The 112101-nt window shown below is 72.2% G+C and carries 106 protein-coding genes, 1 pseudogene and 1 riboswitch (1 of these 108 only partly in view); of the genes and pseudogenes, 60 read left to right on the top strand and 47 right to left on the bottom strand.

Features of this window, described 5'->3' with window-relative positions; translation table 11 throughout:
* Positions 1-710 carry the 3' portion of a family 78 glycoside hydrolase catalytic domain gene (locus tag ABD080_RS02405; RefSeq protein WP_343903511.1) on the top strand. Its footprint begins 1465 nt before the window's first position, so 710 of the gene's 2175 nt are visible here — the last part of the coding sequence; its start codon lies beyond the left edge, outside the window; its stop codon occupies positions 708-710.
* A 71-nt stretch (positions 711-781) separates the two neighbouring features.
* Here ABD080_RS02405 and ABD080_RS02410 read toward each other — a convergent pair.
* Both ABD080_RS02410 and ABD080_RS02415 read right to left on the bottom strand, forming a co-directional pair.
* Positions 782-901, bottom strand: a pseudogene (locus ABD080_RS02410) (hypothetical protein); the annotation flags it as partial.
* Positions 902-1149: 248 nt separating this feature from the next.
* Positions 1150-1533 carry a carbohydrate kinase family protein gene (locus ABD080_RS02415; RefSeq protein WP_343903512.1) on the bottom strand — a complete coding sequence of 128 codons (384 nt, stop codon included), beginning with the start codon at positions 1531-1533 and terminating at the stop codon, positions 1150-1152.
* Positions 1534-1914: 381 nt separating this feature from the next.
* Between ABD080_RS02415 and ABD080_RS02420 the strand changes: the two genes are divergently transcribed.
* From ABD080_RS02420 to ABD080_RS02430, 3 genes are all read left to right on the top strand, one after another.
* Positions 1915-2580, top strand: a complete 666-nt coding sequence (locus ABD080_RS02420; protein ID WP_343903513.1) for a YitT family protein — start codon at positions 1915-1917, stop codon at positions 2578-2580.
* Positions 2581-2608: 28 nt separating this feature from the next.
* Positions 2609-3181: a DUF421 domain-containing protein gene (locus ABD080_RS02425; RefSeq protein ID WP_343903514.1), complete on the top strand. Its 573-nt coding sequence runs from the start codon at positions 2609-2611 to the stop codon at positions 3179-3181.
* Between the two features lie 71 nt (positions 3182-3252).
* Complete coding sequence (locus ABD080_RS02430; protein WP_343903515.1) at positions 3253-4443, top strand: PD-(D/E)XK nuclease family protein; 1191 nt, start codon at positions 3253-3255, stop codon at positions 4441-4443.
* A gap of 55 nt (positions 4444-4498) precedes the next feature.
* On the opposite strand, the gene ABD080_RS02435 is transcribed toward ABD080_RS02430, so the two are convergent.
* From ABD080_RS02435 to ABD080_RS02460, 6 genes are all read right to left on the bottom strand, one after another.
* Entirely contained in the window at positions 4499-5671 is a 1173-nt protein-coding gene (locus ABD080_RS02435; protein WP_343903516.1) for an McrC family protein, read from the bottom strand.
* A complete protein-coding gene (locus ABD080_RS02440; RefSeq protein ID WP_343903517.1) occupies positions 5649-8225 on the bottom strand; it encodes an AAA family ATPase in 2577 nt (858 codons plus the stop codon). Before ABD080_RS02440 ends, ABD080_RS02435 begins: the two co-directional genes overlap by 23 nt.
* A 139-nt stretch (positions 8226-8364) precedes the next feature.
* A complete protein-coding gene (locus tag ABD080_RS02445) occupies positions 8365-8742 on the bottom strand; it encodes a PH domain-containing protein (RefSeq protein WP_343903518.1) in 378 nt (125 codons plus the stop codon).
* Between the two features lie 150 nt (positions 8743-8892).
* On the bottom strand, positions 8893-10140 hold the full coding sequence (locus ABD080_RS02450) for an Ltp family lipoprotein (RefSeq protein ID WP_343903519.1): 1248 nt from the start codon (positions 10138-10140) through the stop codon (positions 8893-8895).
* A 321-nt stretch (positions 10141-10461) separates the two neighbouring features.
* Positions 10462-11490 carry an FG-GAP repeat domain-containing protein gene (locus ABD080_RS02455; RefSeq protein WP_343903520.1) on the bottom strand — a complete coding sequence of 343 codons (1029 nt, stop codon included), beginning with the start codon at positions 11488-11490 and terminating at the stop codon, positions 10462-10464.
* Positions 11491-11711: 221 nt separating this feature from the next.
* Entirely contained in the window at positions 11712-12344 is a 633-nt protein-coding gene (locus ABD080_RS02460; protein WP_343903521.1) for a hypothetical protein, read from the bottom strand.
* Positions 12345-12576: 232 nt separating this feature from the next.
* On the opposite strand from ABD080_RS02460, the gene ABD080_RS02465 reads away from it, so the two are divergent.
* From ABD080_RS02465 to ABD080_RS02500, 8 genes are read left to right on the top strand one after another with little or no spacing between them, the layout of a single operon-like run.
* Positions 12577-13695 carry an ABC transporter permease gene (locus ABD080_RS02465; RefSeq protein ID WP_343903522.1) on the top strand — a complete coding sequence of 373 codons (1119 nt, stop codon included), beginning with the start codon at positions 12577-12579 and terminating at the stop codon, positions 13693-13695.
* Positions 13695-14711: an ABC transporter permease gene (locus ABD080_RS02470; RefSeq protein ID WP_137768977.1), complete on the top strand. Its 1017-nt coding sequence runs from the start codon at positions 13695-13697 to the stop codon at positions 14709-14711. Before ABD080_RS02465 ends, ABD080_RS02470 begins: the two co-directional genes overlap by 1 nt.
* Before the next feature lie 56 nt (positions 14712-14767).
* Positions 14768-15853, top strand: coding sequence for a BMP family ABC transporter substrate-binding protein (locus ABD080_RS02475; protein WP_343903523.1), 1086 nt, complete (start codon positions 14768-14770; stop codon positions 15851-15853).
* Between the two features lie 2 nt (positions 15854-15855).
* The gene (locus ABD080_RS02480) at positions 15856-17406 is read left to right on the top strand and encodes an ABC transporter ATP-binding protein (protein WP_343903525.1); all 1551 of its coding nucleotides are present in this window, start codon (positions 15856-15858) and stop codon (positions 17404-17406) included.
* Positions 17403-18758 (top strand): amidohydrolase family protein, encoded by a 1356-nt coding sequence (locus tag ABD080_RS02485; RefSeq protein ID WP_343903526.1) that lies wholly within the window; start codon positions 17403-17405, stop codon positions 18756-18758. The genes ABD080_RS02480 and ABD080_RS02485 overlap by 4 nt, the downstream gene beginning before the upstream one ends.
* The gene (locus tag ABD080_RS02490) at positions 18745-19527 is read left to right on the top strand and encodes a DeoR/GlpR family DNA-binding transcription regulator (protein WP_137768981.1); all 783 of its coding nucleotides are present in this window, start codon (positions 18745-18747) and stop codon (positions 19525-19527) included. Before ABD080_RS02485 ends, ABD080_RS02490 begins: the two co-directional genes overlap by 14 nt.
* A gap of 44 nt (positions 19528-19571) precedes the next feature.
* Positions 19572-20375 carry a BtpA/SgcQ family protein gene (locus ABD080_RS02495; protein ID WP_343903527.1) on the top strand — a complete coding sequence of 268 codons (804 nt, stop codon included), beginning with the start codon at positions 19572-19574 and terminating at the stop codon, positions 20373-20375.
* A 3-nt stretch (positions 20376-20378) separates the two neighbouring features.
* A complete protein-coding gene (locus ABD080_RS02500; RefSeq protein ID WP_343903528.1) occupies positions 20379-21860 on the top strand; it encodes an FGGY-family carbohydrate kinase in 1482 nt (493 codons plus the stop codon).
* A gap of 57 nt (positions 21861-21917) precedes the next feature.
* Here the strand turns inward: ABD080_RS02500 and ABD080_RS02505 are convergent, their stop codons facing one another.
* Positions 21918-23111, bottom strand: a complete 1194-nt coding sequence (locus tag ABD080_RS02505; protein ID WP_343903529.1) for an exonuclease domain-containing protein — start codon at positions 23109-23111, stop codon at positions 21918-21920.
* A 209-nt stretch (positions 23112-23320) separates the two neighbouring features.
* On the opposite strand from ABD080_RS02505, the gene ABD080_RS02510 reads away from it, so the two are divergent.
* The 13 genes from ABD080_RS02510 to ABD080_RS02570 all read left to right on the top strand — a co-directional run bounded on the left by ABD080_RS02510 (position 23321) and on the right by ABD080_RS02570 (position 38480).
* On the top strand, positions 23321-23641 hold the full coding sequence (locus tag ABD080_RS02510; RefSeq protein ID WP_343903530.1) for a nucleotide pyrophosphohydrolase: 321 nt from the start codon (positions 23321-23323) through the stop codon (positions 23639-23641).
* Entirely contained in the window at positions 23628-25379 is a 1752-nt protein-coding gene (locus ABD080_RS02515) for a DNA/RNA helicase domain-containing protein (RefSeq protein ID WP_343903531.1), read from the top strand. Before ABD080_RS02510 ends, ABD080_RS02515 begins: the two co-directional genes overlap by 14 nt.
* 61 nt (positions 25380-25440) lie before the next feature.
* Positions 25441-25875, top strand: coding sequence for a (deoxy)nucleoside triphosphate pyrophosphohydrolase (locus ABD080_RS02520; RefSeq protein WP_343903532.1), 435 nt, complete (start codon positions 25441-25443; stop codon positions 25873-25875).
* Positions 25875-29015 (top strand): DEAD/DEAH box helicase, encoded by a 3141-nt coding sequence (locus tag ABD080_RS02525; protein ID WP_417281881.1) that lies wholly within the window; start codon positions 25875-25877, stop codon positions 29013-29015. Before ABD080_RS02520 ends, ABD080_RS02525 begins: the two co-directional genes overlap by 1 nt.
* Positions 29016-29296: 281 nt before the next feature.
* Positions 29297-29845 carry a VOC family protein gene (locus ABD080_RS02530; RefSeq protein WP_343903534.1) on the top strand — a complete coding sequence of 183 codons (549 nt, stop codon included), beginning with the start codon at positions 29297-29299 and terminating at the stop codon, positions 29843-29845.
* 77 nt (positions 29846-29922) lie between these two features.
* Positions 29923-31413 (top strand): C69 family dipeptidase, encoded by a 1491-nt coding sequence (locus ABD080_RS02535; RefSeq protein WP_343903535.1) that lies wholly within the window; start codon positions 29923-29925, stop codon positions 31411-31413.
* Positions 31414-31418: 5 nt separating this feature from the next.
* Positions 31419-32153 carry a DUF429 domain-containing protein gene (locus ABD080_RS02540; RefSeq protein WP_343903536.1) on the top strand — a complete coding sequence of 245 codons (735 nt, stop codon included), beginning with the start codon at positions 31419-31421 and terminating at the stop codon, positions 32151-32153.
* A gap of 124 nt (positions 32154-32277) precedes the next feature.
* Complete coding sequence (locus ABD080_RS02545) at positions 32278-33228, top strand: LysR family transcriptional regulator (protein WP_343903537.1); 951 nt, start codon at positions 32278-32280, stop codon at positions 33226-33228.
* A gap of 216 nt (positions 33229-33444) precedes the next feature.
* Complete coding sequence (locus tag ABD080_RS02550) at positions 33445-34839, top strand: MFS transporter (protein ID WP_343903538.1); 1395 nt, start codon at positions 33445-33447, stop codon at positions 34837-34839.
* A 53-nt stretch (positions 34840-34892) separates the two neighbouring features.
* A complete protein-coding gene (locus tag ABD080_RS02555) occupies positions 34893-36221 on the top strand; it encodes a flavin-containing monooxygenase (protein ID WP_343903539.1) in 1329 nt (442 codons plus the stop codon).
* Positions 36218-36661 (top strand): RidA family protein, encoded by a 444-nt coding sequence (locus ABD080_RS02560; protein ID WP_137768992.1) that lies wholly within the window; start codon positions 36218-36220, stop codon positions 36659-36661. Before ABD080_RS02555 ends, ABD080_RS02560 begins: the two co-directional genes overlap by 4 nt.
* Entirely contained in the window at positions 36658-37332 is a 675-nt protein-coding gene (locus ABD080_RS02565) for a DUF1028 domain-containing protein (protein ID WP_137768993.1), read from the top strand. The genes ABD080_RS02560 and ABD080_RS02565 overlap by 4 nt, the downstream gene beginning before the upstream one ends.
* A complete protein-coding gene (locus ABD080_RS02570; RefSeq protein ID WP_343903540.1) occupies positions 37332-38480 on the top strand; it encodes an amidohydrolase in 1149 nt (382 codons plus the stop codon). The genes ABD080_RS02565 and ABD080_RS02570 overlap by 1 nt, the downstream gene beginning before the upstream one ends.
* Positions 38481-38580: 100 nt before the next feature.
* On the opposite strand, the gene ABD080_RS02575 is transcribed toward ABD080_RS02570, so the two are convergent.
* The 8 genes from ABD080_RS02575 to ABD080_RS02610 all read right to left on the bottom strand — a co-directional run bounded on the left by ABD080_RS02575 (position 38581) and on the right by ABD080_RS02610 (position 48883).
* Positions 38581-39594: a LacI family DNA-binding transcriptional regulator gene (locus ABD080_RS02575; RefSeq protein ID WP_343903541.1), complete on the bottom strand. Its 1014-nt coding sequence runs from the start codon at positions 39592-39594 to the stop codon at positions 38581-38583.
* On the bottom strand, positions 39576-40817 hold the full coding sequence (locus ABD080_RS02580; RefSeq protein WP_343903542.1) for a hypothetical protein: 1242 nt from the start codon (positions 40815-40817) through the stop codon (positions 39576-39578). Before ABD080_RS02580 ends, ABD080_RS02575 begins: the two co-directional genes overlap by 19 nt.
* On the bottom strand, positions 40814-41944 hold the full coding sequence (locus ABD080_RS02585) for an N-acetylglucosamine-6-phosphate deacetylase (RefSeq protein ID WP_343903543.1): 1131 nt from the start codon (positions 41942-41944) through the stop codon (positions 40814-40816). The genes ABD080_RS02580 and ABD080_RS02585 overlap by 4 nt, the downstream gene beginning before the upstream one ends.
* Positions 41941-42711, bottom strand: a complete 771-nt coding sequence (locus ABD080_RS02590) for a sugar isomerase domain-containing protein (protein ID WP_343903544.1) — start codon at positions 42709-42711, stop codon at positions 41941-41943. The genes ABD080_RS02585 and ABD080_RS02590 overlap by 4 nt, the downstream gene beginning before the upstream one ends.
* Positions 42708-43451 carry a 6-phosphogluconolactonase gene (locus ABD080_RS02595; RefSeq protein ID WP_343903545.1) on the bottom strand — a complete coding sequence of 248 codons (744 nt, stop codon included), beginning with the start codon at positions 43449-43451 and terminating at the stop codon, positions 42708-42710. Before ABD080_RS02595 ends, ABD080_RS02590 begins: the two co-directional genes overlap by 4 nt.
* The gene (locus ABD080_RS02600) at positions 43448-44692 is read right to left on the bottom strand and encodes an AGE family epimerase/isomerase (protein ID WP_343903546.1); all 1245 of its coding nucleotides are present in this window, start codon (positions 44690-44692) and stop codon (positions 43448-43450) included. Before ABD080_RS02600 ends, ABD080_RS02595 begins: the two co-directional genes overlap by 4 nt.
* Positions 44689-46218 carry a sodium:solute symporter family protein gene (locus tag ABD080_RS02605; RefSeq protein WP_343903547.1) on the bottom strand — a complete coding sequence of 510 codons (1530 nt, stop codon included), beginning with the start codon at positions 46216-46218 and terminating at the stop codon, positions 44689-44691. The genes ABD080_RS02600 and ABD080_RS02605 overlap by 4 nt, the downstream gene beginning before the upstream one ends.
* 139 nt (positions 46219-46357) lie before the next feature.
* On the bottom strand, positions 46358-48883 hold the full coding sequence (locus tag ABD080_RS02610) for an ATP-dependent DNA ligase (RefSeq protein WP_343903548.1): 2526 nt from the start codon (positions 48881-48883) through the stop codon (positions 46358-46360).
* Positions 48884-48980: 97 nt separating this feature from the next.
* Between ABD080_RS02610 and ku the strand changes: the two genes are divergently transcribed.
* The 6 genes from ku to ABD080_RS02640 all read left to right on the top strand — a co-directional run bounded on the left by ku (position 48981) and on the right by ABD080_RS02640 (position 55033).
* The gene (ku, locus tag ABD080_RS02615) at positions 48981-49901 is read left to right on the top strand and encodes a non-homologous end joining protein Ku (RefSeq protein WP_343903549.1); all 921 of its coding nucleotides are present in this window, start codon (positions 48981-48983) and stop codon (positions 49899-49901) included.
* A gap of 113 nt (positions 49902-50014) precedes the next feature.
* A complete protein-coding gene (locus ABD080_RS02620; RefSeq protein ID WP_343903550.1) occupies positions 50015-51199 on the top strand; it encodes a zinc-dependent alcohol dehydrogenase in 1185 nt (394 codons plus the stop codon).
* A 45-nt stretch (positions 51200-51244) separates the two neighbouring features.
* The gene (locus tag ABD080_RS02625; RefSeq protein WP_377827289.1) at positions 51245-52141 is read left to right on the top strand and encodes an SDR family oxidoreductase; all 897 of its coding nucleotides are present in this window, start codon (positions 51245-51247) and stop codon (positions 52139-52141) included.
* A gap of 118 nt (positions 52142-52259) precedes the next feature.
* Positions 52260-52466 (top strand): hypothetical protein, encoded by a 207-nt coding sequence (locus ABD080_RS02630; RefSeq protein WP_343903552.1) that lies wholly within the window; start codon positions 52260-52262, stop codon positions 52464-52466.
* Positions 52467-52665: 199 nt separating this feature from the next.
* Positions 52666-54396 (top strand): DEAD/DEAH box helicase, encoded by a 1731-nt coding sequence (locus tag ABD080_RS02635; protein WP_343903553.1) that lies wholly within the window; start codon positions 52666-52668, stop codon positions 54394-54396.
* A 181-nt stretch (positions 54397-54577) separates the two neighbouring features.
* Positions 54578-55033 (top strand): hypothetical protein, encoded by a 456-nt coding sequence (locus ABD080_RS02640; RefSeq protein ID WP_343903554.1) that lies wholly within the window; start codon positions 54578-54580, stop codon positions 55031-55033.
* A 445-nt stretch (positions 55034-55478) separates the two neighbouring features.
* On the opposite strand, the gene ABD080_RS02645 is transcribed toward ABD080_RS02640, so the two are convergent.
* Both ABD080_RS02645 and ABD080_RS02650 read right to left on the bottom strand, forming a co-directional pair.
* Positions 55479-55796, bottom strand: a complete 318-nt coding sequence (locus ABD080_RS02645; protein WP_343903555.1) for a hypothetical protein — start codon at positions 55794-55796, stop codon at positions 55479-55481.
* A gap of 109 nt (positions 55797-55905) precedes the next feature.
* On the bottom strand, positions 55906-56511 hold the full coding sequence (locus ABD080_RS02650; protein ID WP_343903556.1) for a LysE/ArgO family amino acid transporter: 606 nt from the start codon (positions 56509-56511) through the stop codon (positions 55906-55908).
* Positions 56512-56596: 85 nt separating this feature from the next.
* Here ABD080_RS02650 and ABD080_RS02655 point away from each other — a divergent pair, with 85 nt between their 5' ends.
* Positions 56597-57499 (top strand): ArgP/LysG family DNA-binding transcriptional regulator, encoded by a 903-nt coding sequence (locus ABD080_RS02655; protein ID WP_343903557.1) that lies wholly within the window; start codon positions 56597-56599, stop codon positions 57497-57499.
* A gap of 72 nt (positions 57500-57571) precedes the next feature.
* Positions 57572-57994 (top strand): glycoside hydrolase family 130 protein, encoded by a 423-nt coding sequence (locus ABD080_RS02660; protein ID WP_343903558.1) that lies wholly within the window; start codon positions 57572-57574, stop codon positions 57992-57994.
* A gap of 21 nt (positions 57995-58015) precedes the next feature.
* Here the strand turns inward: ABD080_RS02660 and ABD080_RS02665 are convergent, their stop codons facing one another.
* Both ABD080_RS02665 and ABD080_RS02670 read right to left on the bottom strand, forming a co-directional pair.
* The gene (locus ABD080_RS02665; RefSeq protein ID WP_343903559.1) at positions 58016-58921 is read right to left on the bottom strand and encodes a hypothetical protein; all 906 of its coding nucleotides are present in this window, start codon (positions 58919-58921) and stop codon (positions 58016-58018) included.
* Between the two features lie 122 nt (positions 58922-59043).
* Positions 59044-60825: a glycoside hydrolase family 2 protein gene (locus ABD080_RS02670; RefSeq protein ID WP_343903560.1), complete on the bottom strand. Its 1782-nt coding sequence runs from the start codon at positions 60823-60825 to the stop codon at positions 59044-59046.
* Positions 60826-61246: 421 nt separating this feature from the next.
* Here ABD080_RS02670 and ABD080_RS02675 point away from each other — a divergent pair, with 421 nt between their 5' ends.
* The 4 genes from ABD080_RS02675 to ABD080_RS02690 are packed head-to-tail and all read left to right on the top strand — an operon-like array spanning position 61247 to position 65012.
* Complete coding sequence (locus ABD080_RS02675; protein ID WP_343904621.1) at positions 61247-61888, top strand: ABC transporter permease; 642 nt, start codon at positions 61247-61249, stop codon at positions 61886-61888.
* Position 61889: 1 nt separating this feature from the next.
* Positions 61890-63167 carry an ABC transporter ATP-binding protein gene (locus tag ABD080_RS02680; RefSeq protein ID WP_377827290.1) on the top strand — a complete coding sequence of 426 codons (1278 nt, stop codon included), beginning with the start codon at positions 61890-61892 and terminating at the stop codon, positions 63165-63167.
* A complete protein-coding gene (locus ABD080_RS02685) occupies positions 63160-63978 on the top strand; it encodes an ABC transporter permease (protein WP_343903562.1) in 819 nt (272 codons plus the stop codon). Before ABD080_RS02680 ends, ABD080_RS02685 begins: the two co-directional genes overlap by 8 nt.
* A 2-nt stretch (positions 63979-63980) precedes the next feature.
* The gene (locus tag ABD080_RS02690; protein WP_343903563.1) at positions 63981-65012 is read left to right on the top strand and encodes a glycine betaine ABC transporter substrate-binding protein; all 1032 of its coding nucleotides are present in this window, start codon (positions 63981-63983) and stop codon (positions 65010-65012) included.
* Between the two features lie 18 nt (positions 65013-65030).
* On the opposite strand, the gene ABD080_RS02695 is transcribed toward ABD080_RS02690, so the two are convergent.
* Complete coding sequence (locus ABD080_RS02695) at positions 65031-65702, bottom strand: hypothetical protein (RefSeq protein ID WP_343903564.1); 672 nt, start codon at positions 65700-65702, stop codon at positions 65031-65033.
* A gap of 200 nt (positions 65703-65902) precedes the next feature.
* Positions 65903-66012: riboswitch (TPP riboswitch) on the top strand.
* Here ABD080_RS02695 and thiC point away from each other — a divergent pair.
* The 3 genes from thiC (at position 66012) to ABD080_RS02710 (ending at position 70087) form a co-directional block, all read left to right on the top strand.
* The gene (gene thiC, locus ABD080_RS02700; protein ID WP_343903565.1) at positions 66012-67763 is read left to right on the top strand and encodes a phosphomethylpyrimidine synthase ThiC; all 1752 of its coding nucleotides are present in this window, start codon (positions 66012-66014) and stop codon (positions 67761-67763) included. It overlaps the preceding riboswitch by 1 nt.
* A 69-nt stretch (positions 67764-67832) precedes the next feature.
* The gene (locus ABD080_RS02705; protein ID WP_343903566.1) at positions 67833-69086 is read left to right on the top strand and encodes an MFS transporter; all 1254 of its coding nucleotides are present in this window, start codon (positions 67833-67835) and stop codon (positions 69084-69086) included.
* 80 nt (positions 69087-69166) lie between these two features.
* Positions 69167-70087 (top strand): hypothetical protein, encoded by a 921-nt coding sequence (locus tag ABD080_RS02710; protein WP_343903567.1) that lies wholly within the window; start codon positions 69167-69169, stop codon positions 70085-70087.
* 19 nt (positions 70088-70106) lie between these two features.
* Here ABD080_RS02710 and ABD080_RS02715 read toward each other — a convergent pair whose 3' ends face one another.
* From ABD080_RS02715 to ABD080_RS02740, 6 genes are all read right to left on the bottom strand, one after another.
* Positions 70107-71486 carry an 8-oxoguanine deaminase gene (locus tag ABD080_RS02715; RefSeq protein ID WP_343903568.1) on the bottom strand — a complete coding sequence of 460 codons (1380 nt, stop codon included), beginning with the start codon at positions 71484-71486 and terminating at the stop codon, positions 70107-70109.
* Between the two features lie 75 nt (positions 71487-71561).
* On the bottom strand, positions 71562-72497 hold the full coding sequence (locus ABD080_RS02720) for an FAD binding domain-containing protein (protein ID WP_343903569.1): 936 nt from the start codon (positions 72495-72497) through the stop codon (positions 71562-71564).
* A 5-nt stretch (positions 72498-72502) separates the two neighbouring features.
* Positions 72503-73294: an ABC transporter permease gene (locus ABD080_RS02725; RefSeq protein WP_137769029.1), complete on the bottom strand. Its 792-nt coding sequence runs from the start codon at positions 73292-73294 to the stop codon at positions 72503-72505.
* On the bottom strand, positions 73291-74190 hold the full coding sequence (locus tag ABD080_RS02730; protein ID WP_137769030.1) for an ABC transporter permease: 900 nt from the start codon (positions 74188-74190) through the stop codon (positions 73291-73293). The genes ABD080_RS02725 and ABD080_RS02730 overlap by 4 nt, the downstream gene beginning before the upstream one ends.
* Before the next feature lie 44 nt (positions 74191-74234).
* Positions 74235-75059 carry an ABC transporter ATP-binding protein gene (locus ABD080_RS02735; protein ID WP_137769031.1) on the bottom strand — a complete coding sequence of 275 codons (825 nt, stop codon included), beginning with the start codon at positions 75057-75059 and terminating at the stop codon, positions 74235-74237.
* Positions 75060-75084: 25 nt separating this feature from the next.
* Positions 75085-76179, bottom strand: a complete 1095-nt coding sequence (locus tag ABD080_RS02740) for an ABC transporter substrate-binding protein (protein WP_343903570.1) — start codon at positions 76177-76179, stop codon at positions 75085-75087.
* A gap of 248 nt (positions 76180-76427) precedes the next feature.
* On the opposite strand from ABD080_RS02740, the gene ABD080_RS02745 reads away from it, so the two are divergent.
* A complete protein-coding gene (locus ABD080_RS02745; protein ID WP_264451719.1) occupies positions 76428-77093 on the top strand; it encodes a nucleoside deaminase in 666 nt (221 codons plus the stop codon).
* Here ABD080_RS02745 and ABD080_RS02750 read toward each other — a convergent pair.
* The 5 genes from ABD080_RS02750 to uraH are packed head-to-tail and all read right to left on the bottom strand — an operon-like array spanning position 77080 to position 83848.
* On the bottom strand, positions 77080-79962 hold the full coding sequence (locus ABD080_RS02750) for a molybdopterin-dependent oxidoreductase (RefSeq protein ID WP_343903571.1): 2883 nt from the start codon (positions 79960-79962) through the stop codon (positions 77080-77082). The two genes, ABD080_RS02745 and ABD080_RS02750, sit on opposite strands and share 14 nt — an antisense overlap.
* Entirely contained in the window at positions 79959-81134 is a 1176-nt protein-coding gene (locus ABD080_RS02755; protein WP_343903572.1) for an XdhC family protein, read from the bottom strand. Before ABD080_RS02755 ends, ABD080_RS02750 begins: the two co-directional genes overlap by 4 nt.
* Positions 81131-82570 (bottom strand): allantoinase AllB, encoded by a 1440-nt coding sequence (allB, locus tag ABD080_RS02760; protein ID WP_343903573.1) that lies wholly within the window; start codon positions 82568-82570, stop codon positions 81131-81133. Before allB ends, ABD080_RS02755 begins: the two co-directional genes overlap by 4 nt.
* 11 nt (positions 82571-82581) lie before the next feature.
* Entirely contained in the window at positions 82582-83520 is a 939-nt protein-coding gene (gene pucL / locus ABD080_RS02765; RefSeq protein ID WP_343903574.1) for a factor-independent urate hydroxylase, read from the bottom strand.
* Between the two features lies 1 nt (position 83521).
* Complete coding sequence (uraH, locus tag ABD080_RS02770; RefSeq protein WP_137769038.1) at positions 83522-83848, bottom strand: hydroxyisourate hydrolase; 327 nt, start codon at positions 83846-83848, stop codon at positions 83522-83524.
* 255 nt (positions 83849-84103) lie between these two features.
* Between uraH and ABD080_RS02775 the strand changes: the two genes are divergently transcribed.
* Entirely contained in the window at positions 84104-85186 is a 1083-nt protein-coding gene (locus ABD080_RS02775; protein WP_343903575.1) for an ABC transporter substrate-binding protein, read from the top strand.
* A gap of 87 nt (positions 85187-85273) precedes the next feature.
* Here the strand turns inward: ABD080_RS02775 and ABD080_RS02780 are convergent, their stop codons facing one another.
* From ABD080_RS02780 to ABD080_RS02805, 6 genes are all read right to left on the bottom strand, one after another.
* Complete coding sequence (locus tag ABD080_RS02780) at positions 85274-86152, bottom strand: MurR/RpiR family transcriptional regulator (RefSeq protein ID WP_343903576.1); 879 nt, start codon at positions 86150-86152, stop codon at positions 85274-85276.
* On the bottom strand, positions 86149-87435 hold the full coding sequence (locus ABD080_RS02785) for an allantoate amidohydrolase (protein WP_343903577.1): 1287 nt from the start codon (positions 87433-87435) through the stop codon (positions 86149-86151). The genes ABD080_RS02780 and ABD080_RS02785 overlap by 4 nt, the downstream gene beginning before the upstream one ends.
* Positions 87432-88676: a pyridoxal-phosphate-dependent aminotransferase family protein gene (locus ABD080_RS02790; RefSeq protein ID WP_343903578.1), complete on the bottom strand. Its 1245-nt coding sequence runs from the start codon at positions 88674-88676 to the stop codon at positions 87432-87434. Before ABD080_RS02790 ends, ABD080_RS02785 begins: the two co-directional genes overlap by 4 nt.
* Positions 88677-88843: 167 nt before the next feature.
* Positions 88844-89344 (bottom strand): 2-oxo-4-hydroxy-4-carboxy-5-ureidoimidazoline decarboxylase, encoded by a 501-nt coding sequence (locus ABD080_RS02795; RefSeq protein ID WP_137769042.1) that lies wholly within the window; start codon positions 89342-89344, stop codon positions 88844-88846.
* Positions 89341-90960 carry an AtzH-like domain-containing protein gene (locus ABD080_RS02800; protein WP_343903579.1) on the bottom strand — a complete coding sequence of 540 codons (1620 nt, stop codon included), beginning with the start codon at positions 90958-90960 and terminating at the stop codon, positions 89341-89343. Before ABD080_RS02800 ends, ABD080_RS02795 begins: the two co-directional genes overlap by 4 nt.
* On the bottom strand, positions 90957-92051 hold the full coding sequence (locus ABD080_RS02805; protein ID WP_343903580.1) for an acetamidase/formamidase family protein: 1095 nt from the start codon (positions 92049-92051) through the stop codon (positions 90957-90959). Before ABD080_RS02805 ends, ABD080_RS02800 begins: the two co-directional genes overlap by 4 nt.
* Before the next feature lie 100 nt (positions 92052-92151).
* Between ABD080_RS02805 and ABD080_RS02810 the strand changes: the two genes are divergently transcribed.
* The gene (locus tag ABD080_RS02810) at positions 92152-92847 is read left to right on the top strand and encodes a DUF1275 family protein (RefSeq protein ID WP_137769045.1); all 696 of its coding nucleotides are present in this window, start codon (positions 92152-92154) and stop codon (positions 92845-92847) included.
* Between the two features lie 6 nt (positions 92848-92853).
* On the opposite strand, the gene ABD080_RS02815 is transcribed toward ABD080_RS02810, so the two are convergent.
* The 4 genes from ABD080_RS02815 to ABD080_RS02830 form a co-directional block, all read right to left on the bottom strand.
* Positions 92854-93564 carry a winged helix-turn-helix domain-containing protein gene (locus ABD080_RS02815; RefSeq protein ID WP_305038364.1) on the bottom strand — a complete coding sequence of 237 codons (711 nt, stop codon included), beginning with the start codon at positions 93562-93564 and terminating at the stop codon, positions 92854-92856.
* 13 nt (positions 93565-93577) lie between these two features.
* Positions 93578-93919 carry a hypothetical protein gene (locus ABD080_RS02820; protein ID WP_137769046.1) on the bottom strand — a complete coding sequence of 114 codons (342 nt, stop codon included), beginning with the start codon at positions 93917-93919 and terminating at the stop codon, positions 93578-93580.
* Between the two features lie 152 nt (positions 93920-94071).
* The gene (locus ABD080_RS02825) at positions 94072-95640 is read right to left on the bottom strand and encodes a CotH kinase family protein (RefSeq protein WP_343903581.1); all 1569 of its coding nucleotides are present in this window, start codon (positions 95638-95640) and stop codon (positions 94072-94074) included.
* A 113-nt stretch (positions 95641-95753) separates the two neighbouring features.
* Complete coding sequence (locus ABD080_RS02830; protein ID WP_137769048.1) at positions 95754-97328, bottom strand: DHA2 family efflux MFS transporter permease subunit; 1575 nt, start codon at positions 97326-97328, stop codon at positions 95754-95756.
* 289 nt (positions 97329-97617) lie between these two features.
* Between ABD080_RS02830 and ABD080_RS02835 the strand changes: the two genes are divergently transcribed.
* The gene (locus ABD080_RS02835) at positions 97618-97815 is read left to right on the top strand and encodes a CsbD family protein (RefSeq protein WP_137769049.1); all 198 of its coding nucleotides are present in this window, start codon (positions 97618-97620) and stop codon (positions 97813-97815) included.
* 125 nt (positions 97816-97940) lie between these two features.
* On the opposite strand, the gene ABD080_RS02840 is transcribed toward ABD080_RS02835, so the two are convergent.
* Positions 97941-98483 carry a MarR family winged helix-turn-helix transcriptional regulator gene (locus tag ABD080_RS02840; RefSeq protein ID WP_137769050.1) on the bottom strand — a complete coding sequence of 181 codons (543 nt, stop codon included), beginning with the start codon at positions 98481-98483 and terminating at the stop codon, positions 97941-97943.
* 160 nt (positions 98484-98643) lie between these two features.
* On the opposite strand from ABD080_RS02840, the gene idi reads away from it, so the two are divergent.
* The 8 genes from idi to ABD080_RS02880 are packed head-to-tail and all read left to right on the top strand — an operon-like array spanning position 98644 to position 105202.
* Positions 98644-99201 (top strand): isopentenyl-diphosphate Delta-isomerase, encoded by a 558-nt coding sequence (gene idi, locus ABD080_RS02845; RefSeq protein WP_137769051.1) that lies wholly within the window; start codon positions 98644-98646, stop codon positions 99199-99201.
* Positions 99198-100304, top strand: a complete 1107-nt coding sequence (locus ABD080_RS02850) for a polyprenyl synthetase family protein (protein ID WP_137769052.1) — start codon at positions 99198-99200, stop codon at positions 100302-100304. The genes idi and ABD080_RS02850 overlap by 4 nt, the downstream gene beginning before the upstream one ends.
* Positions 100305-100353: 49 nt before the next feature.
* Positions 100354-101193 carry a TspO/MBR family protein gene (locus tag ABD080_RS02855; protein WP_137769053.1) on the top strand — a complete coding sequence of 280 codons (840 nt, stop codon included), beginning with the start codon at positions 100354-100356 and terminating at the stop codon, positions 101191-101193.
* On the top strand, positions 101190-102050 hold the full coding sequence (locus ABD080_RS02860) for a phytoene/squalene synthase family protein (protein ID WP_137769054.1): 861 nt from the start codon (positions 101190-101192) through the stop codon (positions 102048-102050). The genes ABD080_RS02855 and ABD080_RS02860 overlap by 4 nt, the downstream gene beginning before the upstream one ends.
* On the top strand, positions 102047-103675 hold the full coding sequence (gene crtI, locus ABD080_RS02865) for a phytoene desaturase family protein (RefSeq protein ID WP_343903582.1): 1629 nt from the start codon (positions 102047-102049) through the stop codon (positions 103673-103675). The genes ABD080_RS02860 and crtI overlap by 4 nt, the downstream gene beginning before the upstream one ends.
* On the top strand, positions 103672-104010 hold the full coding sequence (locus tag ABD080_RS02870) for a lycopene cyclase domain-containing protein (protein ID WP_137769056.1): 339 nt from the start codon (positions 103672-103674) through the stop codon (positions 104008-104010). The genes crtI and ABD080_RS02870 overlap by 4 nt, the downstream gene beginning before the upstream one ends.
* Complete coding sequence (locus ABD080_RS02875) at positions 104007-104315, top strand: lycopene cyclase domain-containing protein (protein ID WP_137769057.1); 309 nt, start codon at positions 104007-104009, stop codon at positions 104313-104315. Before ABD080_RS02870 ends, ABD080_RS02875 begins: the two co-directional genes overlap by 4 nt.
* Positions 104312-105202, top strand: coding sequence for a prenyltransferase (locus ABD080_RS02880; RefSeq protein ID WP_137769058.1), 891 nt, complete (start codon positions 104312-104314; stop codon positions 105200-105202). The genes ABD080_RS02875 and ABD080_RS02880 overlap by 4 nt, the downstream gene beginning before the upstream one ends.
* Positions 105203-105224: 22 nt before the next feature.
* Here ABD080_RS02880 and ABD080_RS02885 read toward each other — a convergent pair whose 3' ends face one another.
* The gene (locus ABD080_RS02885; RefSeq protein ID WP_137769059.1) at positions 105225-106238 is read right to left on the bottom strand and encodes an NAD(P)/FAD-dependent oxidoreductase; all 1014 of its coding nucleotides are present in this window, start codon (positions 106236-106238) and stop codon (positions 105225-105227) included.
* Positions 106239-106312: 74 nt separating this feature from the next.
* Between ABD080_RS02885 and ABD080_RS02890 the strand changes: the two genes are divergently transcribed.
* A complete protein-coding gene (locus ABD080_RS02890; protein ID WP_137769060.1) occupies positions 106313-106918 on the top strand; it encodes a helix-turn-helix transcriptional regulator in 606 nt (201 codons plus the stop codon).
* A 42-nt stretch (positions 106919-106960) separates the two neighbouring features.
* Here the strand turns inward: ABD080_RS02890 and ABD080_RS02895 are convergent, their stop codons facing one another.
* On the bottom strand, positions 106961-108217 hold the full coding sequence (locus tag ABD080_RS02895; protein WP_343903583.1) for a GTP-binding protein: 1257 nt from the start codon (positions 108215-108217) through the stop codon (positions 106961-106963).
* Between the two features lie 53 nt (positions 108218-108270).
* Between ABD080_RS02895 and rpmB the strand changes: the two genes are divergently transcribed.
* The 7 genes from rpmB (at position 108271) to ABD080_RS02930 (ending at position 111478) form a co-directional block, all read left to right on the top strand.
* Positions 108271-108507, top strand: a complete 237-nt coding sequence (gene rpmB, locus ABD080_RS02900) for a 50S ribosomal protein L28 (protein ID WP_137769062.1) — start codon at positions 108271-108273, stop codon at positions 108505-108507.
* Positions 108508-108538: 31 nt separating this feature from the next.
* Complete coding sequence (gene rpmG / locus ABD080_RS02905; RefSeq protein WP_137769063.1) at positions 108539-108706, top strand: 50S ribosomal protein L33; 168 nt, start codon at positions 108539-108541, stop codon at positions 108704-108706.
* A 1-nt stretch (position 108707) separates the two neighbouring features.
* Positions 108708-109013 carry a 30S ribosomal protein S14 gene (rpsN, locus tag ABD080_RS02910; RefSeq protein WP_137769064.1) on the top strand — a complete coding sequence of 102 codons (306 nt, stop codon included), beginning with the start codon at positions 108708-108710 and terminating at the stop codon, positions 109011-109013.
* 35 nt (positions 109014-109048) lie between these two features.
* Positions 109049-109300 carry a type B 50S ribosomal protein L31 gene (locus tag ABD080_RS02915; protein WP_137769065.1) on the top strand — a complete coding sequence of 84 codons (252 nt, stop codon included), beginning with the start codon at positions 109049-109051 and terminating at the stop codon, positions 109298-109300.
* Positions 109297-109422, top strand: coding sequence for a type B 50S ribosomal protein L36 (gene ykgO / locus ABD080_RS02920; protein WP_137769066.1), 126 nt, complete (start codon positions 109297-109299; stop codon positions 109420-109422). Before ABD080_RS02915 ends, ykgO begins: the two co-directional genes overlap by 4 nt.
* Positions 109423-109538: 116 nt before the next feature.
* Positions 109539-111086, top strand: coding sequence for an FAD-dependent monooxygenase (locus ABD080_RS02925; RefSeq protein ID WP_343903584.1), 1548 nt, complete (start codon positions 109539-109541; stop codon positions 111084-111086).
* 59 nt (positions 111087-111145) lie between these two features.
* Positions 111146-111478, top strand: coding sequence for a nucleoside triphosphate pyrophosphohydrolase family protein (locus ABD080_RS02930; RefSeq protein WP_343903585.1), 333 nt, complete (start codon positions 111146-111148; stop codon positions 111476-111478).
* 2 nt (positions 111479-111480) lie between these two features.
* Here ABD080_RS02930 and ABD080_RS02935 read toward each other — a convergent pair whose 3' ends face one another.
* Entirely contained in the window at positions 111481-112068 is a 588-nt protein-coding gene (locus ABD080_RS02935) for a nitroreductase family protein (protein WP_343903586.1), read from the bottom strand.
* Positions 112069-112101 lie beyond the last annotated feature (33 nt).

The raw sequence follows: 112101 nt of genomic DNA on the forward strand, positions 1-112101 counted from the left end.
TGCTGGGCCACCCGGATGCGCCCGTGCACGCGGAGCACGCGCGCCGCCTGCGCGAGGCGATGAACGCGCTGCTGTGGGATGAGGAGGCCAGCACCTTCATCGACGGGCTCGACGCGGGCGGCGCCCCGCTCCCCCACGCCGCCGCGCACGCCGGCGCCTTCGCCTCGGCCCTCGGCGTCGCGGATGCCGACCGCGCGGCCCGGATCGCCGAGCACCTGGCCCCGCTCGGCATGCCCGTCAGCGTCTACGCGGCGCCGTTCCTGCTGCGGGCGCTGCTGCGCGGCGGTCGCGCCGACGCCGCTTTCGACCTGCTCGTCGCGACCGGTGACCGCTCCTGGCTCGGCATGATCGAGGCGGGGGCGGGCGCGACGATGGAGGCCTGGAACGAGCAGGTGAAGCCCAACGTCTCGTGTGCGCACCCGTGGGGCGCCTCCCCGCTGTTCCTCGTCGTCGAGGACCTGCTGGGTCTGCGCCCGCTCGCGCCCAGCTACACCGAGTTCGCGGTGGCGCCGCAGGTCCCCGAGCAGATCGGGCACCTCGGAGCCTCGGTGCCGACGGTCGCCGGGCTCATCGAGATCGACGTCAGCGGGGAAGCCGCCGGCCGCGCCGTGCGGGTGAGCGTGCCGGAGGGCACGCGCTGCCGACTGCGCTGGGACGGCGAGGAGCACCTACTGGGGCCGGGACCGCACGCCTTCGACAGGAACAGGTGACGACACCGACCACGGCGCCATGCCCGGACCAGAGCCTCGACGGCCGTGCCGCCGTCATCGACGACCGTCACGAACCGCCACTTCCCGAAGGCCGTGCACGCATGCGAGAGGCCCAGCTCCACGACGTCGCCGACGGCGACCGGTTCCTCCGCCCTCACGGAGGAAGGCGCGCTGGCCGCGATCGTGGCCACGGGCTCGCTCGCACCCGGTGGCTACGCCGCGCAGGGTGAGGGTGCGGCCTGCGCATCACGCGCTCGGCCATCGCAAGGGCTTCCGCCCCGTCACGCGCGCCGGTGCGCCCGACCGCGGCGCCGAGCTCCGCGAGCACACCATCAAGACAGGTGCAGGGCCGGCACCGGCGGATGCCCCCTCGGCGGAAGGCGGCCGGGCGGGCACCGCCTCGACGACCTCGATCCGCGGGGCGCGCACGGCGGTGCGCTCATCGGCATCGCCCCCGTCGGCCGCGAACTCCACGGCCCCCACCTCGGCGTCCTTGACGACGAGGTGGGCCGCGAGGGAGCAGCGCCTGCACGTCGTCCGCGGTGGTGGTGCGCCAGAGTCCCCGGGCCTCGTCGCGACCTGTGAGGACGGTGTCCGCCTGCCCGGCCGCGGCGAGGATCGTGGCCACGGCCTCCTCGCGCCCGGACCAGTGGACGGGCCGGTGGTTCACGTCGAAGCTCACGATCGCCCTGTGGTGCGTGGGCGGCACGGATCGCGGCGTGCACGAGCTCGCGGAGAGCGCGAGGGCGACGCCGGAGAGGTGCACGATCCGCACCCGCGAGATGTCGATCCGCTCGAAGGCCGCGGGTCCCAGGCGGTACACGGCGGTGGGAGGCGACGCCGTGGCCGGGGTCCTTGAGGTTGAAGCCCGTCGGCGCCCCCGTCGGTGATGAGGAAGTCATCCTTCGCCTCCAGCCGCTCGGCCCGCCACGGCGCGACGCGATCCATGGGCTCGCCGATCGCAGGCAGGTCCTCGCCCCGAACAGGCGTCCACGCACCACGAGGCTGCGGTCATACCGGTCTCCCACGACCAGCGGCTCGAGGCGGCTCGAGGCTCCGTCGACCAGCACGGGCGCGCGGCCCGTGCTCGGGCCGACCGAGGACGCGGTGCGGCCGCAGGTGACGGGCTGACCCGTCGGTCACGGTGCCGTCACCTCGATCGATCCGGGGCCGACGGCGGGGGCGCCGGTCCTACAGTGCTGGCATGCCCTCTGCGTCCCACCCGTCGGCGGACTCCGCGCCCGCCGACTCCTCCGCCGCCACCCCGCCGATCGACGCCGTCATCCCGCACCGCCCCACCGAGGACGTGCTCGGGGTGCTCACCGGCACCTTCCTCGCCTCGCTGGGCCTGTACCTGCTGCAGAGCGCCGGGGCCGTCACCGGCGGCACCGCCGGCCTCGCCCTGCTGCTCACCCATGCGCTGAGCACCCCGTTCGCGGTCCTGTTCGCGCTGGTAAACCTGCCGTTCTTCGCGCTCGCCCTGTGGAAGAAGGGGTGGGTGTTCACGGTGAAGACCGCGATCTGCGTAGGGCTGATCTCCGCGTTCAGCCTGGTCCACCCGCGCTTCCTGCCGCTCGAGCAGGTGCCCCTGCTGTACGCCGTGATCGGCGGGAACCTGCTGGTGGGCGTGGGGCTGCTGATCATCTTCCGGCACGGCGCGAGCCTGGGCGGCTTCAACATCCTCGCGCTGATCCTGCAGGAGCGGGCCGGGCTGCGCGCCGGCTACGTGCAGATGGCCCTCGACGTCGCCGTCATCCTGCTCTCGCTGCTGGTCCTCGACGTGCCGCGGGTGCTGCTCTCCGCCCTGGGCGGCGTGGTGCTCAACGTGGTGCTCGCCCTGAACCACCGGCCGGGGCGGTACCGGGCCTGACCGTCGCGGGGCCAAGGACAATGGCCCCATGATCGACTGGGAGCTCCTCTGGCACGACTACGTGGGCATCAGCCCCACCGGGATCCTGGGCGTGATCGCCTCGACGGTGGTGCTGTACACCGCCTTCTCCGTGCTCATGCAGGCGATCGGGCCGCGGCTGATGGCGCGGCCCAGCACCGGCAGCTTCGTGGTCCTCGCGGTCGTCGGCGGCATCACCGCCCGCTCCACCCTCGGCGAGTCGCCGACGATGCTCGGCGCGATCATCGTGCTCGCCACCCTGGTGCTCCTCGAGTACGCCACCGGGCACATCCGCCGGGTGCCGCCGCTGGTGCGCCGCACCCGTCCGGTGGTGGTGATGGTCGACGGCGCGGAGGTCCCGGAGGGGCTGCGGCGCAGCCGCCTGACCCGGGGGATGCTGCTGGACCGGCTGCGGGCGGGCGGCGTGCTCGATCCGGCCGACGTCGCCCTGGTGATCCTCGAGGCTCGCGGCACGCTCACGGTCCTCCCCCACGGCGCGCGGATCGCGCCCGAGCTCGTGGACCACGTCGAGGGGCGCGAGCGGATCCCCGCCCGCCTGCTCGCGGACGCGGCGGCGGGCTGAGCGGACGAGCGAAGAGCAGCACCCGACAAGATCGGACGGGCCCGGTACAGGCCTCCGATTAAAGTCACCTCATGACCGCTGGCCCCGCCGCTGTGAGCGACATCGTCCGGATGCTGCTGCCCTCGATGTCGCGGAGCCTCGCCGAGCAGTTCAACGTGTTCCGGGTGATGCATCACGGCACGCACGAGAAGCAGCTCTCCAACGTCTTCGCCTGGCTCCTGGAACCTGACGCGAGTCATGAGCTCGGGGACACGTTCCAGAAGATCGTGCTCGAACACGTCAACGCGGGGCTGAACTCGGAGTGGCTCCTGCCGGCGAGCGGGTACCGGGTGGCGCAGGAGGTCGCGACTCCGGGAGACGACGGGCTGCCGTCCCCGCTCGGCGACGACATCGCCGACATCGTCCTCTCCCGAACGGACGGCGCCGTCGTGATCGAGAACTTCGGGACCTCCGACGGACATGGTCACTCCTATGCCCGATACCTCGCCCTCGGCACGAGCGGCGAACGGCCGGCGGCCGTGGTGCTGCTGTGCCAACGCCGCGAGACGCAGCTCCTGCGCGACGGGTGGGAGAACGCCGTCGTGCTCAGCTACGGCGAGGTACTGAGCGATCTGCAGGCGCACGTCAACCGGACGCCGGCCTGGCGCAGAAGGCACCCCGACCAAGACTTCTTCATCCGGCAGATGCTCGAGCACTTCGTGGAGGGACCAGCCGCAGTGAACACCGAAGACACGATCAGCTTCCTGACGACGATGTGCGAGACGGGCGAATCCGCCCGCTACGGCCACCGTCCTCGAGACCTCGCCTCACAGGAGTTCGCCGACCTTGTCGCCGAGCACGCGCGCCGCCAGCTCGAGGACAGTCGGAAACTCCTCGCCGATGTGAAGGGCGCCTTGCGCACCTACGCGCGCGCGGTGCTCATGGAACAGGTCAACGCTCGGATCGGCGAGGGCACGATCGAACAGGTGGTGACGCGGTTCGTGGGGAAGTGGGAATGGTGCGTCGAGCTGCAGCGAGCCGATGCCAGCCCCACGATCTTCCTGGAGTTCGGGCCGACGGCCGTCGTGGAGCAGGAGCGGGTGCCCAACCCCCTCGACCAGCCCGACTACTCCAAGCTCTTCATCACGCACGCCAGTCTCGAAGGTGATGGCGTCAAGTCGATCATCCAGACCGAGGTGAGCCTGGCAGAGATTCTTGCCGGGCTTTCCCCTGAAGACCTGCGGCTTCTGGATGCTGTACTGGCCGCGGCCGCGGAGTCATGACCGGGTAGGTCAAAGAAGCGGAGGGTACTCGCGGGCCAAGGCAGGCGTCGGCCATTCAGTCAGCGAGGCGTGCGGCGAGCGACGCGATCTGGTGGAGGAGCGTGTGCGGCGGCTGATCCAGGTCCAGCGTATGGCAGTGGATCGCGACGCCTGCGCCCTGGATCTCGTGCACGATCTCGACCTCGTTGCCCTTGGCGTAGACGAGGTGGCCTTCGCGCAGGCCCAACACCGTGCAGTACGCGAGGAGCTGGTAGAGGTCGGCCTGGGGGTAGCCGGCGGACTTCTCCGACTTGTACTTGGCGTCGACGACGATCTGCTGTCCCTCGTGCCCGGTCCAGAGGAAGTCGGGCCGGAGGTCGACCCGCCGGGCGATGTCGAGGTGCATCCGATGCTGCAGTGATGCGGACCCTCGCAAGGCCAGTGCTTCACGGAGGGCGACGCCGACGAAGTCCTCGTAGATCTTCCACATGTCGAGGACGAACCCGCTCACGTGCAGCTCTCCTCGCCGCTGCTCGAAGGACTCCCCGGCGAGGATGCGTTCGGCGAGGCGGAGCGCCGGGACATATCGCGAGTTCAACCGCGAGGGGGTCCAAAGAGGGAGCACCTCCCCGCGGCGCAGCTCGGCGACTCCGGCGAGCTGGAGGCGGAGGCGGAGGCGCTGGAGCGTTGGGCGACGACGAGCGTCCAGACCGGGGATGCGGAGGAGCTTCGTGACGGCGGCGAGGAGGATCTGGTTCTCGGCGACGTCGACGGTGAAGTCGTCGTAGGTGACGTCGAGCGGCAGCCCGGCGCCGTGACGGCGACCGATCTGCTCGGAGACGCGAATGCGCCCTCGAAGCACCTGCACGGAGTCGTCCACGGTCCTGTAGCCCTGGAGCAGGCCTTGTTCCGTCGCCCTCTGCGCCAGGCGGGCGAACGCATGCGCGAGCGCCTCGGGGAGGCTCTCCTCGGGGTCGAGCTGAACCGAGTGCTCGCGCCAGTAGGCAGGCGCGGTCGCGTACCCCATGAGGAAGATCAGACGCTCCACGGGGATCTTCGGGGTGACGCTGATCTGGAGGTCGTCCACCTGGACGACACCGATCTTCCGGCCTGGAGCGACCTGCCACCCGGTCTCCCCCGGGGCGCGATTCAGCTCGGCGATCTCGGAGAGGGCGACCGCCCGCGCTTCGGCCTCCGTGAGCTCGATGCCGTGCGCGGGGGCGCCCTCAGTCAGTTCCAGGCGACGCATCGACCGGCTCCACCACCGCGTCCACTGCGCCGGCGACCGCGGGGAGCCCGTAGCGGGCTGCGACGGACGCGGCGTCGAGCTCTCCGAAATGGTGCTCTTCGAGCAGGGGCAGGATCGTGGTCCGCCATGCCCTCGCGAGGCCGTCGTCCCGGTGCACCGCATCCCGCATGAGGTAGGACGGTCCGATCTTGAAGTCCGGGTCCTCGATCCTGCGGTTCAGCTCGTCGAGGAGATCTGCGACGCGCCCGGGCCTGCCCGTCGCGGCGAGCCAGGAGCGCAAGATCCCGCGGGTCGGCGTTTCGGACGGGTGCAGGGGAAGGAAGGAGAAGCGTCGCCTCATCGCCGCGTCCACGAGTGCGATGGAGCGATCAGCGGTGTTCATCGTGCCGATGATGAAGACGTTCTCCGGCAGGTTGAACTCCTCGTCGGCGTAGAGCAGCTCGACGTTCTCCGTGCGGTACTCGAGGAGGAAGTAGAGCTCCCCGAACACCTTCGCGAGGTTGCCGCGATTGATCTCGTCGATGATCAGCACGTACGGATCGTTCGGGTTCTCCTTGGCCTGGGAGACGATCTTGCGCAGCGGTCCCGGCTTGAGGGCGAATCCACCGTCGGGCTGCGGCCGGTACCCCTCGAAGAAGTCCTCGTAGGAGTACGCCGGGTGGAACTGCACGAGACGCACGTTATCCCCGGCGAGATGCTTGCCGATGGCCTGCGCGAGGTAGGTCTTCCCCGTGCCGGGCGGCCCGTAGAAGATCATCTGCGGCCTGTCCGAGAGCAGGTCGAAGCATTCCTGGAGCCAGTCCTGCGGCACGTGCAGCGCGCGTGCGAGTTCCGGGGTGGCTCCCGGCAGCTCGAGCTCCGTGATCTCAGGGGCAGGGCGCTGTGACTCCTCGGCGTCGAGGAGCGCTTCGAGGGTCTCGAGCTGCTGCGTCAGATCGACGACGTCCCGCTGGATCTTGAGCCGGGCACGGAGCCCGGGAGGGATGTCACCGAGATCGACGCCGTCGGCGTCCGCCCAGGAGACACCCCGCGTCAGGACGGCACCGCTGGCGGCCGCCGGGTGCTGCTCCACGCGTTCGGTGAGCGTGCCGATGTAGAGCCGGTTGCTGTCGACGGCCACGACCAGATGGCCCTCCTGCATGCGGGTGAGGAAGGCGTGGAAGTCATCGACCTTCTCTCCACGGAGGTCGTAGGAGGCGTGGGCATAGTCCTCATCCACGAACTGCTTCAGCTGGTCCCGGCCGATGCCAGGCGCCACCGCTCGGAGGCTGGTGGCCGCCAGAGTGGTGGTGCCGCTCGCCAGCCAATCGGTCACGAGGTCGCGACCGCTCCCGCTGCTACCGCGCACCATCCATGCCCGACGCGGCACCGTGGGGAGGAGGCCTCGCTGGTCCATCTCCTCCCGCAAATCCTCGAGCCGGACCTGCTTCTGGGGATCGGGGAGACCATGGTCATCGAACCGCACGCCCTCGGCCGCGAGAGCCTCGCGCAGGTCGTCGCGGTTCGGCGCGCGGCCGGCGGGCACGACGCGATGGTGGCCCTCCAGGCCCAGGGCCTCCTGGTGGACGTACTCGCTGACGGCGGAGGGGTTCGATCCGGTGACGGTGGCGATATCGCTGTAGGTGACCCACTCCCCCTCGCCGATCAGCTTCACGGCTTCGTCGATCAGGGGATACCGGTCGGTGGTGAATCTCCCCGTGCGGGCACGCTTGGCGGTACGAGCCTGCTGGTAAGCGGCCCGGGAGAGCTCCGAGAGGTCCACGGTGCTCGGCGTCTCCTCGAGGACCTGCCGCCCCGTGTCCGTCAGGCTCCAGCCATCGGGCAGCTTCTCGAGCCACCCCGCTGCGATCATGTCGACGGATCCCCACACGATGGCACTCTCGTACCGGCTCCGGCCGTGGCCCGTCGTCTTCAGCTCGGCGCCGGTGAGCTGGATCCGCTTCGGCACTTCCTCGAGGATCTCGCGGCGGCGCGTGACGCCACGATCCCGGAGCACCTCGAGCACCGTTCTCTGCAGCAGGCCGTAGCGGATGAGCTCATTGGTCGGCCGCGTCTTGGTAGACGAGTCCCGTGCGACATCGGGAACCCCGAACTCCACCGCGTCCTGAAACTCCTGCACGTTCTTTCTGACCCTGAACAGGGTCCTGATGGATCCGAGCTCATTCAATGCCGCCTGCGAGAATGCGACCTTCGGTGCATCACGGACCAGCCATTCGACAGGCCGACGGTGACGGTGCCCTGGCACGTCACCGTGGTACTCGTATGGTCCTGCTACACGACCGATGTTGAAGACCGACGACTGCCTACTCGGGGCGACCACGAGGTCCCCGTCAGCCACTTCGAAGGCGAACCTGCGCAGGTTACCCGCCCAGGCCGCGATGGACCCCGCATTCGCTTCAGGGTGGCACGCTGCGAGCGCCGACTTGATCGCCGACTGGTCATTACCAATGCCTCGCAGGTCGTCCATCTCGTCCCAGCCCATCGAGACGAACCCTCCAGCGACGAGCTCCGCGGCCGGGATCCGGTCGTTGTGGATCCCCCAGGTCACGCTCATCAGATCTCCTCTTTCTGCGCCGGGATCACCGGGGCATCCGGCTGTGCTCGCGATCATCATTCTCGTTCGCCGTGGTTCCCTGCGATTGCACCACGTCGAGGCCTCGGCCCGCCCCAGAAGCGGAGGGCAGAGGAGTGGCTCATGCGGAACGCAGGACGGCGTTCGCGATGAGGTGGTCGAGGCGGCGGACGTCGATCTGCTTGCCCACGGAGATCTTGATCTTCCCGGCGCGGGTCCACAGCTCGATCTCGGCGCTCAGGTCCAGCGTCCCGGCGTTCTCCGAGGACCACATGTTGATCGCCGAGTACGGGAGGGAGTAGATCTCGACCTTCTTCCCTCGGATGCCCTGCGCATCGCGGACGATCAGGCGCTGCGTGGTGAAGATCGCCGAATCACGGAAGGTCTTGTAGGCCGCCACGGCCTGCTCCCCGGGCACGAGCAGCTCGGTGACGTCCTCCGGGATCGGGCACTCCGCGACGAAGTTCCACGATGTGATCGATGCTACCGATGCGTCCATCGACAGTTCCTTCTCTCTCCTGCAGTTCCGCGCGCTGGTTTCGGCGCGTCCGAGCAGACTGTAACGGCCAGAGATGACAAACCGTCCGCAGCGGCGAGGGGCGATCGGCTGCGCGCCGACCGCCCCTCGCCCCGCCTTCCGGAACTCGCTTCAGAGCCCCAGCTGATCCGCCGCGTAGTTCGCGTCATCGACGGGGAAGCCCTCGTCCACGAGCTGGGCCACGAGCTCGTCGCGGGTCCAGCTCGGATCCTCGTCGTAGTACTCGTGCGCGGCCGCCACGGCCTCCTCGCGCCAATCGATCTCGCCGTTGTCCTCGAGGTAGGTCAGCGCGAACTCGGCCTGGGACACGGTGAAGCCGTCCTGCCGAAGGAAGTCGCGGAGCAGGTCCCGCGAGAGCGCCATCCCCTCGAGGTAGAAGTAGGCGCTCTCCAGCGCCATCTCGTCCCAGTCCACCTCGCCCTTCTTCTCGAGGTAGGAGACCGCGTACTCGGCGTCGGCGGCCTTCGTCCCGTCGTACTCGAGCTGGCTGATCAGATCGCTGCGGGAGTAGGGCGCGTACGTGAGGTAGTCGCGGGCGGAGGCGATCGCGGTGCGCTGAGCGGCCGTCGGCCCCGAGGTCTCCGCGACGCGGCGCACACCGAGCGTGTCCTTGCGGTCGCCGTTCCAGTCGCCGGCGAGGGTGGTGTCGGTCGCGCGACCGTAGGCCTGGACGATCGAGGCGGCGCCGCCGCTGAGCTTGTTGGAGATGTAGTAGACGTTGCCGCGGCGCACGGCGAGGGTGTCCTTGGCGTCGGCGTTCCAGTCGCCCACGAGGACCTTGTCGATCGCCTTGCCATAGTTGATGACGGAGCTCGCGCTGCCGCCGCTCAGCGAGTTCGAGAAGTAGTACGTCTGCCCGCGACGGACGGCGAGGGTGTCCTTCCCGTCGCCGTCCCAGTCGCCCACGAGCACCGTGTCCGTCGCCTTGCCGTAGTTCAGGACGGTGGTGGCCTTGCCGCCCGAGAGCTTGTTCGAGATGTAGTACGTCTGCCCGCGACGCACTGCGAGCGTGTCCTTCCCGTCGCCGTCCCAGTCGCCGACGAGGACGGTGTCGCTCGCCTTGCCGTAGTTGATGACGGTGGACGCGCTCCCGCCGAGGGAGTTGGAGAAGTAGTACGTCTGCCCGCGGCGCACAGCGAGGGAGTCCTTGCCGTCGCCGTTCCAGTCACCGGTGTAGACGCGGTCGCTCGTCTTGCCGTAGTTGAACTCGTCGTTGGCCTTCGAGGACCACGAATCATTCAGGTAGTAGGCCGAGCCCGAGCCGCCCACCTCGCGGCCCTCCGCGAGAGCCGGCGCCTGCACCGCCATGCCCGTGCCGACCACCGCTGTGGTGGCGAGCAGCGCACCCCATGCCCGCACCGCTCCACGCGTCACCTTGCCCACTACTGACACTCCGATCTGGCACGCCACCCGGCGGCCGCTCGACACCGGCACCAATGCCGACGTTCCAGGCGAAGCGTAAGAGAAGGAGCGAGTCTGGTGAGTCCGGAATGGGCGATTGAAGAGCACGGTTCGATAACGGAGATCTGCGGCCTGACCAGCAGGCTCCTAGCCGAAGCCGGTCGACCCGCCAGCGAACCTCGAACGGGGACGACGGAAGCGGCCGGCGTTGGGCCGGCCGCCTCCGCGCGGATCATCTCCGCAGCCCCGGGAGCACCACGTCGCCGGGGCTCACGCGCCTCAGCGCTTCGAGGCGCGGTAGCCCGCGGCCTTCGCCGCCGACTCCGTGGAGAAGCACTTCTCCGGGGTTGTGCGGGAGTAGAACGCGCCGCTGGGCACGTGGTAGATCTTCTCGCCCGAGCTGCTGTTGTTGCCCTTGATCGGCGCCCACGAGGGGCAGTTCTTGCCCGACGGCTTCGTGCTGGTCGGCTTGCTCGGCGTCGGGCTCGGCTTACTCGGTGCCGGCGTGCTGGGAGCCGGGGTGCTCGCCGCAGCGCCGCGGCGCACGCCGAGCGTGTCCTTGCGGTCCCCGTTCCAGTCACCGACGAGGGTGGTGTCCGTGGTGCGGCCGTAGGACTGGACGATCGACGCGGAGCCGCCGGAGAGCTTGTTGGAGATGTAGTAGACGTTGCCGCGCCGGACGGCGAGCGTGTCCTTGCGGTCGGCGTTCCAGTCGCCCACGAGGACCTTGTCGCTCGCCTTGCCGTAGTTGATGACGGAGCTGGCCTTGCCGCCGGTGAGCGAGTTGGAGAAGTAGTACGTCTGCCCGCGCCGCACGGCGAGAGTGTCCTTGCCGTCGCCGTCCCAGTCGCCGACCAGGACCGTGTCCGTCGCCCGTCCGTAGTTCAGGACAGTGCTCGCGCTGCCGCCGGCGAGCTTGTTCGAGATGTAGTACGTCTGCCCGCGCCGCACGACGAGAGTGTCCTTGCCGTCGCCGTCCCAGTCGCCGACGAGCACGGTGTCCGTCGACTTCCCGTAGTTCACGACGGTGGTCGCGCTGCCGCCCAGGGAATTGGCGAAGTAATAGGTGCTGCCGCGGCGCACAGCGAGGGAGTCCTTGCCGTCGCCGTTCCAGTCGCCGGTGTAGACGCGGTCGCTCGTCTTGCCGTAGTTGAACTCATGGTTCGCCGTCGAGGACCACGAGTCGTTGAGGTAGTACTGCGAGCCCGAGCCACCCACCTCGCGGCCTTCGGCGAGGGCCGGCGCCTGCGCCGCCATACCCGCTCCGACGACCACGGCGATCGCGAGCATCGCACCCCATGCCCGCATCGCTCCGCGCTTCACATCGACCACCGTTGACGCTCCGTTCTGGCCGGCTTTCCGCCGGTCCGCACAGCGCCGACACTCTTGCCAGCGTTTCAGGCGAAGCGTAAGAGACGGGGCAGACCTCTCAAGACCGGATCAGGCGGGCGTAAAGAACGATTCGATAACGGTGGACCACGGCGCGATACCTAGGTCCCGTCACCCATCTGCTCCGACATCCTCGTCGCTCATGCCGACTCAGCCCCTTTGGCCAGCTCCCACAGGACGATCCCCAGCTCGTAGACCATGACGTCCGACCCCCGAGGCTCCTCCGCGAACGCCGCCTCGATCAGATGTCGAGTACTCACCGAGGACGATCCGACCGCGCGCCTGGCGAAGGCTTCAGGAGCAGGGCCTGGCATATATGCGGAGCCGCCGATCAGGATCTCAACGATCTCGGCGACCCGCGCGTCGCCATGCTCTCCGCACGCGATACGCGTAGCGAGCTCCCCAGGAGCAAGAGCTTCGGCATCGGCCCGGGAGCGGAGGACGGGTCCTGTGCGCGCGAGATCTTGGGCGATGCGCTGCGTTCGGTCGGCGAGGCCACGTTCTCGCACAGCATCCACCACGCGCTCGTCCAGATCTGCTGCTTCGATTTCCGCGAACGTCTCGAGATCATCCGCCAGCCGCGGGTTCCATATCACGACATTGGAGGCGACACCAGGGGCTTCAAGCTGATCTCGGCCATCCCCTCTAGGGGTGTCGACGAACAGCGTCGCCACGAGGTGCACAGCGCCGAGCCCGTCGCGCAGAATCTCGCCGTGGCGCAACGCGAAGTACTGCTCGGGGATCGTCGCCACGTCACGGAGGAACAGCTCCACGGTCGCGTCTCCACTCCCGCCCAGCGCCACAGATCATGTGACACCTACCCGCGCATCAGTCCCTGATCATCCGATGCACGGCAGAAGGCATCATCCGCAAGCTGTCATCCTTCTCAGTCCTGTGAACTAGTAACAGATCTGAAACATCAAGAGTGTGACTCTGTAACACCCGTCCTCCAAGCTCGACGTACGGCCGGATCCCCGACCGTCGAGCGTGACGAGAGGACGAGCGATGCAGGAACGGGTCGAGCGGACGTTGCTCCGCGGCGGGCTCCCCGTCGGCGCGGTTCTGGCGGCGTTGATCGTGGGCGGCGCCCTGGTCTCGGCGCTCGGGGTCTCCCCGTGGGACGCGGCGACGACAGTCGCGACGGCCGGATTCGCCTGCGACCCGCGGTACTGCAATCTCGGCGGGACCCTGGCCCTGGCCGCCCCGATCATGTTCTGCGCCCTCGGCGCTGTGGTGAACCTGCGCAGCGGTCTCTTCAGCATCGGCCAGGAGGGCCAGTACGCGCTCGGCGGCCTGGCCGCCGCCGTCGTCGGCTCCGCGGCCTCCGCGCCGACGGGCATCCACCCCGCACTGTGCCTCCTCGCCGCCGCGGCTGTGGGCGCCGCGTGGGGCGTGGTGCCCGCGATCCTCAAGCTGTTCCTCGGCGTGAACGAGCTGATCATCTCGATCATCCTCAACACGATGGCGGGCCTGCTGCTCAACTACCTGGTGAACTACCCGCTTCGCGCCGAGGCCTCGACGGTGGGTTACACGAGGACGATCGCGGACACCGCCAAGCTTCCCGTCTTCGACCCCTCCACCAAATTCGGCCTCGCCTTCGTCCTCGCGGTGATCGCCTGCATCGGCGTGTGGTTCTACCTGTCCCGCACGACGTTCGGCTACGAGCAGCGGATGAGTGGCGAGGCCACCGCCTTCGCCCGGTACGCAGGGATGTCAGCCACGTCGGCCGTCCTTCGCGCCGGTCTGATCGGCGGGGCGCTCGCCGGGCTCGGCGGGGGCGTGCAGGTGCTCGGTGCGAACTACCGCGTGATCGAGGGCTTCAGCGACGGCACCGGGCTCACCGGCCTGACCGCCGCGATCCTCGGCGGCACCACGGCGATCGGCGCCGGCGTCGTCGGCATCCTGTACGCCGGCATCACGGTGGGCGCGGTGAACGGCCTGCAGATCATGCTCGGGGTCCCGCGTGAGATCGGGTCGACCGTCCTCGCCCTGATGATCGTGCTCGTCGCGATCCAGGCTCCCCTGCAGAAGCGCATCGAACGGGCTCGCGAGCGGCGACGCACGAACCGGCGTCTCGACGCCGGGACCCGCCCCTCCACCGAGCAGGCGGGGGTGCACGCCTGATGAACGTCGTCGCCGACTTCCTCAACTCGGGGATCCGCATGACCACCCCGATCCTCTTCGCCGCGATCGCCTCGCTGATCTCGGCCCGCGCCGGGATCCTCAACCTCGCGATCGAGTCGAAGGTGCTGCTCGGCTCGTTCACCGGGATCCTCGTCGCCGCGTGGACTGGCAGCCCTCTCGCAGGGGTGCTCGCGGCGAGTCTCTCCGGGGCGCTGATCGGCGCGATCATGGCGCTCGCCCACCGCTTCGAGGTCGACCTGGTGGTCCTCGCGATCGGCCTGAACATCCTCGTCCTGCAGCTCACGGTGTTCCTCATGCGCTCGTTCCTCGGCGGTGTGGGCACCTACAAGCCCGACGTCTCCACGCTCACCCCGATCACCGTCCCGCTGCTCGGCGATCTCCCGTTTGTCGGGCACCTCCTGAACCGCTGGAACGTCCTCGTCTACGCCGCGTTCCTCCTCGTGGGGCTGCTCGCCCTCTGGTTCCGCACGCGGGCCGGTCGGCACCTGCTCGCCGTGGGCGAGGCCCCGGGGGCGGCGGCGAGCTCCGGTCTGCCCGTGGCCCGTACCCAAGTGCTCGCGCTCATCGTCGCCGGCGCCATCGCCGGCCTCGGCGGGTCGTTCCTCTCCGTCGGCGATCTCGGGATGTTCACCCGGAACATGAGCGCCGATCGCGGCTGGATCGGCATCACCGCGGCGCTCCTCGCCCTGAACCGACCCGGCCTCCTGATCCCCGCCGCAGGCGTGTTCGGCCTGGCGAGCGCCGCGAGCATCCGGCTCCAGCAGTTCGACGTGCCCGCGAGCCTGACCCAGTTCCTCCCCCAGGGCGCGGCCTTCGTGGCCCTCGTGCTGGTGGGTCTGCGCGCCCGCTCGCGCGGCCGGTTCCTCCAGCTGTGGAGGAGCAGCTCACGGATCCCTCTGAGCAGGCGCCGGGCGCCCGTCCCCGTCGACGAGGCCGTGTCGACCACCGAGGTCGAGCCCGCCTCGGCAGCGACCACCCGCACCGGCCCGCCCTGACCCCGACCGTCTCGCCCACCACCCCGTCGCCCGAACCGCACCACCGGAGGAAAGCCATGTCCCGTCCCCGCCTCGCCCGCGCCACCGGCGCCCTCGCACTCGTCGCCATGCTCTCCCTCGCCGGCTGCGGAGGGAGCCAGGGGGCCTCAGGGTCCTCGGACGACTCCTTCACCTATGCCCTCGTCACCCCCGGTGCCGCCGGCGACGGCGGCTTCATCGACTCCGCGATCGCCGGCACGAAGCGGGCGGAGAAGGAGCTCGGCGTCACCGGCCGCGTCGTCGAGGCGGAGTCCGTCTCCCAGCAGGAGAGCGTGCTGCGCTCGACCGTGGCGACGCACCCGGACATCATCTTGGCCCCGGGCCTGGACCCGGACTCGCTGCTCGCCGTCGCCACGGAGAACCCAGATCAGCTGTTCGGCGTCCCGAGCGACATCCTCACCGAGGATCTCCCGGACAATGTGCAGGCCTTCTCCATCGACATGCACGAGGCGAGCTTCCTCGGCGGATACATCGCCGGGTCGATGACCGAGACCCACAAGGTCGGGGCGGTGCTCGGCATCGACAACCCCGGGCTGAACCAGTTCTACTACGGCTTCAAGCAGGGCGTCCTGGAGGCCTGCCCCGAGTGCACCGTCACCCCGAGCTACCTCAACGGGGAGTTCTCCGACCCGGCCGTCGGCCAGGAGGCTGCACTCTCCCTGTACCAGGGAGGCGCCGACATCATCTACGGCGTCGCCGGCCTCTCCGGGCAGGGAGTCCTCACGGCGGCCAAGCAGCAGGGCGCCTACGCGATCGGCGTCGACTCGGACCAGGATGCCGACGCCCCGGGCACGGTCATCACCTCGGTGATGAAGCGGGTCGACACCTCGACCTTCAACCTCATCGAGTCCGCGAAGAAGGACGAGTTCAAATCCGGGTTCGTCGCAGCGGGGATGGCCGACGGCGTCAGCGGGCTCTCCTGGGACGACGGCTCCACCGTCTTCGCGGACGAAGGCCCCGAGGCGATGACGGCGAAGCTGCCGGAGACCGAGAAGGACGTCGACGCCCTCAGGAAGAAGATCCTCGACGGCGACCTGGAGGTCTGCGACGCGCTCAACGACCCCTCCTCGGCGGCCTGCTCCGACCTCGGTCTGGCCGGCTGATCATGCGATCAGCACGGACCCCCGTCGACGCGCCGCCCCCGGACACTCCCCGGCTCGAGCTCCGCGGCCTGCGGAAGTACTTCGCCTCCACGGGCGTGCTCGCCGTCGCCGACGTCTCGTTCGCGGTGCAGCCCGGAGAGATCGTCGCGATCATCGGGGAGAACGGCACCGGGAAGAGCACTCTGATGAACCTGCTGTTCGGGATCCACGAGCCGGACGCGGGCGAGATCCTCGTGGACGGCTCCCCCCGCACGATCACCAACCCTCAGGACGCGATCGCGGCCGGGCTGGGCATGGTCCACCAGCACTTCGAGCTGGTGCCGAGCTTCACCGTGGCGCAGAACGTCCTGCTGGGGCGCGAGCCGGTGGGGCGCGGGCTCTACGACGACCGCGCCGCCCGCGCGTTCGTGGGCACCCTCGCGGCCCGCAGCGGGCTGTCGATCGACGTCTCCCGCCGTGCCGGGGACCTGCCGATCGGCGCCCAGCAGCGGGTGGAGATCCTCAAAGCCCTCGCCGCGGAGGCCCGCACCCTCATCTTCGACGAGCCGACGGCGGTGCTCACCCCACCCGAGGCGGAGGAGCTGCTCGTCCTGATCCACGACCTCGCCGCCACCGGGCGGAGCATCCTGTTCATCTCGCACAAGCTCCCGGAGGTGCAGGCGATCGCCGATCGGATCATCGTCATGCGCCGCGGCGAGATCGTCACGACGCTCCAGCGCGGAGAGGCCGACCAGGCGGAGCTCGCCCGCCTCATGGTGGGTCGGGAGGTGGAGCAGCCACGCATGAGCTCCGACGCCTCGCCGCAGGGCACGGTGCTCGACCTCGAGGGCGTCCGCCTTCCGGGGCATGGCGGGACGGGCGAGGCGAGCCTCTCGCTGCGGAAGGGCGAGGTGCTCGGGATCGCCGGCGTGAGCGGCAACGGGCAGGACGAGCTCATCGAGGCCATCGCCGGGCTCACCCCGGTCGAGGCGGGCACTGTACACCTCCAGGGGCGCGACATCACCGGCGCCACCCCCGCCGCGATCCGTCGGGCAGGGCTCGCCCACATCGCGGCGGACCGCATGGCCGTGGGCCTGAACCTGCAGGCGAGCCTCGAGGAGAACGCGGCGGCGACGGCTTTCCGCTCCTCCCGGTTCGCCCGGCGGGGAGTCGTCCGACGGCGCGAGCGGCGTGCCTTCGCCCGCCGGCTCATCGAGGACTACGAGGTGCGCGGCTCCGCCCCCACCCGCGCGGTCCGCACGCTCTCCGGAGGGAACCTGCAGAAGATCGTGATCGGCCGGGAGCTCGCCGGCGATCCGGCGGTGGTGCTGGCCAACCAGCCGACGCGCGGGCTGGACGTCGGCTCGATCGAGTTCGTGCACCGGACGCTGCTGCAGGCGTGCGAGGCAGGGGTGGGGGTCCTCCTCGTCTCGACCGAGCTCGACGAGGTGCTCGCCCTCTCGCATCGCATCGCTGTCATGTACCAGGGCCGGCTCATCGGCCCTTTCGCGCACGACCAGATCGACAGGGAACGGATCGGACGGCTGATGGCCGCCGGGGAGGAGGCCGCATGAGCGGGCTGGAGGGAACGCGGCTCGTGGTCGCGGACGTCATCTGGACGGGGACCGGGGACGTTCACACCCCGGGCGTCGTCGAGATCGAGGACGGCAGGATCGCCGGTGCCGGGCCGCTCCACGGGGCCCGGCCGGCCGGACCCGACGTCGTGGACCTCGGTGCAGTCGTGGTCATGCCGGGGCTCGTCAACGCCCACGCCCACACGCCGATGTCGCTGATGCGCGGGATCGGCGAAGGGCACTCGCTGCTGACCATGGAGGGCTTCCTCGCGGTGCTGCGCCGGGCGGAGGCGCACCTGACCGAGGAGCTGGTCCCCGCCTCCACGTCCGTGAGCTGCGCCGACTTCATCCGGCACGGGATCACCACCTTTGCGGACCAGTACTTCTTCGCGGGCCGGATCGCCCCCGCTGTGATCGCCTCCGGCCTGCGGGCGGCCCTCGCCTGGGGCATCGTCGAGCTCGGCGACGACGACGCCCGAGCCCGCGAGCTCTCCGCCGCCACGCGGTTCGCGGAATCGATGCAGGGCGAATCCGAGGTGGTCCGCGGCTGGCTGGGACCCCACGCCTACTTCGTGGACAACCAGCCGGAGGCGATGATCGCCGCCCGGGACACCGCCGCCCGGCTCGGGGTGGGCCTCCACGTCCACTACTCCACCTCCGGCGAGGAGGACGCCTACTGCGCCGAGCACCACGGCACCACATCGATCCGGCAGCTCATCGCCATGGGCATGCTCGAGGTCCCCACGATCCTCGCCCACTGCACGACGGTGGATCCCGCGGAGCTGCCGCTCCTCGCGGGGACTCGCGCGGCCATGGCCGTGGTGCCGTCGGTCGCGATGCAGTCCGGGGTGCCCGCCGCGCCGGTGCGCGCCGCCCTGGACGCCGGGGTGAACGTCGCCCTCGGCACCGACAACCCCTGCAACAACACGAACGCCGATCTCTTCGAGGAGATGCGCACGCTCGGGAAGCTCGCCGCGTTCACCTCCCGCGTCCCGAACCAGGTGACCCCGCGGGAGATCCTCGCGATCGCGACCACCGGCGGGCATTGCGCCCTCGGCGGCGGCCCGGCGGACGGCACCCTCGCCCCCGGCGGCGTCGCGGACCTCATCGCGCTCCCGCTCGCGCAGCTGCCCCGGGGGCCCGTGGGTGCACAGAGCCTCGAGTCGGCGCTGGTCTACGGTGCGAGCGGGGCGTCGGTCACCGCCTCGATGGTCGCCGGCCGGTGGCTGATGCGCGGCGGCGAGCTGCTCACGGTCGATGCCGAGGCCGCCCGCGCCCAGCAGCAGAGGGATTTCGACACTCTCACGGCCAGGATGGCCGCGGCAGAAGGAGGCTCACATGGACGTGAGTGATCGGCGCAGCGCTATCGAGGAGCGGGTGATCCGTGACGGCGAGGTGCAGTTCGCGACACTGGCCGAGGAGCTGCAGGTCAGCGCCATGACCATTCGACGCGACATCGAGGCGCTGGAGCAGGCGGGCGTGGTCCGCAGGGTCACCGGCGGGGCGATCGCGGTGACCGGCGGAGCGGCGTTCGAGCCGTCCTACGGGGCGCGGGAGATCCGCGCCGCAGGCACGAAGCGAGACATCGGTGCCGCCATCGCCTCGATGCTGGCCCCCGGCGAGGTGGTCCTGCTCGACAGCGGCTCGACCGTCGCCTCGGTCGCCGAGGCCGTGCGCGGCCGCGGTCTGGGGCTGACAGTCGTGACCCCCTCCATCAAGGTCGCCACGATCCTGGCCGACGAGCCCGGCACCACCGTGGTCCTCGCCGGAGGCGTGGTGCGCCCGGAGGAGCTGAGCCTCATCGGGCCCGATGCCGAGAAGCTCGTCTCCCGGTACAACTGCGACACCTACGTGGCGGGAGTCGCCGGCGTGGACCCGCGCCGCGGACTCACCGAGTACCACCCCGAGGAGGCTGCGGTGAAGCGGGCCGCCGTCGAGGGGGCGCGCCGCGTGATCGTCGGCGCGGACTCCGCGAAGCTCGGCCGCGTCCACCTCGTCACCATCGCCCCGCTCTCCGCGGTCGACGTACTCGTCACCGACGCGCCGAGCGATCACGTGGTGGTCCTGGAAGCGCAGTCCGCCGGGACCGAGGTCGTCACCGTCCCCGGCACCCCGCACTGACGCCGTACCCATCTCCCTCTCCCTCACCGAACCCAGGAGCACACATGACCTCCCTCTTCCGCGCCGTCTTCCCCACGGTCGACAAGCCCCTCATCGCCATGGCGCACGTGCCGGCGCTGCCCGGCACCCCGCTCTACGAAGCAGCCGGCGGCGTGGACGCGCTCGTCGAGCACGTCCAGAAGGACGTGGACCTGCTGGTGGACGCCGGGTTCGACGCGGTGATGTTCTGCAACGAGAACGACCGCCCGTACCAGCTGCACGCCGGCCCGGAGGCCTCCGCGGTGATGGCGCGCGTCGTCACCGAGTGCCGGCCCACGTCGATCCCGTTCGGGGTGGACTACCTGTGGGACCCGCGGATCGCGCTCGCGACCGCCGTCGCGACCGGGGCGAGCTTCCTGCGGGAGGTCGTCACCGGGGTGTGGGAGTCCGACATGGGCCTGTGGAACACCGACGCGGCCGAGACGCTGCGGGAGCGACGGCGGCTGGACGCCGGTGACACGGCGATCCTCATGAACATCTCCCCCGAATTCGCCTCCCCGATCGGCACACGCAGCTTCGCGCAGATCGCGCGTTCGACCGTCGTCTCCTCCTTGCCTGACGGCATCCTCGTCTCGGGGCCGATGGCGGGGGCGGGACCGGATCCGGCGGTGCTGCGCGAGGTGCGCGAGGTGGTGCCGGAGGAGATCCCGGTGCTGCTGAACACGGGTGCTCGTGCGGAGACGATCGCGGAGATGCTCACCGTGGCGGACGGCTGCATCGTGGGCTCGTCACTGAAGGTGGACGGCGGCACCTGGAACCCGGTGGACGCCGATCGTGCCCGTCGCTTCGTCGACGCCGCCAAGGGCTGATCGATGCGTGCGGAGACACCCGGCCTGCTGATCGGAATCGACATCGGCACCACCGGGGTGAAAACGATCCTGGTGGACCCGGAGCGCGGCATGATCGCGCAGACGAATCGCAGCAATCGGCTGATGTCCCCGCAGCCGGGCTGGGCGGAGGCGGATCCGCGTCAGTGGGCCGAGAACGTCGACTCCGCGCTGTCCGAGCTCGCCGGGGCCGCCGGGAGCCGATCCATCGCCGGCATCGCGACCACCGGAATGGTGCCGGCAGCGCTCCTCGTCGACGCCGAAGGTTCCCCCTTGCGACCGGCGATCCTGCAGAACGACGCCCGGGCCCATGCCGAGGTGCGCGAGCTCGCGGCGGGGATCGACCAGGAGGCGCTGCTCGCCGCGACCGGTTCGGTGCTCAGCCAGCAGTCCGTCGCGCCGAAAGCGCTGTGGCTCTCCCGGCACGAGCCGGAGGCGTGGAGGCGCTCCGCGGCGATCCTCGGCTCCTACGACTGGCTGCTCACGCACCTCGGCGCCGCCGTGCACGTGGAGGGGAACTGGGCGCTCGAGTCCGGTCTGTTCACCGTCCGGGGCGAGGAGCACGCCACGGTCACCGAGACGGTGCCCGGGCTCTCGGAGCGCCTCGTGCCGGTGCGGAGCTCGGGGACGATCGTCGGCGAGCTCGATGCCGCGGCGGCGGGTCGCACCGGCATCGCCGTCGGGACGCCGCTGGTCGTGGGCGGCGCCGACCACGTGCTCTCCGCGTACAGCGCAGGCCTCGGCGACCTCGGCGACTGGCTGGTGAAGCTGGGCGGCGCCGGGGACATCCTCGCCGTATCCCAGGAGCCCGTGGCCGATGCGCGCTTCTTCCTCGACGAGCACCCGCTGCCCGGGCTGTGGCTGCCCAACGGGTGCATGGCGACCAGCGGGAGCCTCGTCCGATGGGTGCAATCCACGCTCCGCATCGAGGGCCTCGCACAGATGGACGAGGAGGCTTCACGCCGCACCGCCGCCGAGGTGCTGTGCCTCCCGTACTTCCTGGGCGAGAAGACACCGATCAACGACCCTGATCTGCGCGGCATCTTCGCCGGCATGCACCTGGGCCATGACGCGGTGGACCTCTACCGGGCGGCGCTCGAGGGGATCGCCTTCGGCTTCCGCCACAACGCGGAGGTGCTGCGGGAGCGGGGCGTACGGCTCGAGCACGCCACCGTCACCAACGGCGGCGCGACCTCGTTGCTGTGGAAGCAGATCCATGCCTCCGTGCTGGGCACTCCGCTCGACACGGTGGTGGACCATCCCGGGGCCTCGCTCGGCGCGGCCTTCGCGGCAGGCCAGGGGGCCGGCGTCTTCGAGGACTGGTCGGAGCCGCTCGCGCTGGTGCGCCGCGGGGACACCATCGACCCGGATCCGGATCTGGTCCCTCGATACGACGAGGCCTACGGCCTGTGGCGCGAGCTCGCCGAGGTCTCCGGGGCGACGATGCGGGCGCTCGCGCGACGGTGAATGGACACCCTCGGGCTCATCGGTGTTCAGGACGACGACGTCAGGGCTTCCGACGTCTCATCGCGCCCAGCTCGCGGCATAGCTCGGTGCCGAAGGTCGATCGATCCCTTGATCCGACCATGCCTTCTTCGCAGCACGCTTCAGCCCGTCGTTGCACTCCGGCGAACACATCCACCGTTCCCGGAACATCCAGTAGACGTCCGGGCCGATCATCCCCTCGCAGCGCAGACACTGGTCGCCGGCGCCCGGGTGTCCGGCCGGGTGACGCAGTGCCTGACGGAGCCAGGTGGAGTAATTGAGATCTTCACCTGTGAGCGCCCTGGCTTGCTCGACGACATGCAGGGGCAACCACCCCGCCCTGCCCACGGCACGCTGCTCACGCGTCGCCGCTTCCAGCGCTTCTTGGCCGATGTCGAGCCGGTCGATCAGATCCTGTTCGGTCAGGATCTCGAGCGGCTGCCCCTTCTCGGCGAGGTCCATCGCCTTCTGCAGCTTGCGGCTGAACTCGGCGCCGGGCCTGAAGGTGCGAGGGTCGAGATCTCCGCTGACCAAGATGGTGGTCGCCTTTGTCACGCTCTTCTGCCAGGTGCCACCGTAGTGCTCAACCAGTGCATGGGCCTCGGCACGGGTGTGAAGAGACAGGGTGCCAGTGAAGACGACGCTCTCCCCCGCCAGCACGTCCGTCGCCGCCAGCGAGGAGAAGTCCCCAGCAGCCCGTGAACCGTCGCCGACAGGACGTGAGAGCGATCCCGGCCTCGTCGGGACCGAATGGATGCCCAATGGGTTAGCGAGTTCCGCGATCGAGTCGACCCCCGACCGGCCGGCGAGGGTGAGGAGGATTCGGGCCGCTTGGACCGCGTCAGCCTCCGCCTCGTGATGGGTGAAGTCTTCGAGCCCCAGTGCGTTGGCGACGAAAGGCAAGGAGTACGAACCGAGCGTCAACAGTCGACGAGCGATCGGCAACGTGTCATACCAGACCGTGTCCGGGACCTCGAGGTCGAACGCGGCGCTCGCCTTCCGGAACACCGAGCGATCGAAGGACGCATTGTGCGCGACGAACAGATCACCGCCGGCGAAGCTCAGCACTTCGGGGAAAACCCTCGCCCAGGAAGGAGCACCGTCTACCTCCTTCGCGGTGATGCCGTGGATGGCCACGTTCCGAGGCGCGAAATGGTCCAGACCTTCAGGGGGCGCGATCAGCCACGAGGCGGTCTCAACGATGCCTCCATCGCGGATCTTCGCCAGCCCCACCGCGCAAGCGGATGCGTGAAACGAGTTCGCCGTCTTGAAGTCGATGGCGGTCGCGTTGAGGCCCTACCCAGGGGAGATGTGCATGGCCGGACGATACCGCCCACATGCGACATTCTGTTCTCGCGAGGTCGTTGGTGGACGTCGAACGGCTCGAGCGATGGGCTTCGATCCTCAGCCCTGGCCATCCACACGATTGCTAGGTTGAAGCCATGACCGGCGAAGACCTGCTCGAGACCCTGCGATCCTTCATGGCCGAGCGCGACTGGGGCCAGTTCCACTCCCCTGAGAACCTCGCGAAGTCGGTCTCCATCGAGGCTGCGGAGCTGCTCGAGTGCTACCAGTGGAACGGCGACGCCGATCGCGACGAGGTGGCCGGCGAGCTGGCAGACGTCCTCACCTACGCCCTGCTCCTCGCGGACAAGCTGGACATGGACCCCGAGCAGATCATCCGCGCGAAGCTGGAGCGCACCGGGCAGAAGTACCCCGTCGAGAAGGCGAAGGGACGGAGCACGAAGTATGACCGCCTTTGAGATCGAGGAGCTCCGCTTCACCCCGGAGTCGGTGGAGGAGACGCGGGGACGCCTCCCCCGCTTCACCAACTGGCCGGTCGTCTACCTCATCGAGGACGGGCACGACATCTACGTCGGGGAGACCGGCAGTGCGGACCGCCGGATGCGGCAGCACCTCAAGTCGAAGCAGAAGGAGCACCTCAAGGAGGTGCGCATCGTCTTCGACGAGCGGTTCAACGGCTCCGCCTGCCTGGACCTCGAGTCGCTGCTGATCCGCCTGCTCGGCGGCGACGGCAAGTTCGACGTGCTGAACCGCAACGAGGGGATCACCAACCAGAACTACTTCCAGCGCAGCGAGTACAACGACACCTTCAAGGAGATCTTCGAGGAACTCCGCTCGCGCGGCTACTTCGAGCGGTCGATCCCCGAGATCGAGAACTCGGACCTCTTCAAGCTCTCCCCGTACAAGGCGCTCAACACGGAGCAGGGCGTCGCCGTCCTCGACATCATGGAGGGCCTCGTCGAGGACCTCCGCCATCCCGAGGTGCGCACGATCGCCGCGATCCAGGGTGATCCCGGCACCGGGAAGACGATCGTCGGCATCTATCTCATGAAGCTCATGCGGGACCTCTCCGTGTTCGACCCCACCGACGAGGTCGAGGGCGACTCGATGTTCTCCGACCTCTTCGTCGAGGGGAACCGTGAGCTGTTCCAGGGGCTGCGGATCGGGCTCGTGATCCCGCAGAAGTCCCTCCGCAAGTCCATCAGCAAGGTGTTCCGGAAGGTGCCCGCGCTCAGCTCCACCCAGGTGCTCACCCCGTACGACGTCGCCGATGCGGAGGAGGACTTCGACGTCATCGTGGTCGACGAGGCCCACCGGCTCACGCAGCGCGGCGCCCAGGCGCATGGCACGCTCACCAAGCGGTACGGGGAGACGACGCGTAGGCTCTTCGGAGTGGACGACCTCTCGATCAACCAGCTCGACTGGATCCGGGAGCGCTCGCGCCACACGATCCTGCTGCTCGACACGGCCCAGAGCGTCCGTCCGATCGACATCGAGCCCGAGGTGTTCGAGAAGGTCCTCGCCGAGACCCGCGAGCAGAAGCGGCTCTATCCACTGGACACCCAGATGCGGGTGAAGGGCGGGAAGGAGTATCTCGAGTTCGCGCGCGCCCTCATCTCCGACGACCCGCCCACGGCGATGCCGGATCTCGGGGACTATGAGTTCGAGCTGTTCGACGACCTCGGCGCGATGCACCAGCGGATCCGGGAGCGCGATGCCGAGCACGGACTCGCCCGGCTCGTCGCCGGCTACGCCTGGAAGTGGCGCAGCAAGGGCAGGAGCGGACTGCACGACATCGAACTCGACGGCGTCGCCCTGAACTGGAACGTCTCCGACGTCGACTGGATTGCCTCGAAGACCTCCCTCGAGGAGGTCGGCTCGATCCACACCGTGCAGGGCTACGACCTCAACTACGCCGGCGTCATCATCGGCGGCGACCTCCGCATCGATCCCGACACCGGCAAGCTCGTCGCCGACCGCAAGAACTACTTCGACGCCAAGGGCAAGGCCAACAACACCATGCGCGGCCGCACCACCTCCGACGAGGACCTGCTGCGGTACATCACCAACGTGTACCGGGTGCTGCTGACACGGGGGATGCGGGGGACCTATGTGTACGTCGTGGACCCATCACTGCGGGCTCGAATCCGTTCCATTCTGAGCTCGCGCGACAGCTTCAGCCAACGGCACCTTTGAAGAGTTGGACACTGATTCAGTAGTGCCCAAGTCGCGTTACCCGCCTGTTGAGGAGCCCACTGTGAACGCCGTCCCTATCGTGCGCGTCGTCGGCGCCGTCATCGTGCGTGACGGCAGCGTCTTAGCGGCCCGCCGGAACCCCGAGCGCAGCGCGGGCGGACTCTGGGAGTTCCCCGGCGGCAAGGTCGAGCCGGGCGAGACGCCCGAGCAAGCGCTCGTGCGCGAGCTTGACGAGGAGCTGTCCGTGAAGGTCGCCGTCGGCGAGTTGGTAGATCGCAGCCTCAGCACCGTGGGCGAGAGGACGATCGAGCTCGGCTGCTACGTGGCCACGCTCACCGGAGCCGAGCCCACCGTGAGCACGGACCACGACGCGATGCAGTGGATCCCGCTCGCCGAGCTGGACCAATGGGACTGGGCGCCCGGCGACGTTCCCATCATCCCCGGGCTGCCACAGAGGATCCGCGACCTCCGCGATCACGAGAGTGAGGCGCAGTGATCCCAGCCGACCGACTCGACCCAGGCCTATACGAGCTCCTCGTCACCACCGGTCTCGCTGATCTCATCACCACCGCCGAGGCCAACGGCTTGACCGCGCCCACGACGGACGTGGACGCTGCCGAGGTCACCCACGTCCTTACGCAGCACATCAGTACCGTCGTCGAACAAGCACTCCGCGAAGCTCCGCCGGAGCAACGCATCGACCTTGCCAACTCAGTGTTGAGCGCTCTGCCGCTTGCGGGCCAACAGGGACAGGTCTCACCCGGGCCGCGCCTGCTGACCGAAGTGTCCCGTCCCGGCGCTATCCCGCTGGACCGGCCGGCGACGCGTCTCAGCGACGTGGCGCTCATGACCAACGCCCGCAATGACCCGCAGCTCGGCTCGGAGCTCCGCCGGGAGATGGCAAGCGCCGATCGCATCGACCTGCTGTGCGCCTTTGTGCAGTGGAGCGGGATCCGGGTGCTCGAGGATTCCCTCAAAGCTGCTGCCGACCGCGGAGTGCCGATCCGAGTGCTCACCACCACGTACATCGGGGCGACGGACCGCCGGGCACTGGACTACTTTGTGCGCGCGCTGGGTGCCGAGGTGCGCATCAACTACGACGCGCAGTCCACGCATCTCCACGCAAAGGCGTGGATGTTCCACCGCGACAGCGGGTACACCACGGCCTACGTCGGCAGTTCGAACATGAGCCGCGCGGCGCTCGTGGACGGCCTCGAGTGGAACGTGAAGCTCTCGCGCCCGGTCACCTCCACACTGCTCGACAAGTTCGCGTCCACCTTTGACACCTATTGGGACAGCAGGGAGTTCGCCTCCTACGATCCCGACGCAGACGCCGAGTACCTTGACGCGCTTCTCGCGAAGAACGGGGGCCGCGGCCGCAGCACGTTGGTCGGTATCAGCAGCCTCGATGTGCGCCCCTACCCGCATCAGCAGGAGATCCTCGACGATCTCCAGTCCGAGCGCGAGACCCGCGGTCGGCACAAGAACCTCGTCATCGCTGCGACGGGCACCGGGAAGACGGTCGTCGCTGCCCTCGACTACAAGCGGCTGCGCCCGTCCGCGCACCAACGGCCACGGCTCCTGTTCCTCGCGCATCGCAAGGAGATCCTTGAGCAGTCCCTACGCACGTACCGCGACGTTCTCAAGGAAGAGGCGTTCGGTGAGCTCCTGGTGGACGGGCACCGCCCTCTGAAGGGGACACACGTCTTCGCGTCGGTCCAGTCGATGGCGCGTACACAGGAGCTCGAGCGGTGGGGCCCTTCGCATTTCGACATCGTCGTCATCGACGAGTTCCACCATGCCGATGCGAACTCCTATCGGCGTGTGCTGGACCACTTCACCCCGACGGAGCTGCTCGGCCTCACGGCGACGCCCGAGCGGGCCGACGGCGTGAACGTCACCCAGGCGTTCTTTGACGGACGAGCCGCGAGCGAGCTTCGACTCTGGGACGCCCTCGAGGCCGATCTTCTGGTGCCCTTCCACTACTTCGGTATCGGCGATGGTGTGGACCTCCGCTCCCTGCGCTTCTCCCGCGGCCGCTATGACACCGGCCAACTGGAGCAGGCCTTCACCGGCAATGACGCACGCGCCGCGAAGATCCTCGCGGCCGTCGAGGACAAGGTCACCGAACCCCAGAGCATGCGCGCGTTGGGGTTCTGCGTCAGCGTGGAGCACGCGCACTACATGGCACGGGTGTTCAACGACGCAGGCCTGCCGGCGCTCGCCCTCTCCGGGGAGTCACACCCTGAAGAACGACGACGTGGTCTGGAAAGCCTGCGCAGCGGCGACGTGACCTGCCTGTTCGCGGTCGACCTGTTCAACGAGGGCCTCGACATCCCGATGATCGACACGGTCCTCATGCTGCGGCCCACGCAGTCCTCCACGATCTTCTTGCAGCAGCTGGGCCGCGGGCTGCGACGCGCAGAAGGCAAGTCCGTGCTCACGGTGCTCGACTTTGTGGGCTTACAGAACGAGGCCTTCCGCTTTGATCTGAAGTACCGCGCGCTGACCGGGCTCTCCCGGAACCAGCTCCAGCGCAACATCGAAGAGGGATTCCCGTTCCTTCCGCCCGGCTCCCAGATCGTCTTTGATGCCGTCGCCCAGGACATTGTGCTGAGCAACGTGAAGAAGCAGCTCAAGCTCTCCACCAGGGACCTCGTCGCGGATGTGCGCCAGCATCTTCCCGAGAACGTCGCCCCGGAGGACTACAACCTCGGCACGTACCTCGAGTCCGCCGAGCGTTCCCTCGCAGATGTCTACGCCCCGCCGACTCGTACGTTCGGCGGGAACCAGAGGGCATCGTCCTGGTCGGCACTCGTGGACTGGGCCTTCCCCAACGTTGAGGTGCAGGGCGAACTGTCCGTCGAGGATGACGTCCTTCTTCGACGCGTCAGGACGCTCACCCACGTGGACGACGCCGACCGGATCGCTGCCTACCGTTCACTCCTCGCCGCGCCCGAGCTTCCCGCCGACGTCGAGACGAACCTGTACGCCGCGATGCTCTACTTCTCGATCTGGTCGACCGGCACACGGGGCATTCGCGCCGGCTTGGAAGAGCTGCGCTCACGGCCGCTCGTTGTGCGGGAACTGCTCAACCTGCTGGAGTACAAGGCTCAGGCCGGCCGCGTACGCCCGGAGCCCCTCAGCGGCCGTTCTTCGGCGACACCGCTGCGCTCCCACGCGACCTACTCCCGCGAAGAGCTGCTTGCCGGGCTGGGCCTCGGAACGCGAGACATCGGGACACCGGGAGCCATCCGCGAGGGCGTGAAGTGGCTCCCCACCCTCCAGGCTGACGCCCTCCTCGTCACGCTCAAGAAATCAGAGACCGACTACTCCCCCACCACGATGTACCGCGACTACGCGATCAACCAGAACCACTTCCACTGGGAATCGCAGAGCACCACCGGCGCCCATAGCCCCACCGGTCAGCGCTACATCAACCACGCCGCCCGTGGTTCCGACGTCATCCTCTTCGTGCGCCGCTCGAAGACGGGAGACCTCGGGACGGAGCCGTACACGTGCCTCGGGACGGTCCAGTTCCAGCAAGCGACAGGGTCGAAGCCGATGCAAATCGTCTGGAAGCTCGATCGGGAGATGCCGATGGATCTGTTCTTGGAGGCGAAGGCAGCGGTGTAGGCCGCAGCCCCGTCGGCCGCATTCAGTGCAGGTGGACGTCAATCCACCTCAATCACGAACTTCCCCGAGGCATCGGTGAACAGCGCCGTCTACCCCGGAGTCGCGCCCCGCCCAGGGCGTCGAAGACGTGGTGTGGGAACGCGTCGAGGTCTGCCATGCGCCGACTCTGGCAGAGCGTCGCCGGCGCGGGGCCGGAACAGGGGACGTCGGCCGCCCCAGGCCGCGCGAGTACGTTGGCCTTGGACGCGTGCACCGCGCATCACCCGAGAGAGGACGCCCCCATGTCAGAGTCTCCCGCTCCCGCCGCCGGCTCCCTGCCCCGCGGCATCCAGCACATCGGGGTGACCGTCCCCGATCTCGATGCCGCCACCACGTTCTTCGTCGAGGGGCTCGGCGCGAAGGTCGCCTACGACGGCCTCACCCCCGAGGACGAGCCGCGCCAGGGCGAGGAGGTGGAGCGTCAGCTGGGGCTACCCTCCGGCGCCGCCATCCATCGCCAGCGGATGATCGTCATCGGCGAGGGCCCGGGGCTCGAGGTGTTCGAGATCAGCGGGGAGCAGCGCGCGGCGTCCGGACTCGCGGACTTCGGCCTGAACCACATCTCCCTGTACTGCGATGACATCGAGGGCAGCCTCGACCGGCTCGTGCGGGCAGGCGGCACGGCGCTCTCCGAGGTGCACGGCAACAGCCGCCACGAGGACTCGCCCGGCAACGGCAGCGTCTACGTGAAGGCCCCGTGGGGGATGCTCATCGAGCTGCAGACGATCCCCTCCGGCCACTACTACGACGAGGACTCGCAGGCCGAAGTGTGGATGCCCTCCCCGCGCTGATCCCGGCCGGCCCCCTCCGCGCCCGGTCGTAGAGTGGCGGGGCCCTCCGCATCCCCTCGCACCAGGAGCCCTCGCCCATGCCCTGCACCACCCTGCTCGTCGGCCGGAAGGCCAGCGCCGACGGGTCGCCGATCGTCGCCCGCAACGAGGACTCCGGCAACGGCACCTTCGACCCGAAGAAGGTCGTCGTGGTGCAGCCGGCCGATCAGCCGCGCACCTACACCTCGGTGATCGACAAGCGAACGATCGAGCTGCCCGGCGATCCCCTGCGGTACACCGCGATCCCGAATGCCCTTCCGGACGAGGGCATCTGGGCCTGCGCCGGGATCAACGCCGCGAACGTCGCCATGAGCGCCACGGAGACGATCACGAGCAACCCGCGGGTGCTCGGCGCGGATCCGCTCGTCGAGCACGATCCGGCGACAGGCACGCCGGGAGGCTTCGGCGAGGAGGACTTCGTGACCCTCGTGCTGCCCTACATCCGCTCCGCGCGCGAGGGCGTCGAGCGGCTGGGGGCGCTGCTCGCCGAGCACGGAACCTACGAGATGAACGGGATCGCGTTCAGCGACGAGCAGGACATCTGGTGGCTCGAGACGGTGGGCGGGCACCACTGGATCGCGCGGCGTGTGCCCGAGGACCATTACGTGACGATGCCGAACCAGCTGGGAATCGACTCCTTCGACCTCGACGACGCCGAGGGCACCGGCCGCGACCATCTCGCGAGCGCGGACCTCCGCGAGTTCCTCGCGACCCACCACCTCGATCTCACGCAGCGCGACGCGGGCGACGCGGCGCCGTCGGTGTTCAACCCGCGCGAGGCGTTCGGCTCCCACAGCGACTCCGACCACGTCTACAACACGCCCCGCGCCTGGTACATGCAGCGCACCCTGAACCCGGGCAGCGAGGACTGGGACGCGGGCCTGCCCGGCGCGAGCCCCGACTCGGACGACCTCCCGTGGAGCCGCCGGCCCGAGCGCCTGCTCACCGTCGAGGACGTGAAGGACGTGCTCAGCTCCCACTACCAGGGCACCGTCTTCGACCCGTACTCCTCCCGCGGCACCGCGGCGGAGCGTCGCGCGTTCCGGCCCGTCGGCATCAACCGCCACAACGCCCTCGCGATCCTGCAGATCCGCCCGGAGCTGCCCGAGTCTCATCGCGCGCTGCAGTGGGTCGCCTACGCGTCGAACCCGTTCAACACGCTGATCCCGATGTTCACGAACGTCGAGGAGGCGCCCGCATACCTGGGGACCACCGACGCGACCGTGAGCACCGACAGCTTCTACTGGACCTCCCGCATGATCGCCGCCCTCGCGGACGCTCACTTCCACGAGGTCATCCCCGCGATCGAGCGCTACCAGCAGCGCACCCTCGCCCTCGGCCACGCGGCCGTGCACGCCGCGACCGAGGCCGCCTCATCGGCCGACGGGGCCGCCGTGCCCGGCCTGCTCGCCGAGGCGAACACCGCCGTCGCCGAGCAGATCCGCACCGCGACCGACGCCCTGCTGGGCGAGGTGCTGCTCATAGCGAGCAACCACATGTCGAACCGGTTCTCGCGGTCGGACGGTTGAGCACGGTGGCGACGCGGCTGTTCGTCGGCATCGACCTCGCAGCGGACCCGCGCCGGACCGGCCTCGCCGCCCTCCGCGAAGAGGGCGACCGGGTCCGGATCGAGGACGTCCGCGTCGGGGCGAGCGATGACGACGTGCTCGCCGCCGTCGTCCCCGCAGCGAAAGCCGGCGTCGACGTCCCCTTCGGCTGGCCTCGGCAGTTCGTCGACCTCGTCGGCGGGCATCATTCCGGCCAACTCGCCGTCCCGGAGGACACCGGCCCGGAGTGGCGCCGTGACGTGCTCTATCGGAGGACCGATCTCGAGGTGCGCCGCCTCGTCGGCAAGACGCCGCTCAGCGTCGCTGCGGACAAGATCGCGTACCCGGCGATCCGCTGGGCGGCGATCGCAGCGCGACTGCGGGAGCAGGGCATTCCCACCCCGCTCGACGGCACGGGCGTGACCTGCGAGGTCTACCCGGGCGCTGCTCTGGCCGCGTGGGGTTTCGGGGCAGTGCGCTACAAGAAGGCCACGGGAGCACAGGTGCGCGGCGAGCTCGTGGAAGCGCTCGGCGCGCGCTGGCCGTGGCTCGACTGGGCGGGACACGAGGGGCTGTGTGCAACCACCGACGATGCGCTGGACGCCGTGATCGCCGCGGTCGTCGCGCGCGAGGTGTTCCACGGCCGGGCCGTCTCTCCGCCTGTCGAGCTCACCGCTGCCGCGGCGGACGAGGGGTGGATCTGGCTGCCGACGCCGACTTGATCTTCCCTCGGGTCCCGCGACCGTCGGGCGGCCGGGCGCAGCACCTCCGCGGAACGCGAGGAGAATGACCCACCAGCGGATGCGCGATCCGCCCACTGCCATCTCGTTCGCGCCAGGAGCATGCATGACGATCAGGCGACGGGACATCTCGCTCACCCAGCTGGCCTACTTCGTGGAGTCCGCGGAGCGCGGCAGCATGACGGCTGCCGCGGAGGAGCTGTTCATCGCGCAGTCCGCTATCTCGACGGCGATCTCGCATCTCGAGCAGCAGCTGGGGGTGCGGCTGCTGATCCGCCAGCGCGCCAAGGGCCTCCAGCTGACCGCCGCGGGCGAGGACTTCCTCCAGCGTGCCCGGCAGATCCTCGCGGAGCTCGACGACGCCGTCGCGTCCGTGCACTCCGAGTCCCTCAGCGGGCGGGTCAGCGTCGGCTGCTTCCGCACCCTGGCGCCGTTCTTCCTCCCCACCCTCGTCCGGGACCTGGGCGAGCGGGCGCCGGGGCTGCACGTGGACGTCACCGAGCTGACGGCGCACGAGGTCGCCCCCGCCCTCGCCGCGCATCGGATCGAGGTGGCGCTGACGTACGACCTCGGGCTGCACGCAACGGTGCGTCTCGAGACGCTCGCTCAGGTGCCGCTGTACGCGGCGGTCGCCCAGGACCATCCGCTCGCGGGGCGCGAGGCGGTGAGTCTCGCCGAGCTCGCCACCGAGCCGCTGGTGCTGCTGGACCTTCCGCTCAGCCGCGACTACTTCCTGCGGACCTTCACCGATCACGGGCTCCAACCGACGGTCCGCTACCGCTTCGAGAGCTACGAGGCGGTGCGGGCGATGGTCGCCATGGGGCACGGCTTCACGCTGCTGAACCAGCAGCCGAAGATCGAATCGACTTATTCCGGCGGGAGCCTTTACCACATTCCGATCATCGAGCAGACGCGTTCTCTCGACATCGTGCTGGCGTGGAATGACGACGGCGCACTGCCCACGCGCCGGGCGCGCGCCTTCGCGGAGGCGTGCCGTGCGGTGATCGCCGGCAGCACAGCATCCGAGGAGCCCAGTTCACCCACTTCACCTGTGTGAACGGCCGATCCGTCGCCCTCTCCCCAGGCTCCCGGCAGCCCCGGGGCGAGCGCGGACCGCGACTGATGAGACCGCTCATCACGCTTTGATCACGGCGAAAAACGCCTGGCTATATCTCGAGAACAGAAGAACTTCTTCGCGTTCCTCTATTTGCGTGATTCCTCGGGGGTCCCGATTCTGGTCGGACCCATCAGCCCCCGAGGAAGGGGATTCACCATGACCGCCCCCGCCGTCCCGGACCCCCGCCGGTCCCAGGTGGACCGCCGCGCCGTCCGCACCAGCACCATTGCCGGCTCGATCGGCGTGCTCGTCCACTGGTTCGACTGGGCGGTCTACGCCTACATGGCGACCACGATCTCCGCCGTCTTCTTCCCCGACGCCAGCAGGACCGCCGGCCTGCTCGCCACCTTCGGGGTCTTCGCGATCTCGTTCCTGGTCCGCCCGATCGGCGCGGTCGTCTTCGGCCGCCTCGGCGACAAGCTCGGCCGCACCACGACCCTCACGGTCGTCATCCTCTCGATGGCCCTATCCACGCTCGTGCTCGGCGTCCTCCCCGGCTACGCGACCATCGGCATCCTCGCGCCGATCCTGCTCATCGCCACCCGCGTGGTGCAGGGCCTCGCCGCCGGCGGCGAGTTCGGCAGCGCCGCCGCGTTCCTCGGCGAGTTCTCCCCCGCGCACCGCCGCGGGTTCGGCTGCAGCTGGCTCGAGTTCGGCAGCCTGCTCGGCTTCCTGCTCGCCTCCTTCATCGTGCTCGTCCTCGAGACCGTGTTCACCGGCGACCAGATCACCGGCTGGGCCTGGCGCATCCCGTTCCTCGTCACCGTTCCGCTGGGCCTCATCGGGTTCTACATCCGCCGACGCATCGAGGACACCCCCGAATTCCGTGCCCTGCAGGAGCTCGAGACCGTCTCCTCCTCCCCCGTGCGCGAGGTGTTCCGCTCCAACTGGCGCGAGTTCCTCAAGACCTGCGGCATGGAGATCTTCATGAACGTGACCTTCTACGTCGTGCTGGTCTACCTGCTGACCTACCAGGAGGTGAACCTCGGCTTCGACGCCGGCCGCGCCGCGCTCCTGTCCACCCTCGGCTCCGCGCTCGCGCTCGTCGTCGTCCCGCTCGCCGGCGCCGCCTCGGACCGTGTGGGCCGCCGGCCGGTGCTGTTCACCGCCGCGATCGCGCTCACGGTCCTCTCGGTGCCGCTGTTCGCCCTGATGCGCGTCGGCACCACCTGGGCCGCGCTCACCTCGACCATGGGGCTCGCGCTGATCCTCGCGATCATCCTCGGCACGCACGCCGTGACCGTCGTCGAGCTGTTCCCCACCCGTACCCGGCAGACAGGCCTCTCCATCGCCTACGCGCTCACCGCGGCGCTCTTCGCCGGCACGGCCCCGTACGTGCTGACCTGGCTCATCGACACGACCGGCAGCACGATGATGCCCGGCTACTTCCTTGCGGCCGTCGGCGTGGTCGGCATCATCACGGTCGCCACGATCCGCGAGTCCCGCGGCATCGACCTCATGAAGGACGAGGACCTCGGCCCCGCCGCGACCGCCCCCGCGCCGGCGGCCGTGACGGTCCCCCCGTCCCCGCCCGCGGCGCCGCTCGTCTGAGTCCCGACGACGGACCGCCCCCACCGCACTCCCCCACCAGGAAGGTCAGCACCATGCTCGCCTCACCCCACCCCACCGAGACCACCGAGGTCGTGGTCGTCGGCGCCGGGCAGTCCGGCATCGCCGCGAGCGCCCACCTCACCCGCCTCGGCATCCCCCACCTCGTCCTCGAGAAGGCCGACGTCGCCGACCGCTGGCGGCACGGCCGCTGGGACTCCCTCGTCGCCAACGGCCCCGCCTGGCACGACCGCTTCCCCGACATGGAGATCCCCGGCGTCGGCCCCGACGAGTTCGCCACCAAGGACCAGATGGCCGACTACTTCGGCGCCTTCGCCCGCAGCGTCGACGCCCCCGTCCGCACCGGCGTCGAGGTGCTCTCGGTGTCGAGGCGGGAGGGCGCCTCCGGGTTCCTCGTGGAGACGAGCGAGGGCACCATCGCCGCGGGCAACGTGATCGCGGCGACCGGTCCGTTCCAGGTGCCCGTCTTCCCCCGCATCATCGGTGGGGACCTCGTCCCGCATCAGATCCACTCCGCGGAGTACCGCAACCCCGACCAGCTCCCCGACGGGGGCGTGCTCGTGGTGGGTGCCGGATCCTCCGGCGCCCAGATCGCCGAGGAGCTCCGCGCGGCCGGGCGACAGGTGCACCTCTCCGTGGGCCCCCACGACCGCCCGCCGCGCAGCTACCGTGGCCGCGACTTCGTCTGGTGGCTGGGAGTGCTCGGCAAGTGGGACGCCACCGCACCGGACTCGGATCATGTCACCATCGCGGTGAGCGGCGCCCGCGGCGGCCACACCATCGACTTCCGCGAGCTCGCCGCCGCCGGCATCACGCTCGTGGGACGCACCGAGGCGTCGGCGGGCGGCGCGCTCCGCTTCGCGGACGACCTGCAGCGCAACATCACCGCCGGCGACGCCAACCTCCTCGAGCTCCTGGCGGAGGCCGACGCCTACGTCGAGGCGAACGGGCTCGATCTTCCCGAGGAGCACGAGCTGCACGAGCTCGGCCCCCTGCCGGACTGCGTCACCGACCCGGTGCGCTCGCTCGATCCGCGCGCAGCGGGCATCACCTCGATCATCTGGGCCACCGGCTACGTCCAGGACTTCAGCTGGCTCCGGGTCGATGCCTTCGACGGGGCCGGCCGGCCCGCGCACCTGCGCGGCGTCTCCACGGAGTCCGGCATCTACTTCCTGGGCCTGCCCTGGCTGTCGCGTCGCGGTTCCAGCTTCATCTGGGGCACCTGGCACGACGCGATGCACGTCGCCGATCACATCGCCACCCGCCGCCGGTACGCGCAGTACGCGCCCTCGGCGCAGACCTCACCGCCCTCACAGGCCCCGTCCCGTCCCGCTCAGCAGCTCCTGGAGGAGATCTCCCGATGACCACGCACACGCGCATCCGCCCCTTCAACACGAAGGACACCTACCCCGAGCAGAACCTCGACAACGACCTGTGCCAGGCCGTGGTCGCCGGCGGCGTCGTCTACCTCCGCGGGCAGATCGGCCAGGACCTCGAGACCCGCGAGTCCGTCGGCATCGGCGACGTGGAGGCCCAGGCGGAGAAGGCCATGGCGAACATCGACATGCTCCTGCGCGAGGCCGGCAGCCGCCTCGCGGACGTCGTCAAGGTGACCGTCTACCTCACCGACATCCGTTACCGGGAGACGGTGTACCGGGTGATGGGACGCTGGCTGAAGGGCGTGCACCCCGTCTCCACCGGCCTCGTCGTCGAGGCCCTCGCCCGCCCCGAGTGGCTCGTCGAGATCGACGCGACCGCCGTGATCAGCGACCCGAAGGACGACCACGAGGTGGCGAGCGCATGACCTTCTCGATCGTCGCCCGCGACGCCCGCACCGGCGCCCTCGGCATGGTGGTCAGCTCGTCCAGCCCCGCCGTCGCCTCACGCTGCCTGCACCTGCGCGCCGGCGTCGGCGCCGTCGCCTCCCAGAACGTCACCAACCCCGCCCTGGGCCCGGCCGTCCTGGACCGTCTCGAGGCCGGGCTCCCGGCGAGCGCGGCGCTGACCGCCGTGCTCGAGGACGAGCAGCACCCCGCCTATCGGCAGCTCACCGTCGTCGACGCGCAGGGCAGGACCGCCGAGCACTCCGGCGAGAACGCCCTGGGCACGCGCGCGAGTGCCACCGGCGACCAGTGCGTCGCCGCCGGCAACCTGCTGGCCGACGAGGCCGTGATCCCCGCGATGGTCGCCGCTTTCGAGGCGAGCGCCGGCGAGGAGCTCGAGCGTCGCCTGCTCGCTGCGTTCCGCGCCGCCGTCGAGGCGGGCGGCGAGGCCGGGCCGATCCGCTCCGCCGGTCTCGCCGTCGTCGACGACGTGCCCTGGCGGACCACGGACCTGCGCGTGGACGACGCCGAGAACCCCCTCGGCGAGATCGCCCGGCTGCTCGAGCTGTGGCTGCCGCAGAAGGCGGACTACCGCGTCCGCGCGCTCGACCCGACCGCGGCCCCGTCATACGGCGTGCCGGGGGACGAGTGATGACGGCGGCGCTGCTCCGCACGGTCGAGGACGACGTCGAGGCCCGGCGGGAGGAGCTCGTGGGGATCAGCCACCACCTCCACGCGCACCCGGAGACCGCGTGGACCGAGCACGCCTCCGCCGCCTTCCTCTCCGAGCGCCTGGAAGCCTGGGGCTTCGGCGTGGAGCGGAGCGCGGCCGGTCTGCCCACGGCGTTCGTCGCCAAGCACGGCACGGGCTCGCGGACGGTCGGCGTCGTCGCCGAGTACGACGCCCTCCCGGGGCTCGGCCACGCCTGCGGCCACAACGTCATCGCCGCCGCCGCGCTCGGTGCCGCGCACGCCCTGCAGGCCGTCGCGAGCGAGCTCGACCTGAGGATCCGCGTGATCGGCGCGCCCGCCGAGGAGGGCGGCGGCGGCAAGATCCCCCTGCTCGAGGCCGGAGTCTTCGACGGCCTCGAGGCCGCACTGATGATCCACCCCGGGCCGGCCGACGCCGTCCTCGCCCGGCCGCGCGCCGTGGCGCACTTCGACGTCGAGTACCAGGGCACGGCCTCCCACGCCGGCGCCTACCCGCACCTCGGCGTCAACGCCGCCGACGCCTTCACCGTCGCCCAGATCGCCATCGGGCTGCTGCGCCAGCAGCTCCCCGACACGATCCGCGTCCACGGCATCGTCCAGGAGGCGGGCACCGCACCGAACGCGATCCCCGGCAGCTCGCGAGGCTCCTGGTACGTCCGCGCGGACACGCTGGACGAGCTCGACGTGGCCTTCGAGCGGGTGCGCGCCTGCTTCGAGGCCGGGGCGACCGCGACGGGCTGCACGTGGGAGCTCACGGAGACGAGCCCCCGCTACGCCGAGTTCGACAACGACCTCGAGCTCGCCGGGATCTTCACCCGCCTCGCGGCCGCCCAGGGACGGGACATGGACCTCGCCGAGGACGGCACCCGCGGCATGGCGACCGCCTCGACCGACATGGGCAACGTGTCCGAGCACGTCCGCGCGATCCACCCCTACCTCGGCATCGACTCCCTGCCCGCCGTGAACCACCAGCCCGAGTTCGCCGACGCCGCCGCCACGCCCGCCGCGGACAGGGCCGTGCGCGACGGCGCGGTGCTGCTCGCGCAGACCGTGGTCGAGCTGCTCGCGGGCGGCGGGGACGAGGGCTGAGCCCACCCCCCACCCCGGCGGCCAGGCGGATCACCTCGAGCATCGGGGTAGGGGCCGAGGAGCCGAAGGAGCTGACTTCGGTCCACACCGCGCCGCCGGGTCAACGACGAGGCTGCTCGGGTGGCGCGGCCACCGTCGCCCGCTCGACGAGCTCTCCCTGCAGCGCGATGCGCTGAGGCGAGAGCATCTCGCTGACCTGCCCTTCGACGACGATTCGCACAGCGAGGCGAGCGGCCTCCGCCGCCTTCAGAGCGACGCTCGCGAGCGGAGGCTGGGTGGTGAGGGCCAGGACGTCGTCGCAGCCCACGACGCTGATCTGCTGCGGAACGGAGATCCCTCGGTGGTGGAGCAGGTCGATGACCCCATGGGCGATTACGTCGTCGAAGGCGATCACCGCCGTGGGCGCGGCGCTGAGGATCTCGTCCCCGGCGACCATGGTGTCCTCGTAGGTGCCGCTCTCGATGCGGAACGAATGGAGATGCGCCCCGCTCCCCTGCAGCGCAGCGAGCACAGCGCCATGCCGCTCCCCGTCGGACCAGGAACCGGCGGGACCACCCACGTAGGCGAATCGCCGGTGGCCGAGCTCGAGCAGGCGATTCACGCCCTGGCTCAGGGCATCTCGCGCACTCACGAGGATGCGTGCGGTGTCCGGCTCGTCGCGATTGATGAACAGGACCCGGCGCCGGTCCGTGAGCTCGACGAGCTCGTCAGAGGGAAGCCGGGAGCTGGCGATGATGAGGCTCTCGGACTGGGCGGCGAGGCGCGCGATGATGCGCTTCTCCCGTTCCACGTCCCCGTCGGTGTCGGCGATGAGCACGGTGTGCCCGGTCTCCTCGGCGGCTCGCTGGGCGGCGCGGATCATCGGCGGGAAGAAGGGGTTCGCGATGTCGGGGACGATCAGCCCGATCGTCCGGGGCACGCCGGTGCTCAGAGCGCGGGCGTGGACATTAGGGATGTAGCCGCGCTCCGCGGCGGCGGCGCGGATCCTCTCGACGGTCTCCGGTCTGAGCAGGCGTGGGGCGGTGAACGCCCTGGAGACGGTGGAGGACGACACCCCCAGGTCACGAGCGATCTCGACGATCGTGGGAGCCTTCTTCACACGACCGCCCGGCATGCCGCCACCGCCTCCTCCACCAGGGTCTCCGCGCTGCCTGCCGCGAAGGGCCCCGGCATCCCGTAGTAGCGGTGGGCGTCCTCGACCTCGTAGCCGCCATGGCGGTACTCCCCCGCCGTCGGCACGTATCCGGGACAGCCGTCGGCGTAGCCGAGCACCAGACACGTCCCCTCCACCTGTGCCTCGATGGAGTCCGCGACGTCGAGGAAGGGCTCGCCCGGCAACGTCACGATGGTCAGTCCCCCGAGCCGGAGTGCGCTGATGCGTCCCCGCCATGCGGTGCCCTCGGGCCTGAGACGGGCCCAGCGGATCCAGATGTCCAGAAGCGCAGCACGGCCTACCTCCGCCGCTGGCCTCTCGGCGATCCAGGCTGCGAGGTCGGTATCGTTCTGCTGCCCGGTGAGGAGATTGAAGTCCAGCGTCACCGGACGTGAACGGAAGCCGATCCCGTCGGACTCCACGGGTGTCGGCGTCGAGGAGAGGACAGCCTCGGCGATGGCCGTGCCCACCCGATCCGCCTCCGCGAAGGTGCGGGTGCTCGACCCCTCGAGGCGGTAGGACGCCTCGGCCCGATGGCCGGTGTTGACGTCGCCAGCGCAACCGGTGGTGAACACGGCCACCGCTCCGGGATGCTCGAGCTCGATACGACGTCGGACCGCATCGATGTAGTCGGAGGAGAGCAGCTGATTGGTGCCGTCGAGCACCACGGGGTGGCAGGGATAGGAGACCAGTGCGGCGGCGACACGCCCCTCGGAGCTGAAGCGGACCATCCTGACGGGAGGGTCGATCTCCCTTTCGGGGTGCCGCCGGTTCTTCGCCACACCCACCCCGTGCGCCGACTGCAGTGCGACCGTGCACGGCCGCCGGGCGGCGCGGGCGGCCAGACCGGCCGTTGCCGCAGCCCGCACGATCGTCCGTTCGATCTCCGGGGTGCAGGGCGTGAGTCTGTGCGGGGCCGAGCACGGACCGGCGTGCGTGTGGGTCGCGGTGACGATCACCAGATCCGGCTGGTCGGGACGGACAATCTCAGCGATCGTCCGGCAGGTGCTCTCCTCGAGCACGCACACGTCGACGGCGATGATCACCGCCTCGTCGAGAGCGAGGGCGCGGGCGCCGAGCTCGTCGTGCTCGCCCGTGCTCGGTGCGGTCCGGGCGGCGAAGCCGGACATCGGCACCGGCGACGCGATTCCCAGCGGCTGGACCGCCGCGCCGACGTCGATCATGGGCGCTCGATCAGGGCGCCGTGCCGCCAGACCTGCTGGATGGTCCCGTCGGTCGTGAGCGTCACGAGGTCGGCAACAGCACCCGTGCGCAAGGTCGTGTCCCGGCCCAGGACTCGGCCCGGCGTCCTGGTGACGAGGGCGAGGGCGTCGGGAAGGGACAGACTCGTGGAGCGGAGGACGAATCGAAGCCCGGCGGCGACATCGGAAGCGGCCCCGGCGAGCATCTCGGTGCCGACGTAGGAGAGGCGACCGTCCTCGGTCAGCTCGACCTCCCCGCCCACTGCGGTCCGGTAGAGGCCCGGCTCCCGGCCGGCGAGCTCCGTCGCATCGGAGACCAGGAAGGCGCGGTCGGGTCCCTTGGCGCGCAGCATCACCTCGAGGGTCTCCGGCGGCAAGTGGTGCCCGTCGGCGATGAGCCCACAGGTGAGCCGGTCTTCGGCGAGCTGGGTCCAGATGGGGTTCGGGTGCCGCGCGAGACGGGGGAAGATCCCGTTCCCCAGGTGCGTGGAGAGCGACGCTCCCGCGTCCACGGCGGCCGTGATCTGCGGCGTGCTCCCATGGGTGTGCCCGACGGCCACCATCACGCCCCCGGAGACGATTCTCGCGATCTGCTCCGGGGCGTCGTCCGTGTGCGGGGAGACCGTGACCAGACCGACGGGTCCCGCGCTCTGCCATCGGGTGACCTCGTCGGCGTCGAGGGGCCGGATCTGCTCGATGTCGTGGACCCCGCGTGGGCCGTCCTCGGCGGAGAGGAACGGCCCTTCCACATGGGCGAAGGGGATCGCATGGGCGAGGGCCGGGGAGGACGCACGCGTCTCGGCGATGCACCGCAGCGCGTGGCAGATGGCCTCTTCGGACGCCGTGACGATCGTGGGCACCCAGGTGGTGACACCGATGCCGGCGAGCGCGTCGCTCATCGCCGTGATCCGCTCCGCCGAGACGTCCGGACCGTTGATGTCGATGCCGCCGAACCCGTTGACCTGGAGGTCGATGAGGCCCGGTGCGAGGAAGGGGAGGTCCTCCCCGGCCTCCTGCGGGCGCCGGGTCATCCGAGTGATCGAGGTGTCGACCTGGAGCTCGAGCACGTCACCGGTCGCGGGATCGAGGCCGTGGATCGTGGTGGTCACAGCCACCTCACCCGGCCGGTGAAGTCAGCGATGAACCTGTTGTTCGCCTCGTCCCCGCCCGGGGCGTTGCCGGATCGCCAGATGGGCGGGTCGATGCCTCGCTCGGCGAGCAGCGCCACGGTGGTCGCCATCAGCCAGTTCATGGTGAACGCGTTCGCGAAGGTCGAGACGGCTCCCGTCCTCTCCGCGACGCCGTCGATCTCGAGGACGGCGTCGCCCACCGGCACCTTCGTGTCGATGTGCAGGTCGACGACCTCGTGCAGGTTCTTCCTCGTGGGGTGACGTGCGGGATGCTCCGGGGCGGTCGAGTCCGCGTGAAGTCGGCTCGAGACGCCGATGACCGTGCATCCGCGCTCCGACGCCGTGAGCGCGGCGTCGATGAGGGCGGCGTTGATCCCGTACGCGTTGACGAGGATCAGCAGGTCGTCGGGCCCGAGGTGGTTGGACTCGATGACGATCCTGCCGTATCCGGGGTTGCGCTCGATCGCCATGGAGCGCAGCGCTCCTCCGGAGAGGAGGGTCCCTTCGTCGAGGATCGCGGCGACATGCATGAGACCGCCCGCACGGAAGAAGACCTCCTGCGCTGCGAGGTTCGAATGACCTCCCGGGCCGTAGACGTGCACCAGGCGGTCCTGGGCGATGTGCGAGGCGAGGACGTTCGCCGCGGCGGCGACGGCTTCCTTCTCCTCGCAGCGGATGCGGCTCATCAGGCCGGTGACCGCGTCCAGGTAGGCATCGGCGAGGATGCCGGCGGGCTGGTCGGTCATCGGGGATCCGCCTCCTGGTCGACGAACAGGTGGACGTCGGGGTGCGTGCGCAGCGCGGTCCCCGGATGGTCTCCGGAGATGGGCTGGTGCACGGCATCGTGGACCGCCTGGCGCTTCACGGCCGTGGGTACGGACACGACGATACGACGGGCGTGGAGCAGCCGCGGGATCGTGACGGTGATGGCGTGGGCGGGCACCTCGTCGACCGAGGAGAAGTGTCCCTCGTCGACCTGCTGCTGGCGGGAGACCAGGTCGAGCTCGACCACGCGAGCGGTCAAGGGGTCCCGGAGGTCCGCTGGGGGATCGTTGAAGGCGAGGTGGCCGTTGACCCCGAGCCCGCACAGCGTGACGTCGAACGGCTCGTCGCCCATGGTCTCCCGGTAGGAGGAGGCCGCCTGCTCCGGGTCGGCGGTGACGTCGATGCGGTGGAAGCTGCGGGGCGTGACACGACGGAAGAGCTCGTGCTCGAGCCAGTTCCCGAATCCCTGTGAGGCATCGGGGGCGAGTCCGATGTAGTCGTCCATGTGGAAGCAGTCGATCGCGGAGAAGTCGATGTCCTCGGCGGCGAGAGCGTGAAGCGTCGCGGACTGGCTGGGGGCGGCGGCCAGCATGAGGCGGGCGCTGCCCCGGCGTGAGATGGCATCTCGGAGCACGGGTGCGGCGGCCCGTGCCGCCGCCGCCCCCATCTCGTCGAGCGTCGGGTAAGCGTGGACCGTGAGCGGGTGGTCGGGGGTCGTCAACGCGGGGTCTCCTCTGTCGTCCGGGGGGTCTCGAGCGCGTTCAGCAGCAGCAGCGATCGCGCGATGTGCATCGGATCCTTGACCGGGAGCGCCACGACGTCGTCGAGGGGCTGCCCGTCCCTGGTCTTGATCTGGATCCATTCGCGCCCGTCGGGGTCGGGGAAGGTGGCGAAGGTGTACTCGCGCACCCGGCGCGCCCAGCTGGCGAGCTCGGGAGAGGCGGTGCGCTGCGCGAGCAGGGAGGTCGCATAGACCGCCTCGGCATGGACCCACCAGAGCTTGGTGTCCCAGGTGCGCTGCACGAGGGCCTCGTAGGGGGTCTCCAGGAGCCGGCCGACGGGTCTGCCTCCGTCCTCGCGATCGGTGTATCGGAGCAGGCCTCCCTCCTGCTGATCCCACCCGGTCTCGAGGGCACGGAGGGCGAGTGAGGTGAGGAGTGCGTCGGGGACGGTGATCCGGTCGCTGCGGTCGGAGACGTGAACGAGCATCCAGAGCAGCTCGAGCAGATGTCCGGGCGTGACGTGACGTGCCAGGAGCGTGTCGCCGGTGGAGGGCTGATCGGGTAGGAACTCCCACCAGTGATCCGCTCCGAGGAAGGTGTCCCCGCCCCCGAGCAGATCGTGGTGCGCCTGGTCGATGATGCGGCGGGTGCTCTCATTCGGCGCCGCCCGCTCCAGCTCTCCGGCCACGTGCAGGAGTGTCATCGGGCCGGCGAGGTCCCGGAACCCGGTGGGGACCGGGTAGGGCTCGCTCTTCGCGGTGCGCCGGCGGATCGACACGGCGGCCTGCTCCAGCGTCCGTGTTGCTTGGTCGATCCATGCACGGGGATTGGCTGCCGAGGCCCGCGCAGCGCCGGCGAGCCCGAGGACGGCGAAGAGGTCCGCGAAGACGCTGGTGGCGTACTCGCCGTTCTCGTCCGCGAGGTGTCGGCCGTGATCATCGAGACGGAAGCTGGTGCGACCGTCGGGGAGGAAGGCGTGGTCGGCGAGGAATGCCGCGGTGCGCGCCGAGCGCTCACGCCAGAGGGAGCTATCGCCGCTCACACGGCCGAGGTCGATCTCTTCGGCCACGAGCGCGCATGTCCAGGCCCAGCGGCCCTGGGACCAGGTGTACTTCTCGCGGCTGAGGAGCTCCCCTCGATTGCTGAAGCAGGTGTGGACTCCGCCGAGATCGTCGTCGGCCCCTTCGCTGCTCCACCATTCCAGGACGTCCTTCTCCAGATGGGCGCGGAGGAGGCTCATCGAGCTGCCGCGGCTGCCGACGTGGGTGCGGCCGGCGTGTCACTGCCGAGGGAGTCGACGAGCTCGTCGACCTCGGCGCTGTGGGCGGGACGGATGAACCCGTAGCCGATGAACACGATGATCGAGCAGAGCACGGGGGTGGCGACCGTGATGGACTGCGCGGAGGCGGTTCCCAGCGCGTCGATCGGTCCGGCGAGCACGTACTTGTTCAGCGCGAAGACGGCGAGCCCCACGGCCCAGGAGGTGATGGCCGCAGCGGATCCGGATCTGCGGAAGGCCGGCAGCAGTCCCAGCAGCATCGGCACGGCGATCGGTCCCACGAGGGCGCCGAACCAGGCGATGAGCAGGCCGAGCACACCGCCGAAGCTGTCTGCGGTGAGGGCGATGCCCATCGAGAGCGTGATGAACAGGAAGGTGGTCAGGCGAGCCATGAACAGCTCCCTACGCTCCGGCAGGAAGCCCCGATCGCGGCGGAGGGCCGGGATGATGTCGCGCACGACGACGGACGAGATGGCGTTCGCGTCGGAGGCGGTCATCGCCATGGTGTGGGAGAACATGCCGGCGAGGACCAGACCGATGAGCCCCGCGGGCAGCAGCTGCTGGGCGAGCAGCGCGTAGGACTGCTCGGGGTCCGCGAGGTCCGGCAGGAAGAGGGGCGCGGCCCACATGGGCACGAACAGCACCAGGGGCCAGATCAGGTAGAGCACGCCGGAGAAGATCATCGAGCGACGGGCGGCCGCACCGTTCTCCGTGGAGATCATGCGCATGGCGAGGTTCCAGGTGCCGCCGTTGTAGGACAGCGTGGAGATCACGCAGTAGGCGAGGAAGAACCAGACGGTCAGGTCCCCGTTGAAGGGGAGCGCATGTCCCTCCGGAAGCTGGTCCCACATTGTCCACAGCGAGGAGACGCCGCCCAGCTTCACCATGACGATCGCCAGCATGGCAATGGCGGCGACGAGCTGGATGACGAACTGGCCGAGGTCGGTGAGGACGTCCGCCCAGATGCCACCGATCGTCGAGTAGACCATCGTGACGCCACCCACGACGAGGATGCCCCACGCGATCGGGAGGCCCGCGAAGACCTGCAGGAGGATCGCGCTGGCGACCCACTTGGCGGCGACGTCGAAGACCTTGAGCGCAGCCCCGGACCACGCGAGGAGCTGCTCCGTGGGGACGTTGAAGCGCTTCGCGAGGTACTCCAGCGGGGAGATGATGCCCAGTCGCCGGCGGAGCCGCGGCCAGCGGGGAGCGAACAGCCATGCGCCGATGCTGCAGGCCACGGTGATGCTCAGGGCCCACCAGACGTAGACCGCGAAGCCCGTGGTGTAGGCGAGCGCCGCGTATCCGACGAAGACTGCGGCCGAGTAGCCCGACATGTGGTGGGAGATGCCCACGAGCCACGCCGGGAGCTTTCCGCCTGCGACGTAGAAGTCAGAGGCGTCGCTGATCTTCGATTTCGCATAGACACCGATCAGCACCATCACCACGAAGTACGCGGCGATGACGAGCCAGTCCAGGACAGCCATGGTGCTCCCTCATCTCTCATCTGCGATGTGATGGGGGCGACAGTCCCATGCAAACGTGTGCAGGGAGGCGGTCCCGCAGACCGTGACCTCTTCGTGATGCACGAAGCGATCAGTCGAGCAGGCTCAGCGCCGCATCGCCTCATTCCTCCCAGCGCACCTCGCCCGCGGTCTTGTCCTCCCGCCACCCGCGCCAGACGGGATGGCGGAGCCGGCCGTCGGTCGTGCGCTCGGTGTGCTGGACCTCGGCCACGAGGTCCGCGCGCACCCACTCGGCGTCGCGCCGGTCCGCGGAGGGCACGTCATCGACCGGAGGCGTCTTCCGGGTGCGGGAGGAGAGGGTGGCGGCGATCTGCTCGAGGTCGCGGTCGCTGAAGCCGGTGCCGACGCGGCCGGCGTAGCGCAGCTCGCCGTCCGAGTCGGGGACGGCCAGGAGCAGGGAGCCGATGCCGCCCGCGCGGCCGCCCTTCCCGTGCCGCCAACCGATGACGACCACCTCCTGGTGCCGGGCGTTCTTGATCTTGATCCAGGTGCGGCTGCGCTTGCCGGGCCGGTACACGCCCGTCTCCGTCTTCGCCATGACCCCTTCGAGCTGCAGCTCCTTAGAGAGCGCGATCGCATGGTCGACGTCGCCGTGGTCCGCGTGCGGCAGCTGCACGTGCCCGCTCGGCGCGACCACGTCGAACAGGGCGTCCCGGCGCTCGCGGTAGGGGGTGCGCAGCAGCGAGTCGCCGCCGCGCACGAGCAGGTCGAAGAGCATCACGTGGACCTCCACGTCCTGCCGGGCCCGCTCGACGTCCCGCGGACGGCTCAGTCCCAGGCGCTGCTGGAGGCGGGGGAAGGACGGCCGGTCGCGGTCGTCGAGCGCGACGATCTCCCCGTCGAGCACGGTCTCGCCGGCCGTGAGGACCTTCGGGTCGATCACGTCCTCCAGCTCGGCGAGCTCGGGGAAGGTGGCGGTGAGGTCCTTGCCGGTGCGGCTGGTGAGGCGCACGGCGCCAGCCGTGACGGTCGCGATGACGCGCACGCCGTCCCACTTCATCTCGAAGGCCCAGTCATCCTGGTCGCGGATGTCCTCGCGGCTGCCCAGGGTGGCGAGCATCGGGGAGATCGGCTCCCCCATCGTCTCCGCATCGGCCCCCTCGTCGGATGCCGGATCGGGGGACTTGGCGCGGGCGGGTTCGGCTTCGGGCTGGTCCTTCATGAGGTGCATCAGCCAGTGGGCGCGGGCCTTCTCCTTCGCCGCCCGGCTCGCTCGCTTCCCGCCCATGCCGCCGGTGTGCACGAACGCGTAGCGGCGCGGCACTCCGCCGAGCCCGCCGTCCTCACGGCCGTGGCAGACGGCGATGATCTCCTTCCCCTCGCGCCATTTCTCGATCTCGACGGTGCCGGTGTCCCAGATGGTGACGTCGCCGCCGCCGTACTCGTCCTTCGGGATGCTGCCCTCGAAGGTGCCGTACTCGAGCGGATGGTCCTCCGTCTGCACGGCCAGGCGGTTCACGTCCACGTCCAGCGGCGGTCCCTTGGGCACGGCCCAGGAGACCAGCACGCCGTCGTGCTCGAGGCGCACGTCCCAGTGCAGGCTCGAGGCGTGATGCTCCTGGATCACGAACATCGGCTCCTCCGCATCGAGCGCGTGCTGCGCGGCCTCGGTGCCCGGCCCGTGCTCGGGGACGGGCTCGGGGACGGGCTCGGGAGTCCTGGTCGCGTCGCGCTTGGAGCGGTAGACCTCCAGGCGGTCCCGCGTGCCACGATCCTCGTCGGCGTGCGAGCCGTCGCCGGCCAGTCCCAGGCCGGAGATCGGATCGACGCCGTCCTCGACGCGCCGCAGCACCTCCTCGAGCTCCAGCTGCTCGAGCTCCGGGTCCTCGATCTCCTCCCAGCTGCGGGGCGCGGCGACCGTCGGCCGCGGGCGGCCCCGCAGCGAGTATGGGCAGACGGTGGTCTTGTGACCGTTGTTCTGGGACCAGTCCACGAGCACCTTGCCCGCGCGCCTCGATCTCGTCATGTCGCTGATGACCTCGTCGGGGTGGTCCTCCTCGAGGGACCGGGCCAGCTCGTGGGCCACCTGGGCGATCTCCTGGGCCGCGGCGGTGCCGTCCAGGGGTGCGTAGAGGTGGATGCCCTTGGAGCCGGAGGTGACCGGGAAGGACGCCATCCCCATGCCGTCGAGGATCTCGCGGCACCAGCCGGCCACGCGGGCGCAGTCCGCCAACCCCGCACCCTCGCCCGGGTCGAGGTCCAGCACGAGCCGGTCGGGGCCAGACGGTGCGAGGTCCGCGTCGAAGCGCCACTGCGGGGTGTGGATCTCGAGGGATGCCAGCTGGGCGAGCCACACGAGCACGGCGGGCTCATCGACCAGCGGGTAGGTCGACGTACCGCCGTGGTGCTCGAGGTCCGCCCGCGGCACCCAGTCCGGGGCGTGGTCCTCGAGGTCCTTGCGGAAGAAGGCCTTACCGGGACGCTCGGCAGTGCCGACCCCGTCGACCCAGCGCTTGCGGGTGGCGGGGCGGCGGGCGGCCTGCGGGACCATCACCTCGGCCACGCGCAGGTAGTAGTCCAGCACCTCGCCCTTGGTGGTGCCCGTGGAGGGGTAGAAGATCTTCTCGAGGTGCGAGACCGTCAGCGTGCGACCGTCGACCTCGACCTTCTGCTCACCGGTAGCCATGTGGCCACTGTGCCCCTCCCCCGGCGATCCGTCACGGGCCCGCCACGTCCCGGGTCCGGGCACTGGCCAAGCGACGGCAGTCGTGATGCCATGGGGCATGCGCGCGATATGGAGCGGTGAGATCACGTTCGGGCTCGTCAACGTGCCGGTGAAGCTCTACGGGGCGACCCGGTCGCACGACCTGTCCTTCCACCAGGTCCACGACGAGGACCAGGGACGCATCCGGTACCAGCGCACCTGCGAGGTCTGCGGGCGCGAGATCGACTACGAGCACATCGACAAGGCCTACGACGACGGGGACAAGACCGTCGTGCTCACCGACGAGGAGCTCGCGGACCTGCCGGCGGAGGACAACGACGAGATCGACGTCGTCCAGTTCGTCCCCGGGGACCAGGTGGACCCCATCCTGCTGGGGACCTCCTACTTCCTCGAGCCCGTGGGCCGCTCCTCGAAGGCGTACGTGCTGCTGCGCCGCACCCTCGAGGACACCGAGCGCACCGCCGTCGTCACCTTCACCTTGCGCTCCAAGACCCGCCTGGGGGTGCTGCGGGTGCACGAGGACCTGCTCGCCCTGCAGACCCTGCGCTGGCCCGCCGACCTCAAGGACGTCGACTTCGGTCCGTCGAGGACCACGATCAGTGCGAAGGAGCGGAAGATGTCCGCCGCATTGGTCGAGCAGTTCAGCGGCGACTTCGACCCGGAGCAGTTCACCGACGAGTACCAGGAGCAGCTGCGCGAGCTGGTCGACGCCAAGCTCGAGGAGGGGGACTCCGTCGACACCGAGGCGACGTTCGGCAAGCGCACCTCGAGCGACGCGGGCGAGGGCGGCGGGAAGGTCATCAGCCTGATGGATGCCCTCGAGCGGAGCGTGCAGAAGCGGCGGGGTGCGACGGAGAAGAAGGATTCCGCGACGACCAAGAAGAGCTCGACGACCAAGAAGAGCTCGTCGAGGAAGAAGAGCTCGTCGAGGAAGAAGGGCTCGTCGACGACCTCCCGCTCCTCGAAGAGATCCGGTTAGGCCCCGCCGGAGAGACCCCCGCGGAGCTGCGGTACCGACCGGTCGGGCGCACCCCTGGCTCCCCCGAGTGATCCCCACTACGTTGGACATACGCTTACCAGGAGGTATCACCCGTGAGAGCAGTGACATGGCAGAAGCCCGGCGACGTGAGCGTCGAGGACGTTCCTGATCCTGTGCTCCAGGCGCCGGGCGATGCGATCGTCAGGATCACGTCGACCGCGATCTGCGGTTCGGATCTGCACCTGTACGAGGTTCTCGGCCCCTACATGACGGCGGGCGACGTCCTCGGGCACGAGGCGATGGGGATCGTCGAGGAGGTCGGCCCGGGGGTGACGCGCGTGCGCCCCGGCGATCGCGTCGTCGTCCCGTTCACCATCTCGTGCGGGGAGTGCTGGATGTGCACCCGCGGGCTCCAGTCCCAGTGCGAGACCACTCAGGTCACCGACCAGGGATCGGGCGCAGCCCTGTTCGGGTTCTCGAAGCTCTACGGGCAGATCCCCGGCGGCCAGGCCGAGTACCTGAGGGTTCCCCATGCGGATTACGGCCTGATCACCGTCGGCGCCGACCTCCCCGACGAGCGGTATCTCTTCCTCAGCGACATCCTGCCCACCGCCTGGCAGGGGGTGATGTACGCCGATGTGCCCGAGGGAGGGACGCTCGCCGTTCTCGGCCTCGGCCCCTTGGGACAGTTCGCCGCGCGGATCGGAGTGCACCGCGGGTACCGCGTGTTCGCCATCGACCCTGTCCCCGAACGCCGTGACATGGCGGCGCGGCACGGGGTGGAGGTCTTCGATGAAGGTCCGGAGGGGATCGAGGCCATCAAGGACGCCACCGCGGGACGAGGGCCGGACGCCGTGGTCGACGCCGTCGGGATGGAGGCCCATGGCAGCCCGATCGCACGTACCGCACACCAGATCATGGGCCACCTGCCGAAGGCGGCGGGACGCAAGGCGATGGAGACCGTCGGGGTGGACCGTCTCGCGGCGCTGCATACGAGCATCGACCTGGTGCGCCGCGGCGGAACGGTGTCGCTCAGCGGCGTGTACGGGGGCACCGCGAGCCCGATGCCTCTGCTGTCGATGTTCGACAAGCAGATCCAGTTCCGGATGGGCCAGTGCAACGTCCGCTCGTGGACCGAGGACCTCCTCCCCCTCGTGGAGGACGCCGCTGATCCGCTGGGAGTGACGGACCTCGTCACCCATCGCCTGCCGCTCGAGGAGGCATCTGCTGCGTACGCGCTGTTCCAGAAGAAGCACGACGGCTGCATCAAGGTCGTGCTGGACCCCGGACATCGCTGACCACCGCTCGTGGCCTCACGGGAATCGTCGAAGAGAGCAATGACCATGGCATCAGACCAGCTGACCTTCCAGAATCCGGTCGAGCGCTTCCCGGAGATCACCCCTCCGGAGCAGGACCAGCCCGAGCCGGGCCTCGATGCGGCTCTCGTGCCCCAGACCGATCGCGGGGAGCACTCCTACCGCGGCACGGGACGTCTCGAGGGTCGGCGTGCGCTGATCACGGGGGCGGACTCCGGCATCGGGGCAGCGGTCGCCATCGCCTTCGCCCGCGAAGGTGCTGACGTCGCCCTGTCCTACCTGCCTGCGGAAGAGGAGGACGCGCAGTACATCAGTCGTGTCATCGAGGAGAGCGGCCGCACGGCTCTCCGGCTGCCCGGCGACCTCGCGGACCCCGAGTACTGCCGAGCGGTGGTCGACGAGGCGGCCGCCGGGCTCGGCGGCCTCGACGCACTCGTGAACAACGCGGGCCGACAGATCTCGGTCGAGCACGTCGAGGATCTCGACGACGAGCAGTGGACGTCGACCTTCGACGTGAACATCCGGGCGATCTACCGGGTCTCCAAAGCGGCGCTGCGACACCTGGAACCGGGATCGACGATCGTCAACTCGACCTCGATCCAGGCCTACAACCCCTCACCTCATCTTCTCGACTACGCCTCGACCAAGGCGGCGATCAACAACTTCACCAAGGGCCTCGGGCAGCAGCTCGCGCCTCGGGGGATCCGGGTCAACGCCGTCGCCCCCGGACCCATCTGGACCCCTCTGCAGGTCTCTGACGGCCAGCCCAAGGATGCACTTCCCGACTTCGGGAAGAGCACCCCGCTGGGCCGGGCCGGACAGCCCACCGAGCTCGCGCCCGCCTACGTCTTCCTCACCTCGCCGGAGTCCAGCTACGTCATCGGCGAGACTCTCCATGTGAACGGGGGAACCCCGAGCCCCTGAGCACGCCTGGCGAGACGGTTCTCGTCGAACGTCGAGGACGCACCGGCCTCGCTCGCTGCGGATCCGACGGCGACGAGGGCTCGCAGGCCCATGACGAACCCACCACAGGAGGATCACCATGACCAGCACCCCCATGCATCACCCCGATGACGACACCCGCCCCGTCCCGGAGGACCAGGGCACAGCCCACCGCGATGAGCACAGCACCGCCGATCCGGTGGACGAGGAGACCAAGCGTCTCTCCGAGGCCGAAGCCGCCCAGCACGACGGGCCCGCCGAAGCACAGGACACCGATGCCGCCGAGAGCGGCGGCTACGGTCACTGAGCTGTCCCCACGCCTCGCCGGATAGGGACCCAGACCTCCGCGCGGTCCAGCTCCCCGATGCTGACCATCCGGCGGCGCCGGGCGCTCATGCCCGGCGCCGCCGGGCGGTGGTGTGGTGCGCGAAGGCCATGCGGTCTCCCGGATGCGGGGTCGGAGAGGCGCTCGCAGTCGAGGGAGCGTGCCCGGGTAACCTCGCACGGTGCCTCCTTCCCGCCGTTCCCGCACCCGCCGCCGCCGTAACTCCCGTCGCGGCGGCGCGAGCACATCGGCCCGGCCGCTGCCCTTCGCGGGCCCGGGCGAGCGGCTGTGGGTGCTCGACGTCCCCTACGGCACCCAGGTCGAGGGCGCCACCTGGCATCCGGCCGTGAGGATGCACCTGCACGTGGGCCGCACCCTGCCCGCGCACCTCGCGCCCTACGCGCCGGGCCCGCACACCCTGGGCCGCTTCCTCGAGAACCAGCTCAACCCCGACTCCCCCACGCCGATCCCGGAGCCGGAGGAGGACTTCGAGCCGCGGCTGAACCAGTACGAGGCGGCCGATGCGATCGCGGAGCGCGCCGCGGCGGGCGGGCGGCAGTTCCTGCTGGCGGACGAGCCGGGCGTCGGCAAGACGATCTCCGCGGTGCTCGGCGCGAGCGCGGTGGGCGACCTGCGGGGCGCGGAGCGGGTGCTCGTGGTCGCGGACCGCCCGGCGGCGATCACCATCGGCCACTGGTGCCGCACGATCACGGCGCTCGGCGACAGCGGCCTGGAGTGGGTGGTGATCACCTGGGACCGGCTGGAGAAGGTCGCCGGATACGACTGGGACGTGATCATCGCCGACGAGGCGCACGCCCTGCGCCGCACCACGACGAAGCGCTGGAAGCTGTGGGCGAGGATCTCGGGGCACGGCGTCGCGCACGAGAAGGCGCCATTCGTCATCGTCACGACGGCGACGCCCGGCCACACGCCGCTCGAGCTGCCCTACCTCGCCCCCGCCTACGCGCAGGTGCACGGGGAGACCATGAAGGAGTGGACCTCGGTGAAGCAGCCGGCGGCGGACTTCGCCGATGCGCTCGAGCGGCACGGCATCGCGCTGGAGAAGGGCCGCTACGGGGCGACGTGGACGGCCGACGCGACCCGTCGCGCGGAGGACCTCGCCCGGGTGCGCGGCTGGCTCGCCGACGCCCGGCCGACGGCGATGCTGCACCGCGCGGCGCCCTGGGGGCCGGTGCCGATCTCCGGTATGCCGGTGACGCTCACGCCCGCGGAGCGCTCCGCCTACGAGGCGGAGTGGGGCGAGTTCTGCCGCGAGATGGACGTGGCTCGGCGCGGCCGGAACACGGCGAAGGGGCGGGCGGCGCTGCTGCGGTTCCGGCAGAAGGCGGGCCTGATCCGTGTGGACTCGACCGTCGCGTGGATCGGCCAGCAGGTCGAGGCGGGACGGCAGGTGGCGTGCTCGGTCGAGTTCGTGACGACGGCCGCGGATCCGATCGCGGACCGGCTGCGGGACGCGGGCCTCGAGGTCGCCTCGATCTACGGCCGGGACCGCTTCGACGTCGAGGCGGAGCGGCTGCGCTTCCAGCGGGGCGAGGCGAGCGTCTGCGTGTTCACGACGGTCGCCTCGATCAGCCTGCACGCCGGGGAGACGCTGCCCGGCGGGGAGAGGGCGAGCACCGATCCGCGCGTGGGCGTGTTCCACCAGGCGAGGTTCTCCGGCATCGCAGGGCGGCAGGTCACCGGCCGCACGCACCGCGACCACCAGGTCTCCCCCTGGCACATCGCCTACGCGCAGGGCACCGTCGAGGAGCAGGTCAGCAAGGTGATGGTGGAGCGGATCGCCGCGGCCTCGGACACCGTGGGTGGGGACACCGAGAGCCTCGAGGACGTCGCCAAGCTGCTCGGCGCGGACTGGCTGCCCTCGGCGAGCCTCACCGAGGGCGGCGCCTGACCTCGACCGGCGGCGGGACCTGCGTGTCCCGATCAGCGTCCGCCCACTCCTTGTCACATGGTCACAAAAGGGCAAAGAGTAGGTCAACGGAAGCCATTGACGCCGCGAGCGACTGGCGGACGTGGGGGTTGCTGCTGCGTGCGCCGACGGATCCGGGGCACTGAGGAAGGACCGATCGTCCATGACCCGCATCCGCATCCGTCATCTCGCCGCCGTCGCCGCCATCGGCCGGGCCGGGACCGTCGTCGCCCCGTCGACCCTCGCCCTCGACCCGGCTGCCGCGCCCGCCGCGAGCCGGAGCGCCGCCGCCCCGAGCACGGCCGCCGCTGCCACGGCCACCGCCACCACCGCGAGCACCGCCACCGCGATCAGCCCCGTCGGCTACGCCGATCGCACGATCCGCGCGTTCGGCGCCGGCGACGACATCGACCTCGCGAGGTACACGACGGCAGACGCCCGCCGCGCGATCATCGGCCACGAGGGCGCCGCCAAGCACTGGCAGCGCACCGGCGCCGAGGGCGCGGCCGGCCACGTCCATGTGAGCTACGTGAACACCGAGACGGGCGACGAGCTCACCATCGGCGTGGACATCTCCGACGGCACGGGCCACGACCACCTCGTCGACACCGCCCGCTGACCCCGCGCGGGGGTTTCACCGGCCCCGTCCGCCGACCCCGCGACGGCGGATCTCACCGGCGTCGCCCGCCGGCACCTCGACGGCCGAGCTCAGCGGCACGCCCCACCGGCCTCGGCCGGCCGAGCGCCTCGACATCCCCCGCCGCCCCTCCGTCGGCCGTGCCAGGGCCTCCCCCAAAAACGCCTCACATCATGTACATGATGACGCGCGTTTTCACGGGAGGCCCTCGCCCTCCCACGCTCACGATGCCGGAGCGGCGCACCCCACGAGGGTCGCGCTCCGGGCGCAACCCTGACTCCGAGAAAACAACGATCCCGGGCACACCCCTGACGCCGAGCACACCCTTGACCCCCGGAGCACCCCTGCGCAGCCCACCGCGGGCCGGCGCCCCGCATGACACCCCCTGAACGGCGCCCCTCGGCGATCGCCCGTCAGGACCGCGGCGTCAGCGCGCGGGGCCGCCCCGCTGGGCCAGCTTGTCCTTGATACCGCGGATGGTCTTCCCGAGGCCCGTCGGCTCCGCCTCGTCCTCCGCGGGGAGCTCCACGTAGTCGACGATCGCGCGCACCGTCGCGACGTCGATGCTGGGCGTGCCGTTCGCGAGGAGGGTGCCGATCCGGGCGCCGACGAGCTTCTCGAGCTTGTCCGCAGCGGCGTCGCCGCGCTCGTCGCGCACGGAGTCCAAGCGCTGCCGGAGAAGCCGTGCGGCCACCTCGGAGGCGGGCACGGGCTCGGGATGTCCGGCGACGGTGATCTGTTCCAACTTCAGTCCCCACGGATCGAGATCGGGAGCGCGCCGCTGGCCGGGCGCACCCGCCGGGCGGCTGCGACCGGCTCTTCCACAGTACCGGGAGCAGGCGGAATCCGGCAGATCAACCGAGCGCGAGCATCCCCGCGACCACGACCATCGTCACGGCGACGGCCCCGTCGAGCACCCGCCACGAGCGCGGGCTCGAGAACAGCCGGCCCAGGCGCCGCGCGCCCACGCCGAGCGCCGTGAACCAGACGGTGCTGCCGGCCACGGCGCCGATCGCGAAGAGCCACGCCTGCCCGCCGTGGGTCGCGGCGATCGAGCCGAGCAGGAGCACGGTGTCGAGGTAGACGTGCGGGTTCAGCCAGGTCAGCGCCAGGGTCGTCGCGAGCACGGGGGCGAGGGCGCCGCGGTGGCCCCCGCCCGCCTCGATCTGCATCGACTCCCCACCGCGGATCGCACGGCGGGCGGCGAGGGCGGCGTAGGCGAGCAGGAACACGACCCCGGCCCAGCGGGCCACGACGACGGCCTCCGGCGCGGCGCGCACGAGGGCGCCGAGGCCGCCCGCGCCGGCGCTGATGAGCACCGCGTCGGAGACGATGCAGACGAGCACCACGGCGAGCACGTGCTCACGTCGGATGCCCTGGCGCAGCACGAAGACGTTCTGGGAGCCGATGGCGAGGATGAGGGAGAGGCCGGAGAGGAAGCCGTGGAGCGCGGGGGTCATCTGCTCGACGCTAGGGCCACTCGATCTGAAGCACCAGCGAGGATTCCTCACCCTCCTGAAGCAGCACTTCATCTAGGCTCGGCCCATGTCGATCGACCCGTCCCTCGCCCGGACCCTGCGGATCGTCGCAGAGGAGGGCACCCTCGAGGCCGCCGCCCGCCGCCAGCACATGACGCCGTCGGCCGTGAGCCAGCGGGTGAAGCAGCTCGAGCGGTCCGTGGGGCAGCGGCTGCTCGTGCGCGCGAAGCCCGTGCGGCTCACCGCGCCCGGCGAGGTGGTGGTGCGCCTCGCCCGCGCGCAGGCGCTCATCGAGGAGGAGGCCCTCGCGGAGCTGGGCCTCGACGCGCAGGGCGAGCACCCGCGCATCGGGATCGCGGTCAGCTCCGACTCGCTCGCCACCTGGTTCGTGCCCGCGCTCGCCGCCTTCATCCGCGAGCACGACGCGCAGCTCGAGCTGCAGCGCGAGGACCAGGACGTCACCGCGCGACTGCTCACGAGCGGCGCGGCCCTCGCCGCCGTCACCTCCGCGCCCGTGGCCCCGCCCGGCTACCGCTCCCTGCCGCTCGGGAGCCTCGTCTACCGGGCCGTCGCCGCTCCCGTCTGGATCCGGCGCTGGGCCGGGGCCGACGGCGGCGCCGCCGTGACGCCCGAGGTGCTCGCCCGCGCCCCGCGCATCGACTACGACGGCTCCGACGACCTCCAGGCCGGCTGGCTGCGCGCCCGCGGCGTGGACCCGGCCCTCGCGCCGCGGCACCTCGTGCCCTCCACCCATGAGCTCGCGGACGCCGTCGTCGAGGGCCTCGGCTGGGCGATGCTGCTGACCATGCAGGCGGAGCCCCTGCTCACGAGCGGCGACCTCGTGGACCTCGGCGGGCAGCCCGTCACCACTCCCCTGTTCTGGCAGGTCGCGAAGGCGCCGTCGGCCCTGCTCGAGGCGCTCACCGAGGCGGTGCTGCGCACGGCGCGGGAGGAGCTGGCGCAGGATTGAGCGGACGTCCCTGCGCGCATCGCACCGTCCCCGCTTCGGCCTGACGAAGGCCCTCGCGCCGCAGTTCGGCGGGTGACCCGACCCTGTCCCCCACGGGCTCCGGAGAACCCCAGCTCACGCTCTGTCGCCGAGGCGGGGCCAGCGATCGGCACCTCCCCCGTGCTCACGGACAACGGGCTGCTCGTCATGCTCACCAACGGCGCGACCCGCACCGTCCACGAGGACGGCACCGTCGAGGTCGACTACCGCTGCGGCCAGATCGCGATCGACCCCGCCGAGCCCACCAAGGTCCTCGCCCGCCTGCAGGATCCGTGGCTGCGCCCGCAGACCTACGAGGACACCCACGGCCTGGTCTCCAACGTCACCTTCGTCGAGGGGTTGGTGAAGTTCCACGGGAAGTGGTTCGCCTACTACGGGCAGTCGGACACGACCCTCGCCGTCGCCATCGCGGATCCCGCGGCGCCCTTCGGCACGGGGCTGCAGGCCGACGGCTGACGGCTGACCGCGCACCGCCTCTCACCACATCCCCGCCTCGACCTCCGCGATCGCGGCGCGCAGCACGAGCGGCGCCCGGTAGCGGGTGGCGATGCCGGCGCGCACGGAGCGGTCGAGCTCGGGGTCGCCGCCCTCCGCGCTGAGCACGCCCCAGCGCACGAGGTCCTCGAGGACCGCGCCGAGGTGCGCGAGCTCCCGCAGCGCGGTGGGGTGGGGGTGCCCGGTGTACGGATCCAGCGGCACGGAGCGGATGGCGGGGTGCTGGAGCAGGCCGGCGAGGTACTCGCACACCTGGCGGCAGTGGTCGAGGTCGCCGTCCATCGGCGCCCACGGCAGCAGCAGCCCCTCGGGCCGGGTGGCCAGGAGCAGCGCCTCGGTGAGGGGCTCGCGCGGGGAGTCCTCGGCGCGCAGCCACAGGTCGTGGCCCTGGCGCTGCAGGCGCTGGGCGAGGATCGCGGCGAGTCCGTCCCGCATCGCCTGGAGCATGGCCGTCCCGGCCGCGTCGCGGAGCGCCTCCCGGTCGGGGCAGAGGGCGGTGGGCTGCAGGACGTGGTCGACGATCTCCACCCAGCCGAGGCCCCGCAGCATCCGGGCCCGCTCGTCGAGCCCCGGGGCGGGGTCCCAGGTGCTCCAGCGGTCGCGGCGACGGGCCGGGGACCTGCCGCCGCGGCGGTAGGCACGGACGTCTGCGACGTAGAAGGTGCCGGTGCGGGTGACGCGGCGCCCCTCCCCCACGAAGTCGAGCAGGTCCTGCAGGTGACCGGGCCAGTCGAAGGCGGGGAGCTGACTGCGCAGGAGCGCCCGCCCCTCGGGGTCGTCGGGGTCGACGGCCTCGGGGACCGGCACGTCACCCAGGAACCAGGGGCGCGGGGCGGGACGGGGTGCGTCGGCGGCGGGGGCGTCGTCGGAATGGTCGATGAGAGTCATGCCGAGACCCTCGTCCCGACCGTCCCGGCGGACCAGCGGGCGCCGCGGAATGTGGACCCCACCGCGCTGGGGAGGAACGACCGCGGGGCACGAGCCCCGTCGGCCCCGTCGGCCCGCTCTGCTCAGCCCTCCCGGCGGCCCGTCACGAACGCCCTGATCACGGCGGGATCGAGCTTCGGGTTGCGGTCGGCGTCGGCGAGGCCGTTCGCCTCCTGCAGGGTGTCGGTGAGCTGGGTGTAGCAGAACCCGGTGACGACCTTGCTCGCATGGAGCGCGTCGAAGAGCGAGGCGACCTTCTCCCGGTACTCCTCCGGCGACGAGACCGTCGCGTAGCCCCAGGTGCCCTGGGCGGCGTAGGCGATGCCGCCGAACTCGGTGACCATGACCGGGGCGCCCTCGTGGAGGTCCACGGCGGCGTCGTCGATCGGTCGGCGACGCTGCGGGCCACGGCCGGCGATCAGCGCGGCGGCGGAGTCCTCGCTCGCCCAGGAGCGGCGCAGGGCGTCGGCGTCCGTCGTGTAGTCGTGCAGGGCGATGACGTCCCCGCCCATGAGCTCGTAGCCGTCGTTGGAGACGACGGGCCGGCTCGGGTCCAGGGCCTTCGTGAGCGCGGTCAGGGCGAGAGTGAGCTGGCGCTGCGGGAGCGAGTCGGCGAGATCGCGCACGCCCCAGGACTCGTTGACGGGCACCCAGGTGACGACGCTCGGGTGCGGCCGGCACTGCTCCACGATCTCCGACCACTCCGCGGTGATCAGGGCCGCCGCGCGCGGGCTGTAGGCGTAGGCGTTCGCGGTCTCGCCCCAGATCAGCAGGCCCAGCTCGTCCGCCCAGCGCAGGAACCGCGGGTCCTCGACCTTCTGGTGGATGCGGGCGGAGTTGAAGCCGAGCTCCTTGATGAGCTCCACCTCGCGGCGCCGGGCGTCCTCGCTGGGCGCGGTGAGGTGGGAGGTGGGCCAGTAGCCCTGCTCGAGCACGGAGCGCACGTAGTACGGCTCGCCGTTGAGCAGGAAGTGCCCGCGGTCGATCCCCGTGGTGCGCAGGCCCAGGTAGCTCGCGGCCTCGTCGCGCACCTCGCCGCCCTCGAGCACCTGCAGGTCCACGTCCACGAGCGCCGGATGCTCGGGGCTCCACAGCAGGCGGTCGCGGTCCTGCGTGTTGCGCACGGCGGGCACGTCGACCACGAGCTCGACGCGGGTCTCGTGCGCGCTCACCTCGACGCTCCCGAGCGTCTCCTCCCCCGCGCGGAGCGACGCCCGCACGGTCGTGCCCGGGGCGGGTCGGCGGGCGAGGCGCACGCTCAGCTCGACGCGGGCGCGCGGCATGTCGAAGGTGCTGTGCACGGCGGTGACGTGCTGCGCGGCGACCTCCTCGAGCCACACGGAGCGCCAGATGCCGGTGGAGCGGTGGTACCAGATGCCGTGCGGCTCCTCGCGCCAGTCCTGCTTGCCGCGCGGCTGCTCGGGATCGAGCGGGTCGTCGAGCGCGCGCACCACGAGCACGTGCTCCTCCCCTGCGTCGAGCAGGTCGGTGAGGTCGAGGGTGAAGGACGTCTGCCCGCCGACGTGGCGGCCCGCGTGGTGGCCGTCGACCCAGACGTCCGCCTCGTGGTCGACCGCGCCGAGGTGGAGGAGGGTGCGGTGCCCGGGCCGTGGGGCGGCGGTGATCGTGCGGCGGTACCAGAGCACGGGATGGAAGGCCGTGTCGTGGATGCCGGAGGCCTCGCTCTCCGGCACGAAGGGCACGGTGATCTCGCGGTCGAAGCGGCCCGCGGCCTCCGGGGCGTACCAGCGCTCGGCGAGGCCGCGGTCCTCGTCGTCATGGGCGAAGCCCCACACGCCGTCGAGGTCCGTCCAGGCCTCGCGGCGCAGGGTGGGGCGGGGATGGGCGGCGGCGGGCGTCGTCATGGGGTGGAGCTCCTACCAACGTGGGAATCGAGGTCGAGGGGAAGCGTACGGGGCGCGGGTCCCCGCTCCCTGCCCATGTCTCCTGTCGGGACGCCGCGACGACTCCGACCGCGACCGTCGGACCCTGCTGACCGCCCGTTCGACCACCTCTCGGGGATTCCGTTACGCCTTCGTGATCCCCCCACGGTGCCGCTCCCCGGAATCCCGCGCCCGACCTGCGCCGACGCCGACTCCCCGCGGGCGGCGGAATCGGCGCGAGAGCGCCGCGGGATCACGGTCCCGGCAGACCCGTGCTTGCCCTCATCTGCGCTTAAGCCTAGGTTCGAGAACTGCCAGGGGCCCGACGGGAGATCGCCGGAACTGCTCCACGTGCGAGCACACGGCCATCACCCGCGACCATGTCTGAGGCGATTCAGTGAACATCGGCGACTTCGTCCGATCGCGATCCGGCGAGATCCTCTTCGCCTCTTTCCAGCACCTGAGCCTGGTGGTCCAATCGGTCGTCCTCGCCACGGTCCTCGCCGTGCTCATCGCCGCCCTCGTGCACCGCAGCCCCGCCGCTCGCGGCGCCGCGAACTCCGTCAGCGCGATCGGCCTGACGATCCCCTCCTTCGCCCTCATCGGGCTCATGGTCGCCCCGTTCGGCTTCGGCGTGCTGCCCTCGGTGATCGTCGTCGTGTTCTTCGCGACGCTGCCGATCCTGCGCAACGCGATCGTCGGACTCGGCGGCGTCGACCCGGCCCTCGTCGAGTCCGCCCGCGGCATCGGCATGAGCCGCCTCGGCACCTTCCTGCGCGTCGAGCTGCCGCTCGCCTGGCCCGTGATCCTCTCGGGGGTGCGGGTCGCCGCCCAGATGGTCATGGGCGTCGCCGCCGTCGCGGCCTTCGTGCTCGGTCCCGGCCTCGGCGGCTTCATCTTCCAAGGCCTCTCCCGGCTCGGAGGGGCCGGCGCGCTCGAGTCGGTCATCACCGGCACCGTCGGCGTCATCCTCCTCGCATTCGTCCTCGACCTCGTCCTGCTCGGCATCGGCCGGCTCACCACCTCGAAGGGCATCCGTGTCTGACATCGCCCGCACCACCGCCCCCGCCGTCGACCCCGCGCAGGAGGACCGCCCGATCACCGGACGCTCCATCCGCCTCGACGCCGTCACCAAGCGCTACCCCGGGCAGGAGAGGCCCGCCGTGGACGGCGTGACCCTCGAGATCCCCGAGGGCCAGGTCGTCATGCTCGTGGGCCCCTCGGGCTGCGGCAAGACGACCACGCTCAAGATGATCAACCGCCTGATCGAGCCCACCGAGGGCCGGATCCTGCTGGGCGAGGAGGACGTCACCGGCATCGACGGCGACGAGCTGCGCCGCCGGATCGGCTACGTCATCCAGGCCGGCGGGCTGTTCCCGCACATGAGCGTCGCCCAGAACATCGCGATCGTCCCCAAGATGCTCAAGTGGGACAAGGAGCGGATCAGCGCCCGCATCGACGAGCTGCTGGACCTCGTGGGCCTCGAGCCCGCGGTGTACCGCGACCGCTACCCCAAGGAGCTCTCCGGCGGCCAGCAGCAGCGCGTGGGCGTGGCCAGGGCGCTCGCCGCGGATCCGCCGGTGCTGCTCATGGACGAGCCCTTCGGCGCCGTGGACCCGATCACCCGCCAGCGCCTGCAGGACGAGCTGATCCGCATCCAGCAGGAGGTGCGCAAGACGATGGTCATCGTCACGCACGACTTCGACGAGGCGGTGAAGCTCGGCGACTGGATCGTCGTCTTCCGGGAGGGCGCGCAGATCGTCCAGTACGACACCCCTGAGCGCATCCTCGCCGAGCCGGCGGACGAGTTCGTCGAGAACTTCATCGGCTCCGGCGCCGCCCTCAAGCAGCTCGCCCTGCGGCGCGTACGCGAGGTCCAGGTGGCCGACGCCGTCGTCGCCGACGCCGGCGGGGACGCCGCCGCGGCCCTCCGACGCGCGGAGGAGGCCGGGCACGGCCACGTCGTGGTCACCGACTTCCGCGGCCGGCCGATCGCCTGGCCCCACCGCCGCGCGCTCTCGCGCATGACGACGCTGCCCACCGAGCTCGACCCGGCGCTGCCCGTGGTGGGCTCCGGCGCGACGCTCAACGACGCCCTGGACACGATGCTCGTCTCGAGCGCGGGCGCGACCCTGGTCACCGGGCGCGGCGGCGTCTTCGAGGGCGTCGTCGACGTGGAGACGGTGATGGCCGCGATCTCCGCGGCCCGCGACGCGGCGGCCGAGCGCCCGAGCGATGCGCCCGTCGGCACCAACACCGGGGCCGTCGAGGCCGTGCCGGACGACGAGGCGGACGAGAGCCGCGAGGCGGCCTCCGATGTCTGAGACCGCCACGAGCACGGCACCCCCTTCCTCACCCGTGGAGTCGGCGACCCCCGCCGCCACCGGGACCTCCGCCGCGGCGGAGGAGACCCGGCGCGGATGGCGCGCCCTCGGCGTGCAGATCGCGGTGCTGCTCGCGATCCTCGCGGGCTTCGCCATCTGGCTCTCCGTGGCCCCGCTGAGCGACACCGAGCGCAACACGCTGAACCCGGCGACGCTGCTGAACCTCACAGGCCAGCACCTCGCCCTCACCCTGGTCTCGACCGTGCTGGTGCTCGTCATCGCGATCCCCCTCGGGGTCCTGCTGACCCGCAAGCCGTTCCGGCGGGCCGCCGAGCCGATCCTCGCGGTCGTGAACTTCGGGCAGGCGGCACCGGCCGTGGGCCTCATCGTGCTGATCGCCGCGCTCGTGCCGGACGGGTTCCGCGCCGCGGTGATAGCGCTCGTGCTCTACGCCGTGCTCCCCGTGCTGCGGAACACCATGATCGGGATCCGCGGCGTGGATCAGCGGCTCGTCGAGGCCGGCCGAGGGATGGGGATGACGGCGCTGTCCGTGCTGCTCCGCGTGGAGCTGCCGCTCGCCGTGCCCGTCATGCTCTCCGGCGTGCGCACCGCCCTCGTGCTGCTGGTCGGCACCGCCTCCCTCGCCGCCTTCGTGAACGGCGGCGGCCTGGGCCTGCTCATCACCACCGGCGTGAACCTCTACCTGTTCACGGTGCTCATCGCGGGCGCCCTGCTCATCGCCCTGCTCGCCCTGATCGTGGACTGGGTGGGCCGGGTCGTCGAGCACATCGCCCGGCCGAAGGGACTGTGACCATGCCCCGCACCTCCTCCCCCGCGACCTCCTCCGCGCACCGCAGCGGCATCTCCCGCCGGCACCTCGGCGCCTTCGCGGGCCTCGCCCTGCTGCCCCTCGCCGGCTGCGGCCTGCGCCCCGCGACCGCCTACACGCCGGACGTCGCCCCCGGCTCGATCACCCCCATCGAGGGCCTCCCCGCCGACGCCTCGCTCACGGTCACCGGCAAGAACTTCACCGAGCAGCTCATCCTCGGCAAGATCGGCGTGATCGCCGCCCGGGCCGCCGGCTTCCAGGTGGACGACCTCACCAACGTTCCCGGCTCCGTCCCCGTGCGCGAGCTCATGACCTCCGGCGACGCCGACATGACCTGGGAGTACACGGGCACCGCCTGGCTCACCTACATGGGCGAGACCGAGGGGATCCCGGACAAGCAGGAGCAGTGGGAGGCCGTGCGCGACGCCGACGTCGCCAACGGGCTCACCTGGCTGCCGCCCGCGCCGCTGAACAACACCTACGCCCTCGCCGTGCGCTCCGATGCCGTCGAGGAGCTGGGCGGCATCAGCTCCCTGAGCGAGATCGCGGACCTGCCCGTCGAGGACCGCACGATCTGCGTGGAGCCCGAGTTCAACTCCCGCGCGGACGGCCTGATCCCGCTGCTGAAGGAGTACGGCATCCCCCGCGACGCCGCCGACGGCGTCCCCGAGGAGAACGTCTCGATCTACGACACGGGCGCCGTGTACACCGCGACCGCCCGCGGCTCCTGCAACTTCGGCGAGGTCTTCACGACCGACGGCCGCATCGAGAGCCTGGACCTCACGATCCTCGAGGACGACAAGGGCTACTTCCCCGCCTACAACGTCGCCCCGGTGCTCAGCACCGCGACGCTCGAGAAGCACCCCGAGCTCGCGGACATCTTCGACCAGATCTCCCCCGCCATCACGGACGACGCCCTGCGCGCGCTGAACCTGCGGGTGGACGAGGGCGGCGAGCTCCCGGCGGACGTCGCCTTCGACTTCATGGTCGAGCAGGGGTTCGTCACGCGCCCCTGATCGGCCCGCTCCGGCAGGTCACCGCCGCACGGCCCCCGGCAGCCACCGCGACCCGAGCGCCGCGAGCCACGCCGCGGCGATCCCGATCACCGCGGCGAGCACGAGCTCGACGCCCCACAGCACGGGGCTCGGGATGCCGTGGTACATGACCGCCCACTGCGCGGGGAGGATCAGCAGGAAGCCCAGCACCAGCAGCAAGGTGAGCGGGCTGCGGCCCCGCACGATCAGCCAGCCCAGCAGCCCCACGGCCGGGCCGAGGATCGAGAGGTCCAGCATCCGCGGGAAGGGCTGCGGCAGGTCCAGGTCGCCCCGGAGGTACGAGATCACGAGGACCGTCCCGAGCAGGACGGGCACGACGACGACCGCCGCGGCGAGCGCCGCCCGCCACAGGGCAGTGGGCGCGAGCGCGAGACCGCCCGCGAGCACGAGCAGGCCGATCCCGAGCTGGACGATGCCCTGGAGCTTCAGCAGCGGGTCGTCGAAGCCGACGAACCCCACCGGGGACCACTGCGTGAGCAGGTAGGAGCCGATCACGGTCGCGACGAGGGCCATGCCGTAGCGGGCTCCGTCCCTCCGCTCGTGGCGGTCCGGCGTGGCGACAGGCGCGCCGAACTGCGGCCCGGGGAAGCCCGGAGGGGCGCCGGGCACGGCGGGCCGGGGCGCGGGGAGGCCGGGCTGGGGCTGGGTCATCGTCACTCCTGGTGGTCCCGCGGGGGCAGGCGCCCACTGTAGGCGGAGCGGTCGCCGATCACCGCCGATCCGGCAGGCCCGTCGGCCCGTCGGCCTGTCGGTCTATCGCGATCCGACTGGCCCCTCGCGATCCGACGGGCCCGTCGGACCTGCGGCCGGACCGCACCGCCGGCGTCCTCGCTCCTGGGGTACGGTGCTCGCCGATCCCTCGGGTGCCCGTCGCAACGGGCTGAGATCGGACTGTCGCGGTCCGAGTACCGACCGAACCTGCCCGGGTCATGCCGGCGAAGGAAGAAGGAGAGCGACTGCATGTCCGCACGCCCTGAGAACTACCCCACCCACACCCTCGACCACCTCGAGGATCCCGAGCACGGCATCCGCGTGCCCGTCACCCGGATCACCCAGGACCCCGCCCCGAGCGGCGCGGAGAACCCGCCCGTGACCGTCTACCGCACCGCGGGCCCCGGCTGCGCGCCGGAGGAGGGCCTCGCGCCGCTGCGCGAGGACTGGATCCGCGGCCGCGGCGACGTGGAGGCCTACACGGGTCGCAGCCGGAGCCTCGAGGACGACGGCCGCAGCGCCGTGCGCCGCGGGGAGGCGAGCGCGGAGTGGCGGGGCGCGCGGAGGGAGCCGCTGCGCGGCCTCGAGGGCCGACGGGTCACGCAGATGCACTACGCCCGCCGCGGGGAGATCACCGCGGAGATGCGCTTCGTGGCGCTGCGCGAGGGCTGCGACGTGGAGCTCGTGCGCAGCGAGCTCGCCGCGGGCCGCGCGATCATCCCCGCGAACGTGAACCATCCCGAGGCGGAGCCGATGATCATCGGCCGCGCGTTCCTCGTGAAGGTCAACGCGAACATCGGCAACTCGGCGGTGACCTCGTCGATCGCGGAGGAGGTCGCGAAGCTCGAGTGGGCGACCCGCTGGGGCGCGGACACCGTCATGGACCTCTCCACCGGCGATGACATCCACACCACCCGCGAGTGGATCCTGCGCAACTCCCCCGTGCCGATCGGCACGGTCCCCATCTACCAGGCGCTCGAGAAGGTGAACGGGGATGCGAACGCCCTGACCTGGGAGATCTTCCGGGACACCGTGATCGAGCAGTGCGAGCAGGGCGTGGACTACATGACGATCCACGCCGGGGTGCTGCTGCGCTACGTGCCGCTGACGGCGAATCGGGTCACGGGGATCGTCTCGCGCGGTGGCTCCATCCTGGCCGGCTGGTGCCTGGCCCGGCACCGGGAGAACTTCCTCTACGAGCACTTCGACGAGCTGTGCGCGATCTTCGCCCGCTACGACGTCTCCTTCTCCCTCGGCGACGGGCTGCGCCCCGGCTCCCTCGCCGATGCGAACGACGCCGCCCAGTTCGCGGAGCTCGACACGCTCGCGGAGCTCACCGCCCGCGCCTGGGAGCACGACGTGCAGGTCATGGTCGAGGGACCCGGGCACGTGCCGCTGCACCTCGTGCGGGAGAACGTGGAGCGCCAGCAGGAGCTGTGCCACGGCGCGCCGTTCTACACGCTGGGCCCGCTTGTCACGGACATCGCCCCCGCGTACGACCACATCACCTCCGCGATCGGCGCCACCGAGATCGCCCGGTACGGCACGGCGATGCTCTGCTACGTGACGCCCAAGGAGCACCTGGGCCTCCCCGACCGCGACGACGTGAAGACCGGCGTGATCACGTACAAGATCGCCGCCCACGCGGCGGACGTCGCCAAGGGCCACCCCGGCGCCCGGGACCGCGACGACGCGCTCTCCAGGGCCCGATTCGAGTTCCGCTGGCGGGACCAGTTCGGCCTGTCCCTGGACCCGCAGCTCGCCGAGCAGTACCACGACGAGACGCTCCCGGCGGAGCCCGCGAAGACGGCGCACTTCTGCTCGATGTGCGGGCCGAAGTTCTGCTCGATGCGGATCTCGCAGGACATCCGCGACACCTACGGGGACATGCCCGCCCAGGAGCGGATCGCGCTCGAGGGCATGGAGGCGAAGTCCCGGGAGTTCCGCGAGCAGGGCGGCACGGTGTACCTGCCCTCCCGGTCGGTGCCCGCTCGGCCGTAGGATCCAGGAGTCCTCACCGGTGCCAGCGTCGGCAGCGATGCCCTGAACCACCCCGCGCTGGAGCCCCCGTTGAGCACCTCGACCACCACCCCGCCGCCTGCGGCCCCCGCTCCCCTGCCCCCGGGCCGGCTGCGGCTGGTCATCCTCGCGATGGCGCTCGGAGCCTTCGCGATCGGCACCACCGAGTTCGCGTCGATGGGCCTGCTGCCGCAGATCGCCCGCTCGCTGGAGGTGAGCGTGCCGCAGGCCGGCATGCTCATCACGCTCTACGCGCTGGGCGTGGTGATCGGGGCGCCGCTCGTGACGATGGCCGCGGTGCGGGTGCCGCGGGCGAGGCTCCTGGTGGTGCTCATCGCGCTGATCGGCCTCGGGAACCTGGCCTCGGCGATTGCGCCGAGCTTCACGGTGCTCGCCCTCGCCCGCTTCGTGGCGGGGCTGCCGCACGGCGCGTTCTTCGGGGTCTCGGCGCTCGTCGCCTCGCGCCTGTCCCCGCCGGGGCGGCGCGCCCGCTCGGTGTCCCTCGTGATGCTGGGCCTGACGATCGCGACGATGCTCGGCGTGCCGGCGTCGACGGCGCTCGGGCAGTCGGTGGGCTGGCGCTCCGCGTACGTGATCGTCGTGGTGCTCGCGGCGGCGTCGACCCTCGCGATCTGGCGCCTGGTGCCGGAGCCGGAGGGTTCCACGGGCACCGGCTCGATCCGCGGGGAGCTGGGGGCGCTGCGCCGCGGCCAGGTGTGGTTCGGGCTCGGGATCGGCGCGATCGGGTTCGGCGGCATGTTCGCCGTGTACAGCTACGTGGGCGAGATCGTGCCGGGGGTGATGGGCCTCGGCGAGCGCGCCGTGCCGGTCGCACTGTTCGTGTTCGGCGTGGGCATGACGGTGGGCAACGTGATCGCGGGCCGCCTCGCGGATCGGAGCATCTACGGCACGATCCTTATGGGCCTCGTGGGCATGGCGATCACGCTCGCGATCTTCGCCCTGGTCGCCCAGCACGCGATCGCGGGGATGGCGCTGCTGTTCGCGATCGCGGTGACCTCGCAGCTCATGGGCCCGTCGCTGCAGCTGTTCCTGCTCGACGCCTCGCCGGACGCCCCCTCGCTCGCCGCGGCCCTGCACCACTCCGCGCTGAACATCGGCAACTCGCTCGGGGCGGCGCTCGGCGCGGCGGTGCTCGCGGCGGGCTGGGGCCTGCTCGCCCCGGCGTGGACCGGCGTGGTCCTCGCGGTGCTGGGGCTCGGGATCGCGGGCGCGTCGCTGTGGGTGCACCGGCGCTCCGTCGCGGCGACCGTGGCGGAGGACGCCCCGGTGCCGGCGGCCTGCTGAGTCAGCCCTGCGAGGGGTGCCGCCCGATATCTCGGGACAGGCTCGACAGGAGACCTCGCTCACCGCACAGGACGAGCCCCATGAGCACCACCCAGCTGTCCCGTCGCGCCCTCGTGCGCGGCGCCGCCTGGACCCTCCCCACCGCCGTCGCCGCCACGGCCGCACCCGCCGTCGCGGCGAGCGCCGCCTGCCCCTCGACCGTCGCGATCGATGCGCTGTTCGCGGCCCGCCAGCAGGAGGTCTCCGCGTACGACGGCTGCGCCGGCACCACGCGCCCCACCTTCACGATCGGGTACGACGGCCCCGGCGGCGTGAACGGCTACCTCCAGAACGTGAACATCAACGTGCGCAACCAGAACCCCTGCGCGATCGACACGACCGCCTACCCGCTCGCCTTCCGCGTCGACATCGTCAACCTCTCCGGCCCGGACCGGAACCCCGGCGGGGCGACCACGCTCCAGCGCAGCATCACCGCGACCAACAGCGACGGCTACCTCAGCCGCCTCAGCCGGCCGGGCGTGCGGACCTCGGGCGTGAAGACGGAGAGCACCTGGGAGGCCGTGGGGTCGGAGACCGTCGCGGGCGCCTCCCGGACCGTCCACTCGGCCCGCTGGAACGTGGTGCGCGCGTGCTCGGTGAACGCCGGTGAGGACATGGACCTGCAGATCTCGTGGGCGGACGGCTGCACCTCCTCCGGGCGCCTCACGGACGCGGTGCGGCTCGTGCCGCTCAGCATGGCCGCCCCGCAGTGGGCGGAGGTCACCGACGCCTCCTCGGCCGAGTGCGCGAGCGCCTACGCGCACGACGCCGCGAAAGTGCAGCAGTGGTACGCGAACGGCGACGGGTGCAGCCCGAACATCCGCTGGGAGGTCGCGCCCTCCGTCACCACGACCCGGTTCTCGACGACCTCCGGGTACATCCGCACGCCGATCTCCTGCGGCACGGGCCTCTGGTCGAGCGAGGCGAAGGTCTTCACCCCCACGCACGACGGGATCTACTGACCCGCGCCCCTGCTCCCGCTCATCCCAGCGCCGCGGCCTGCAGCCGCACGGCGGCACGACGGTGGGCGGTGAGGACCTCTGCGAGCGCGGGCGCGACGGGCTCCCCGTCCCGCACGAGCACCCGTCCCGCGACGAGTGTGTGCCAGGCACGGGCGGGGCCCGTGCGCAGCCACCCCTCGACCGGATCGGTGAGCGCCCCGGCGAGCGCGACCGGATGCGTCTCCCACACGACGAGGTCGGCGCACGCCCCGGGCCTCAGGTGGCCGATCTCGTCCTCCCAGCCCAGGCAGGCGGCGCTGCCGCGGGTCGCGAGGTCCAGGGCGTCGCGGGCCCGCATCGAGGCCGGGCCGTTGCGCAGCCGCCCCAGCAGCAGCGCGTTGCGGGTCTCCATCCACATCGAGGCGCTGTCCGTGGAGGCGGAGCCGTCGCAGCCGAGCCCCACCGTCAGCCCGAGCTCCCGCCAGCGCAGCGCGTCCATGGTGCCGTGGCCGATCATCATGTTCGAGCTCGGGCACTGGGTGGCGCCCACCCCGGCACGGCCCAGGCGGGCGACCTCCTCCTCGGAGGGGTAGATGAAGTGGGCGAGCCAGGTGCGCTCCCCCGCCCAGCCCACCCGCTCGAGGTACTCGACCGGGCGGCAGCCGTAGACCTCGGCGCAGTAGTCGTCCTCGTCGTGGTCCTCCGCGAGGTGGGTGTGCAGGCGCACGCCGGTGCGCTCGGAGAGCTCCGCGGAGGAGACCATGATCCGCTCGGAGACGGAGAACGGGGAGCAGGGGGCGAGGGCGACGCGCGTCATGGCGCCGGGCGCGGGGTCGTGGTGCGCGGCGATCGCGGCCTCGGCGTCCGCCATGATCGAGTCGTGGTCCTGGACGACGGAGGCCGGGGGCAGACCGCCGTCCTCGACGGAGCGTGTCATGGAGCCGCGGGTCGCGACGAAGCGGAAGCCGAGCGTGCGTGCCGCCCGCACCTGCGCGTCGAGGAAGCCGGGGCGGGGGTGGACGTACAGGTGGTCGGAGCTCGTGGTGCAGCCGCCCATGAGCAGCTCGACGATCGCGACGTAGGTGGAGACCTCGACGTCGTCCACGTCCAGCTGCGCCCACACCGGGTACAGCGCGGTGAGCCAGTCGAAGAGGCTTCCGTTGATCGCGGGCGCGTAGGCGCGCGTGAGGTTCTGGTACATGTGGTGGTGCGTGTTGATCAGCCCTGGCGTGACGAGCCGGCCGCCGGCGTCGATGCGCGCGGCGGCGGCCGGCAGCGGGTCCGCGGGCCCGCCCACCGCCGCGACCCGGCCGTCCCGCAGGGCGATCCAGCCGCCGGGGATCTCGAGATCGCGGTCGACGACGAGGTGCGCGCCGTGCACGAGGGTGTCGCAGGGGGCGGGGACGGGGGTCGGGCTCATGATGATCCTCCTGGGACGGGGTGGTGGAGTCGCCGGGACGGGGCGCGCGATGCGCGCGGCACACGGGCCGACGACTCAGCGCAGGTGACCGCCGGGCCCCTCGAGCGGGTGCCGGGCCTCTCGCGGCGCGACGGGCGGGGCGGAGAGCTCCGCGGTGATCTCGCGGGCGAGCAGCAGGGTCATGTCGTGGCGCCAGGCGGGATGGCCGTGCACGTCGTCGTGGTACAGCCCCGGCGGGACCGCGGCCTCGACGAGCGCCTCGACCTGCTCCCCGCTCGCGCCGAGCGGCACCGTGAGCTGCACGGGACGCACGGTCGCGGCGGTGACCGTGAGCCGCAGGGACCCGTCCCCGAGGTCGCGGCCGATCAGCAGCACGCCCGAGCGGCCCAGGTTCGACAGCGACAGCCGCCGGAACGCGATGCGGGAGGCGAGCGACGCGGCCGGGACGTGGAAGGAGCGGATCAGCTCGCCGGGAGCGAGCGCGGTGCGGCCGTCCCCCACCACGAGCGCGGCGACGGGCAGCGTGCGCCGGGCGCCGCCGCGGCCCCACAGCGTCGCCGTCGCGTCGAGCCCCGTCAGCAGCGAGGTCATGGGCCCCGCCGGGAGCGCGGTCGCCACGTTCCCGCCGACGGTGGACGTGTTCCAGATCTTGAAGGAGGCGACGAAGGCGTCGCAGCAGGGGCGGATCAGCGCCGTCGCGGGCCAGCGCTCCGCGGAGGGGAAGCCGGGTCGCCGCGGCTGGTGCGCGGTGCCGGGCCGCAGCAGCGCGTAGGACGCCTCGCTCCCCGGCAGCGCGTACAGCTCGGCGATCGTGCAGGTCGCGGCGATCTCGAGGCCGTCCTCCCGCACCGTCCAGGGCTCCCATCCGGACCGGCTCAGGTCCAGGAGCCGGCGGAGGGTCGAGCTGCCGTAGGAGAACAGGACGGTGCCGCCCGCGAGCCAGGCGTCGCCGTCGGTGAACTCGTCCGGGTCCGTGGTCGCGAGGACCTGCTCGACGGTGCCGAGGTCCATCGCGCTCAGGCCGCCGTGCCCATGCGGCGCAGCACGAGCCGCTCGAGGGCGGAGACGATCCCGTACAGCAGCAGCGACGCGAGGGTCACGACCACCACGGACGCCCACACGGACTCGTAGCGGGCGCGGGAGACGTCGGAGACGATCTGGTAGCCGATGCCCTGGCCCGTCGCGAGCCACTCCGCGAGCAGGGCTCCGGTCAGGGCCCCGGGGATCGAGATCCGCAGCGCCGTGAAGAAGGCCGGCAGCGACGCGGGCAGCGCCACCTTCCGGAAGGCCGCGAGGCGGCTGCCGCCGAACACGCCCACCACGTCGAGCATCGCCGGGGAGGCGGAGCGCAGACCCAGCACGAGCGTGACCAGCGCCGGGAAGAGCACCACGATCCCGCCCATGGCGCCCACGGTCGCGGTGCCGCGGCCGAACACCAGGATGAGGATCGGCGCCATCGCGACCAGCGGCACCGAGCGCAGCAGCATGGCCAGCGGCATGAGCGCGTCCTCGACCCCGCGCACGAGGGTGAACAGGGCGGCGACGACGAGCGCCACGGCGAGGCCGCACACGAAGCCGAGAGCGGCGTCGGCGAGGGTGTGCTGGAGGTTGCCGAGAGCGGCGGCGCGGTGCTCGGCGGCGTCCTCGTCGAGCGCGAGGTACGCCCACACGTCCAGCGGTCCCTTGCCGATGAAGCTCGAGACGTCCAGCACGCGCAGACCGGCCGCCCAGACGGCGACGACGACGGCGAGCGAGACGAGGACCCCGAGCGTGGAGCGGGAGACGTCCTTGAGGGCCTGGACGGTCATGACCGTCCTCCTTCCGTGCCGGTGGACCAGGGGGTGACGACGCGCGCCACGAGCGCGAGCAGGGCGAAGGCGGCGCCGGCGAGGAGACCGCAGACGATCGCCACGCCCCACACCCGCTCGATCTCGAGGGACTGCTGGGCGTTGACCATCGCCGGGCCGAGGCCCCGGTCCACGCCGCCCACGTACTCGCCGAGCACCGCTCCCAGCAGCGCGCCGGGCGCCGCGATCCGCAGCGAGGTGAGCACGCCGGGCAGCGCGGCGACGATCTGCACCTTCCGCAGCTGGGTGAGGCGGGTGCCGCCGTAGACGGTGACGACGTCGAGGGCGGAGCGGTCCGCCGCCCGCAGGCCCATGATCGAGCCGACGAGTGTCGTGAAGAAGACCGAGAGCCCCGCGAGCACCACGGCGGTCCCCGAGGGGGCGCCGCTCTCCGGCGGGCCCAGCACGATGAAGACGATCGGGCCGATCGCGACGAGCGGCAGGCAGTAGCTGACGACGCCCAGCTGGGTGATGACCCGCTCGAGGGCGGGCACCACCATGACGAGCCCGGCGAGCAGCAGCGCGAGCGCATTCCCGCCGAGGTAGCCGAGTCCGGCCTCGGCGAGGGTGACCGAGGCGTTGCGGGCGTAGTAGACCGGTCCGTCGGCGACGAGCTGGGCGAGGATCGCCCCGGGCGTGGGGATCGCGCCGCCTCCGGCCGCACCCACCCCGGAGAGCAGGGTCGCCGCGAGGATCCACCACACGGCGAGGGTCGCGAGGACGCCGATCGCGCCGATCGCCCAGCGCGGCAGGGGCCGGCGGTCGGCGGTGCGTCCCGCGCGGCGGGAGCGGCGGCCCTCCGCGGGGCCGGCGGGCGACGCGGGCGGGGCCGGCGTCGCGGGGGTCGTGGTCGTCATGGGGTCCGTGTCCTTCCGTCGTCCGTCATCCGTCGGGCCGGCGCTCAGGCGGCCGCGGGGGCGCCGAAGAGGACCTCGGAGGCGTGGTCGCACAGGGCGTGGAACTCCGGGGTGCGCATCATCTCCGGGGTGCGCGGCCGCGGCAGGTCCACGTCGAAGACCTCGACGATGCGCCCGGGCCGGGCGCTCATCACGGCGACCTGGTCGGAGAGGAACACGGCCTCGGAGATGCCGTGGGTGACCATGAGGGTGGTCGCCGGCTTCTCCGTCCAGATCCGCAGCAGCTCGAGGTTCAGGCGCTGCCGGGTCATGTCGTCGAGGGCGCCGAACGGCTCGTCCAGCAGCAGCACCTCGGGCCGGACGACGAGCGCCCGCGCGATCGAGACCCGCTGGCGCATGCCGCCGGAGAGCTGACCGGGCTTCGCGCGCTCGAAGCCGCGCAGGCCCACGAGGTCGATGAGGTCGTCGATGTAGGGCTCGTTCTCGAGCTTCCCCGCGACCTCGAGGGCGAGGCGGATGTTCGCGCGGACGCTGCGCCAGGGCAGCAGCGCGGAGTCCTGGAAGGCGATCCCGAGGCGTGCGCTCGCCCGCAGCTGCTCGGGGCTCAGGCCGTCGACCATGGCGGTGCCGGCCGTCGGCGTCTCGAGCCCCGCGAGGATCCGCAGGATCGTGGACTTCCCGCAGCCCGAGGGGCCCAGCAGGGAGAGGAAGGAGCCGCGCTCGGTCGCGAGGTCGGTGTCCTGGAAGGCGGTGACCGCGCGGCGGCCGGAGCCGTAGGTCTTGCTCAGCCCGGAGAGGTCGATGCCGGTCGCGCCGGGGCGGGGCGCGGTCGTGCCGGCGGTGGGACGGGGGTCGATCGGCGTGCTCATGGTGGGCCTTCCGGGGAGTGCGGTGTCAGGCGGACGCGAGATCGGGCTGCGCCTCGAAGACGTCCTGCAGGAGGGTGGGGTCGAAGAAGGTGGAGGCGTCGACCTCGTGCCCGGCGAGCGCGAGCAGCTCGACGTTCTTCTGCGCGAGCTCGTCGGAGATCGTGAGCAGGCCGGACGCGGCGGTCTCGTCGCTGACGACGAGCTCGTTCTGCGCCCTCGCCTGTCGCGTCTCCTTCTCCGGGTCCAGGCCCTGGTCCTTGCCGTAGACCTCGTAGGCGAGACGGGCGGACTCCTCGGGGTCGGCGAGGGCGTCCTTCCAGCCGCGGACCTCCGCGGTGAGGAAGGCGAGGAGCTCCGCGCGGTGCTCCTCGATGTTCTCCCGGGTCGTCACGAACGCCCCGGAGACGAAGGGCAGGCCGTTCTCGGCGAAGGGGAGGTTCACGACGTCGATCCCGGCGAGGGCCACGGTGACGGCCTCGTTGGTGAGGGTGCCGATCTGGCCGTCGACCTCGCCGTTCATGAGGGGCTGCGGGTCGAACTGCACGGTGACCTTCTCGACGTCGGCCGGGTCGATGCCGTGCACCTGCAGGAGCGAGGAGAAGAGCACCTCGTTGGTGCCGGTCGCGACGCCGATCCGCTTCCCCACGAGATCCGCCGGGGAGGAGATCGGGTTCTGCGCGGTGGAGTAGATGGTGAAGGGGTTGCGCTGGAACTTCGCACCGATGAGCACGAGCGGCGCCTCCTCCTCCGCGACCATGGAGCCCGCGGCGAGCGGCGTCGTCATGCCGACGAGGGCGGAGTCGGAGAGCACCATCGCCTCGGAGGAGGTGCCGCTGGGGCCGCCGGGCACGAGCGTGACGTCGGAGAAGCCGGCCTCGGCGTAGTAGCCGCGGGAGTCCGCGAAGTACTCGCCGGCGAACTCGGTGGTGCGGATCCAGTTCTGGTTGACCGTGAGGGCGCCGAGGTCCTCGCCGGCGGCCGCGGCGGTCCCGCGGGAGCAGCCGGCGAGGGCGAGCGCGGAGGCGGCGACGGACCCGGCCAGGAGGGTGCGACGCCCCGTGAGGAGTCGGCCCGTGGCGCGGCCGGCGGCGGCGTGGGTCGGGGTGCTGAGCGGGAGCATCGGGGCCCTTTCGTCGAGGGGGCCGGGCGGCCGACGGGGCGGTCGGGGCGACCGCCGTCGAGGAGCGTCGTCCGGCGCGGCCCACGCTATGGAACGGCTGTTTCGCCAGGGGTGCGCTCCTGTTTCCGCCGCGTAAACCCCTGCCGGGGCCCCGACGCGGGAAACATCCCGGACATCTCCCGTCCCTAGCCTGGTCGCGCCCGGGAGGCTCCCCCGGGGACGTGTCGAGAACGCCGGGAGGCAGAGCCGTGGAACGACAGGATCATCAGGACCCGCAGCGCCGGACCGCGCGCGCCGCCTCCTTCGGCGTGCAGATCCCCGACTGGGTCGAGGAGGAGGTCGCCGCGCTCGGTGCGGCGCCCGCCGGCGACGGACCGGAGGCGCGGGTGACGCTCATGCGCCTGCTGAACCGCCTCGCCTCGCGGAACATGCACGAGGGCGGCGGCGGGCCGTTCTCCGCGCTCGTGCGGGACCCCGCGAGCGGGGAGATCGTCGCCGCCGGGGTGAACCGGGTGCTCGACTCGGGGCTCTCCTCGATGCACGCCGAGGTCACGACCCTGTCCCTCGCGCAGGAGCGGCGGGGCGGCTGGGACCTGGGGGCGGAGGGCTCCCCCGCGCTCGAGCTGTGGGTCAACTGGCGCCCGTGCGTCATGTGCTACGGCGCGACGATGTGGTCCGGCGTGCGGCGCCTGGTGATCGCGGGCGAGGGCCCGGAGGTCGAGGAGCTCACGGGCTTCGACGAGGGCCCCATGCCCGAGGACTGGGCGGGCCGCTTCCGCGAGCGCGGCATCGGGGTCGAGGTGGACGTGCTGCGCGACGAGGCGATCGCGGTGTTCCGCGAGTACCGCGACCTCGTCTCCCGCGGCGGCGCCACGGTCTACAACGCCCGCGGCACCGGCCTCAACGCGGGCTGAGCACCCCCGCCTCGCGCATGGCGAGGTAGAGGCGGTCGCGGCCCAGCGGCAGCGTCGTCATGCGCACGCCGATCGCGTCCCGCACCGCGTTGGCGAGGGCGGGCGCGACGGCCGTGTACGGGCTCTCGCTCATGGACTTCGCGCCGAGCGGTCCCAGGCGGTCGCTCGTGCTCGCGAAGAGCACCTCGGTGGGCGGGACGTCCGCGAGGGTGGGCACGTGGTACTGCCGCAGGATGTCGGTGCGCACACGGCCGGCGTCGTCGACGACGACCTCCTCGTACAGCGCCGCCCCGAGCGCCTGCGCGGCCCCGCCCTGCACCTGGCCGCGGCACTGCAGGGGGTTGACGACGAAGCCGGCGTCCGCCGCCTGCACGCTGCGCAGGATCCGCAGCTCGCCGGTGGCCCGGTGCACCGCGACGCGCACGCCGTGCACGTTGAAGGCGACCGAGCGGGGCGAGCCGTCCCAGTGCGCCTCCGCCTCGAGCGTGCGGCCCGCGGCGCCCGCGGAGGCGGCGAGCTCCGCCCAGGTGACGAACCGGCCGCTCGGTCGATCGCGCAGCCCCGCGGTCTCCCCCGCCCAGTCGCCCGTCGCGGGGTCCGGGCCCGCCGCGCCGCCTTCCACGGGCTCCGGGCCCGCGGTCCCGCCCGTCGCGCCCTCGCCGGCGAGCACGGCGTCCGCCTCGGCGGCGAGCACGCGCAGCAGGGCCTGCGCCGCGTGCAGCGTCGCCTTCCCCGCCACGACCGTGCCGGCGGAGCCGTAGGCGCCGGTGTCGTGGCCGACGAGAGCCGTGTCCGACTGCCGGATCCGGATCCGCTCCGGCGCGCAGCCGAGCGCGGCGGCCGCGAGCTGCACGTGCACCGTCGTGGTGCCGTTGCCGAACTCGGCCGTGCCCACGCGCACCTCGAGGGTGCCGTCGCGGTCGAGCAGGACCCGGCTGTGGGAGAAGTGCCCGCGCGGGGGCACCGTGTCCAGCATCGACAGCGCCACCCCGGTGCCGCAGGCCCACTCCGGGCCCGGCCCGTCCGCGCCCCCGTCGGCCGTGCCGGCTCTGTCGACAGGAGAGGCGAGCGCCTCCTCGACGAGGTCCAGGCACTGGTCCAGGCCGTAGCTGCCGTACTCGACGTCCGCCGCGGGGACCGGGGAGGTCGAGATCATCGGGTCCCCCTCACGGATCACGTTGAGGCGCCGGAACGCGATCGGGTCGAGGTCCAGGGCGCGGGCGAGCTCGTCCATCGCGGACTCCACCGCGAAGGCCGTCTGGCTGAGGCCGTAGCCGCGGAACGCGCCCGAGGGCACCGTGTTCGTGTAGACCACCTCGGCGTCCACCGCCTTCGCGGGGCAGCGGTAGACGGCCAGGCACTCCCCCGTGCCGTGGTACATCGTGCCGGGGCCGTGGTTGCCGTAGGCGCCCGTGTCCGAGAGCAGGCTCAGGTGCAGGGCCGTGAGGCGGCCGTCGGCGTCCGCGCCGGCCCGCACCCGGATCCGCATGGGGTGGCGCACCGAGGTCGAGGTGAACTGCTCGCTGCGCGTGTGCTCGAGCTGCACAGGACGTCCCGTGCGCAGGGTCGCGAGGGCGACGAGGTCCTCGGTGAACACCTCCTGCTTGCCGCCGAACCCGCCGCCCACGCGCGGGGCGATCACCCGCACCCGCTCCTCGGGCAGGTCCAGCAGCCGCTGCAGGGTGCGCTTGGCGAGATAGGGCACCTGGGTGCTGCTGCGCACCACGAGCGTGCCGTCCTCGTCGAGGGAGGCGATCGCGGCGTGCGTCTCGAGGCTCACGTGCTGGACCCGCTGGGTGCGGTACACGCGGTCGGTGACGACGGCGGCGCGGGCGAGGCCCTCCTCGAGGTCGCCCACCCGCGAGTGCAGCTCCGCGACGAGGTTCGTGGCGGGGTCGGCGATGCCGGAGCCCTCCCCCTTCTCCCCGTGGAGGGCGGGGCCGGTGCGGGCCAGCTCGGGGTCGGTCACCGCGGGCAGCGGCGCGTAGTCCACGACGAGGGCGCGCACGCCCGCCTCCGCGGCGGCGACCGAGTCCGCGAGCACCGCGGCGACGCGCTGTCCGACGAAGCGGACGGTGTCGTCGAGGATCCGCGTGTCCAGGGGATCGTCGGCGAGGTGCTCGTGCTGCCCGGTCGAGAAGAGGGTGCGCGGCGCATCCTCGTGGGTGAGCACCGTGTGCACCCCGGGCACGGCGAGCGCGGCGGTGGTGTCGATCGAGCGGATCCGGGCGTGGGCGTGCGGGGAGCGCAGGAGCTTCATGTGCAGCAGCCCGGGGAGGGAGCCGGGTTCGACGTCGAGCGTGTAGGGCTCGGTGCCGGTGACGACCCGGCGGGCGGCGGGGGCGCCCAGGCTGCCGCCGGCCGCGGCGCCCTCCTCGACCCGGGTGACGCCTGCGAGGGCCTCGCGGATCGAGCCGTAGCCCGTGCAGCGGCAGAGGTTGCCCTTGAGCGAGCGGGGGAGGTCCGCCCGGTCGCCCTCGGTGAGCGCGGCGGCGGTCATGATCATGCCGGAGGTGCAGAACCCGCACTGGAAGCCCTGCGCACAGCGGAACGCCGTCTGCACCGGGTGCTCGACGGGCGCCTCGGTCCCGGACGTCGCCCGAAAATCGGCGGCGGTCGCCGCGAGGCCGTTGATCGTCGTGACCTCGCGGCCCGCGGCGCGCACGGCGGGGACGACGCAGCTGTGCACGGGGCGGCCGTCCAGGTGCACGGTGCACGCGCCGCAGTCCCCGCCGTCGCAGCCCTTCTTCACCCCGAGCCGGCCCAGGTCCCGCAGGTAGGTGCGCAGGCACTGCCCGGGGCGGGGCGGGGTCGGGGCGGGTGCGCCGTCCACGACGGCCGGGTCGGGGACGACGGGGTGGCTGGTCATGCGGGGATCCTCCCGTGGAGCGGGCCGGTCGTGGAGCGGAGGGGCTGCGGGGCGGCGCGGCCGCCGCGCACGGCGACCACCTCCGCCATGACGGAGAGCGCGAACTCCGCGGGGGTCGAGCCGCCGAGGTCGAGGCCGATCGGCGAGTGCAGGCGGTCGAGGTCGGCGGGGGTCGTGCCCCGCTCGGCGAGGCGCCGCATCCGCTCCGCGTGGGTGCGGCGGGAGCCCATGGCGCCCACGTAGGCGAGGGGCAGCGTGAGGGAGAGCGCGAGCAGCGGGTCGTCGATCTTCGGGTCGTGGCCGAGGCTGCAGACCACGCTCCGGTGGTCCAGGCGGCCGGCGGCGTGCTCCGCGGCGAGGTAGCGGTGGGGCCACTGCACCTCGATGCGGTGCGCGGCGGGGAAGCGCTCGGGGGTGAGGAAGGTGGCGCGGGGGTCGCAGACGGTCGTGTCGTAGCCCAGCAGCCGCCCCTGCTCGACGAGCGCCGCGGCGTGGTCGGTGGTGCCCGCGACGACCAGCCGCGGGGCGGGACGGTGCACGGAGAGGAACAGCTCGGGCAGCCCCGTCGCGCAGAGCTCGTCGCCCCCGAGCAGACCGGTGCGTCCGGCGGCGACGCCCTCGGCGACCCGGGCGGCGAGCCGGCGCAGGGGAATCCCGTCGGCCCCGGACGCTCCCCCGCTCCCCGTGCCCGGCTCCTCCGCGAGCAGCGCGGCGAGCGGGGCGCGCCAGGCGACGGGGTCGTCCGCGGCGGGCAGCGGGAGGGCCGCCCTCCGCCCGGGGGCGTCGGTGCGCCACAGCACGGCCGCGGGAGCCTCGTCGAGCAGGGCGGCGAGCCCCGCGGCCTCGGCCCGGTCGCGGACGGGCTGGACGAGCACCTCGATGCTGCCGCCGCACATGAGGCCCACCTCCCAGGCGGTGTGGTCGGAGTAGCCGTAGCGACGGCGGTGCGGCCGTCCCTCCGCGATCACCTCGAGCGCCGTCCCGACGACGTCCGCCTCGACGCAGCCCCCGGAGAGGGAGCCGCGCACGATCCCGCCCTCGGCGACGAGCATCGAGGTGCCCACGGGCCGCGGGGCGGAGCCCTCGGCGGCGATCAGGGTCGCGAGCGCGAAGGGGCGGCCGGCGGCGAGCCACTCCTCCCCCGCGGCGGCGAGGCCCGGTCCGGCGCTCATGCCGCGGCCCCGCCCCGCCCGGTGAGGAAGCGCCCCTGCGGGACGGCGACCCGCCCGCCCTGCGCGATCACGTCGCCGCGCAGGATCGTGGTCGTGACCTCGCCGTGCAGGGCCATGCCGTCGTAGGCGGAGATCGGGTTGCGGTGGGCGAGCTCGGCGGCGCGCAGCGTGCGCGCGCTGCGCGGGTCGTGGAGCACGAGGTCGGCGTCAGCGCCCTCGGCGATCCGGCCCTTCGCGGGCAGGCCCACGAGGTCCGCGGTGGCGGTCGCCATCCAGCGGCTCACCTGCGCGATGCCCACGCCCCGCTCCTGCGCGTGCGCGGCGACCGCGGTGAAGCCGGCCTGCAGGCCGGAGATCCCTCCCCAGGCCTGTTGGAGGTCCGGGGCGCCGCGGCGCTTCTCCTCCGCGGTGGAGGGCGAGTGGTCGGTGACGACCGTGTCGATGAGGCCCTCCTGCAGACCCTGCCAGAGGGCGTCGCGGTTGCCGCTGTCGCGGATCGGCGGGCAGCACTTGTACTCCGGGGCGGCGTCCGGGATGGTCGCCGCGTCGAAGCACAGGTAGTGCGGGCAGGTCTCCACCGTGAGCGGCAGGCCCTCCGTGCGGGCGGAGGCGATGAGGTCCAGCGCGCGGGCGCTCGAGAGGTGCAGCAGGTGCGTGCGGGCGCCCGTCTCCCGGATCGCCTCGATCAGACCGGCGATCGCGGTGACCTCCGCGGCGTCGGGACGGGAGGCCACGAAGTCGGCGTAGGAGGCGGAGGGGACGGCGGGGGCCTGCGCGATCGTGCGGGCGTCCTCCGCGTGCACGATGACCAGCCCGTCGAAGCGGGCGACCTCACGCATGGCCTCCCGCAGCTGCCGCGCGTCCACGGGCGGGAACTCGTCCACGCCTGAGGGCAGCAGGAAGCACTTGAAGCCCCGCACCCCGGCGTCCCACAGGCCCTCGAGAGCGCCGGTGTTCCCGGGGACGATGCCTCCCCAGAAGCCCAGGTCCACGCGCAGCGCGTCCCGGGCAGCGGCCTGCTTCACGCGCAGCGCGGGCAGGTCCACCGTGGGCGGGACGCTGTTCAGCGGCATGTCCACGAGGGTGGTCACACCGCCGAGGGCCGCGGCGGTCGTGGCGGTCGCGAAGCCCTCCCACTCGGTGCGGCCGGGCTCGTTGATGTGCACGTGGGTGTCGACGTTCCCGGGGAGCACCCGGACCCCGTCGGGGACGCGCAGCTCCTCGCCGGGCGGGGCCGACGGGCCGACGGCCCCGCCGGTCGCGACGGTCGCGTCGGCGCCGTCGAGACGCTCGATGCGGCGGATCCGCCCGCCGTCGAGGTGCAGCACGGCGGGGACGAGCTCCCCCTCGAGCAGCACCTCCGCCGCGCGGACCGTGCGGATCGTGCGCGGGAGGGCCGGGGGCGCCGCGGGGCCCGGGAGCGCGCGGTCGGGCATCGCCGGGGCCCTCAGCAGAACCCGCCGAGCCACTCCCAGGCGGCAGGCGCCTCGGGCTCCCCGTCACGGACCACCGCCGCCTGCATGAGGCCGTAGGGGCGGTCGCCGGCGACGAACACCTCGTTGTCGTTGCCGAGCTCGAACGGGGAGAGGTCCACGAGGTAGTGGTGCTTGTTGGGCATGACCATGCGGATCTCGGCGAGCTCCGGGCGGGCGCCGAGCACGGCCTCGCCGATCGCGAAGAGGCTCTGCTGGAGGGACAGCGAGTGGGTGGCCGCGAAGGTCTCGAGCAGCAGGGCGCGCACCGCCGCGAAGGTCGCGTCGGGGTCCGCCTCCGGGTCCCGGAAGCGCCAGCGGGCCGTGACCTCGGTGGCGAGGATGCGGTCCGTGGTCTCCGGGAGGGTCGTGTAGGCGTCGCGCGGGAAGCCGTGGAACTCGCTGCCGGTGGACTTCAGCACCACGAGGTCCTTGATCCCGCCCACCACGTGCCGCTCGCCGTCCTGGACGGTCACCGCCGCGGTGCGCACCTCGGGGCCCGTGCGGACGAAGGCGTGGTCGTGCCCGGCGCCGTCCACCTCGATGCGCTCCCAGCCGTGCGCCTCCGCCTCCCAGCGGCCGCCGGTGAGCCAGCTGCCCTGGCCCATGAAGTGGTCCGCGAGCAGGCCCAGGAACTGCTCGGGCCCGGCCACGCCGTGCTTCTTGGCGAAGGCGTAGACGGTGTTCTTCTGGGTGTCCGTCGCGATCACGCGGGCGTTGTCCCCGGTGCGGTAGCAGTCCTCGAAGTCGCCGCGGAGCATCGAGGTCACGGTGAGATCGGTGAGGACGTGGCGCGGCGTGGAGCGGTCCACGTGGACCAGGCGCACACCGGCCTTCCCGTACTGGTTGGCGCCCAGGGAGATGCCGGTCGCGGCGGGGGCGGTGGTCGTGGCGGGGGCGGTGGTCTCGGTCATCTCAGCTACCTCGGTAGGTGGAATAGGCGAAGGGGCTCAGGAGCAGCGGTACGTGCAGGTGCCCCTGCTCCTCGTCGATGCGGAAGGCGACCACGACCTCCGGGTAGAAGGTCTCCTGGCCGCGGGCGGCGAAGTAGGCGCCGGTGTCGAAGCGGAGGGAGGCGGTGCCCGCGGGGAGGCGGTCGGGGCCCAGGTCCCCGATCCGGCCGTCGGCGTCGGTCGCGGCGGAGGCGATCTCGCCGCCGTCCGGGCCCCGCAGCGAGACGGCCACGCCGGCGGCGGGCCGTCCGGTGCCGGAGTCCAGCACGTGGGTGGTGACGTGGCTGATGACGACCTCCTGGATCCGACGGCGGCGACGGGGCGCGGGCCCTGCGGGCCCGGTCCGCGTCCGGTCCTCCCACGCTAGGAAGCGGGTGCGGCACCACGGTTTCCCCCGTGTAAAACGTGTGTTTCAGGGGCTCCCCCTGCAGATGTAACCGCGGCGAAACAGGCCGCGGCCCCTCTTGAAACACACGATCCCTAACCTCGGGCCCCACACCCGCCCGCGGCCCCGCGGCCCACCCACGCGAAGAAGGCGATCCTCATGGAGACCACTCCCGCCCCTGTCCCTCGCCCCTCCCGGCGCACCGCCCTCGGCGCCGCCGCCGCGTCGATCGGAGCGCTCGCCCTCGCCGCCTGCGGCGGCTCCTCGGACGCCGCCTCCGGCGCCTCCGACGGCGGCTCCGGGGACTACGGCTCCCTGGACCTGAACCTCTCGTGGATCAAGAACGCCGAGTTCGCCGGCGAGTACCTCGCGGTGGACCGCGGGTACTTCGAGAAGGCCGGGTTCTCCTCGGTGAACCTCATCGCCGGCGGCCCCAGCGGCACCTCCACCGAGACGATGGTGCTCTCCGGCTCCGCCCTCATCGGCACGTCCTCCCCGCTCGGCGTCGCCCCGCTGATCAAGGACGACGAGGCGCCGCTGAAGATCATCGGCACCACCTACCAGAAGAACCCCTTCACGATCATCTCGCTCGGCGACGCGACCCCGATCACGACCCCCGCGGACCTCGCCGGGAAGCGGATCGGCGTGCAGGCCGGCGTCAACGAGACGCTCTTCGAGGGCTTCCTCGCCGCGAACGGCATCGAGGCCTCTGCCCTCGAGATCGTGCCTGTGCAGTACGACCCGCAGCCCCTCGTCAACGGCGAGGTCGACGGCTTCTTCGGCTACCTCACCAATGAGGCGATCACCCTCGAGCTGGACGGGAAGGACGTCGTGAACCTGCCGCTCGCGGACAACGGGCTGCCGTTCATGGCCGAGAGCCTCGTCGTGACCCAGGAGAGCATCGAGACGAAGCGGGAGGAGCTCAAGGCCGTGCTGGTCGCCCTGATCCGCGGCTGGTCCGACGCCGTCGAGGACCCCGAGGAGGGCGCGCGGCTCGCCGTCGAGGACTTCGGCAAGGACCTGGGCCTGGACATGGAGAAGGAGACGCGCCAGGCGAAGGCCCAGGTGGACCTCGTCAGCACCGACGAGACCGATGCGAACGGGCTGCTGACCATGTCCCAGGACCTCATGCAGAAGAACGTCGACGCGCTCGTCACCGCCGGATTCGACCTCACCCTCGAGGACTACTTCGACACCTCGCTGCTCGAGGAGGTCTACGAGGAGAACCCCGACCTGCGCTGAGCGGTCGGCGCCCGAGGGACGACGGGCGGGGAGGGTCGACGCCCTCCCCGCCCGTCGCGGTTCCCCCACCCGTCCTCGGCGGGCCCCTCAGCGCTGCTCGAGCTCCCCGAGCTCGTCGTAGGCGGCGGTGATCCCGCGGATGCGGCGCGCGCCGTCGCTCCCCAGGAGGTTGAGCATGCCGTCGGCGAGCAGCGCGACGAGGGACATGGCCGTCGAGTAGCTGTCGAAGGCGCCGTCGGAGTCGATCGGGCACTCGATCCAGCAGTCCGCTCCGACAGCGTAGGGCCGGGCGGTGCCGTCGCCGATGAGCAGGCAGCGCGCCGGCGAGCGCTCGATCGCCGCGGCGAGGGCCGGGAACACGGCCGGCCGACGGCGGAACCCGATGAGCACGACGACGTCCTCCTCCCCGATCCCGGCGATCTCCTCCCCCACCGCCTGCCCGGGCTGCGGCGCGAGGCGCACCCCGTCCCGCGCCTGGATCAGCTGCTGGTGCAGGTGCAGGGCGACGGGGTAGCTGTTGCGCAGGCCCACGACGAGCACCCGGCGGGCGCCGGCGAGCAGCTCCGTGCCCGTCCCGAGCGCTCCCCCGCCGAGCACGGTGAGCAGCCGGTCGTGGTTCAGCCGCTCCGTGCGGACGTGGCCCTCGATGCCCGGGCGCAGTCCCCCGGCGCCCGTGCGGGACGGCGCGGCGAGCGGGGTGCCCGACTGCCGCATGGCCCGTGTGTGCTCCTTGACCTCGCGGAAGTCCGCGAAGTCGAGCTTGCGGAACAGGCGGCTCACGGTGGCCTTGGAGACGCCGGTCTCGCGGCTGATGTCCGCGGCGCTGAACACGGCGAGGTCGCCCAGGTGCTCGAGGAGGAAGTCGGAGATCCGCCTCTCCTGCGGCGTGAGCTCGCCGTAGCGCGCGTCGATGCGGGCGTCGATCCGGGGCCCGGTGTGGACGGGGGTCCCGGTCCCGGCGCTCATCGCCGGTCCCCTCCCTCGGGTGCGCCGGTCCCGGACCGCGCGACCTCGAGCACCGCCGCCTCGAGCGCCTCGAGCGCGAGGGCGACGTCCTCCGTCGTGACGGACTCGTCGGGGTGGTGGCTGATGCCGTCGGCGCAGCGCACGAACAGCATGCCCACGTCGGTGATCGCGGCGAGGGCCATCGCGTCGTGCCCGGCGCGCGAGAACAGCTCCGGCGGCTCCGGGTCCCCGGTCGCCCGGATCCCCGTGCGCACCGCGTCCATGAGCCGCGGGGCGCAGCGCACGGCGGGCGCCGCATGGATCTGCTCGACCGTGAGCTCGAGGCGGCGCCCCGCGCAGAAGCCGCGGATCCGCTCGAGGACGAGGTCGAGGACCTCGTCGCGCAGCGCATCGGTCTCCGCCCTCAGGTCCAGGGACATCTCCACGCGGCCGGGGACGACGTTGACGCCGCCGGGGAAGGTCTCCAGGCGGCCCACCGTCGCGATCGCCCCGTGCTCACGGGCGATCTGCTCGATGTCGAGCACCGCCCGGCTCGCCCCGATCAGCGCGTCGCGGCGACGCTCGTAGGGGGTGCCGCCCGCGTGGCGGGCCTCGCCGGTGACGGTGAGGGCGAAGCGGCGGGCGCCCGCGATCGACGTGACCACGCCGAGCGCCCGATCCGCCTGCTCGAGGTACGGGCCCTGCTCGATGTGCACCTCGAGATACCCGGCGAGGTCCTCGGGGCGCAGGGCCGCCTCGCCCACCCGCCCGGGGTCGAGGCCGAAGTCCCAGAAGGCCTGCTCCATCGTGGTGCCCTCGGCGTCGGCCAGGGCGAGCCATCCCGGTTCCCAGGTCCCGGCGAGCGCGCGGGACCCCAGGAGCGTCGCCCCGAAGCGGGTGCCCTCCTCGTCCGCGAAGGCGGCGACCTCGAGGGCGAAGGGCAGCTCGTGGGCGCTGTCGCGGAGCCGGGAGACGGCCTCCACGGCGAGCAGCACGCCGAGGATGCCGTCGTAGCGGCCGGCGTCGGGCACCGTGTCGAGGTGGGAGGCGAGCAGCAGGGCGGGCAGCCCGGGGCGGCTCCCCTCGAGCCGGCCCCGCCGGTTGCCGGCGGCGTCCTGCCAGGTGCGCATGCCCGCCGTGGTGACGAGCTCGGCGGCGAGCGCGTCGTGGCGGGCGTGCTCGGGGGTGAGGTACGTGCGCTCGATGCCGTCCTCGCGGGCGGAGATCGCGGCGATCCGGTCGCAGTCCGCCATGATCCGGCGGGCCGCCTCGAGCGCCTCGGCGGAGGGGGCGAGGCGGGTCATCGGGCGGCCTCCGTCGCGGCGCCGGCCGCGTCCGCGTAGACCTCCTGCGCGGCGCCCACGCCCCCGCCGCCGGTGACCGGCACGCCGCCGGCGCGCAGCACCTGCTCGAGCGCGGCGAGGGTGAGCAGCACCGCGTCCTTCCGGGCGTTGTAGCCCATGGTCCCGATGCGCCAGACCTTCCCGTGCAGGGGGCCGAAGCTCGTGCCGATCTCGATGCCGTAGTCCTCGAGCAGTGCGGTGCGGGCGGCGTCGCCGTCGACCCCCTCGGGGATGTGCACGGCGAGGACGTTGTTCATCCGGTGCTCCTGGTCGCCGAACAGCCGCAGCCCCAGCCCCTGCGCGCCCGCGGCCATGGCCCGCCCGTGCAGGTGGTGCCGGGCGACGGCGGCGTCCATGCCCTCCTCGACGAGCAGCCGGGCGCATTCGTGGGCCGCGTAGAGCATGCTCGTGGCCTCGGTGTGGTGGTTCAGCCTCGCCTCGCCCCAGTAGTCGAGGATCATCGCGAGGTCGAAGTAGTTCGAGCGGATGCGCGTGCCCCGGCCGGGGGTGCCGTCCGCGATGCCGGCCTCGACGTGGCGGCGCGAGAGCACGACCTCACGGGCGCGCGGGGAGAGTGAGAGGGGGGCGCTGCCCGACGGGCCCGCGAGGCACTTCTGCAGGCCCGCGGTGGCGGCGTCCACGCCCCACTCGTCCATCGCGAAGGTGTTGCCGCCCAGGGACGCGGTGACGTCGACGTACAGCAGCGCGTCGTGGCGGGCGCAGATCTCGCCGAGGCCCTCGAGCGGCTGGTTCATGGTGGTGGAGGTGTCGCCCTGCACGAGGGCCACGAGCCGGGGACGGACGCGGCCGACGGCCTCCTCGATCTGCTCGGGGGTGAACACGGTGCCCCAGTCGGTCCCGATCGTGTGGACCTCTGCCCCGCAGCGCTCGGCGATCTCCACGAGGAGGTGCCCGAAGCGGCCCATGATCGGCACGAGCACCCGGTCGCCGGGCTCGAGCAGGGAGACCAGGGCGGCCTCGATACCGGCCCGGGAGGTGCCGTCGACGAGGAGGGTCGCCTCGTTGCGGGTGCGCAGCACCTCGCGGTACAGCTCCATGGTCTGCGTCATCCAGGTGGTCATCGCGGGATCGAACTGGCCCACGAGGCCGGCGGACATCGCCCGCAGGACGCGGGGGTCCGCGCTGATCGGGCCGGGCCCCATCAGGAGCCGCTGGGGCGGGGTGATCGCAGGGATGCTCATCGGGGTTCCGTTCTGCGGTGGTGCCGGTGTTCCGCCCCAGTCAACGAAACAGACGTTTCACGCGTGTTTCGTCCACGGTTCCGTCCCGCGAAGATTGCCCTGCGCAGGCGTGACGCGCCGGTCCCGGCCGCGGGACGCGGGCGGAATGACCGTTCCAGCCCCGCCGCTCAGGCGGGGACGAGGGCCTCGAGGCGCAGCAGGGCGATCTGCCGCAGCTGCTCCGCGCGCTCGCTCCGCTCCTGCTCCTCGTCGAGCGCCAGGCGCCGCTCGAGCTCCGCGAGCATCTCCGCCTGCGAGCGGCCCGCGGCGCGGATGAGGAACACGGTGCCGAAGCGCCCCTCGTAGCGGGCGTTCGCGGCGACCCAGGCGCCGGGGTCCTCGACCCCGGCCTGCTCGGCGCGCGAGTGCGCGGCCTCCACCGCCGCGAGCCCCTGCGCCCGCTCCCCGATCCGCGGATGGTGCGCGAGCGCGCCGCGGACCTCCGCGGCGGTCCACTCCCCGGCGAGCGCGGAGGCCGTGCCCCGCAGCTGCTCGACGTCCGCGTAGGGGCGCCCGGCGAGGATCGCCCCGGTCCAGCGGTCGATCGGGGCGCAGGCGCGCAGCGGATCCTCGAGGTCCGCGGCGGGCGCCGTGTTGAACTGCGCGAGGGTGAGGCTGCTCGGGCTCATGGGGTCTCCTCGAGGGCGGCGGCGAGGTGGATCAGCTCCACGTCGGAGCCGGCGGGCCCCACCAGGGTGACACCGGTGGGCAGGCCCGCGGCGGTGCGCAGCGGGACGGTGACGGCGGGCAGGCCGGCGAGGCCCGCGAGGCAGGTCAGGCGCAGGGTCCGCTCGCGCTGGGCCTCGATGAGGGGGCCGCCGGCCGCGGAGTCCCGCAGCAGCGGCGCCACCGAGGAGGCCGCCGGCACCACGAGCACGCCGCCGCCGAGCCGCCCGCGCACCTCCTCCGCGGCGACGGCGCGCACCTCGCGGGCACGGCGCTCCTGCTCCGCGGTGACGGTGCGGGCGGTGCGGAAGCGGGCGGCGACGTCCGGGCCGAGATCGCCCTCATGGACGCGGACCCAGTCGCCGTGCGCCTGCCACGCCTCGCGCGCCTGGATCGTCCGGAAGGCGCCCAGCCATGCGGTGTGGGCCGCCTCGTCGATCGCGGCGGCGCGCTCCATGCGCCGGCTCCCGGCCCAGCGGCGCAGTGCCGCGTCGATCGCCTCGGCGACGTCGCCGTCGGCGAGCTCCACGAGACCGGGCACGGTGCGCAGGGCGGCGCCGGCGAGCATTCCGGCCCTCCCCGTCCCGGCCGCGGCGCCGTCGACGTCGTGCAGCAGCACGTCGGCGGCACGGGCGAGCGGCCCGGGGGTGCGCGCGAGCAGGCCCACGGTGTCGAAGCTCGGCGCGAGCGGCAGCAGCCCGTCGCGGGGGACGGCGCCGTGGGTGGTGCGGATCCCCCACAGCCCCTGGTAGGCGGCGGGGACGCGGATCGAGCCGCCCGTGTCCGTGCCGAGGCCCAGGCTCGCGTGCCCGAGGGAGACGGCGCTCGCGGAGCCGGAGGACGAGCCGCCGCTGATGCGGTGCGGGGCGCGGGGGTTCGGCGGGGTGCCGTAGTGCGTGCTGGTGCCGGCGAGGCTGTAGGCGAGCTCGTCGGTCGCGGCGATCCCGGTGACGGCGGCGCCCGCGCCCAGCAGCGCCTCGACCGCGGCGGCGTGGCGGGGCTCCGGGGAGGCCTCCGCGAGCCGGGCGGGGTTCCCGGCGCCGATCCGCTGGCCGGCGACGGCGAACAGGTCCTTGACCGCGACGGTCTCCCCCGTGAGCGGGCCGCCCTCCGTGGTGGCCGGAACGAGCGGGGTGCCCACCACCCGCCAGATCCGACGGTCCAGCGCCGGCGCCGCGACCGCCACGTGCGCGACGGCGACCTTCCAGCCGCCCTCGCTGCGCTCCCACACCTGGGTCTGCTGGCCGCGGCCCCCGCGCAGCAGCTCCGTGATCGCGACGACGACGGCGTGCCGCTCGCCGAGCGCGCGCACCTCGACGCGGACGATGCGCCGGGCCGGGGCGCCGCCGCGCCCGCCGCGGAAGGAGCTGATCGCCTCGTGCCCCACGAGCAGACCCGCCGCGTCGCCGCGGAGGGTGTCCGGGCCGGGGGCGAAGAGCGCGTCGAGGGTCGGGAGGTCGTCGGCCATGAGGGCCGTCTCGTAGGCCCAGAAGGCGTCCATGAGCCCGGGGACATCCGGGCCGTGGGGCACCGGCCGGGCCTCCGCGGCGACCGGTCCCGAGCCGCCGTCGGCGCTCATCGGCCCACTCCCGCGAGGTCCTCGATCCGGATGCGGGCGTGGACGCCCTTGACCACGTCCACCACCTGCGAGATGTCGAAGTCCGTGGCGGCGCTGAGATAGGCGTAGGCGTGCTCGGGATCGAGCCCCCAGCGGGCCCCGAGCAGGGCGATCGCCGCCCGCACGCACTCCTGGACGGCCACGTCGAGGTCCTCGTCCATGCCGGTGGGCACCAGGTACCGGGAGGTCTCGGCGAGCGGCCCGGCGAGCTCCCCGAACCGCTCGATCGCGTCCTCCCGGGCGATGACCTCGAAGCGCAGGCGGCTGCGCAGGCTCGCCTCCATCGCCGTCAGCGCGACCTCCCCGTCCCCCTGCGCGAAGTGCGGGTCGCCCACGTAGGCGAGGGCACCCTCGACCTGCACCGGCAGGTAGAGGGAGGAGCCGGCGGTGAGCAGGTTGATGTCGATGTTGCCGCCGTGGCGTCCGGGCGGCACCGAGTGCGGCCGCTCCACCTCCGCGACGGCGACGCCCATGATCCCGAGGAAGGGGCGCAGCGGGAAGCGGATCGTGCGCTCGGCCCCCTCGCGCGGGGCCATGGTGCCGAGCAGGGCGCCGTCGGCCCCCTCCTCGACCCCGGCGAAGACGCTCACCGCACCCGCGCCTCGCGGGTACTCCCCCGGCAGCGCGCCGCGTCCGTGGCGGTTGGAGACCACGCCGTAGGGGACGCGCAGCGCATGGTCCACCACGGTGATCCGCAGCAGGTCGCCGGGGAGGGCGCCGTCCACGTGGATCGGCCCGGTGACCACGTGCGGGCCGTCGCGGCCGGGGTCGCGGTCCGGGTGCCCGGCGGCGATCGCGACCGCATCCGGGAGCACCTGCTCGACGTCGACGCCGTGCGCGGCGAAGAAGCGGCGCGGGTCCCGGCCCTGGTCCTCGAGGATGCCCTCGTGGCTCACCGTGTCCAGGACCGCCTCGTCCCCGCTGCGCAGGCGCAGCACCGGGGAGTCCGCGGCGCAGGGCAACCGGCCCCACAGGCTCGTGGTCTCCTCCGCGGGGAGATAGGCGATGCCGTCCGGCAGGTCCTCGCCGGGGCGCAGGATGGGTGTCCGCATGGGTCCTCCTCGGGTCGACGCTCACCCTAGGGACGTGCTTTTACGTGCTTGTTACACGCCCGTGCCGCCCGGGTTTCGCGAGGTCGATAGCGTCCGGGGCATGACCGAGACCTCCACCGCCGCCGCCGTCTCCCCCGCCCGGGACACGGGGCCCGCCCTCCTGCGCCTCATGCTCGCGCTCACCTTCACCACCGGGATCGTCGACGCGATCGGCTACCTGGGCCTGGACCGGGTGTTCACCGCGAACATGACCGGCAACGTGGTGATCCTCGGGATGGCCCTCACCGGGGCGGACGACCTCCCCGTGGCGGGGCCGCTGATCGCGCTCGGCGGCTTCGTGCTCGGGGCGGTGCTCGCGGGGCGCGCGCTCGGCGGCCGCACGGGCGCCTGGAGCGCGGTGACGACCGCCCTGCTCGGCGGGGTCGCCGGGCTCGTCGTCGCCATCGGCGCGGTGCTGCTGCTGTGGGACGGGGCGCCGGAGCCGGCGCTGCTGGTGATCACCGGCGCGCTGGGCCTCGCGATGGGTGCGCAGGCCGCGACGGCCCGCGCGATCGGGGTCAAGGACGTGACGACCGTGGTCATCACCTCGACGATCACGGGCCTCGCCATGGACTCCCCGCTCGCCGGCGGCAGCGGCGCGCTGTGGCCGCGGCGCCTGCTCGCCGTGCTGCTCATGCTCGCGGGAGCGGCCGTGGGTGCCGCCCTGCTGCGCGTGCACGCCGGGGCGGGGCTGCTCGTGGCCGGGCTGATCTGCGCGGCGGTCGCCGCGATCGGCCACGCCCGCTGCCGGGGCTGAGCCGCCTCAGGCGGTCTGCAGCGCGGGCTCCACGACGTCGAAGCGGTAGCCGACGTTGCGCACCGTGTGGATCGCGGAGTCGAGGCTCTCACCGAGCTTCGCCCGCAGCCGGCGCACGTGCACGTCCACGGTGCGGGTGCCGCCGAAGTAGTCGTAGCCCCACACCTCCTGCAGCAGCTGGGCACGGGTGAACACCCGGCCCGGGTGCGCGACGAGGTACTTCAGCAGCTCGAACTCCTTGAACGTCAGCTCGAGGGGCATGCCGTGCACGGAGGCGGTGAAGCTCGACTCGTCGATCAGCAGGCCACCCGCGGAGAGAAGCGCAGGTGTCGGCTCCTCCGCGGGGACGTTGCGGAGCGCGAGCCGCAGCCGGGCGTCGACCTCCGCGGCCCCGGCGGAGGGCAGCAGGTAGTCCGCGGCGCCCCAGTCCCGGTTCGCGGCCGCAAGCCCGGATTCCGCCATCACGAGCACCATCGGCAGCGCGAGCCCCGACGACTCGAGCCGCATCGCCATGTGCGGCGCCCAGGTGAGGTCCGCGGTCGCGTCGAAGACGGCGACGTCGCACTCCGGGGCGCGGCGGAGGTCCGGGAGGTCCATTCCGCAGTAATGCACCGTGTGCGGGAGCATCGCGAGGGCGCCGAGAGCCGGTCGCCGCAGCGCCGGGCGGGCGGGCGAGATGTGCAGGACGCGCAGTGCGGAGGACATGGAACGGCTCACCGGGAGACCCCTTTCACTGTGGGAGGGAGGGGCGCGCCGTCGGTCCCCGAGATGGCCTCCACTTCACTGCAACGATCGTGCCAAGGACAGGTCCAGGAGGCGTCGAGACCTTTTCGTGACCGTCGTTCTCGCGGCGCGAGAGGAGGACGGGAGTGGTCATCCCGGCGTCGTCCAGCACGAGCGAGTCCTCTCCCCCCACGAGCTGCGGCGGCACGGAGAAGGCCATGCCGCCCCCCATGATCACGAGGGTCGCGGAGACGTCGTCCGTGAGCGCCGTGCGACCGAGCGAGGCGAGGACCGCCGCGAACACCGCGCGGAGCGGCGTGTGCAGCAGGGCGGCGACCGCGTTGGGCACCAGCGCCCTCCCCGTCTGCAACAGCTGGTGCAGAGCGCCCAGAAGCCCGTGCGCCAGCACCCGGCGTGGCTGAGCGCCCTCGCCCTCGACTCCTCGCCCGTCGCCGGGACCCGGCGGCGAGGAGGAGCCCCGCACGCGCCGGGCGGGACGGGTCAGCTCTCGATCACGGCGCTGATGGCCTCGCCGTCGGAGTCGACGTCGGCGGAGTCCACGAGGTCGCTCGCCTCGGCCTTCAGCAGAGCGATCAGCGTCTCCAGTCGGTCGCTCGCGGTTCCCGAGGTGTAGACGGCCTCCTCGACCGAGGCGAGGGTCTCCTCGTAGAGATCGGCGAACGTGGATTCCGCGAGGAACCGCTCGGAGAGGATGTTGCTCCCGCCCATGCCACCGCCACCGCCGCCGCCCTGTGCGTCCGTGTCGCCGTCCCGGCCGGGGGCCTGCGCGCCGTCCGGGACCCCGCCCGGCATGCCGCCGGTCGCCTCGTCGCCGCCGGCATCGCTCGCCATGTCGCCCCCGCCGCCCTGGCCCCCGCCGCCCTGGCCTCCACCGCCCCGGCCTCCACCGCCGCCCATCCCGCCGAAGGACAGGTTCTGGTCCCAGGCCACGACCTCCCACCTCTCGGCGGAGGGGTCGTAGTGCAGGTAGGAGTTGTTGCCGGGGCCGTCGATGTCGTCGGAGTTCTGCACGAGCTCCTGGACCGCGAGGTACGTCGCGAAGCCGTCCACGTCCAGGCGGCTGCCCAGGTCCGAGGCGAACTCGTCGTCCTCGGACTCGTTGATGAACTGCAGGAAGCTGCCCAGCGCGGCGAAGGACTCCTCGTCGGTCAAATCGTCGCCCACGAACTTCGCATCGAAGACGTCGGTGTAGTCCTCCTCCGTGTCCCCGCGGTAGGTGTAGTCGCCGCCCGAGTCCGCCTTGAAGGTCGCCCCGGTGGAGTCGAAGGCGTCGGCGTTCCAGAGGTCGTCGTCCGGGAGGTCGAGCACCAGGCGGAGCTTCGCGTCGGCGCCGTTCACGCTGAACCGGGTGAAGGCGTACTTCTCCGCGGGGACGCCGGCCTCGGAGAGCACGTCCAGGGCGACGGCCTCGTTCAACGAGGTCTCCGTGTTGCTGCCGCGCACCACGAACTCGGTGCGGCCCGAGAAGCTCTGGCCATCGGTGTACTTGTCCAGTCGGATCACCCACGGCAGACCGGTCGGATCGTCGGCGGAGATCGTGCCGTCACCCTCGGTGTCGCCCCCGGCCGCGCCCATGCCGTCGCCTCCCCCGTCGGAGGCCTGGTCACCGCCCCCGTCGGACGCCTGGTCGCCGCCCCCGCCCGGGGCACCGCCGCCCATCCCGCCCCCTCCCGCGCCGCCACCCGCGAGGCTGCGGAGGCTGGAGTTGCCCTTGAGCTTGATGCCCGCCTTCTCGAACACGCTGCCGTCGATCTCGACGTCCGCCTCGATCCAGTTCTTCGTCTGGTCGTCCTGGTAGGCAGCGATCATCTCGTCGTAGGCGTCCTCGTCCAGGGCGACGCTCATCGTGTGGACGGTCGACATGTCCCAGAAATCTCCGTCGACGGCGCCGGTGACGACGTCGCCGTCCAGTGCCGTGTCCTCGGCCGAGGACCGGGTGCAGGCCACGGCCGTGAGCACCACTCCGGCCGCCCCGCCGAGCGAGAGGAATCCTCGCCGGGACGGTGTGGACAGGAAGGCGGGCGTGGTGCGTCGGAGCGATGTCGTCATGGTGACGACGGTAGGGACGCCGGGTAGGGGTCCCGCCTGCCCCACCTGTGCATCCCCTGTGCGGCGCCGCCTCAGGGGCGCGGCCGGTGGGGGACGGGGCTCAGGGAGCGGCCCTACTCATCCTGCTCCCAGGCCCCGGTCTCGACGGGCCTGCCGATGCACAGCGCGGCGACGACGCCCACGAGGGAGAGCAGCACGGGCAGCAGCAGGGAGTCCGCCATCGCCTGCGCGAAGGGGGCATGGAGGAACTCGGGCAGGGAGCCCGTCTGCGCGCCCTCGGCCGTGGCCCCCGCGCCGCCCTGGCCGCCGGCGCCGCCGGTGACCTCGCCGATGCGGTCCGCGATACGGGTGCTCATGAGGGTCGCGATCGCGGCGGAGCCCAGCACGGAGCCGATCTGCCGGGTCTCGTTGTAGACGCCGGAGCCGGCGCCCGCGAGCGACGGCGGCAGGTTGCGGGTCGCGGTCATCGACAGCGGGCCCCAGATGAGGGCGTTGCCGAGGCCCACGAGCACGAAGGGCAGCAGGAGCAGCCAGATCGCGGTGTCCGGCTCCATGATCAGGGCGAGCCAGCCGAGGCCCGCGGCGAGCGAGGCGAAGCCGCCCACGGCGAGCCAGCGCGGGTTCACGCGGTTCATCCAGCGGCCCACGAACGGGGCGAGCGCGCCGGAGACGAGCGCCATCGGCACGGTCATGAGCGCGGCCTGCGTCGGGTCCATGCCGAGCACCTGCTGGAAGTACAGGGTGATCGGGATGGACAGGGTGAGCACGGTCGCGCCCATCATCGCGATCGCGATGTTGGCGACGGAGAAGTTGCGGTCGCGGAACAGGCGCAGCGGCACGAGCGGCTCGCGGCGGTTCACGGCCTGCCACACGACGAAGGCGACCATGACGACGGCGCCCGCGATGATCAGCCCGGGCACGGAGATCGGCAGGTGGGTGTCGACGCCCGCGATGACGAGCGAGTCGGTGATGGTGCCCCAGTCGTAGGTGTCCCCCTCCTGGATCCCGAAGACCAGCATGAACAGGCCCGCGGCGGAGAGCACCACGCCGAGCCAGTCGAAGGAGTGGGCGCGGCGGGAGAAGCGGGGCACGTTGCGGGCGGCGAGCAGCAGGCCGATGATCCCGACGGGCACGTTGACGAAGAAGATCCACTCCCAGCCGGGGCCGTCGACGAGCAGGCCTCCCGCGAGCGGGCCGACGAGGGTCGCGACGCCCGCGGTGGCGCCCCACAGCGCCATCGCCTGGGGGCGGTCCTTGGGGGCGAACATGCGGGTGATCATGGACATCGTCTGCGGGGTCATCATGCCGGCGCCGAGGCCCTGCACCACGCGGGCGAGGATGAGCATCTCGACGCTGCCGGCGAGGCCGCACCACAGGCTCGAGAGGGTGAAGACGGCGAGGCCGGCCATGTACATGGTCTTCATGCCGAGCCGGTCGCCGAGACGGCCGGTGATGAGCAGCGGCACGGCGTAGGCGAGCAGGTAGGCGCTCGTGACCCACAGCAGGCTCGAGAGCTCGGTGTCGAGGTCCTCCTGCATGCGCGGGATCGCGACGGTAACGATCGTGGTGTCCACGAGGATCATGAAGAACCCCAGGACGATCGACCACAGGGCGGGCCAGGGACGGTCCAGGCGCGGGTCGCGCTCCGCCTGCCCGGACTCGGCGACGGACGGGGCGGCTTCGGCCATGGGGACCTCCGGGGGACGTGCTGGGGGCGCCCGGCGCGGGTGCCTCCGAGAATGTACGCCCGCTCCCGGACGCTCGACCACGGGGATGACCCCCGGACGTGGCGAGCATCCCTTCCCCTCGACGCCCGGACGTGAGCGTGGGCACCGGAGCACCTGTGAGAGCGTGGACGGCGAGGCCTCGTCGGACCGCCCGGTCGCAGTGCGACATGATCACTGCACGTCCCGTCCTCGCGTGTCTACACTCGCAGCATCGCCGGACCCGGCGGTGGACCACGTCGAGGAGGCACGTATGAGCACCGAGGACAAGTTCGACAACGCGACCGAGAAGCTGGGCGGCCAGGCCAAGGAGGGCGTCGGCAAGCTCACCGGCGACAGGGAGCTGGAGACCGAGGGGCAGGTCGACCAGTCCAAGGCCGGGCTGAAGGACAAGGTCCAGGACGCCAAGGACACCGTGACCGGTGCCCTCAAGGGCGTGAAGAAGGACTGATCAGCTGACGCACCGGCCACCACCGTGGCCGGGCGAGCACGAGGGCGGTCCTGCACGGCGGGCCGCCCTCGCGGCGTCCGCGCCGCCGGTGACCGGCGGCGTGACGCGGGCGCGCGGTCAGCAGGTCAGCGCCGGCCGCGCGGCGCCGGGGTCAGGGGCTCGGGGACGGACTGCTCGTCGATCTGCTCGGTGAGGGCGTCGAGGAACTCCGCGACCGCGCGACGGGAGTCCGGGGGAACCTGCTGCGCCGCCTCGAGCATGCGCTCGTGCATCACGGCGAGGCGGTCGCGGACCTCCTCGTGGGCATGGTCCGTCGCGAGCACGACGAGGGCGCGGCGGTCGGTGGGATGAGGGGTGCGGCGAAGGTGCCCGGAGCGGGTGAGCCGGTCCAGCAGCTTGCTGGTGGAGGCCCCGGAGATCCCGAGGAGCCGTGCGAGGCGCAGCAGGGTGAGCGGGTCCTCGGCGGCCTCGTGGGCGATCACGTGGCGCAGCGCCTCGAGGTCCGTGGTGTTCATGTCCATGCCTGCGCTGATGCGTCGGCGCAGGTCGTGATCGGCCTGGCGGAGGCGGCGGACCGCGGCTAGCATCGTGATCGCCGAGTCGTCCTCCTCCTCGTCGTACCAGTAGCCGCGGCGCTGGGGGTCACCGGCGGTCGTGTGCGCATCCATGGTTCTCGATGCTACGCTTTGGTTACATAGCCAGGCTATCAAAATTGGTATGTCGACAACGCTGCCGAGTGCGACGGGACAGAGCGCCGCACGCCGGCCACCCGAGGACACGGTGACGCTCCGCCGGACCGCGGTCGGCGCCGAGGGGACAGGAGAGCCCATGACCGTCACCTCAACCCAGGACCACGTCGTCCTGGTCGATGCGGACGGGCGCCCCACCGGGGAGCTCGCCCTCCGCGCGGAGGTGCACTCGACCAGCACCCCGCGCCACCTCGGCTTCTCCTGCTACGTGATCCGCGAGGACGGCCGGGTGCTGCTGACGCGACGGGCCCTGGACAAGCGCACCTGGCCGGGCGTGTGGACGAACTCCCTCTGCGGCCATCCCCGTCTCGGAGAGTCGCTCCCCGACGCCATCGCCCGACGGGCCGAGGACGAGCTCGGCATGGCGCTGCACTCGCCGAGGACGGCCCTCCCCGACTTCCACTACGTCGCCACCGATGCCTCCGGCATCGTCGAGAACGAGTTCTGCCCGGTCGCCGTGGCACGCTGTGCGACCGCACCCGACCCCCGCCCCGAGGAGGTGATGGACCTGCGCTGGGTCACCCCGGGCGAGCTCCACCAGCTCGTGCGGACCGCGCCCTGGACTCTCAGCCCCTGGTGCGCCGCCCAGGTCCCGCTGCTCGGGGCGCACCTCTCCGCCTCCAGGACCGATCGATGAGCACGGACGCGCAGTCGCAGCGACCCTCTCTCGACGCCACCATCGCCGAGACCCTCACCGCCACGGCCCGGCGCGCCGCCCCCGGATCCGACCACGAGCACGTCGAGCTCATGGCTGCTCTGTCCCACGCGTGCAGCGGCGGCGGCCGGCTCCGCCCGCAGCTCCTGCTGGACACCTGCCGAGCCCTCGGCGGCGATCCCGACGGCCCCGCCCTCCGCGTCGCCGCCGCGATCGAGATCCTCCACGCCGCCTTCGTCCTCCAGGACGACGTCATCGACGCCGATCCCGTCCGCCGCGGGGCCCCCACGGCGCACGCCGCGCTGACGACCGCCGCTCTCGCCGAGGGCGCTCCCCTGCGCGGCGCCCGACGCTACGGCGACGCCGGAGGGACGCTCGCCGGGGACCTCGGGCTGATCACCGCGCTCACGGCCGTCCTGCGCTGCGGCGCTCCCGCGACGACGGTCGACCGTCTCGTCGATCTCCTGGAGAGCGCGGTGCACGCGAGCGCCGCGGGCGAGCTCGCCGACGTCGCGCCGACGGCCGTCGCGCCTGCCGGCGGGCCCTCGCCCACCCCGGTCACCGCCTCCTTGCGGGTCGCCGCCCTCAAGACCTCCGCCTACACGACCGAGCTGCCGCTGCGCGCCGGAGCCGTGCTCGCCGGAGCCGACGAGCAGGTCGACGAGGCGCTCGCCGCCGTCGGCCGCCCGCTCGGCATCGGCTTCCAGCTGCTCGACGACCTCGTCGGCATCTTCGGTGACGAGTCCCGCACCGGCAAGAGCGCGCTCTCCGACCTCCGGGACGGGGCGCGCACGGGTCTGATCGCCCATGCGGAGTCGACGGACACCTGGCCACTGCTCCTCCCCCTCATCGGGGACCCCGATGCGGACGAGAGCTCCCTGCAGGAGGCGCGCCGACTGCTCGAGGACTGCGGGGCCCGCGCGCGCGCCGAGGCTCTCGCCGAGGAGCAGCTGGATCTCGCCGTCGAGCTCGCCGTCTCCAGCGGCGTGCCGGACGGGCTGGTCGTCGTGCTGGATGCGACGCGCCGCCGGATGCTCGAGACGGCGCACGCACAGCTCGTGGGCGTGCGGGAGGTCGGCGCATGATCCCGCACGATCGCCACCCCCGTCCCCTCTTCCTCGCGGAGGACCGCTCATGACCACGTCCACGGCGCCACGCGCTCCCCGCCCGCACGGCGTCCTCCCCCGCCTCGCCACCACCGCGGCACTCGCCCTCACGGTCGTCGGCACCGCCGTGGGTGTCGGCGCGTTCGGCGGCACGCCGGTCCAGGGCGCCGGAGGCGGACTGCTCTCGGCCGACGCGACCCCGCTCGCGCCCGCCGGCGGCGCCTTCTCCATCTGGTCGCTGATCTACCTGGGCCTCGCCGCCTACACGATCGTCCAGTGGTGGGACCCGACGGACCGGCACCGGATCCGGGTCGCGGCGATCCTCTCGATGCTGCTGAACGCCCTGTGGATCCTCGTCGTGCAGGCGGGCATGCTCTCCCTGTCCGTCCTCGTCATCATCGTGCTGCTCACGGTCCTCGCGGTGATCGTCCGCCGCCTCACCGCGAGTGCGCCCCGCGGGCCGGTCGAGGCGGTCGCCCTGCACGGCACCTTCGGCCTCTACCTCGGATGGGTGTGCGTGGCGACCTGCGCGAACATCGCCGCGGCCCTGCTCGGAGCGGGCTTCCGCGGCTTCTCCACGACGGGTGCAGGATCACCCGGCCCGCTCGCCGCCGGCGTGGTGATCGTCGCCGCCGCCGTGGGCACGGGCCTGGCCCTCTCCGGCCGCCGCTCCGCCGGCGCGGTCGCCCCGCTCGCCGCCGTCCTGGCGGTGGGGTGGGGGCTCGCGTGGATCGCCGTGGGGCGCCTGGCCGGTGAACCCGCCTCCACGCTCGTCGGCGGGACGGCAGCCGTCGCCGCCGCAGGGGTGGTCATCGCCGGGATCACCACGGCGCAGGAGCGGATCCGCGCGATCCGGAACGCGTCATGAGCGCATCCGATGCCGCACCCGGCGCGCTCTACGACCGGGTCGCACGCGACAGCGCGTCCCGCGTCATCGCCGGCTACTCCACGAGCTTCGGCTGGGCGAGTCGCCTGCTCGACGAGCCCGTCCGCACCGACGTGCGCAGCATCTACGCCCTCGTGCGGCTCGCCGACGAGATCGTGGACGACCCGGATCCACGGCTCCGGCCGGAGGACCGCGCCCGACTGCTCGCGGAGCTCGAGCAGCAGACCGGTGCCGCTCTCGCCGGGGAGCGCAGCACCAACCTCGTGGTGCACGCCTTCGCCCTCGCGGCCCGGGAGCACGGCATCGATGCGGGACTCGTGGACCCGTTCTTCCGCTCGATGCGGGCCGACCTCACCGTGACCGCGCACGATGCGGCGAGCCTGGACACCTACATCCACGGCTCCGCGGAGGTCGTGGGGCTCATGTGCCTGCGCGTCTTCGTGGGCGGCGACGAGAGCTCCTTCACCCGGCTCCGGGACCCGGCGGTGCATCTGGCCGCCGCCTTCCAGAAGGTCAACTTCCTGCGCGACCTCGCCGAGGACCATTCCCACCTGGGCCGCACGTACGGGCCCGAGCTGGACCTCGACGTGTTCGACGACGCCCGACGCGACGCGGCCCTCGACCAGATCGACGCCGACCTCCGATCCGCCGCGCAGGGGATCCCGCAGCTCCCCCCGAGCAGCCGCCGTGCCGTCGCCGCCGCGCACGGCCTGTATCGCGAGCTGGCGCTCCGACTGCGACGCACGCCCTCCGCGCAGATCCGGGTGCGTCGCGTGCGCGTCCCGGGCCCCGTCAAGGCCCGCGTGCTCGCCTCCGCGCTCCTGGGAGGTGGACGATGAGCGCGCGGGGCGGACTGCCCGGCGCGCGCCGCGTGGTCGTCATCGGCGGGGGCGTCTCGGGTCTCGCCGCGGCGACGCTGCTCGCGCGGGACGGACACCGGGTGACCCTGCTCGAGGCCCGCGAGGAGCTGGGCGGGCGCGCGGGCACATGGGAGCAGGGCGGGTTCCGCTTCGACACCGGCCCGTCCTGGTATCTCATGCCCGAGGTGTTCGACCACTACTTCCGCCTGCTGGGCACCTCCGCCGCCGAGCAGCTGGAGCTCCGCCATCCTGAGCCCGCCTTCCGCGTGCGCTTCGAGGGCGAGCAGGAGCCGTTGGACGTGAGCCGCTCCGCGGCGAGCAATGCCGAGGCGTTCGAGCGGAGGGAGCCGGGAGCGGGACGTGCCCTGGACCGCCACCTCACCTCGGCCCGGCGCACCTACGACATGGCCCTGCGACGGTTCCTCTACACCTCGTTCGACTCCCCCGCCTCCCTCGCCCACCCGGAGGTGCTGCGGCATGCGCCGACCCTGGCGCGTCTGCTCGTGGAGCCGCTGGACTCCCTGGTCGGGCGGCGGTTCCGGGACCGACGCCTCCGTCAGGTGCTGGGATATCCCGCCGTCTTCCTGGGGACCTCCCCGGATCGCGCACCCAGCATGTACCACCTCATGAGCGCCCTCGACCTCACCGGTGGGGTCCAGTACCCCCTCGGCGGCTTCGCCCGCGTCATCGAGGCGATGACCTCGCTCGCTCGGAGGGAAGGAGTGGACCTGCGCATGGGTGCCCGCGCGCAGCAGATCCTCGTCGACACCAGGACGCGACGACGCCCGCACGTGACCGGTGTGCGCGTGGGTGCCGAGGGCGGCACGGAGGACATCCCCGCGGATCTCGTCGTGGCCGCCGCTGACCTCCACCACGTGGAGACCGCCCTCCTGCCCCCGTCGCTGCGCACCTATCCCGAGCGCTGGTGGCGTCGCCGCACACCGGGGGCGGGCGCCGTCCTCGTCATGCTCGGGGTCCGCGGCGCGCTCCCCCAGCTCGCCCACCACAGCCTCTTCTTCACCCGCGACTGGACGGAGAACTTCGGGGCGATCGCGCAGGGGCGTGTCCCCGATCCCGCCTCGAGCTACGTGTGCCGTCCGTCGGCCACCGATCCCGGGGTCGCGCCCGCGGGCCACGAGAACCTGTTCGTGCTGGTCCCCGTGCCCGCCGATGCCGAGCTGGGACGCGGTGGGATCGACGGCGGGGGTGATCCGCGCATCGAGGCGATCGCGGACGCCGCGATCTCCCAGGTCTCCGCGTGGGCAGGCATCCCGGACCTGGCCTCACGGGTGGTGGTGCGACGCACGGTGGGACCGGGGGACCACGCCGCGGACCTCTCCGCCTGGCGGGGCAGCATGCTGGGCCCCGCGCACACTCTCCGCCAGAGCGCCATGTTCCGGGCACGCAACGCCTCTCGGAAGGTCGACGGGCTGCTGTACGCGGGGTCCTCGACCATCCCCGGGATCGGAGTGCCGATGTGCCTCATCAGCGGGGAGCTCGTGGCCAAACGGGTGCGGGGCGACCGTTCGTCCTCGCCGCTGCCCGAACCCCTCCCCCGGCCGGCCGCCCCGGGAGCGGCCGCGGCACGGGCGGGGGAACGATGATCGGCGGGCTGTACCTGCTGTGCCTGTGCGTGCCGCTGGCCGGCATGGGCGCGCTCGACGCGCGGTACCGCCTCGTGCTGGGGCGCGCAGCGCGGCCCGCCCTCGCCGTCCTCGCCATCGGCGCCGTGTACTTCCTCGGCTGGGACCTCGCGGCCATCGCCGCAGGCCATTACGGGCTGGGGCGCAGCCCGGCCCTGAGCGGGCTGATGCTCGCACCTCACCTGCCCGTGGAGGAGCTCGTCTTCATCGTCGTCCTCGCCTACACCACGCTGGTCCTGCACGCCCTCGTCGCGCGCGCCCTCGCCCGTCGGCGCGCAGCGGATCCCGCGCGATGACCTACGCCGCCCTCGCCGGCTGCTTCCTGCTGCCGCCGCTGCTCGTGCTCGCCCTCGCCGTGCACCGACGTCGTCCCGGTGCGTCGTGGTGGATCGCGACCTCGGCGACGATCCTGGGCCTGCTCGTGCTCACCACGGTGTTCGACAACCTCATGATCGCGGCCGATCTGTTCCGCTTCGAGCCCTCGCTGCTGCTGGGGGTCCGGATCGGTCTCATGCCCCTCGAGGACCTCGCCTGGCCGATCGCCGCCGGCCTGCTCCTGCCCGCCCTGCACCTGCTGCTCGCCCCTGCGGAGGATTCATGACGACCGCCCTCGCCCCCGGTGCCGTGCTTCGCCTGCTGGCCTCGTCCCGCCCTCTGAGCTGGGTCAACACCGCCTACCCCTTCGCTCTCGGCTACCTGGCCGGGGGTGGCGGGGTCGATGCGGTGCTCGCCGTCGGCACCCTGTTCTTCCTGTTCCCCTACAACCTGCTGATGTACGGGGTCAACGACGTCTTCGACCACGAGTCGGACCTCCGCAACCCGCGCAAGGGCGGCGTCGAGGGGATCGTCCTGGATCCCGGGCTGCACCGCACGATGCTCTGGGCCGCCGGCCTCGTCTGCGTCCCTTTCGTCCTCGCTCTCCTCGCGCTCGGGAACCCGTGGTCGTCCCTCGCCCTCGTCGTCGTGCTCGCGGCGGTGGTCGGGTACTCGGCGCCGCGGGTGCGCCTGAAGGAGCGGCCGGTCCTCGACTCGCTCACCTCGTCGGTGCACTTCGTGGGACCCGCGCTCGTGGGCCTGCTGATGACGGGCGGCGGCATCGACCGGACGGCGCTCGTCGTGCTCGCCGCGTTCCTCGCCTGGGGCATGGCCTCCCACGCCCTCGGCGCGGTCCAGGACGTCCTCGCCGATCGGTCGGCGGGGATCGGATCGGTCGCGACCGCCCTCGGCGCACGGTGGACGGTCCGCGGCGTGATCGCGCTGTACCTCGTGGCCGGAGCGCTGCTCGTGACCCTGCCCGGACCGCTCCGGCTCACCGCGCTGCTGGTGCTCCCCTACGCGCTGAGCGCCTGGCCGCTCCGCTCGCTGCCCGATGCGGAGAGCCCGCGCGCCCACGCCGCCTGGCGCCGCTTCCTCGTGCTCAACCTGCTGTCCGGGGCCGCGCTCACGATCGGCCTGCTGATCGCCGCGCTGCCCGGCTCCGGCCGGTAGGTCGTCGGCGGAGACGACCGCCTCAGTTCGCCGAGGCCGCGGACACCGCCGCGGCCTGCGCCTCGGCCATGACGAGGTCGCCGTTCACGTGCGCGCCGGCGAGCGCGCCGCCCGCGGCGGAGGCGCCCACCTGCGCCATCGGCTCCGCGACGTTGCCGGCGGCCCAGACGCCCGGCACCGCGGTCACGCCGGCCATGGCGGTCGGGACCTTCTCGCCGAACCCGCCGGGCATCTCCTCGATCCCGAGGCCGAGGCCCTCGAGACCGTCGAGTCGGGGGTGCACGCGGCTCGCGACGGCGAGCACCTCGCGCGCGAGCGTCTCCCCGCTCGCGAGGCGCACCCCGGCGACGCGGGAGCCGGTGACGGGGTCGGCCTCCTCCGCGGCGAGCACCTCGACCACGTCCTCCTCGATGATCCGCACGCCGCGCGCGGCGAGCAGGGCGCGGCCGTCCTCGGGCAGCTCGGTGCCGCGCACGAGGTAGATGACGTCCTCGCTGAGCTGGCGGAACATGAGCGCCTGGTGCACGGACCCGGGGCCCACGGCGACGATGCCGATCGCGCGGTCGCGCACCTCGTAGCCGTGGCAGTAGGGGCAGTGGACGAGGCCGTGGCCCCAGTGCTCGGCGAGGCCGGGGAGCTCCGGGAGCTCGTCGCGCACGCCGGTCGCGACGATGATCCGGCGGGCCGTGAGGCGGGCGCCGGAGGCGAGGTCGAGGTCGAAGCGGAGGTCGCCGTCGACGGGATCGGCGGGGCGGGCGGCGAGCACGGCGTCCTCGAGGATCACGCCGCCGTAGGAGCGCACCTCCTCGCGGCCGCGGGCGAGCAGCTCGAGGGGCGGCGTGCCCTCGTGGCCGAGGAGTCCGTGCACGCCTTCGGCGGGGGCGTTGCGCGGGGTGCCGGCGTCGAGGACGACGACGCTGCGCAGCGAGCGGCCCAGCTGGAGGGCGGCGTTGAGGCCGGCGGCGCCGCCGCCGATCACGGCGACGTCGACGAGCTCGGGGAGAGCGGGAGCGGTGGTGGGGACGGGTGCGGTCATGGTGGCCTCCTGGGGCGACGGGCGGATGCTCCGACGCTAGCCCCGCTTTGCGCCACAGGACTACGCTATTGCGCATGACGCAAGAGACCTCGGTCGTCGACGACCTCGTGCGCAAACGCCTGCGGGCGCTGCGCCTCGCCCGCGGCCTGAGCCTCGGCGACCTCGCCGAGCGCACGCACCTCTCCCCCGCGACCCTCTCCCGTCTCGAGACGGGCTCCCGGCGCCTGGCCCTGGACCAGCTGGTGCTGCTCTCCCGCGCCCTGGACACGAGCCTGGACCAGCTCGTCGCGGCCGAGGCGGAGGACGTCGTCATCGCCCCCGTGCGCGACCACGGCCAGGACGGCGGGCTGCGCTGGACGCTCCGCGACAGCCCGGACACGACGGTGCTGCGTCGTCGCTTCACCGCCCCGCCCGGCACCCCCGCGGGAGCGACGAGCGCCGCGACGGGCGCACCGGCCACGATGGCCTCCGCCCAGCGCGCCCACCCCGGCCGGGAGTGGCTGCTCGTCCTCTCCGGCACGGCGCTGCTGCACCTGGGCACCCGCAGCGTGCGGGTCGAGCGGGACCACGTGGCCGAGTTCCCGACAATGCTCCCGCACGCCCTGGGCGCCGCGGACTCCCGCCCCTGCGAGGTGGTGATGGTCTTCGACCGCGAGGCGCGCCGCGCCCATCCGGGCTGACGCGCCTCGCGAGTCGGCGTCACCCCACCCCGCTTCACTCGCTCAGACGCGGGCGCCGCGCTCCCCGAGCCAGGGGGCGAGCAGGTCCTCCCGGTCCATCCAGGGCGCGAGACCGCGCGCCCACTCCTCCGGGGTGACGAGGCTGCGCACGAAGGCGCGGTGCACCCGGTCGGCATCTGCCGCGACCACTCCGGTGACGACGAGCCGCGTGGTGGGCAGGTCGCGGCCGGAGTCCGCATGGGCGCCCACGGAGACCTGGCCGCCGGCGCCGTCCCAGCGGGCGATGGTGCCGGGACGGTCCGGTACCCAGAAGCGCCCGCGGCTGCGCAGCGCTCCGCCGCCGAGGGCCTCGATGTGCTCGAGCAGCCGCTCGGGGTGGAAGGGGCGCTCGGAGGAGAGGTCGAGGGTCCAGGTGCCGTGGGCGGTGGGCCCGCCGTGGGACTCGACACTGCGGGGATCACGACGGCGCAGCCCCGCGGCGTGGCCGAGCAGCCCGCCGAGCAGCAGGGCGGGGTCCACCGCGTAGGGGTCGGTGGCGAGCAGCTGATCGGCGGCGCGGAGGTGCTCGACGAGCTCGAGCCCGGCCTCGGCCTCGGCGCTCGGGGCGAGGTCCGCGACGACGAGCGGGGAGTACTCGAGCTGGGCGGCGAGCGCCTCCCCCACGCTGCGATGATCCTCGAGTGCCCAGGTCACGCCGCGCTCGGCGAGGGTCTCGTCGCCGAGGAGGTCCTCGCGGGCGCTCGCGGCGGCGAGCACGACGGCGGCGCCGGAGAGGTGCCAGCGGCGCTGGTGGGCGAGGAGCGTCCCGACCACGATCTCCGGCTCGGCGCTCAGCGGCGGTGAGAGCAGCACCGCCTGGATCCGCGGATCCCCGGCGAGGCGGTCGAGCGCGGGGACGGCGTCCTCCCGCATGGCACAGGAGACGCACGGGTGGTCCAGCTCGACCTCCTGCTCCTCGATCACGCCGGCCGCCGAGACGATCAGCCGGCGCAGCGAGCCGGCCTCGGTGTCCACGGTGTAGCGCAGCTCGACGGCGCCGGGCACGTCCAGCAGCAGGCTCGCGACGAGCCCGCCGCGCAGCACGGGGTCGATCGCCGTGACGACGGCGACAGGCAGGGTGGGTGCGGCGCCGTCCCGGGAATGCGCGGGGCCCGCGGACCGTTGTGGGATCTCGCGACCCGATGTCCCGACCTCGCGACCCGCCTCGGCCCGCTCCCCGTCAGTCCGTCCCCCTTCGTTCGGGCCCGTCCCGGCCCGGCTCCCGTCGGCCCGATGTCCGTCCTTCTGGCTCCCGGTCATCCGAGCACCTCCTCGCTTGACGATAATCATTCTCATTACTAGTATCTGGGGTCATGTCCACGCGCTGTCAAGTCACGGGAGCGGTCCCCTCCTTCGGCCGGTCCGTCTCCCACTCGAACCGCCGCAGCCCGCGGCGCTTCGACCCCAACATCCAGTCCAAGCGGTTCTTCGTCCCCTCGCTGGGCCGCACCGTGCGCCTGCAGGTCTCCGCCAAGGGCCTGCGCACCATCGACCGCCACGGCATCGAGGCGGTCGTCGCCCGGATCCGCGCCCGCGGCGAGAAGATCTGACACCCGCCCCACCCCCTGAACGGAGGCCCCCATGGCCAGGAAGAACGACGTGCGCACCACCGTGAAGCTGCGCTCCACGGCCGGCACCGGATTCACCTACATGACCAGCAAGAACCGCCGGAACACGCCGGACCGGCTCACCATGCGCAAGTTCGATCCGCGGGTGCGGGCCGTCGTCGAGTTCCGCGAGGAGCGCTGAGATGGCGAAGACCTCGAAGATCGCGGCGAACGAGCGCCGCCGCGCGACCGTCGCCCGGCACGCCGAGCAGCGCGACGCCCTCAAGCGCACGATCAAGGACCCCGCCGTCCCCCTCGCGGAGAAGCTCCTCGCCCAACGGGCGCTGCAGCGGCTCCCGCGGGACGCGAGCCCCACCCGGGTGCGCAACCGCGACGCGGTCGACGGCCGCCCCCGCGGCCACCTGCGCACCTTCGGCCTCTCCCGCGTGCGCTTCCGGGAGCTCGCCCACCGCGGTGAGCTGCCCGGCATCACGAAGTCCAGCTGGTGAGCCCCGCTTACCCCACCCTCACAGGAGGACACCCCATGCAGCAGTCCATCCACCCCGACTACCGGCCCGTCGTCTACCGCGACGCGAGCGCCGACTTCGCCTTCCTCACCCGTTCCACCGCGACCTCGGAGCGCACGATCACCTGGGAGGACGGCAACGTCTACCCCGTGATCGACGTCGAGGTCTCCTCCGCCTCGCACCCGTTCTACACGGGCCAGGCGAAGGTGCTCGACACCGCCGGCCGCGTGGAGCGGTTCCGCCGCCGCTACGGGCAGAGCGCCCGATGAAGGTCCGCAGCTCCCTGCGCTCCCTGGCCGCACGCCCGGGAGCGCAGGTGGTGCGACGCCGCGGCCGCCTCTACGTCATCAACAAGCAGGAGCCCCGCTTCAAGGGCCGCCAGAAGGGCTGACGCCCTGCTGACGTGGGGCCCGGCCCTCGCGCCGGGCCCCACGACCCGGGGCCGACGTCGGCCCGCCCCGGGTCTACCGTGGACGCATCATCCGCTCCACCCGAGACGAGGCCCCGATGACGCGCACCGCGGACGCCCTTCCCGCCGAGGTCGACGTGCTCGTCGCGGGCGCCGGGCCCACCGGCCTCATGGCCGGGCTCGTCGCCCATCGCCGCGGCCTGCGGGTGCTCGTGGTGGATCCGAAGCCGGGCCCCACGCGGGAGTCCCGCGCGATCGTGGTGCAGGCGCGCAGCGTCGAGATCCTCGACCAGCTGGGGCTCGCGGGCCCAGTGCTCGAGAGCGCGCAGCTCGCCGGCCGCATCCGCATCAAGGGCGGGGACCGTCCCGTCGAGGCGGACTTCGCCCGTGCGCAGGAGCGGGACACCCTGTTCCCGGGCGCCCGCATCTTCGAGCAGTCCCGTACCGAGGCCCTGCTCTCGGAGGCGCTCGCCTCGGAGGGCTGCCCGGTGCGCTACGGCATGGAGCTCGAGTCCTTCGCGGCCGACGGCCCTGCGGAGGAGGGCCTCGGGGCGCGGCTGGCCTCCAACCCCGCCGACGCCGCCGGCACGGCGACGAGCGTGCACGCCCGCTGGCTGATCGGCGCGGACGGCGCGAGCTCCCCCGTGCGCCACCAGCTGGGGCTCTCCTTCGACGGCGACACCGACGAGGCGACCTTCTGCGTCGCGGATCTCCACGACGTGGAGGGCGCCCCGGACGACGCCCTCTCCGCGTACGTCGGTGAGCAGCGCTTCGCGATCCTGTTCCCGCTGGGCCCGGGCGGTCACGCGCGCCTGATCTGGCTGCACGGCGGCACCGATCCGGACCAGGAGGAGGCCCTCGCCGGGGCCCGCGACGACCTGGGGATCCGCTACGGGCGGGTGGACTGGTTCTCCTCCTACCGGGTGCACCACCGCCTCGCGAGCCGCTTCCGGGTGGGGCCGGTGCTGCTCGCCGGGGACGCCGCGCACGTGCACTCCCCCGTGGGCGGGCAGGGCATGAACACGGGCCTGCAGGACGCCCACCATCTCGCGCACCTGCTCGCGGATGTCGCCTCCGGCCTGCGGGATCCCGCGCAGCTCGCGCGCTACGAGCAGGAGCGCCGGCCGGTCGCGCTCTCCCTCATCACGGCCGTGGACCGCGCATTCGGCCTCATCGCACGGCCCGGCAGGGGCGCCGGGTTCCTGCGCCGGCGCGCGCGGGACGTGATCGCCGTGCTCGCCCCGCGGGTGCTGCGCTCGGCGGCGGGGCCATGGCTGGGCGGGCTGCTGGGCCAGTACCGGATCCACTACCACCCGGCGCCGCGCGGGGCGGTGCTGCCGCAGTGGGCCTCGGATCCCGCGGTGGGGCGCCGACTGCCGGTGCTCGCGGTGAACCGGGAGGCGCTGCGCTCGGGCCGCTGGCAGCTGCACACCTACGGCGGCGCGATCGCCGAGCGCCCTGCCGTGCCGGAGGCCGTGGACGGCCCGTTCGCCTTCCCGGCGGATCCGCGGGGCCGGCTGCGCTCCTACCAGCTGTACCTCGTGCGGCCGGACGGCTACGTCGCGGCGGCCTGGCCGCTGCACGCGGGCGCCGCCGCGACCTCCGACGTCACCGCCGCGCTCACGGCCCACGGCTTCCGGGGCTGACGCCGGGTCCCCCGTGGCGCCGTCGCGGGTACGGCGGGCGCCCGGCATAGGGTCCGGGGATGGACCTCCACGAGATCACCGCCCGCATCGAGAAGCTCTCCACCCAGTACGCGGAGGTCCACGGCGTGGACCGCTCGGCCGAGTGGGCGCTGCTCAAGCTCACCGAGGAGGTGGGGGAGCTCGCCCAGGCGCACCTGGACGCCTCCGGTCAGAGCCGTGAGCGCGGGCTCGACGACGCGGCGAAGCAGCAGGCGCTGCGGGACGAGGTGGGCGACGTGCTCGGCATGTGCCTCGTCTACGCGGTACAGAGGGGCATCGACCCCGTCGAGGCGGTCACCGGCAAGTGGTTCCGGTACGAGAAGGCGGCCGACGGCGCCGCGGCAGGCGTCTGAGCTCAGGCGAGCGGCGCCAGCAGGACCTCGTCGAGGGGGCGCCGGGCGCGCGGGGCGGCGTCCCGCTCGCGGATCTTCTCGGGGACGTCCTCGGCGGTGGTGTGCTCGCCGATCGCGATGACCGTCAGCGGGAGCTGGGCCGGGTCGAGGTCCAGCAGGGTAGCGATCGCATCCTTGTCGAAGCCGGCGGCCTGGTGGGCCCAGAGGCCCAGGTGGGCGGCCTGCACGCTGAGGTGTGCGGCGGCCTGGCCGGCGTCGTAGAGGGCGTAGGGGACCGTCTCGCCGTCCCGCTCGGTCTCCGTCACGAGGACGACGAGCGCGGAGACCCGCCGCATCCACAGCTGGTTGAACTCGGCGAGGGTGTCGACGATGTCGTCGAACAGCGCGGTGCCGCGGCGGGCGGCCGCGAGGCGCCAGGGCTGCTGGTTGAAGTAGGAGGGCGTCCAGCGGGCGGCCTCGACGAGGCTCGTGAGCTCCTCGTCGCTCAGCTCGTGACCGGTCGCGAACCCGCGGGGGCTCCAGCGCTCGGCGAGCAGCGGGGCGAGGGGGACGCTGGTGGCGTTGCGGGGCTCGGTGTCGAGTGCGGTCACGGGGTGGGTCCTTCCGGGTGCGGTCACGGCGGG

The organism is Brachybacterium rhamnosum (assembly GCF_039526185.1).
GTDB classification, from domain to species: Bacteria; Actinomycetota; Actinomycetes; order Actinomycetales; family Dermabacteraceae; genus Brachybacterium; species Brachybacterium rhamnosum.

What these genes read in the sequence shown, in the direction of transcription:
- ABD080_RS02420 (WP_343903513.1), top strand. Translation starts at nt 1,915, where the DNA reads ATGCCCTCTGCGTCCCACCCGTCGGCGGACTCCGCGCCCGCCGACTCC.
- ABD080_RS02425 (WP_343903514.1), top strand. Translation starts at nt 2,609, where the DNA reads ATGATCGACTGGGAGCTCCTCTGGCACGACTACGTGGGCATCAGCCCC.
- ABD080_RS02430 (WP_343903515.1), top strand. Translation starts at nt 3,253, where the DNA reads ATGACCGCTGGCCCCGCCGCTGTGAGCGACATCGTCCGGATGCTGCTG.
- ABD080_RS02435 (WP_343903516.1), bottom strand. Translation starts at nt 5,671, where the DNA reads ATGCGTCGCCTGGAACTGACTGAGGGCGCCCCCGCGCACGGCATCGAG.
- ABD080_RS02440 (WP_343903517.1), bottom strand. Translation starts at nt 8,225, where the DNA reads ATGAGCGTGACCTGGGGGATCCACAACGACCGGATCCCGGCCGCGGAG.
- ABD080_RS02445 (WP_343903518.1), bottom strand. Translation starts at nt 8,742, where the DNA reads ATGGACGCATCGGTAGCATCGATCACATCGTGGAACTTCGTCGCGGAG.
- ABD080_RS02455 (WP_343903520.1), bottom strand. Translation starts at nt 11,490, where the DNA reads ATGCGGGCATGGGGTGCGATGCTCGCGATCGCCGTGGTCGTCGGAGCG.
- ABD080_RS02465 (WP_343903522.1), top strand. Translation starts at nt 12,577, where the DNA reads ATGCAGGAACGGGTCGAGCGGACGTTGCTCCGCGGCGGGCTCCCCGTC.
- ABD080_RS02470 (WP_137768977.1), top strand. Translation starts at nt 13,695, where the DNA reads ATGAACGTCGTCGCCGACTTCCTCAACTCGGGGATCCGCATGACCACC.
- ABD080_RS02475 (WP_343903523.1), top strand. Translation starts at nt 14,768, where the DNA reads ATGTCCCGTCCCCGCCTCGCCCGCGCCACCGGCGCCCTCGCACTCGTC.
- ABD080_RS02480 (WP_343903525.1), top strand. Translation starts at nt 15,856, where the DNA reads ATGCGATCAGCACGGACCCCCGTCGACGCGCCGCCCCCGGACACTCCC.
- ABD080_RS02485 (WP_343903526.1), top strand. Translation starts at nt 17,403, where the DNA reads ATGAGCGGGCTGGAGGGAACGCGGCTCGTGGTCGCGGACGTCATCTGG.
- ABD080_RS02490 (WP_137768981.1), top strand. Translation starts at nt 18,745, where the DNA reads ATGGACGTGAGTGATCGGCGCAGCGCTATCGAGGAGCGGGTGATCCGT.
- ABD080_RS02495 (WP_343903527.1), top strand. Translation starts at nt 19,572, where the DNA reads ATGACCTCCCTCTTCCGCGCCGTCTTCCCCACGGTCGACAAGCCCCTC.
- ABD080_RS02500 (WP_343903528.1), top strand. Translation starts at nt 20,379, where the DNA reads ATGCGTGCGGAGACACCCGGCCTGCTGATCGGAATCGACATCGGCACC.
- ABD080_RS02510 (WP_343903530.1), top strand. Translation starts at nt 23,321, where the DNA reads ATGACCGGCGAAGACCTGCTCGAGACCCTGCGATCCTTCATGGCCGAG.
- ABD080_RS02515 (WP_343903531.1), top strand. Translation starts at nt 23,628, where the DNA reads ATGACCGCCTTTGAGATCGAGGAGCTCCGCTTCACCCCGGAGTCGGTG.
- ABD080_RS02530 (WP_343903534.1), top strand. Translation starts at nt 29,297, where the DNA reads ATGTCAGAGTCTCCCGCTCCCGCCGCCGGCTCCCTGCCCCGCGGCATC.
- ABD080_RS02535 (WP_343903535.1), top strand. Translation starts at nt 29,923, where the DNA reads ATGCCCTGCACCACCCTGCTCGTCGGCCGGAAGGCCAGCGCCGACGGG.
- ABD080_RS02545 (WP_343903537.1), top strand. Translation starts at nt 32,278, where the DNA reads ATGACGATCAGGCGACGGGACATCTCGCTCACCCAGCTGGCCTACTTC.
- ABD080_RS02550 (WP_343903538.1), top strand. Translation starts at nt 33,445, where the DNA reads ATGACCGCCCCCGCCGTCCCGGACCCCCGCCGGTCCCAGGTGGACCGC.
- ABD080_RS02555 (WP_343903539.1), top strand. Translation starts at nt 34,893, where the DNA reads ATGCTCGCCTCACCCCACCCCACCGAGACCACCGAGGTCGTGGTCGTC.
- ABD080_RS02560 (WP_137768992.1), top strand. Translation starts at nt 36,218, where the DNA reads ATGACCACGCACACGCGCATCCGCCCCTTCAACACGAAGGACACCTAC.
- ABD080_RS02565 (WP_137768993.1), top strand. Translation starts at nt 36,658, where the DNA reads ATGACCTTCTCGATCGTCGCCCGCGACGCCCGCACCGGCGCCCTCGGC.
- ABD080_RS02570 (WP_343903540.1), top strand. Translation starts at nt 37,332, where the DNA reads ATGACGGCGGCGCTGCTCCGCACGGTCGAGGACGACGTCGAGGCCCGG.
- ABD080_RS02575 (WP_343903541.1), bottom strand. Translation starts at nt 39,594, where the DNA reads ATGCCGGGCGGTCGTGTGAAGAAGGCTCCCACGATCGTCGAGATCGCT.
- ABD080_RS02580 (WP_343903542.1), bottom strand. Translation starts at nt 40,817, where the DNA reads ATGATCGACGTCGGCGCGGCGGTCCAGCCGCTGGGAATCGCGTCGCCG.
- ABD080_RS02590 (WP_343903544.1), bottom strand. Translation starts at nt 42,711, where the DNA reads ATGACCGACCAGCCCGCCGGCATCCTCGCCGATGCCTACCTGGACGCG.
- ABD080_RS02600 (WP_343903546.1), bottom strand. Translation starts at nt 44,692, where the DNA reads ATGAGCCTCCTCCGCGCCCATCTGGAGAAGGACGTCCTGGAATGGTGG.
- ABD080_RS02605 (WP_343903547.1), bottom strand. Translation starts at nt 46,218, where the DNA reads ATGGCTGTCCTGGACTGGCTCGTCATCGCCGCGTACTTCGTGGTGATG.
- ABD080_RS02610 (WP_343903548.1), bottom strand. Translation starts at nt 48,883, where the DNA reads ATGGCTACCGGTGAGCAGAAGGTCGAGGTCGACGGTCGCACGCTGACG.
- ku (WP_343903549.1), top strand. Translation starts at nt 48,981, where the DNA reads ATGCGCGCGATATGGAGCGGTGAGATCACGTTCGGGCTCGTCAACGTG.
- ABD080_RS02625 (WP_377827289.1), top strand. Translation starts at nt 51,245, where the DNA reads ATGGCATCAGACCAGCTGACCTTCCAGAATCCGGTCGAGCGCTTCCCG.
- ABD080_RS02630 (WP_343903552.1), top strand. Translation starts at nt 52,260, where the DNA reads ATGACCAGCACCCCCATGCATCACCCCGATGACGACACCCGCCCCGTC.
- ABD080_RS02640 (WP_343903554.1), top strand. Translation starts at nt 54,578, where the DNA reads ATGACCCGCATCCGCATCCGTCATCTCGCCGCCGTCGCCGCCATCGGC.
- ABD080_RS02650 (WP_343903556.1), bottom strand. Translation starts at nt 56,511, where the DNA reads ATGACCCCCGCGCTCCACGGCTTCCTCTCCGGCCTCTCCCTCATCCTC.
- ABD080_RS02655 (WP_343903557.1), top strand. Translation starts at nt 56,597, where the DNA reads ATGTCGATCGACCCGTCCCTCGCCCGGACCCTGCGGATCGTCGCAGAG.
- ABD080_RS02665 (WP_343903559.1), bottom strand. Translation starts at nt 58,921, where the DNA reads ATGACTCTCATCGACCATTCCGACGACGCCCCCGCCGCCGACGCACCC.
- ABD080_RS02670 (WP_343903560.1), bottom strand. Translation starts at nt 60,825, where the DNA reads ATGACGACGCCCGCCGCCGCCCATCCCCGCCCCACCCTGCGCCGCGAG.
- ABD080_RS02685 (WP_343903562.1), top strand. Translation starts at nt 63,160, where the DNA reads ATGTCTGAGACCGCCACGAGCACGGCACCCCCTTCCTCACCCGTGGAG.
- ABD080_RS02690 (WP_343903563.1), top strand. Translation starts at nt 63,981, where the DNA reads ATGCCCCGCACCTCCTCCCCCGCGACCTCCTCCGCGCACCGCAGCGGC.
- ABD080_RS02695 (WP_343903564.1), bottom strand. Translation starts at nt 65,702, where the DNA reads ATGACCCAGCCCCAGCCCGGCCTCCCCGCGCCCCGGCCCGCCGTGCCC.
- thiC (WP_343903565.1), top strand. Translation starts at nt 66,012, where the DNA reads ATGTCCGCACGCCCTGAGAACTACCCCACCCACACCCTCGACCACCTC.
- ABD080_RS02710 (WP_343903567.1), top strand. Translation starts at nt 69,167, where the DNA reads ATGAGCACCACCCAGCTGTCCCGTCGCGCCCTCGTGCGCGGCGCCGCC.
- ABD080_RS02715 (WP_343903568.1), bottom strand. Translation starts at nt 71,486, where the DNA reads ATGAGCCCGACCCCCGTCCCCGCCCCCTGCGACACCCTCGTGCACGGC.
- ABD080_RS02720 (WP_343903569.1), bottom strand. Translation starts at nt 72,497, where the DNA reads ATGGACCTCGGCACCGTCGAGCAGGTCCTCGCGACCACGGACCCGGAC.
- ABD080_RS02725 (WP_137769029.1), bottom strand. Translation starts at nt 73,294, where the DNA reads ATGACCGTCCAGGCCCTCAAGGACGTCTCCCGCTCCACGCTCGGGGTC.
- ABD080_RS02730 (WP_137769030.1), bottom strand. Translation starts at nt 74,190, where the DNA reads ATGACGACCACGACCCCCGCGACGCCGGCCCCGCCCGCGTCGCCCGCC.
- ABD080_RS02735 (WP_137769031.1), bottom strand. Translation starts at nt 75,059, where the DNA reads ATGAGCACGCCGATCGACCCCCGTCCCACCGCCGGCACGACCGCGCCC.
- ABD080_RS02740 (WP_343903570.1), bottom strand. Translation starts at nt 76,179, where the DNA reads ATGCTCCCGCTCAGCACCCCGACCCACGCCGCCGCCGGCCGCGCCACG.
- ABD080_RS02750 (WP_343903571.1), bottom strand. Translation starts at nt 79,962, where the DNA reads ATGACCAGCCACCCCGTCGTCCCCGACCCGGCCGTCGTGGACGGCGCA.
- ABD080_RS02755 (WP_343903572.1), bottom strand. Translation starts at nt 81,134, where the DNA reads ATGAGCGCCGGACCGGGCCTCGCCGCCGCGGGGGAGGAGTGGCTCGCC.
- allB (WP_343903573.1), bottom strand. Translation starts at nt 82,570, where the DNA reads ATGCCCGACCGCGCGCTCCCGGGCCCCGCGGCGCCCCCGGCCCTCCCG.
- pucL (WP_343903574.1), bottom strand. Translation starts at nt 83,520, where the DNA reads ATGACCGAGACCACCGCCCCCGCCACGACCACCGCCCCCGCCGCGACC.
- ABD080_RS02775 (WP_343903575.1), top strand. Translation starts at nt 84,104, where the DNA reads ATGGAGACCACTCCCGCCCCTGTCCCTCGCCCCTCCCGGCGCACCGCC.
- ABD080_RS02780 (WP_343903576.1), bottom strand. Translation starts at nt 86,152, where the DNA reads ATGAGCGCCGGGACCGGGACCCCCGTCCACACCGGGCCCCGGATCGAC.
- ABD080_RS02785 (WP_343903577.1), bottom strand. Translation starts at nt 87,435, where the DNA reads ATGACCCGCCTCGCCCCCTCCGCCGAGGCGCTCGAGGCGGCCCGCCGG.
- ABD080_RS02790 (WP_343903578.1), bottom strand. Translation starts at nt 88,676, where the DNA reads ATGAGCATCCCTGCGATCACCCCGCCCCAGCGGCTCCTGATGGGGCCC.
- ABD080_RS02795 (WP_137769042.1), bottom strand. Translation starts at nt 89,344, where the DNA reads ATGAGCCCGAGCAGCCTCACCCTCGCGCAGTTCAACACGGCGCCCGCC.
- ABD080_RS02800 (WP_343903579.1), bottom strand. Translation starts at nt 90,960, where the DNA reads ATGAGCGCCGACGGCGGCTCGGGACCGGTCGCCGCGGAGGCCCGGCCG.
- ABD080_RS02805 (WP_343903580.1), bottom strand. Translation starts at nt 92,051, where the DNA reads ATGCGGACACCCATCCTGCGCCCCGGCGAGGACCTGCCGGACGGCATC.
- ABD080_RS02810 (WP_137769045.1), top strand. Translation starts at nt 92,152, where the DNA reads ATGACCGAGACCTCCACCGCCGCCGCCGTCTCCCCCGCCCGGGACACG.
- ABD080_RS02825 (WP_343903581.1), bottom strand. Translation starts at nt 95,640, where the DNA reads ATGACGACATCGCTCCGACGCACCACGCCCGCCTTCCTGTCCACACCG.
- ABD080_RS02830 (WP_137769048.1), bottom strand. Translation starts at nt 97,328, where the DNA reads ATGGCCGAAGCCGCCCCGTCCGTCGCCGAGTCCGGGCAGGCGGAGCGC.
- ABD080_RS02835 (WP_137769049.1), top strand. Translation starts at nt 97,618, where the DNA reads ATGAGCACCGAGGACAAGTTCGACAACGCGACCGAGAAGCTGGGCGGC.
- ABD080_RS02840 (WP_137769050.1), bottom strand. Translation starts at nt 98,483, where the DNA reads ATGGATGCGCACACGACCGCCGGTGACCCCCAGCGCCGCGGCTACTGG.
- idi (WP_137769051.1), top strand. Translation starts at nt 98,644, where the DNA reads ATGACCGTCACCTCAACCCAGGACCACGTCGTCCTGGTCGATGCGGAC.
- ABD080_RS02850 (WP_137769052.1), top strand. Translation starts at nt 99,198, where the DNA reads ATGAGCACGGACGCGCAGTCGCAGCGACCCTCTCTCGACGCCACCATC.
- ABD080_RS02855 (WP_137769053.1), top strand. Translation starts at nt 100,354, where the DNA reads ATGACCACGTCCACGGCGCCACGCGCTCCCCGCCCGCACGGCGTCCTC.
- ABD080_RS02860 (WP_137769054.1), top strand. Translation starts at nt 101,190, where the DNA reads ATGAGCGCATCCGATGCCGCACCCGGCGCGCTCTACGACCGGGTCGCA.
- crtI (WP_343903582.1), top strand. Translation starts at nt 102,047, where the DNA reads ATGAGCGCGCGGGGCGGACTGCCCGGCGCGCGCCGCGTGGTCGTCATC.
- ABD080_RS02870 (WP_137769056.1), top strand. Translation starts at nt 103,672, where the DNA reads ATGATCGGCGGGCTGTACCTGCTGTGCCTGTGCGTGCCGCTGGCCGGC.
- ABD080_RS02875 (WP_137769057.1), top strand. Translation starts at nt 104,007, where the DNA reads ATGACCTACGCCGCCCTCGCCGGCTGCTTCCTGCTGCCGCCGCTGCTC.
- ABD080_RS02880 (WP_137769058.1), top strand. Translation starts at nt 104,312, where the DNA reads ATGACGACCGCCCTCGCCCCCGGTGCCGTGCTTCGCCTGCTGGCCTCG.
- ABD080_RS02885 (WP_137769059.1), bottom strand. Translation starts at nt 106,238, where the DNA reads ATGACCGCACCCGTCCCCACCACCGCTCCCGCTCTCCCCGAGCTCGTC.
- ABD080_RS02890 (WP_137769060.1), top strand. Translation starts at nt 106,313, where the DNA reads ATGACGCAAGAGACCTCGGTCGTCGACGACCTCGTGCGCAAACGCCTG.
- ABD080_RS02895 (WP_343903583.1), bottom strand. Translation starts at nt 108,217, where the DNA reads ATGACCGGGAGCCAGAAGGACGGACATCGGGCCGACGGGAGCCGGGCC.
- rpmB (WP_137769062.1), top strand. Translation starts at nt 108,271, where the DNA reads ATGTCCACGCGCTGTCAAGTCACGGGAGCGGTCCCCTCCTTCGGCCGG.
- rpmG (WP_137769063.1), top strand. Translation starts at nt 108,539, where the DNA reads ATGGCCAGGAAGAACGACGTGCGCACCACCGTGAAGCTGCGCTCCACG.
- rpsN (WP_137769064.1), top strand. Translation starts at nt 108,708, where the DNA reads ATGGCGAAGACCTCGAAGATCGCGGCGAACGAGCGCCGCCGCGCGACC.
- ABD080_RS02915 (WP_137769065.1), top strand. Translation starts at nt 109,049, where the DNA reads ATGCAGCAGTCCATCCACCCCGACTACCGGCCCGTCGTCTACCGCGAC.
- ykgO (WP_137769066.1), top strand. Translation starts at nt 109,297, where the DNA reads ATGAAGGTCCGCAGCTCCCTGCGCTCCCTGGCCGCACGCCCGGGAGCG.
- ABD080_RS02925 (WP_343903584.1), top strand. Translation starts at nt 109,539, where the DNA reads ATGACGCGCACCGCGGACGCCCTTCCCGCCGAGGTCGACGTGCTCGTC.
- ABD080_RS02930 (WP_343903585.1), top strand. Translation starts at nt 111,146, where the DNA reads ATGGACCTCCACGAGATCACCGCCCGCATCGAGAAGCTCTCCACCCAG.